The 115343-nt window shown below is 37.1% G+C and carries 106 protein-coding genes, 1 other RNA gene, 1 pseudogene and 4 other annotated features (1 of these 112 running past the window's edge); of the genes and pseudogenes, 94 read left to right on the top strand and 14 right to left on the bottom strand.

Annotation, left to right across the window (positions count from 1 at the left end; translation table 11 throughout):
• The 8 genes from tig to ACFSUL_RS12010 form a co-directional block, all read left to right on the top strand.
• Window positions 1–774: the 3' portion of a trigger factor gene (gene tig / locus ACFSUL_RS12045; protein ID WP_071411134.1), read on the top strand. Its footprint begins 513 nt before the window's first position; the window shows 774 of its 1287 coding nt (coding positions 514–1287); its start codon lies off the left edge, out of view; it ends in the stop codon at window positions 772–774.
• A gap of 376 nt (window positions 775–1150) precedes the next feature.
• Window positions 1151–2425, top strand: a complete 1275-nt coding sequence (gene clpX, locus ACFSUL_RS12040; protein ID WP_377935719.1) for an ATP-dependent protease ATP-binding subunit ClpX — start codon at window positions 1151–1153, stop codon at window positions 2423–2425.
• A gap of 184 nt (window positions 2426–2609) precedes the next feature.
• A complete protein-coding gene (gene lonB / locus ACFSUL_RS12035; RefSeq protein WP_377935717.1) occupies window positions 2610–4274 on the top strand; it encodes an ATP-dependent protease LonB in 1665 nt (554 codons plus the stop codon).
• A 227-nt stretch (window positions 4275–4501) separates the two neighbouring features.
• Complete coding sequence (gene lon, locus ACFSUL_RS12030) at window positions 4502–6826, top strand: endopeptidase La (RefSeq protein ID WP_377935715.1); 2325 nt, start codon at window positions 4502–4504, stop codon at window positions 6824–6826.
• Window positions 6823–7404, top strand: a complete 582-nt coding sequence (yihA, locus tag ACFSUL_RS12025; protein WP_377935713.1) for a ribosome biogenesis GTP-binding protein YihA/YsxC — start codon at window positions 6823–6825, stop codon at window positions 7402–7404. Before lon ends, yihA begins: the two co-directional genes overlap by 4 nt.
• 305 nt (window positions 7405–7709) lie before the next feature.
• Window positions 7710–8495 carry a transporter substrate-binding domain-containing protein gene (locus tag ACFSUL_RS12020; protein ID WP_377935711.1) on the top strand — a complete coding sequence of 262 codons (786 nt, stop codon included), beginning with the start codon at window positions 7710–7712 and terminating at the stop codon, window positions 8493–8495.
• 278 nt (window positions 8496–8773) lie between these two features.
• Window positions 8774–9421 (top strand): amino acid ABC transporter permease, encoded by a 648-nt coding sequence (locus ACFSUL_RS12015; protein ID WP_071411140.1) that lies wholly within the window; start codon window positions 8774–8776, stop codon window positions 9419–9421.
• Window positions 9422–9469: 48 nt separating this feature from the next.
• A complete protein-coding gene (locus ACFSUL_RS12010; protein ID WP_377936135.1) occupies window positions 9470–10192 on the top strand; it encodes an amino acid ABC transporter ATP-binding protein in 723 nt (240 codons plus the stop codon).
• 72 nt (window positions 10193–10264) lie between these two features.
• On the opposite strand, the gene ACFSUL_RS12005 is transcribed toward ACFSUL_RS12010, so the two are convergent.
• On the bottom strand, window positions 10265–10747 hold the full coding sequence (locus ACFSUL_RS12005; RefSeq protein WP_377935708.1) for a LiaI-LiaF-like domain-containing protein: 483 nt from the start codon (window positions 10745–10747) through the stop codon (window positions 10265–10267).
• Window positions 10748–11051: 304 nt separating this feature from the next.
• Between ACFSUL_RS12005 and hemA the strand changes: the two genes are divergently transcribed.
• The 8 genes from hemA to ysxE all read left to right on the top strand — a co-directional run bounded on the left by hemA (window position 11052) and on the right by ysxE (window position 20560).
• Complete coding sequence (gene hemA, locus ACFSUL_RS12000) at window positions 11052–12404, top strand: glutamyl-tRNA reductase (protein ID WP_377935706.1); 1353 nt, start codon at window positions 11052–11054, stop codon at window positions 12402–12404.
• Between the two features lie 15 nt (window positions 12405–12419).
• On the top strand, window positions 12420–13253 hold the full coding sequence (locus tag ACFSUL_RS11995) for a cytochrome C assembly family protein (protein ID WP_071411143.1): 834 nt from the start codon (window positions 12420–12422) through the stop codon (window positions 13251–13253).
• A gap of 16 nt (window positions 13254–13269) precedes the next feature.
• A complete protein-coding gene (hemC, locus tag ACFSUL_RS11990; protein WP_377935703.1) occupies window positions 13270–14202 on the top strand; it encodes a hydroxymethylbilane synthase in 933 nt (310 codons plus the stop codon).
• Window positions 14202–14999, top strand: a complete 798-nt coding sequence (locus tag ACFSUL_RS11985; protein ID WP_377935701.1) for a uroporphyrinogen-III synthase — start codon at window positions 14202–14204, stop codon at window positions 14997–14999. The genes hemC and ACFSUL_RS11985 overlap by 1 nt, the downstream gene beginning before the upstream one ends.
• Entirely contained in the window at window positions 14996–15970 is a 975-nt protein-coding gene (hemB, locus tag ACFSUL_RS11980) for a porphobilinogen synthase (protein ID WP_377935699.1), read from the top strand. The genes ACFSUL_RS11985 and hemB overlap by 4 nt, the downstream gene beginning before the upstream one ends.
• Window positions 15971–16157: 187 nt before the next feature.
• Window positions 16158–17447: a glutamate-1-semialdehyde 2,1-aminomutase gene (gene hemL, locus ACFSUL_RS11975; protein WP_377935697.1), complete on the top strand. Its 1290-nt coding sequence runs from the start codon at window positions 16158–16160 to the stop codon at window positions 17445–17447.
• A gap of 435 nt (window positions 17448–17882) precedes the next feature.
• Window positions 17883–19304: a LysM peptidoglycan-binding domain-containing protein gene (locus tag ACFSUL_RS11970; protein ID WP_377935695.1), complete on the top strand. Its 1422-nt coding sequence runs from the start codon at window positions 17883–17885 to the stop codon at window positions 19302–19304.
• A gap of 206 nt (window positions 19305–19510) precedes the next feature.
• On the top strand, window positions 19511–20560 hold the full coding sequence (ysxE, locus tag ACFSUL_RS11965) for a spore coat protein YsxE (RefSeq protein ID WP_377935693.1): 1050 nt from the start codon (window positions 19511–19513) through the stop codon (window positions 20558–20560).
• 34 nt (window positions 20561–20594) lie between these two features.
• On the opposite strand, the gene ACFSUL_RS11960 is transcribed toward ysxE, so the two are convergent.
• Window positions 20595–20783 carry a hypothetical protein gene (locus ACFSUL_RS11960; protein WP_377935691.1) on the bottom strand — a complete coding sequence of 63 codons (189 nt, stop codon included), beginning with the start codon at window positions 20781–20783 and terminating at the stop codon, window positions 20595–20597.
• 170 nt (window positions 20784–20953) lie between these two features.
• Window positions 20954–21195 (top strand) — a binding site (T-box leader).
• 194 nt (window positions 21196–21389) lie between these two features.
• On the opposite strand from ACFSUL_RS11960, the gene ACFSUL_RS11955 reads away from it, so the two are divergent.
• The 3 genes from ACFSUL_RS11955 to ACFSUL_RS11945 all read left to right on the top strand — a co-directional run bounded on the left by ACFSUL_RS11955 (window position 21390) and on the right by ACFSUL_RS11945 (window position 27248).
• A complete protein-coding gene (locus ACFSUL_RS11955; RefSeq protein ID WP_377935689.1) occupies window positions 21390–24041 on the top strand; it encodes a valine--tRNA ligase in 2652 nt (883 codons plus the stop codon).
• A 114-nt stretch (window positions 24042–24155) separates the two neighbouring features.
• Window positions 24156–25454 (top strand): bifunctional folylpolyglutamate synthase/dihydrofolate synthase, encoded by a 1299-nt coding sequence (locus ACFSUL_RS11950; RefSeq protein ID WP_377935687.1) that lies wholly within the window; start codon window positions 24156–24158, stop codon window positions 25452–25454.
• 90 nt (window positions 25455–25544) lie between these two features.
• Window positions 25545–27248, top strand: coding sequence for a sensor domain-containing diguanylate cyclase (locus tag ACFSUL_RS11945; protein ID WP_377935685.1), 1704 nt, complete (start codon window positions 25545–25547; stop codon window positions 27246–27248).
• Between the two features lie 65 nt (window positions 27249–27313).
• Here ACFSUL_RS11945 and ACFSUL_RS11940 read toward each other — a convergent pair whose 3' ends face one another.
• The 4 genes and pseudogenes from ACFSUL_RS11940 to ACFSUL_RS11925 all read right to left on the bottom strand — a co-directional run.
• Window positions 27314–28861 (bottom strand): pilus assembly PilX N-terminal domain-containing protein, encoded by a 1548-nt coding sequence (locus ACFSUL_RS11940; RefSeq protein ID WP_377935683.1) that lies wholly within the window; start codon window positions 28859–28861, stop codon window positions 27314–27316.
• 10 nt (window positions 28862–28871) lie between these two features.
• Window positions 28872–29264 carry a prepilin-type N-terminal cleavage/methylation domain-containing protein gene (locus ACFSUL_RS11935; protein WP_377935681.1) on the bottom strand — a complete coding sequence of 131 codons (393 nt, stop codon included), beginning with the start codon at window positions 29262–29264 and terminating at the stop codon, window positions 28872–28874.
• Window positions 29265–29282: 18 nt separating this feature from the next.
• A complete protein-coding gene (locus tag ACFSUL_RS11930) occupies window positions 29283–29717 on the bottom strand; it encodes a type IV pilus modification PilV family protein (RefSeq protein ID WP_377935680.1) in 435 nt (144 codons plus the stop codon).
• 175 nt (window positions 29718–29892) lie between these two features.
• Window positions 29893–29976: pseudogene (locus ACFSUL_RS11925) on the bottom strand (type II secretion system protein); the annotation flags it as partial.
• Window positions 29977–30268: 292 nt separating this feature from the next.
• On the opposite strand from ACFSUL_RS11925, the gene ACFSUL_RS11920 reads away from it, so the two are divergent.
• The 28 genes from ACFSUL_RS11920 (at window position 30269) to pheA (ending at window position 55476) form a co-directional block, all read left to right on the top strand.
• The gene (locus ACFSUL_RS11920) at window positions 30269–31036 is read left to right on the top strand and encodes a hypothetical protein (RefSeq protein WP_377935678.1); all 768 of its coding nucleotides are present in this window, start codon (window positions 30269–30271) and stop codon (window positions 31034–31036) included.
• A gap of 20 nt (window positions 31037–31056) precedes the next feature.
• Window positions 31057–32412: a hypothetical protein gene (locus ACFSUL_RS11915; protein WP_377935676.1), complete on the top strand. Its 1356-nt coding sequence runs from the start codon at window positions 31057–31059 to the stop codon at window positions 32410–32412.
• A gap of 20 nt (window positions 32413–32432) precedes the next feature.
• Window positions 32433–34094 (top strand): GspE/PulE family protein, encoded by a 1662-nt coding sequence (locus ACFSUL_RS11910; RefSeq protein ID WP_377935674.1) that lies wholly within the window; start codon window positions 32433–32435, stop codon window positions 34092–34094.
• Window positions 34095–34103: 9 nt separating this feature from the next.
• Window positions 34104–35147, top strand: coding sequence for a type IV pilus twitching motility protein PilT (locus tag ACFSUL_RS11905; RefSeq protein WP_377935672.1), 1044 nt, complete (start codon window positions 34104–34106; stop codon window positions 35145–35147).
• Window positions 35148–36359: a type II secretion system F family protein gene (locus ACFSUL_RS11900; protein ID WP_377935670.1), complete on the top strand. Its 1212-nt coding sequence runs from the start codon at window positions 35148–35150 to the stop codon at window positions 36357–36359. It begins immediately after the preceding gene.
• Between the two features lie 131 nt (window positions 36360–36490).
• Entirely contained in the window at window positions 36491–36931 is a 441-nt protein-coding gene (locus ACFSUL_RS11895; RefSeq protein WP_377935668.1) for a type II secretion system protein, read from the top strand.
• Between the two features lie 15 nt (window positions 36932–36946).
• On the top strand, window positions 36947–37690 hold the full coding sequence (locus ACFSUL_RS11890) for a prepilin peptidase (protein WP_377935666.1): 744 nt from the start codon (window positions 36947–36949) through the stop codon (window positions 37688–37690).
• A gap of 14 nt (window positions 37691–37704) precedes the next feature.
• Complete coding sequence (gene pilM / locus ACFSUL_RS11885; RefSeq protein ID WP_377935664.1) at window positions 37705–38673, top strand: type IV pilus biogenesis protein PilM; 969 nt, start codon at window positions 37705–37707, stop codon at window positions 38671–38673.
• Window positions 38673–39302: a PilN domain-containing protein gene (locus ACFSUL_RS11880; RefSeq protein WP_377935662.1), complete on the top strand. Its 630-nt coding sequence runs from the start codon at window positions 38673–38675 to the stop codon at window positions 39300–39302. Before pilM ends, ACFSUL_RS11880 begins: the two co-directional genes overlap by 1 nt.
• A complete protein-coding gene (locus ACFSUL_RS11875; RefSeq protein WP_377935660.1) occupies window positions 39299–40045 on the top strand; it encodes a hypothetical protein in 747 nt (248 codons plus the stop codon). Before ACFSUL_RS11880 ends, ACFSUL_RS11875 begins: the two co-directional genes overlap by 4 nt.
• A gap of 129 nt (window positions 40046–40174) precedes the next feature.
• Window positions 40175–41149: a hypothetical protein gene (locus ACFSUL_RS11870; RefSeq protein WP_377935658.1), complete on the top strand. Its 975-nt coding sequence runs from the start codon at window positions 40175–40177 to the stop codon at window positions 41147–41149.
• 222 nt (window positions 41150–41371) lie between these two features.
• Window positions 41372–41938, top strand: coding sequence for a Maf family protein (locus tag ACFSUL_RS11865; protein WP_377935656.1), 567 nt, complete (start codon window positions 41372–41374; stop codon window positions 41936–41938).
• Between the two features lie 60 nt (window positions 41939–41998).
• Complete coding sequence (gene radC / locus ACFSUL_RS11860) at window positions 41999–42670, top strand: RadC family protein (RefSeq protein WP_377936133.1); 672 nt, start codon at window positions 41999–42001, stop codon at window positions 42668–42670.
• Between the two features lie 320 nt (window positions 42671–42990).
• On the top strand, window positions 42991–43998 hold the full coding sequence (locus tag ACFSUL_RS11855; protein WP_377935654.1) for a rod shape-determining protein: 1008 nt from the start codon (window positions 42991–42993) through the stop codon (window positions 43996–43998).
• 310 nt (window positions 43999–44308) lie between these two features.
• Window positions 44309–45187: a rod shape-determining protein MreC gene (mreC, locus tag ACFSUL_RS11850; protein WP_377935652.1), complete on the top strand. Its 879-nt coding sequence runs from the start codon at window positions 44309–44311 to the stop codon at window positions 45185–45187.
• Complete coding sequence (gene mreD / locus ACFSUL_RS11845; RefSeq protein WP_377935650.1) at window positions 45187–45708, top strand: rod shape-determining protein MreD; 522 nt, start codon at window positions 45187–45189, stop codon at window positions 45706–45708. The genes mreC and mreD overlap by 1 nt, the downstream gene beginning before the upstream one ends.
• Window positions 45709–45789: 81 nt before the next feature.
• Window positions 45790–46470 (top strand): septum site-determining protein MinC, encoded by a 681-nt coding sequence (gene minC / locus ACFSUL_RS11840; RefSeq protein ID WP_377935648.1) that lies wholly within the window; start codon window positions 45790–45792, stop codon window positions 46468–46470.
• Window position 46471: 1 nt separating this feature from the next.
• Window positions 46472–47275 (top strand): septum site-determining protein MinD, encoded by an 804-nt coding sequence (gene minD / locus ACFSUL_RS11835; protein WP_377935646.1) that lies wholly within the window; start codon window positions 46472–46474, stop codon window positions 47273–47275.
• 209 nt (window positions 47276–47484) lie between these two features.
• Complete coding sequence (locus ACFSUL_RS11830; RefSeq protein ID WP_377935644.1) at window positions 47485–48282, top strand: peptidoglycan DD-metalloendopeptidase family protein; 798 nt, start codon at window positions 47485–47487, stop codon at window positions 48280–48282.
• A complete protein-coding gene (locus ACFSUL_RS11825; RefSeq protein WP_377935642.1) occupies window positions 48275–49141 on the top strand; it encodes a M50 family metallopeptidase in 867 nt (288 codons plus the stop codon). The genes ACFSUL_RS11830 and ACFSUL_RS11825 overlap by 8 nt, the downstream gene beginning before the upstream one ends.
• Window positions 49142–49346: 205 nt before the next feature.
• Complete coding sequence (locus tag ACFSUL_RS11820; RefSeq protein ID WP_377935640.1) at window positions 49347–50795, top strand: Rne/Rng family ribonuclease; 1449 nt, start codon at window positions 49347–49349, stop codon at window positions 50793–50795.
• A gap of 68 nt (window positions 50796–50863) precedes the next feature.
• Window positions 50864–50942: a sequence feature (ribosomal protein L21 leader region), on the top strand.
• A gap of 13 nt (window positions 50943–50955) precedes the next feature.
• A complete protein-coding gene (rplU, locus tag ACFSUL_RS11815; protein WP_377935638.1) occupies window positions 50956–51264 on the top strand; it encodes a 50S ribosomal protein L21 in 309 nt (102 codons plus the stop codon).
• Between the two features lie 11 nt (window positions 51265–51275).
• Entirely contained in the window at window positions 51276–51611 is a 336-nt protein-coding gene (locus tag ACFSUL_RS11810; protein WP_377935636.1) for a ribosomal-processing cysteine protease Prp, read from the top strand.
• Window positions 51612–51623: 12 nt separating this feature from the next.
• On the top strand, window positions 51624–51914 hold the full coding sequence (gene rpmA / locus ACFSUL_RS11805; protein ID WP_071411175.1) for a 50S ribosomal protein L27: 291 nt from the start codon (window positions 51624–51626) through the stop codon (window positions 51912–51914).
• A 194-nt stretch (window positions 51915–52108) separates the two neighbouring features.
• On the top strand, window positions 52109–52645 hold the full coding sequence (locus tag ACFSUL_RS11800; protein WP_377935634.1) for a Spo0B C-terminal domain-containing protein: 537 nt from the start codon (window positions 52109–52111) through the stop codon (window positions 52643–52645).
• A gap of 48 nt (window positions 52646–52693) precedes the next feature.
• Window positions 52694–53980, top strand: a complete 1287-nt coding sequence (gene obgE / locus ACFSUL_RS11795) for a GTPase ObgE (RefSeq protein WP_377935632.1) — start codon at window positions 52694–52696, stop codon at window positions 53978–53980.
• A gap of 32 nt (window positions 53981–54012) precedes the next feature.
• Window positions 54013–54468 carry an ACT domain-containing protein gene (locus ACFSUL_RS11790; RefSeq protein ID WP_377935630.1) on the top strand — a complete coding sequence of 152 codons (456 nt, stop codon included), beginning with the start codon at window positions 54013–54015 and terminating at the stop codon, window positions 54466–54468.
• 156 nt (window positions 54469–54624) lie between these two features.
• On the top strand, window positions 54625–55476 hold the full coding sequence (pheA, locus tag ACFSUL_RS11785) for a prephenate dehydratase (protein ID WP_377935628.1): 852 nt from the start codon (window positions 54625–54627) through the stop codon (window positions 55474–55476).
• Between the two features lie 138 nt (window positions 55477–55614).
• Here pheA and ACFSUL_RS11780 read toward each other — a convergent pair whose 3' ends face one another.
• Together ACFSUL_RS11780 and ACFSUL_RS11775 are read right to left on the bottom strand one after the other, a co-directional pair.
• Window positions 55615–56148 carry a transcription repressor NadR gene (locus ACFSUL_RS11780; protein ID WP_377935626.1) on the bottom strand — a complete coding sequence of 178 codons (534 nt, stop codon included), beginning with the start codon at window positions 56146–56148 and terminating at the stop codon, window positions 55615–55617.
• Between the two features lie 57 nt (window positions 56149–56205).
• Entirely contained in the window at window positions 56206–57348 is a 1143-nt protein-coding gene (locus ACFSUL_RS11775; protein ID WP_377935624.1) for an IscS subfamily cysteine desulfurase, read from the bottom strand.
• Window positions 57349–57528: 180 nt separating this feature from the next.
• Here ACFSUL_RS11775 and nadB point away from each other — a divergent pair, with 180 nt between their 5' ends.
• The 13 genes from nadB (at window position 57529) to yajC (ending at window position 70171) form a co-directional block, all read left to right on the top strand.
• Complete coding sequence (nadB, locus tag ACFSUL_RS11770) at window positions 57529–59103, top strand: L-aspartate oxidase (protein ID WP_377935622.1); 1575 nt, start codon at window positions 57529–57531, stop codon at window positions 59101–59103.
• Window positions 59072–59905 carry a carboxylating nicotinate-nucleotide diphosphorylase gene (gene nadC / locus ACFSUL_RS11765; RefSeq protein ID WP_377935620.1) on the top strand — a complete coding sequence of 278 codons (834 nt, stop codon included), beginning with the start codon at window positions 59072–59074 and terminating at the stop codon, window positions 59903–59905. The genes nadB and nadC overlap by 32 nt, the downstream gene beginning before the upstream one ends.
• A gap of 25 nt (window positions 59906–59930) precedes the next feature.
• Window positions 59931–61037, top strand: coding sequence for a quinolinate synthase NadA (nadA, locus tag ACFSUL_RS11760; protein ID WP_377935618.1), 1107 nt, complete (start codon window positions 59931–59933; stop codon window positions 61035–61037).
• A 265-nt stretch (window positions 61038–61302) separates the two neighbouring features.
• On the top strand, window positions 61303–62853 hold the full coding sequence (gene safA / locus ACFSUL_RS11755) for a SafA/ExsA family spore coat assembly protein (protein ID WP_377935616.1): 1551 nt from the start codon (window positions 61303–61305) through the stop codon (window positions 62851–62853).
• On the top strand, window positions 62843–63820 hold the full coding sequence (locus tag ACFSUL_RS11750) for a phosphotransferase (RefSeq protein ID WP_377935614.1): 978 nt from the start codon (window positions 62843–62845) through the stop codon (window positions 63818–63820). Before safA ends, ACFSUL_RS11750 begins: the two co-directional genes overlap by 11 nt.
• A gap of 117 nt (window positions 63821–63937) precedes the next feature.
• Window positions 63938–64672, top strand: coding sequence for a YhcN/YlaJ family sporulation lipoprotein (locus ACFSUL_RS11745; protein ID WP_377935612.1), 735 nt, complete (start codon window positions 63938–63940; stop codon window positions 64670–64672).
• 243 nt (window positions 64673–64915) lie between these two features.
• On the top strand, window positions 64916–65464 hold the full coding sequence (locus ACFSUL_RS11740) for a BofC C-terminal domain-containing protein (RefSeq protein WP_377935610.1): 549 nt from the start codon (window positions 64916–64918) through the stop codon (window positions 65462–65464).
• A 181-nt stretch (window positions 65465–65645) separates the two neighbouring features.
• The gene (gene ruvA / locus ACFSUL_RS11735; RefSeq protein WP_377935608.1) at window positions 65646–66254 is read left to right on the top strand and encodes a Holliday junction branch migration protein RuvA; all 609 of its coding nucleotides are present in this window, start codon (window positions 65646–65648) and stop codon (window positions 66252–66254) included.
• A 23-nt stretch (window positions 66255–66277) separates the two neighbouring features.
• A complete protein-coding gene (gene ruvB, locus ACFSUL_RS11730) occupies window positions 66278–67279 on the top strand; it encodes a Holliday junction branch migration DNA helicase RuvB (RefSeq protein ID WP_377935606.1) in 1002 nt (333 codons plus the stop codon).
• Between the two features lie 39 nt (window positions 67280–67318).
• Window positions 67319–67525 carry a DUF2905 domain-containing protein gene (locus ACFSUL_RS11725; protein WP_071411191.1) on the top strand — a complete coding sequence of 69 codons (207 nt, stop codon included), beginning with the start codon at window positions 67319–67321 and terminating at the stop codon, window positions 67523–67525.
• Window positions 67526–67552: 27 nt separating this feature from the next.
• Window positions 67553–68578: a tRNA preQ1(34) S-adenosylmethionine ribosyltransferase-isomerase QueA gene (gene queA, locus ACFSUL_RS11720; RefSeq protein WP_377935603.1), complete on the top strand. Its 1026-nt coding sequence runs from the start codon at window positions 67553–67555 to the stop codon at window positions 68576–68578.
• A gap of 42 nt (window positions 68579–68620) precedes the next feature.
• The gene (tgt, locus tag ACFSUL_RS11715) at window positions 68621–69760 is read left to right on the top strand and encodes a tRNA guanosine(34) transglycosylase Tgt (protein ID WP_377935601.1); all 1140 of its coding nucleotides are present in this window, start codon (window positions 68621–68623) and stop codon (window positions 69758–69760) included.
• A gap of 144 nt (window positions 69761–69904) precedes the next feature.
• Window positions 69905–70171 (top strand): preprotein translocase subunit YajC, encoded by a 267-nt coding sequence (gene yajC, locus ACFSUL_RS11710; protein ID WP_377935599.1) that lies wholly within the window; start codon window positions 69905–69907, stop codon window positions 70169–70171.
• A gap of 110 nt (window positions 70172–70281) precedes the next feature.
• Here yajC and ACFSUL_RS11705 read toward each other — a convergent pair whose 3' ends face one another.
• A complete protein-coding gene (locus tag ACFSUL_RS11705) occupies window positions 70282–70671 on the bottom strand; it encodes a TIGR04086 family membrane protein (RefSeq protein WP_377936131.1) in 390 nt (129 codons plus the stop codon).
• A 205-nt stretch (window positions 70672–70876) separates the two neighbouring features.
• Between ACFSUL_RS11705 and ACFSUL_RS11700 the strand changes: the two genes are divergently transcribed.
• Window positions 70877–71527, top strand: a complete 651-nt coding sequence (locus ACFSUL_RS11700) for a DUF421 domain-containing protein (RefSeq protein WP_377935597.1) — start codon at window positions 70877–70879, stop codon at window positions 71525–71527.
• 747 nt (window positions 71528–72274) lie between these two features.
• Here ACFSUL_RS11700 and spoVB read toward each other — a convergent pair.
• On the bottom strand, window positions 72275–73822 hold the full coding sequence (gene spoVB, locus ACFSUL_RS11695; RefSeq protein ID WP_377935595.1) for a stage V sporulation protein B: 1548 nt from the start codon (window positions 73820–73822) through the stop codon (window positions 72275–72277).
• A gap of 111 nt (window positions 73823–73933) precedes the next feature.
• Between spoVB and ACFSUL_RS11690 the strand changes: the two genes are divergently transcribed.
• From ACFSUL_RS11690 to dtd, 8 genes are all read left to right on the top strand, one after another.
• Entirely contained in the window at window positions 73934–74245 is a 312-nt protein-coding gene (locus tag ACFSUL_RS11690) for a post-transcriptional regulator (protein WP_377935593.1), read from the top strand.
• Between the two features lie 135 nt (window positions 74246–74380).
• Entirely contained in the window at window positions 74381–76645 is a 2265-nt protein-coding gene (gene secDF, locus ACFSUL_RS11685; RefSeq protein ID WP_377935591.1) for a protein translocase subunit SecDF, read from the top strand.
• 363 nt (window positions 76646–77008) lie between these two features.
• Complete coding sequence (locus tag ACFSUL_RS11680; RefSeq protein WP_377936129.1) at window positions 77009–77890, top strand: cation diffusion facilitator family transporter; 882 nt, start codon at window positions 77009–77011, stop codon at window positions 77888–77890.
• A gap of 21 nt (window positions 77891–77911) precedes the next feature.
• The gene (locus tag ACFSUL_RS11675) at window positions 77912–78250 is read left to right on the top strand and encodes a LapA family protein (protein ID WP_377935589.1); all 339 of its coding nucleotides are present in this window, start codon (window positions 77912–77914) and stop codon (window positions 78248–78250) included.
• 206 nt (window positions 78251–78456) lie between these two features.
• Entirely contained in the window at window positions 78457–80823 is a 2367-nt protein-coding gene (recJ, locus tag ACFSUL_RS11670) for a single-stranded-DNA-specific exonuclease RecJ (RefSeq protein ID WP_377935587.1), read from the top strand.
• Window positions 80814–81326, top strand: a complete 513-nt coding sequence (locus tag ACFSUL_RS11665; RefSeq protein ID WP_377935585.1) for an adenine phosphoribosyltransferase — start codon at window positions 80814–80816, stop codon at window positions 81324–81326. The genes recJ and ACFSUL_RS11665 overlap by 10 nt, the downstream gene beginning before the upstream one ends.
• Before the next feature lie 407 nt (window positions 81327–81733).
• Entirely contained in the window at window positions 81734–83923 is a 2190-nt protein-coding gene (locus ACFSUL_RS11660; RefSeq protein WP_377935583.1) for a RelA/SpoT family protein, read from the top strand.
• Between the two features lie 213 nt (window positions 83924–84136).
• On the top strand, window positions 84137–84577 hold the full coding sequence (gene dtd, locus ACFSUL_RS11655; protein WP_377935581.1) for a D-aminoacyl-tRNA deacylase: 441 nt from the start codon (window positions 84137–84139) through the stop codon (window positions 84575–84577).
• Window positions 84578–84638: 61 nt separating this feature from the next.
• On the opposite strand, the gene ACFSUL_RS11650 is transcribed toward dtd, so the two are convergent.
• Window positions 84639–86195: an SH3 domain-containing protein gene (locus tag ACFSUL_RS11650; RefSeq protein ID WP_377935579.1), complete on the bottom strand. Its 1557-nt coding sequence runs from the start codon at window positions 86193–86195 to the stop codon at window positions 84639–84641.
• 439 nt (window positions 86196–86634) lie between these two features.
• Between ACFSUL_RS11650 and ACFSUL_RS11645 the strand changes: the two genes are divergently transcribed.
• From ACFSUL_RS11645 to ACFSUL_RS11625, 5 genes are all read left to right on the top strand, one after another.
• Window positions 86635–86811, top strand: coding sequence for an RNA polymerase subunit sigma-70 (locus tag ACFSUL_RS11645; RefSeq protein WP_377935577.1), 177 nt, complete (start codon window positions 86635–86637; stop codon window positions 86809–86811).
• A gap of 97 nt (window positions 86812–86908) precedes the next feature.
• Window positions 86909–87146: a binding site (T-box leader), on the top strand.
• Between the two features lie 189 nt (window positions 87147–87335).
• On the top strand, window positions 87336–88607 hold the full coding sequence (gene hisS, locus ACFSUL_RS11640; RefSeq protein WP_377935575.1) for a histidine--tRNA ligase: 1272 nt from the start codon (window positions 87336–87338) through the stop codon (window positions 88605–88607).
• Between the two features lie 22 nt (window positions 88608–88629).
• Window positions 88630–90405: an aspartate--tRNA ligase gene (aspS, locus tag ACFSUL_RS11635; RefSeq protein ID WP_377935573.1), complete on the top strand. Its 1776-nt coding sequence runs from the start codon at window positions 88630–88632 to the stop codon at window positions 90403–90405.
• A 62-nt stretch (window positions 90406–90467) separates the two neighbouring features.
• A non-coding RNA gene (gene ssrS, locus ACFSUL_RS11630) (6S RNA) lies at window positions 90468–90657 on the top strand.
• Window positions 90658–91079: 422 nt separating this feature from the next.
• Complete coding sequence (locus tag ACFSUL_RS11625) at window positions 91080–91844, top strand: tRNA threonylcarbamoyladenosine dehydratase (protein ID WP_377936127.1); 765 nt, start codon at window positions 91080–91082, stop codon at window positions 91842–91844.
• A 571-nt stretch (window positions 91845–92415) separates the two neighbouring features.
• Here ACFSUL_RS11625 and ACFSUL_RS11620 read toward each other — a convergent pair.
• Window positions 92416–92880 carry a hypothetical protein gene (locus tag ACFSUL_RS11620; protein ID WP_377935571.1) on the bottom strand — a complete coding sequence of 155 codons (465 nt, stop codon included), beginning with the start codon at window positions 92878–92880 and terminating at the stop codon, window positions 92416–92418.
• Window positions 92881–93117: 237 nt separating this feature from the next.
• Between ACFSUL_RS11620 and ACFSUL_RS11615 the strand changes: the two genes are divergently transcribed.
• From ACFSUL_RS11615 to ACFSUL_RS11595, 5 genes are read left to right on the top strand one after another with little or no spacing between them, the layout of a single operon-like run.
• The gene (locus ACFSUL_RS11615; protein WP_377935569.1) at window positions 93118–93888 is read left to right on the top strand and encodes a hypothetical protein; all 771 of its coding nucleotides are present in this window, start codon (window positions 93118–93120) and stop codon (window positions 93886–93888) included.
• Between the two features lie 3 nt (window positions 93889–93891).
• Window positions 93892–94269, top strand: coding sequence for a GntR family transcriptional regulator (locus ACFSUL_RS11610; RefSeq protein ID WP_377935567.1), 378 nt, complete (start codon window positions 93892–93894; stop codon window positions 94267–94269).
• Window positions 94266–94979: an ABC transporter ATP-binding protein gene (locus ACFSUL_RS11605; protein ID WP_377935566.1), complete on the top strand. Its 714-nt coding sequence runs from the start codon at window positions 94266–94268 to the stop codon at window positions 94977–94979. Before ACFSUL_RS11610 ends, ACFSUL_RS11605 begins: the two co-directional genes overlap by 4 nt.
• Window positions 94976–95902, top strand: a complete 927-nt coding sequence (locus ACFSUL_RS11600; protein ID WP_377935564.1) for an ABC transporter ATP-binding protein — start codon at window positions 94976–94978, stop codon at window positions 95900–95902. The genes ACFSUL_RS11605 and ACFSUL_RS11600 overlap by 4 nt, the downstream gene beginning before the upstream one ends.
• Entirely contained in the window at window positions 95895–96848 is a 954-nt protein-coding gene (locus tag ACFSUL_RS11595; protein WP_377935561.1) for an ABC transporter permease, read from the top strand. The genes ACFSUL_RS11600 and ACFSUL_RS11595 overlap by 8 nt, the downstream gene beginning before the upstream one ends.
• A 53-nt stretch (window positions 96849–96901) precedes the next feature.
• Here the strand turns inward: ACFSUL_RS11595 and ACFSUL_RS11590 are convergent, their stop codons facing one another.
• Together ACFSUL_RS11590 and ACFSUL_RS11585 are read right to left on the bottom strand one after the other, a co-directional pair.
• Window positions 96902–97624, bottom strand: coding sequence for a protein-glutamine gamma-glutamyltransferase (locus tag ACFSUL_RS11590; protein WP_377935559.1), 723 nt, complete (start codon window positions 97622–97624; stop codon window positions 96902–96904).
• 209 nt (window positions 97625–97833) lie between these two features.
• Complete coding sequence (locus tag ACFSUL_RS11585) at window positions 97834–99108, bottom strand: replication-associated recombination protein A (RefSeq protein ID WP_377935557.1); 1275 nt, start codon at window positions 99106–99108, stop codon at window positions 97834–97836.
• Window positions 99109–99491: 383 nt separating this feature from the next.
• Here ACFSUL_RS11585 and cymR point away from each other — a divergent pair, with 383 nt between their 5' ends.
• The 15 genes from cymR to ACFSUL_RS11510 all read left to right on the top strand — a co-directional run bounded on the left by cymR (window position 99492) and on the right by ACFSUL_RS11510 (window position 115091).
• Entirely contained in the window at window positions 99492–99911 is a 420-nt protein-coding gene (gene cymR / locus ACFSUL_RS11580; protein ID WP_377935555.1) for a cysteine metabolism transcriptional regulator CymR, read from the top strand.
• 24 nt (window positions 99912–99935) lie between these two features.
• Window positions 99936–101078, top strand: coding sequence for a cysteine desulfurase family protein (locus ACFSUL_RS11575; RefSeq protein ID WP_377935553.1), 1143 nt, complete (start codon window positions 99936–99938; stop codon window positions 101076–101078).
• 56 nt (window positions 101079–101134) lie between these two features.
• Window positions 101135–102250, top strand: coding sequence for a tRNA 2-thiouridine(34) synthase MnmA (gene mnmA, locus ACFSUL_RS11570; RefSeq protein ID WP_377935551.1), 1116 nt, complete (start codon window positions 101135–101137; stop codon window positions 102248–102250).
• 368 nt (window positions 102251–102618) lie between these two features.
• Entirely contained in the window at window positions 102619–103290 is a 672-nt protein-coding gene (locus ACFSUL_RS11565; protein ID WP_377935549.1) for a tetratricopeptide repeat protein, read from the top strand.
• 17 nt (window positions 103291–103307) lie between these two features.
• On the top strand, window positions 103308–105701 hold the full coding sequence (gene recD2 / locus ACFSUL_RS11560) for an SF1B family DNA helicase RecD2 (RefSeq protein ID WP_377935547.1): 2394 nt from the start codon (window positions 103308–103310) through the stop codon (window positions 105699–105701).
• 137 nt (window positions 105702–105838) lie between these two features.
• Window positions 105839–106024 (top strand): hypothetical protein, encoded by a 186-nt coding sequence (locus ACFSUL_RS11555; RefSeq protein WP_377935545.1) that lies wholly within the window; start codon window positions 105839–105841, stop codon window positions 106022–106024.
• A 16-nt stretch (window positions 106025–106040) separates the two neighbouring features.
• On the top strand, window positions 106041–106172 hold the full coding sequence (locus ACFSUL_RS11550; RefSeq protein WP_377935543.1) for a YrzQ family protein: 132 nt from the start codon (window positions 106041–106043) through the stop codon (window positions 106170–106172).
• Between the two features lie 207 nt (window positions 106173–106379).
• The gene (locus ACFSUL_RS11545; RefSeq protein WP_377935541.1) at window positions 106380–107465 is read left to right on the top strand and encodes an AI-2E family transporter; all 1086 of its coding nucleotides are present in this window, start codon (window positions 106380–106382) and stop codon (window positions 107463–107465) included.
• A 97-nt stretch (window positions 107466–107562) separates the two neighbouring features.
• Window positions 107563–107787 (top strand) — a binding site (T-box leader).
• Window positions 107788–107884: 97 nt separating this feature from the next.
• The gene (alaS, locus tag ACFSUL_RS11540) at window positions 107885–110518 is read left to right on the top strand and encodes an alanine--tRNA ligase (RefSeq protein ID WP_377935539.1); all 2634 of its coding nucleotides are present in this window, start codon (window positions 107885–107887) and stop codon (window positions 110516–110518) included.
• Window positions 110519–110602: 84 nt separating this feature from the next.
• Window positions 110603–110866: an IreB family regulatory phosphoprotein gene (locus ACFSUL_RS11535; protein WP_071411225.1), complete on the top strand. Its 264-nt coding sequence runs from the start codon at window positions 110603–110605 to the stop codon at window positions 110864–110866.
• Between the two features lie 2 nt (window positions 110867–110868).
• Entirely contained in the window at window positions 110869–111285 is a 417-nt protein-coding gene (gene ruvX, locus ACFSUL_RS11530) for a Holliday junction resolvase RuvX (protein WP_377935537.1), read from the top strand.
• Window positions 111286–111301: 16 nt separating this feature from the next.
• The gene (locus ACFSUL_RS11525) at window positions 111302–111589 is read left to right on the top strand and encodes a DUF1292 domain-containing protein (protein ID WP_071411227.1); all 288 of its coding nucleotides are present in this window, start codon (window positions 111302–111304) and stop codon (window positions 111587–111589) included.
• A gap of 420 nt (window positions 111590–112009) precedes the next feature.
• Entirely contained in the window at window positions 112010–113146 is a 1137-nt protein-coding gene (gene mltG, locus ACFSUL_RS11520) for an endolytic transglycosylase MltG (RefSeq protein WP_377935534.1), read from the top strand.
• A gap of 368 nt (window positions 113147–113514) precedes the next feature.
• The gene (locus ACFSUL_RS11515) at window positions 113515–114165 is read left to right on the top strand and encodes an O-methyltransferase (protein WP_377935532.1); all 651 of its coding nucleotides are present in this window, start codon (window positions 113515–113517) and stop codon (window positions 114163–114165) included.
• Window positions 114162–115091, top strand: a complete 930-nt coding sequence (locus ACFSUL_RS11510) for a peptidase U32 family protein (RefSeq protein WP_377935530.1) — start codon at window positions 114162–114164, stop codon at window positions 115089–115091. The genes ACFSUL_RS11515 and ACFSUL_RS11510 overlap by 4 nt, the downstream gene beginning before the upstream one ends.
• Window positions 115092–115343: the final 252 nt, after the last annotated feature.

Below are 115343 nucleotides of genomic sequence, written 5' to 3'. Positions count from 1 at the left end.
GGATTTGTTGATGGTGAAGCGTTCGAAGGCGGTCAAGCAGAAAATTATTCTCTTGAATTAGGTTCTGGTTCTTTCATTCCAGGATTTGAAGAGCAGTTAGTTGGATTAGAAGCTGGAGCAGAAACAGAAGTAGAAGTGAATTTCCCAGAGGAATATCATGCTGCTGAGTTAGCTGGCAAAGCTGCCACTTTCAAAGTGAAAATCCATGAAATCAAAGCAAAAGAACTTCCTGAATTGGACGATGAGTTTGCTAAAGATGTAGACGAAGAAGTAGAAACTCTTGCAGAATTAAAAGAGAAAATCCAAACTCGTTTACAAGAATCAAAGAAAACTGAGGCGGAAACTGCTGTACGTGAATCATTAGTAGAACAAGCTTCAGAAAATGCTGAAGTAGAAATTCCAGAAGTAATGGTTAATAGTGAAGTAGATCGTATGATGCAAGAATTTGGTCAACGTCTACAAATGCAAGGTATGAACCTTGAGCTTTACTTCCAATTTTCTGGTCAAACAGAAGAAGATCTTCGCAATCAAATGACAGAAGATGCGCAAAAACGTGTTCGCACAAACCTCACTTTAGAAGCAATTGCTGCTGCTGAGAATCTAGAAGTTTCTGATGAAGAAGCGGAAACAGAAGTTAGCCAAATGGCAGAACAATACAATATGTCATCAGACAACATTAAACAAGCTCTTGGTGGATTAGATACGTTAAAAGCTGATCTTAAAATTCGCAAAGCTCTTGAGTTTCTTGTTGAAAACAGCAAAACTGCTGAATAATTAATTTTTAAGCATACTAATAACATAGTGAAAAGTCGAACAAGGCACGATAAAATTCGTGCCTTGTTTTATAAAGTGAAACATGTAAGAATACAATGCACTATTTTTGGATAAACCTTAATAAGCAGGTATAATAATTACATAAGTATCTCATACATCATTTACCAATGAATTGGACATACAAAAAGATAAAAAATATTTGCTAAATTTACTTTTACATAATAAGATGATTCTTAAGAATCTTATGAAATCCGTTACACACATATAATATGATAAAATGTAATACATAACATAAGATAAGAAAGTTTAAATGTATGTTTGTGGTGTAGGGATCACTTCACGATTCTAAATAGTTTTAAATAAGGGGTGAGTTTCATTGTTTAAATTTAATGATGAAAAGGGACAACTTAAATGTTCTTTTTGTGGTAAGACGCAAGACCAGGTTCGAAAATTAGTAGCAGGACCAGGTGTATACATATGTGACGAATGTATTGAGCTTTGCACCGAAATCGTAGAAGAAGAACTTGGTACAGAAGAAGAAGTTGAATTCAAGGATGTACCTAAACCTCGCGAAATCCGAGAAATCCTTGGTGAATATGTTATTGGGCAAGACCAAGCAAAAAAATCATTAGCAGTTGCTGTCTATAATCACTACAAGCGGATTAATTCTAATAACAAAGTAGATGATGTAGAGCTTGCTAAAAGTAATATTGCTTTAATTGGACCAACAGGAAGCGGTAAAACATTACTAGCTCAAACTTTGGCGCGTATTTTAAATGTTCCATTTGCAATTGCTGACGCTACATCTTTAACAGAAGCGGGATATGTTGGAGAAGATGTTGAAAATATTCTTTTAAAATTAATCCAAGCAGCTGATTATGATGTGGAAAAAGCGGAAAAAGGGATTATCTATATCGATGAAATTGATAAGGTTGCAAGAAAATCAGAAAATCCATCTATTACAAGAGATGTTTCTGGTGAAGGTGTTCAACAAGCACTCTTGAAAATCCTAGAAGGAACTGTAGCAAGTGTTCCTCCACAAGGTGGTCGTAAGCACCCGCACCAAGAGTTTATTCAAATTGACACTGGTAATATTCTGTTTATTTGTGGTGGAGCTTTTGATGGAATTGAGCAAATAATTAAACGTCGTCTAGGACAAAAAGTTATCGGTTTCGGTTCCGATCCTAAAAATGCAGAAGCAGAAGAAGAAAAGTCTCTTCTTTCGAAAGTGGTTCCGGAAGATTTATTACGATTTGGATTAATTCCAGAATTTATCGGTCGTATACCTGTAATTTCTAGCTTAACACCTCTTGATGAGGAAGCATTGGTAGAAATTTTGACGAAACCAAAAAATGCTTTAGTAAAACAGTATGAAAAAATGCTTGAACTTGATAATGTGGAACTTGAATTTGAAGAAGAAGCATTGTTAGAAATTGCTAAAAAAGCAATTGAGCGTAAAACAGGTGCACGTGGACTCCGTTCTATAATTGAAAGTATTATGCTAGAAGTGATGTTTGATCTGCCTTCTCGTGATGATATTAAGAAATGTGTTATTACAAAAGAGACAATTGCAGATGATGCACATCCTCGGCTTTTACTAGAGGATGGTACTGTTGTAGAAGGTTCCGAAGAAACAAAGACTTCCGCATAATAACAGGAAATTTCTCTCTGTTGGGAGTATATAGCACTAAAATTTTACTTAAAAGAGCCATTCCTTTGGGGTTTTTATCCTTAAAGGGAATGGCTCCTTTTTGCATACAAAGAAATTCTTGTTTATTCCCCCACGGTCAAGGAAATACTAATTCGTACAACAAGTTATAACTGGAGGGAAACGAATGAGCTTCACTGGTATCGCATTATTTATCCAATTATTTTTTGGTGTGATTATTGGCTTATACTTTTGGAACTTGTTAAAAAATCAACGGACACAAAAGGTTTCCATTGATCGTGAATCGAAAAAAGAAATGGACGAACTAAGAAAGATGAGGTCTATTTCCTTAACCGAGCCTTTAGCCGAAAAGGTAAGACCTTCAAGTTTCGCAGATATAATTGGGCAAGAGGATGGGATAAAATCACTAAAAGCTGCATTGTGTAGCCCTAATCCTCAACATGTTATTATTTACGGTCCTCCGGGAGTTGGGAAGACAGCCGCCGCAAGACTTGTTTTAGAAGAAGCAAAAAAGAATAAAAAATCTCCTTTTCAGTCGCAAGCTGTTTTTGTTGAACTTGATGCAACAACTGCTCGTTTTGATGAACGGGGAATTGCAGACCCTTTGATTGGTTCCGTTCACGATCCAATTTATCAAGGAGCAGGTGCAATGGGACAAGCAGGAATTCCACAACCGAAACAAGGAGCAGTGACGAATGCACATGGCGGTGTTCTTTTTATCGATGAGATTGGTGAACTGCATCCAATACAAATGAACAAGCTTTTGAAGGTATTGGAGGATCGAAAAGTATTTTTAGAAAGCGCTTATTATAATGAAGAAAACACGCAAATACCCACCCATATTCATGATATTTTCAAAAATGGCTTGCCTGCTGACTTTCGTCTAATAGGTGCAACAACAAGAACACCAAATGAAATTCCTCCTGCCATTCGTTCACGGTGTATGGAAGTATTCTTTAGAGAGTTAGAGCACGAGGAAGTGAAAAAGGTCGCAAAAAGAGCAGTGGAAAAAGTCAAAATGACGATTAGTGATAATGGACTTGAAACACTTTCTTCTTATGCAAAAAATGGAAGGGAAGCCGTCAACATAGTTCAAATTGCTGCTGGAATAGCAATAACGGAAAACCGTACGGAGATATTGGAACAGGAACTAGAATGGATTATTCAATCTAGCCAGTTATCCCCACGTTTTCAAAAGAAAATTAGTCATGATGCAACAATTGGGTTAGTAAATGGTTTAGCTGTGACAGGCCCTAATACAGGTTCTCTATTAGAAATAGAAGTTACCGTAATTCCCGCAACGGAAAAAGGGATAATAAATGTAACTGGAATTGTAGAGGAAGAAAGTATTGGAGATAGAAGTAAATCGGTTAGAAGAAAAAGTATGGCAAAGGGATCTATCGAAAATGTCATTACCGTTCTTCGTTCAATGGGAGTACCTGCAGACCAATATGATATTCACGTCAATTTCCCTGGTGGTATTCCAGTCGATGGGCCGTCTGCAGGAACAGCAATGGCTTTAGGGATATACTCAGCTATTTACAAAATTCCAATTAAGCATAATGTCGCTTTAACAGGTGAAATTAGCATACATGGAATGGTTAAACCAGTAGGAGGTGTTTTTTCAAAAGTAAAGGCAGCTAAACTTGCTGGTGCAGAAACAGCGATTATTCCTTTTGAAAATGTCCAATCAATCCTTAGTCAAATTGATGGAATCGAAGTTAAACCTGTTAAACATATAAAAGAAGTATTGGATATTGCATTAATGAAAGAAGCTATGCCGAATGAGGAAGGAAGTTTCTTGTCAAATCACAACAAAAAAAGTGTTTAAGTTAGATATTAAGAAAAACTCTATTAACTTTGACCGGTTCGGAAGTACATCCGAATCGGTTTGTTAGTAAAGGAAAGCTTTTAGGAATTAGTTTTTGAAGCGAATAACCAATTGTATGACTGATAATTATTCCTTATTGGTTGCGAATTCCTATTTAATAGACACCCTGTAGTAAATAAGTTAGAATTGTACAAAGATAAAAGGGTAATTTTATGGAGGTGTTATTAGTGACAAAACAAAATAAATTTACGGTTCCCCTCCTTCCACTTAGAGGCTTACTCGTCTTTCCAACAATGGTGCTTCATTTAGATGTAGGACGCGAACGATCCGTTCAAGCATTAGAAAAAGCAATGATGGAAGATCATTTAATTTTCTTGACAACACAAAAAGATATGAATATAGATGAACCTGAACAGGATGATTTTTATGAGATGGGTACCTTAACAAAGGTTAAACAAATGCTGAAACTGCCTAACGGTACAATCCGTGTGCTAGTGGAAGGTTTAAACCGTGCATCTATTACATCCTTTACAGATGAAGAGGATTATTATGAAGTGGAAGTAGAACAGTTTGAGGATTCAAAGCAAAAGGAATCTGAAACAGAAGCATTAATGAGAACACTTTTGGATTATTTTGAACAATACATAAAGCTTTCAAAAAAGGTTTCTGCAGAAACATACTCCACTGTCTCAGATATAGATGAACCGGGAAGGCTTGCTGATATTATTGCTTCCCATTTGCCATTAAAGATGAAGGAAAAGCAAAATGTTTTAGAGACGTTAGATATTAAAGTGCGCCTTCAATTGGTCATTGAGACAATCAATAATGAAAAAGAAGTTTTAAATTTAGAAAAGAAAATTGGACAGCGTGTCAAGAAGTCAATGGAAAGAACCCAGAAGGAATATTATCTTCGAGAGCAAATGAAAGCAATTCAAAAAGAACTTGGGGATAAAGAAGGTAAAACGGGCGAAGTAGAAGACTTGATGGAAAAAATTAATCAAGCCTCAATGCCAGAACAGGTAGAACTAACTGCACTTAAAGAGTTGGGTCGCTATGAAAAGGTTCCTTCAAGTTCTGCGGAAAGTTCTGTAATCAGAAATTATATAGAATGGCTTGTATCACTGCCTTGGTCTAATGAAACGGAAGACCGTCTGGATATTAAACGAGCAGAAACGATTTTGAATCGAGATCATTATGGCTTAGAAAAAGTAAAAGAGCGTGTTTTGGAATACTTGGCTGTACAACAGTTGACAAAGTCATTAAAGGGGCCCATTCTATGTCTTGCAGGCCCTCCTGGAGTCGGAAAAACAAGCTTAGCCCGCTCTGTAGCGGAATCGTTAGGTCGTAATTTTGTCCGAATTTCACTTGGTGGTGTACGTGATGAGTCAGAAATCCGCGGTCACCGAAGAACATATGTTGGTGCAATGCCGGGAAGAATTATTCAAGGGATGAAAAAGGCTGAAACAGTAAATCCAGTATTTCTACTAGATGAAATTGATAAAATGTCGAGTGATTTTAGAGGGGACCCTTCCAGTGCGATGCTTGAAGTATTAGACCCAGAGCAAAACCATAACTTTAGTGATCATTACATTGAAGAAACGTATGATTTATCAAAAGTAATGTTTATTGCAACAGCAAATGACCTGTCTACAATACCTGGTCCTTTGAGGGACCGAATGGAGATTATTACAATCGCCGGGTATACAGAATTAGAAAAAGTAAACATTGCAAAAGAGCATTTATTAACTAAACAAATAAAAGAACATGGGCTTACAAAGAGCCAGCTACAAGTACGTGATGAAGCTTTTGTTGATATTGTCCGTTATTATACAAGAGAAGCAGGAGTCCGTAGTTTAGAACGTACGCTTGCAGCACTTTGTAGAAAAACAGCTAAAATTATTGTTTCAGGTGATAAAAAACGTGTCGTTATAACGAGCAGTACATTAGAAGAATTTCTTGGTAAGAAAAAGTTCCGGTATGGTCAGGCAGAAGCCGAAAACCAAATTGGTGTAACAACAGGCCTAGCTTATACAGCAGTTGGTGGAGATACTCTTCAAATTGAAGTATCGTTAGCTCCTGGTAAGGGAAAGCTCGTTCTAACAGGAAAGCTTGGAGATGTTATGAAAGAATCTGCACAAACAGCATTTAGCTATGTGCGTTCGAAAGCGAAAGAGCTTGGAATTGACGAAACATTTCATGAGAAATATGATATTCATATTCATGTTCCAGAAGGAGCAGTCCCTAAAGATGGACCCTCTGCTGGAATAACGATTACAACTGCCTTGGTATCTGCTCTAAGCGGTCAATATGTTGATCGGGAAGTGGGAATGACCGGGGAAATAACTTTACGAGGAAGAGTACTTCCAATCGGTGGTCTAAAAGAAAAAACATTAAGCGCTCACCGTGCAGGAATAAAAACAATTATCTTACCAAAAGACAATGAAAAGGATATTGATGATATTCCGGAAAGTGTGCGCAAGGACCTAACATTTATTTTAGCGTCCCATATTGATGAAGTATTAGAGAGGGCTTTAGTAGGTGAAAAGAAGTGAAAGTAAATACAGTAGAATTAGTTATCAGTGCAGTTAGACCTGAGCAATATCCAGAAGGAGGACTTCCGGAGTTTGCGCTTGCTGGACGTTCCAATGTTGGGAAGTCTTCCTTTATTAATAAAATGCTCGGTAGAAAGAGTTTAGCTAGAACATCTTCCAAACCTGGAAAAACCCAAACGTTAAACTTCTACAAAATAGAGGAGAAGCTTTTCTTTGTGGATGTTCCAGGTTATGGATTTGCAAAAGTATCAAAAAAGGAAAGAGAAGCCTGGGGAAGAATGATTGAGACATATATTACAAACCGTAAACAATTGAGAGCAGTCATCCAGCTTGTTGATTTACGACATCCTCCTACAGCGGACGATGTCACAATGTACAATTTCCTAAAATATTATGAGCTACCTTGTGTCATCATTGCAACAAAGGCGGATAAAATCCCGAAAAGCAAATGGCAGAAGCATTTAAAAATAACTAGAGAAAAGTTAGACTTAGAAGCAAGCGATGAAATAATATTGTTTTCCTCGGAAACAGGAGAAGGAAAAGACAAAGCATGGAATGCTATCCAGGCCCGCAGTTAATAAAAAAAGGTAAGTTCTTAGAAGGCGTTATTTAACGCCTTCTAAGGGCTTACCTTTTTTTTGTCTTATTTTAGCGGACTTAAGCCTTTCTTGGTAAAGCTTTAAGTCAATGAGTGTAATCTAGAGTATAAAGAAGTATACAGGGGGATTTAGAACAATAGACAAGCTGAGTGGAGGAGAGAATGAAATATAGACAAAATAACCGAATTATCAATTAATAATAATTTTGTGAAAATTCTATATTATTGATACAATTATACTAAGTTTAGAAAAATGTCTACTTAAGCATAAGGGGGATATCAAAAATGAAAAGATGGATGAGTGTAATCATGCTAGTAATCTCCATAGTAATGCTTTCTGCTTGTGGAGGAAAGGCAACAACAGATAGCGGCATGAAGCTAGTAGAAAAAGATAAGTTCGTTTATGCTGCTTCAGGTGAATTTAAACCTTTTAGTGTTGTTACGGGTGATGATGGAACGATGACTGGTTTTGATATAGAAGTTGCAGAAGCAGTTGCAAAAGAACTAGGACTTGAACCAGTTCAGAAAAAGTTCAAGTTTTCTGGAATTGTAGAAGGGGTTAATTCAGGAAGGTTTGATGCTGCAGTAGCAAGTCATACCATCACAGATGAACGTTTGGAGAAAGTAGACTTCTCAACACCGTATTACTATTCTGGTCCTCAAATTTTTGTTCGACCTGATAGTTCGGTGGAAACACTTGCTGACTTGGAAGGAAAAGAAATTGCTGTCTCGAAAGGTTCAACTTATGCTGATACAGCAGGGGAAGTTACAGATAATATTCCGAAGTATGACAGTGATGTTGTTGCTCTTGAAGCGTTAAATAAGGGGAAACACGACGCAGTCATTACAGACTTTATTACAGGGAAAGAAGCAATTGCATCTGGCTTGGAGATTGAAGCAAAAGAGCTTATCGGACGAAGTGAACAGGCAATTGCAATTGGAAAAGACAATGATGTATTGCTTGAAGAAGTGAACAAAGCACTTGAAAAGCTTCGAGAAGATGGAACATTAAAAGAAATAAGTGAGAAATATTTTAATACTGATATCACAACAGATCCAGATAAAGAGTAATTACACCATGACACAGGGCGAATGTGCTACCCAAATGTGCATTCGCCTTTTTTATTCTTAAGGCTATTTTCGTAAAGTTTGTTGCTTTTTAACGGAAATCAACAGGCTAAAATTATAACTAAAAACAACAATCTATGAGAAAAGAGCCATTCTTAAAAAAGTATGAGCTGTAGTGATAATGCACTTTGAAAAATGGAGAGGGAAATTGAACATATTTCAACTGACTGGTACGCATAAAAAAATACTACAGTAATGAAAATAGTCGAGGAGGAGAAACGTTGAATTTCTTTGAAGTTTTTATTGATACATATGATGTATTTTTACAAGGAATGCTGTTAACGTTTCAACTAACAGTTGTATCGGTGTTAATAGCAATATTTATTGGACTTTTCTTTGCCTTTTTAAAAATTTCCAAAGTTAAGCCTTTAGAAATAATTGCAGATATATATATATTTATTGTGCGTGGGACACCGTTAGTTGTACAAATTTTTATTTTCTACTTTGGATTAACTGCATTACATATTTCTGGTTTTTGGTCGGTTGTTTTAGGATTAGCGTTTCATAACGGTGCTTATATAGCTGAAATTTTCCGTGGAGCAATCCAGTCTATCGATAAAGGGCAAACGGAAGCAGGGCGATCTCTTGGTATGTCAGTCGGTCTGACAATGCGCAGGATCATTTTGCCACAAGCATTCAGAAGGGCGTTACCTCCCTTAGGAAATCAGTTTATTATTGCATTAAAAGATTCATCCCTTGCATCCTTTATAGGTATGTTCGAGCTGTTCAGTGTAGCTACAACTCTAGGTTCTAACAATTTTGATTACATGACATACCTATTGATTGTTGCGGTTTATTACCTTGTTCTTGTACTCATTTTCTCTATTATCGTCAATTTTGTAGAGAAACGTATGGCTGCAAGTGATTAATAGAAAAGGAATTTACGTTGTAATGGAGGGGTACTTTTGAGTCAGGATATGATTAAAGTAGAAAAACTAAATAAATCCTTTGGTGATTTACATGTGCTAAAGGATATAGATATGAGCGTAAAAGAAAGTGATGTTGTTTGTCTTATTGGTGCCAGCGGATCAGGGAAAAGTACCTTGCTCCGTTGTTTAAACTTCCTAGAAATCAAGGATAATGGAAAAGTTATTATTGAAGGGGAAGAAATAAATAAAGACACCCATGATTTAAATAAAATACGTGCAAAAGTGGGGATGGTATTTCAGCATTTTCATCTTTTCCCGCATAAAACCGTGCTCGAAAATGTCATGGAAGCACCTGTCCAAGTAAAAGGACTATCTAAGTCGGAGGCAAAAGAAGAAGCGAAAGCCCTTTTGAAAAAGGTCGGTCTAGAAGACAAAGAGAATGTGTATCCTTCAAAGCTTTCTGGGGGACAAAAACAGCGGGTAGCAATTGCAAGGGCGCTAGCAATGAAGCCCGACATAATGCTTTTCGACGAGCCTACCTCAGCGTTAGATCCGGAATTAGTAGGGGAAGTGCTAGCAACAATGAAAGAGCTTGCCGAAGAAGGTATGACGATGATCGTCGTGACGCATGAAATGGGATTTGCAAAAGAAGTCGCCGACTGGGCTGTTTATATGCATGACGGTAAAATTGTAGAAGTTGGGCATCCAGAACAATTGTTTAATAATCCAACAGAACAGCGTACAAGAGAGTTTTTAGACTCAATTTTATAAACAAAAAGTCGTGTGAAAGAGTTTTCCTTCACACGACTTTTTGTTTATATTTTACGGCAATACAAATCAGCATTATTTTTTTTTCATTAGTAGAAATAAACCAATTGCAACTAGAATGATTGGCCAAAATTCCCAGGCGCTAGCAACTCCGCCTTCTATTAATCCCAACCATTCAGTAACTTTGTTATAAAAAAGGAGAATAATAGATAAGCATAAAAATAGAATTCCTTGGAAAAGCCCATGACGAGTTTTTTGATGTCTTAGTAAAAATCCTAAAGCAATGATTAAAACAAAAATGCCTATATGATCTATCCATACGTCAAAGCGGTCTGCCACATGAAAATGAATACCAAAACCAACTAGTATTGTGCCTGGTAAGATTGCTTCATAATCCTTTGCACCATATCCTTGACATAAAAAGGCAACACCAACGAGAGCAAGCAATGTGGGCCAATTGTAAAAGTCTTGAAAAAGTAGTATATTTTTTTGCTGTAAGTAAAAATATAAACCAAATCCGATTAAAATAATTCCAGGAAATATCCTTTGGTTTTTCATATATGCCTCCATAGTACTGGTAACTTGAATATCTTTTGTGATTTTGGTACCCTACATTAGTAGGAGATGTCGAATTTTGTTATGGAACAATAATCGAATCTTTTTAATGAGATTAACGTAATCAAATGATTTTACTCGACTATTTTAACAAATACTAAACATATCATCTATACTTTGAAAAAGTATAATAACTTTTTTCATCGTACCATATGATTCATACTCTGTTCACATTTTTTATCTAGAGGTTTTGAGAGACATGTTATAATAATAGTAATGATTTTTTCTTGGGGGTGTATTTTCTAACATGCATATTATCGTTGTCGGTTTAAACTATAGAACGGCCCCTGTTGAGATTCGTGAACGCTTATCGTTTAATGAAACTGATCTTCCTTTAGCGATGAAAGAGCTGAAGGGCAAAAAGAGTATTTTAGAAAATGTTATCGTTTCTACATGTAACAGAACTGAAGTATATGCTGTAGTAGATCAGCTTCATACTGGTCGTTATTATGTGAAAGAATTCTTATCCGGGTGGTTTAATATAGACAAAGAAGAGTTCTCACCTTATCTGTTCATTTATGAGCAAGATGGTGCTGTAGAGCATCTTCTTAAAGTGACATGTGGATTAAATTCAATGGTGCTTGGGGAAACGCAAATTTTAGGGCAAATTCGTACTAGCTTCTTAACAGCACAAGAAGCGGAAACAACAGGAACCGTGTTTAACCATTTGTTTAAACAAGCTGTGACATTGGCGAAAAAAGCGCATTCTGAAACAGAAATTGGGTCAAATGCAGTTTCGGTAAGTTATGCTGCAGTTGAATTAGCAAAAAAAGTTTTTGGTGAATTAAACGGAAAACATGTTCTCGTTCTTGGTGCTGGTAAAATGGGTGAACTAGCTATTAAAAATCTACATGGAAGCGGCGCAACAAAGGTAACGGTAATTAATCGTACATTTGAAAAAGCACAATCGCTTGCCGAACGTTTTAATGGTAATGCAAAAACGCTTCAAGAGTTGCAGTGTGCCTTAGTAGAAGCGGATATTTTAATAAGTTCTACTGGTTCAAAAGATTATGTTTTGTCAAAAGATACGATGCAACATGTAGAGAAAATGAGAAAAGGCCGTCCATTATTCATGGTGGATATTGCTGTTCCTCGTGACTTAGATCCATCTATTAGCGAAATAGAAAGTGCATTTCTTTATGATATTGATGACCTAGAAGGAATTGTGGAAGCGAATTTAGCTGAACGTCAAAAAGCAGCAGAAACAATTGAATTATTGATTGAAAGTGAAATTGTTGCGTTTAAAGACTGGTTAAACATGCTTGGAGTCGTTCCGGTTATTTCTGCTCTAAGACAGAAAGCATTAACTATTCAAGCGGAAACAATGGAAAGTATTGAACGAAAAATGCCGAACCTAACAGACCGCGAACGTAAAGTACTGAATAAGCATACAAAAAGTATTATTAATCAGTTAATAAAAGATCCTATCTCACAGGTGAAAGAACTTGCTGCTCTTCCTGATGCAGAAGAAAAACTGGATTTATTCATAAATATTTTTAATATAGAAGAAAAAGTTCAAAAAGAAAAAGAATTAAAAGCAGCCACTGAGAAGACAGAGAAGAAACAAAGTTTTCAACCACAACCTTCTTTTCAATCATAAGTGAGGTTAGCGTCGATGTTTGATCAAACAATGACAAGGCTGCATGAACTAATTATTGTTCTGTACGCTATAAGTATTCTTTTTTATTTTATAGATTTCTTAAACAAAAATCAGAAGGCAAATCAATTTGCCTTCTGGCTACTTGCAATTGTTTGGGTACTTCAAACAATTTTTTTGTTTCTATATATGTTTAGAACAGGCAGATTCCCAGTCCTCACTATTTTTGAGGGACTTTATTTTTATGCATGGGTGCTTGTAACACTATCGCTTGGCATTAATAGACTTTTAAGAGTTGACTTTACCGTTTTTTTTATAAATGTAATTGGGTTTATTATCATGGCAATACATACATTCGCTCCTGTTCAAATAGGGTCACAGGCTAATGCAGAACAACTAGTGTCAGAATTATTACTAATTCATATTACGATGGCTATTCTTTCTTATGGGGCATTTAGTTTATCGTTCGTATTTTCGCTGTTGTATCTGCTGCAGTTTAAGCTTTTGAAAGAGAAAAAGTGGGGGCAGCGGTTATGGAGAATTAGTGATTTGTCAAAACTTGAAAAGATATCCTATATTTCAAATGCTGTCGGAGTCCCGATGCTTTTATTGAGTTTAATTTTGGGTGTTCAATGGGCTTTTATTAAGCTACCTGATATTATATGGTATGACCCAAAAATAATTGGATCATTCCTATCGTTGATTTTGTATAGCATTTTTTTATATTTTCGAGTAAGAAAAAATATGTTTGGTAAGTCACTAGCGATGCTTAATATTGCTGCCTTTTTAATAGTATTAATTAATTTCTTATTAATCAGCCGGCTATCATCATTCCATTTCTGGTATTCATAGTTTTTGGGAGGTTATTATGAGGAAAATTATTGTAGGTTCACGTCGAAGTAAACTAGCTTTAACTCAAACAAATTGGGTAATGAATCAACTGAAGGAATTAGATCCCTCATTTGATTTTGAAGTGAAAGAAATCGTAACAAAGGGAGATAAGATTCTGGATGTTACGTTGTCAAAAGTAGGCGGAAAAGGATTGTTTGTAAAAGAGATTGAACAGGCTATGTTGGATAAAGAGATTGATATGGCTGTTCATAGCATGAAGGATATGCCTGCTATTTTACCAGAAGGACTTACGATAGGCTGCATTCCTGAAAGGGAAGATCATCGCGATGCGTTTATTTCTAAAAACCATGTTGCTTTAAAAGATCTTCCGGAAGGTGCAATTGTCGGTACTAGTAGCTTGCGCCGTGGAGCTCAAATTCTAGCAGAACGTCCTGATCTTGAAATAAAATGGATTCGTGGAAATATCGATACACGTATTGCAAAGCTTCAAAATGAAGATTATGATGCGATTATTTTGGCAGCAGCAGGATTGTCTAGAATGGGATGGACAGCAGATATTGTCACAGAATTTTTAGACCCTGAAATTTGTCTGCCTGCAGTTGGTCAAGGTGCACTTGCAATTGAAAATAGAGAAGATGATAAAGAGTTAATGGACCTTTTGGAGAAATTCGCATGTAAATACACAACAAAAACGGTTCTTGCAGAAAGAGCTTTCCTTCATAAAATGGAAGGTGGATGTCAAGTGCCGATTGCTGGATACTCCTATTTAAATGAAAATGATGAGATTGTTCTTACAGGTCTTGTTGCTTCTCCAGATGGAAAACAGATTTATAAAGAGGTAGCGAAAGGCAAGGAGCCCAAAGATGTAGGAGAACAAGTTGCGAAAGTGCTTAGTTCGCAAGGAGCGAAGGATCTTATCGATAAGGTTAAAGAGGAGCTTGATCAATAATGACAACACTATCGCCTCTAGCTAATAATACAATATTAATTACTAGAGGAGCGAATGAAGTCGAGGCAATGTCTTCTCTTATTTCACATTATGGAGGGACAGCGATGCATGTCCCTCTTCTTTCTTTTCAATATAATAAGGATACAAATGAATCTACATATTTAACACGTTTAGACCAATATGATTGGATTATTTTCACTAGTAAAAATGGTGTGGATTTTTTCTTTCAAAGGTTAGAGTCGTATGGAGAGAGTCTTAGAGACTTTAAAGGGAAAATTGCGGCTGTGGGGGAAAAAACGAAGGAAGTTCTTCATACATACGGTATTGACGTTTCGTTTGTTCCTGAGAAGTTCACAGCAGAAGATTTTTCCGAGGAATTTCAGTCTCAACTAGACTCTGTAAAATCGGTACTAATTCCTAAAGGCAATCTTGCCCGAGATGTGATAGCAAGTCAACTTACTTCGCAAAAAGTTAAATGCGATGAATGGATTATTTATAATACTGTTTTACCATCGGAAAGCAAACACAGATTGAGGGACACACTTTTACAATCTACAGTTAATTTTATTACCTTTACAAGTTCGTCGACAGTAAGACATTTTATGCAAGTTGTGAAAGAATACAACTTAGAGAGGCGAATAGAAGGCATACCAATTGCTTGCATCGGTCCGATTGCAAAACGAACAGCAAGCGAATTCGGATTGCATGTAAATATTTGTCCAAAGGTATATACTGTTGAGGGAATGATAGAAGACATAGTTCAGTATGTTAAGGAACATAAGGAGGAAGAAAAATGAACGAATTGAATTTTAATCGTCACCGTCGCTTACGACAATCTGAAAATATGCGTGCATTAGTTAGAGAAACTTATCTGAGAAAAGAAGATTTAATCTATCCACTTTTTGTTGTGGAAGGAGAAAAGATAAGAAATGAAGTATCTTCCATGCCAGGTGTGTTTCATGTTTCACTCGATTATCTTAAAGAAGAAATAGATGAGATTGTATCACTTGGAATTAAGTCCATTATTTTATTTGGTGTTCCTGCGGAGAAGGATGAAGTTGGCAGTCAAGCATATCATAATCATGGTATCGTTCAAGAAGCAACAAGGTTAGTAAAAGAATTTTACCCAGAATTAGTTGTTATTGCAGACACTTGCTTGTGTCAATATACAAGTCATGGCCATTGCGGTGTTGTGGAAGGCGGTAATATTTTAAATGATCCAACTCTTGATTTACTTGCTAAAACAGCTGTAAGTCAAGCGGAAGCAGGTGCAGATATTATCGCTCCTTCTAACATGATGGATGGGTTTGTCGCAGCAATCCGCAAAGGGTTAGATGAAGCTGGTTATCACGATGTACCTATCATGTCTTATGCAGTAAAATACTCATCAAGCTTTTACGGTCCGTTCCGTGATGCAGCACATAGCTCACCGCAATTTGGCGATAGAAGAACTTATCAGATGGATCCAGCAAACCGTCGTGAAGCATTACGAGAAGCAAAATCGGATATCGAAGAAGGCGCAGATTTCTTAATTGTAAAACCTTCATTATCCTATCTTGATATTATGCGCGAAGTAAAAGATGCATTTAATGCACCACTTGTTGCTTATAATGTAAGTGGAGAATATTCCATGATAAAAGCTGCAGCACTGAATGGTTGGGTAGACGAAAAGGAAATTGTTCAAGAAAAGCTGTTAAGTATGAAACGTGCTGGAGCAGATCTTATTATCACTTACTTTGCCAAAGATGTAGCGAAATGGTTATCATAAAGTGAAACTTCTGTCAGTGGGCGATTTTCCCACTGACGGTGTCAGAAGAATGAGGGCTTACCGTCAGTTGTTGCGGGATAAAGTGACACTTTCATCAGTAGGTAATTTCCCTGTCAATGGTTAGATCAAGCGAGAGAAACTGAAACTATTAAAGTAATTAATCTTTTAGAAAGGGTGGACAAGTATTTTGCGATCATACGAAAAGTCGAAGCAGGCATTTAAAGAAGCAGTTAACTTAATGCCAGGCGGGGTTAATAGTCCTGTACGAGCATTTAAATCCGTTAACATGGATCCAATTTTTATGGAAAGAGGAAAGGGTTCTAAAATTTACGATATCGACGGTAATGAATATATTGATTATGTTTTATCATGGGGACCGCTTATCTTAGGTCACTCAAATGATCATGTCGTAGAGGCGATAAAAAAAGTTGCCGAAAACGGAACAAGTTTTGGATCACCTACTTTAATAGAAAATAAACTGGCAGAACTTGTGCGTGAACGAGTCCCGTCTATTGATATAGTCCGTATGGTTTCATCGGGAACAGAAGCTACGATGAGTGCATTACGTCTTGCCCGCGGATATACTGGGAGAAATAAGATTGTAAAATTCGAGGGATGTTATCATGGACATGGTGATTCCTTGCTTATAAAAGCAGGTTCAGGTGTGGCGACACTAGGATTGCCAGATAGCCCTGGAGTACCAGAAGGCATTGCGAAGAATACGATTACTGTTGCATATAATGATATCGAGGGTATTCGTTATGCTTTTGAACAGTATGGAGAGGACATTGCTGGAGTCATTGTCGAACCAGTAGCGGGTAATATGGGGGTTGTGCCTCCTCAGCCCGGGTTCCTTGAAGGGTTAAGAGAAATTACAGAAGAAAATGGTTCGCTTCTGATTTTTGATGAAGTAATGACAGGTTTCCGTGTCGGTTATAATTGCGCTCAAGGATATTTTGGTGTTACGCCTGATCTTACTTGTTTAGGCAAAGTTATCGGCGGGGGTCTCCCTGTCGGTGCATTTGGTGGAAAAGCAGAAATTATGGAAAAAATTGCGCCAAGCGGACCTATTTATCAAGCAGGTACACTATCAGGAAATCCGCTTGCCATGACGGCAGGTTACGAAACGCTTCGTCAACTAACACCTGAAAGCTACGAGGAATTTATACGTAAAGCAGACCTGCTCGAAGCTGGCTTACGTAAAGCAGCGGAAAAATATAATATACCACATACAATTAATAGAGCAGGTTCAATGATTGGTATATTCTTCACAAATGAAGAAGTAAAAAGTTTTAAAAGTGCGAAAACATCAGATTTAGAATTGTTTGCTAATTATTATCGCGAAATGGCAAACGAAGGAGTATTTTTGCCACCTTCACAATTTGAAGGAATATTCTTATCAACAGCACATACAGACGATGATATTGAACGAACAATAATGGCAGCAGAAAAAGCTTTCCAAAAAATTAAAGGTTAAATAGAAAAGTGCCAGGCTCTTCCCAATTAAAGGGAGGTGTCTGGCATTTTGTTTTATTCTGAATTAACGGGCAGTAAGACCCCCACTTCAAGGCTTGAGAGAGTCAGAGAAGCGTAGGTGGAGAGTAAACTGCCCGTAAACGCCTGGTTTTGGTGGGATAAAGTAAAACTTACTGAAGCTTTAGGTGAACCAGTCAATTGGGTTTGCACTGTTAGTTAAGTATCTACTAACAAGTGGGACTAACAATCAGTGGGGATGGAAGAGTTCCCCACTGATTGAAGTTTCACTTTATTTTTATTTCCCTTTTCTCCACTTAACCTCTCCTTGTGTCCCTGATTATGCTTAATTTATACATAAAACTCCATTTGCATTCATACAGTGATAATGACATTGTCATATATTTTTTGGAATGGAACTTGAAAGGAGGAAACCTCTTTGTCACAAGAACAACAATCGTGTTTGCGATTTTCATTGGAAGAGTCAATTTGGTTTAAAAGAGGACAGGAAGTTGAGGAATTACTATCTATCTCCTTAGATCCACATATAACAATCCAAGAACAAGAACAGTATGTTTTAATAAGAGGTACTTTAGATTTAACAGGTGAATATTTACCATCCTCTGTTGAAGAATTTGATCGAGAAGAGGATTGGATGGATAACAGTATAAACGGAAAATATGTTCAAATAGTTGAAAAAAGAGAGAAAGGTGAATGTGAATTTGTTCACCGGTTTCCAGTAGATGTGACAATTCCTAAAAATCGAATTGCAAATTTAGGAGAAATTGATGTCTATGTTGAAGCCTTTGATTACCTAATTCCAGAAAATGCTTGTTTAAAATTAAATGCGGACCTCACGATTTCAGGTATTTATGGGGAACAGCAAACAAATCATGCTATGGAGTTGGCAGAAGATGCTGTTCTCGAACCACTTCATAGGCCTACTCCCATAAGAGAAGAAGGCGAGGAAACGGAACGAGAGATAAAACAAGAAATAGAGGAAAAGGCAGAGAAAGAACAAGAAATAGAGCAAGAAATAGGGGAAAAGGCAGAGAAAGAACGAGAAATAGAGCAAGAAACAGAGCAAGAAACAGTGGAGAAGGCAGAGGAGGAACAGGAAATAGAACAAGAGATAGTAGAGGAAACAGAGGAAGAAATAGAAAGCGAGCAAGAGAGAGACTATCTTGAAGTGGAAAACCAAGCGGACAAGAATGACGAAGAATATGGGTTAGAAGAGGAAGATAAAGGTGAAAGTGAAGAGGAGTATATTCCTTTTTCAATAGAGGGAAGAAAACAAGTTGATGAGGAATTAGTGAACGAGAGAGAGGAAGAAGAAGAGGAAGAAGAAGCTGTGCCCGTTCAAATTCATTTTGATTCTTATCCAACCGAGTCTAAATCGGATGATAACCCGAGAAAAGAGAACGTCTTTGTTATGCCGGAGCCTGAACTTAGCGAGTCATCTGAACCGGCATCTTATGAAGAGGAGCATAAAGATAAAGTTACAGAAAATATACAACCACAACAGGAACATGGATACTATGAGGAAGAATCCTCCTCATCAAGTGCAGAGGTAGAGGTCGAACAAGAGAGTGCCGAAGTAGAAGAAGAAAAGAAAGTTAAAAAGAGTAAAAAGAAAAATGAAACCATTTCTTTAACAGACTTTTTTGCAAGAAAAGAAGAAGAAAGAGCAGCGAAGTTAAAAGTGTGTATTGTCCAAGAAGGAGAAACACTTGATTATATTGCAGAGAAGTACGAATTAACAGTCCCACAAATTTTAAGAGTAAATAATCTTGAGGCAAATCAGGATGTATATGATGGTCAGGTACTTTATATCCCGGATGAGCCGATTTTTAAGAGTTAGGTAGTGATACGCTTTCTCCTCTTTAAAATGAAAGAGGAGGCCCATCCGTATTATCATTGGGGTGATATTCAATAAGGAAAAACCCAAAAATATGAAGAGTCTAACTATTGTGGACTGACTCCATTTCTATGGGGACAGTCCATTCATCTTTTTCGAGACGACGGGTGACAGCCATAAGAACTAATTGCTATTTAGAAGGTGAGAAGATGGATCAAGCAGTAGAAGTAATGAAACCCATTCTTAAACCTTATGGGGTTGAACCATATTTTATAGAGACATTTGGAAAAGTGAAAAAAGTTTATTCGAATAAAGGTACTCTAGCCGTCAAACAATTACCTGCTAAGCATGGAGTAGATTTTATACGAAATGTGCAATTTCTTTATCAGAGGGGGTACCATCATATCGTTCCTATCTATCCAACATTAGACGGGAGATATGCAGTCTGGAACGATGGAAACTTGTTTTATATTATGCCCTGGCTTATGAATGAGGACAAAGAGAATCGATTTGAAAAGCATCAAAAGCTGTTTCGTGAATTAGCAAGGCTTCATACTCTTTCTTCCAAGGAAGTTACGATTAATAAAGAAGAACGAACGGAACATTATGAACAACTAACATCGAGATGGGAAAAAGAACAGCAATTTCTAGAAGAGTATATCGAAGAGTGTGAGAAAACGACTTATATGTCCCCATTCCAATTACATTACTGTATGTATTATGGAGACATATCTCAAGCACTCGTTTTTTCACAAAGGAAATTAAACGAATGGTATGAAGAAACAAAGGATAATGATAAAGTTCGAACAGTTATTACACATGGAAAATTATCTACCGAGCACTTTTTATTTGATGAAAGAGGAACAGCGTATTTTCATAACTTTGAGCAGTCAAAGGTTGCTTCTCCCTATCATGATTTGCTTCCTTTTTTATCTCGAACACTTAAATCCTATCCTAAATTGTACGATGAATGCATCGATTGGCTTGTTACCTATTTTCATCATTTCTCTTTTCGAAATGAAGAAAAGCTGTTGTTTATGAGTTATTTAGCCTATCCCAGCTCTATCATCAGAATGGTTGAGAAATACTATCATGATAAAGGAAGCAAACGGAATGAAATAAGGTCAGTAAAAAAACTACAAAGATATTATTGGATGTTAAAAAACACCGAGTACGTTGTTATGCGATTAAATGAAATAGAAGAGCAAAGAAAAGAGGAACAGAACAAACAATCTGAGGAAGAAAAAGAGCAGGCCTGATGTAATGAGCATATGCTCAAAAAGTGTCAGACCATTAAATCCAATCAAAGAATAAAGCCATAGCAAGTAGGATAAATAAAGTGAGTAGTAATACATCGAAAGTTGTCGGTAAGAGAATTGTTCGAATTCCTTGGAAAATTGAAAAAGGAATAATAAATTGTTTGCAAAGGTTGCGGGCGTTTCTCAACCATGGCGGCAATGAATAAGGATTATACTTTTTCATGTTTTTCCTCCTAGTGCCTAGATGAAGTTCTATTACATTGTATGTAATAGGAGAGAAAATGTGCTATTTCCGCTTTTCTTATTTAAAGTGAATGTTTTTTAATAAAATTGACGATAATGATTGACGAACAAGTTTCTTTTTAGATAATATATTGATTATATAATACAATTTTAAAAGCTATGAATGGGAAGAGTACGTTGACACTGACCTTAAGAGAGGAAAACTAATTTGCTGAGAGGTTTTCTAGGTAAAGGCAATGGAATGTCGCCCAGGGAGCTGTTTCTATGAACAAGGCAGTAGTAGAAGCCGGTTAAAAGCCGTTATCTTGCTTGAGAGCTATAGGGTATAGTTAGTTTTGATTACCCTTGTGAAAAAAAGGTGGTACCGCGAATCCAAATCCTTCGTCCTTTTATGTGACGGAGGATTTTTTTATTTGCATCAATCACTAATCACTGCCTTTCTAGAGAGCTATTTCTAAAGCTTTGTTTTTAAGGAACAAGAAAATACTCGCTTGTAGACAATCTTTTTATTGAAATTGTCTACAGCAAGCTTTAGCGGCTAGAGGCGACAAGCTGCTTCCGCTTTTGAAATAAAGGAGGAAAAAGTATGGAAACAACAGAAAATGAATTAACAATGCCAACGAAATACGATCCGCAAACAATTGAAAGAGGTCGTTATCAATGGTGGTTAGAGGGGAAATTTTTTGAGGCAGAAAATGATAAGGAAAAAGAGCCTTATACAATTGTAATACCTCCCCCAAATGTTACTGGTAAATTGCATTTAGGTCATGCGTGGGATACTACATTGCAAGATATATTAACACGAATGAAACGTATGCAAGGTTATGATGTATTATGGTTACCTGGGATGGATCATGCGGGTATCGCTACTCAAGCAAAGGTAGAAGCAAAACTTCGTGATGAAGGAAAGTCCCGTTATGATTTAGGTAGGGAAAAATTTGTGGAAGAGACGTGGAAATGGAAAGAAGAGTATGCTGAACATATTCGCCAGCAATGGTCAAAGCTAGGATTAGGTCTAGATTACAGCCGTGAACGATTCACATTGGACGACGGATTATCAAAAGCGGTTAGGGAAGTTTTTGTAACGTTGTATAACAAAGGTCTAATTTATCGTGGTGAGTACATTATCAACTGGGATCCAGCAACGAAAACAGCATTATCTGATATTGAGGTTATTTATAAAGATGTGCAAGGTGCCTTTTATCATATGAGATATCCGCTTGCAGACGGTTCTGGTCACATTGAAATAGCAACAACTCGTCCAGAAACGATGCTAGGGGACACAGCTGTTGCTGTTCATCCAGAAGATGAACGCTACAAACATCTAATTGGCAAAAAAGTTATTTTACCGATTACCGGCAGAGAAATTCCTATTGTTGGAGATGATTATGTTGATATGGAATTTGGATCGGGAGCTGTAAAGATAACTCCTGCTCATGACCCTAACGATTTTGAAATCGGTAACCGTCATAATCTGGATAGAATCCTGGTAATGAATGAAGATGGAACGATGAATGATAAAGCCGGTAAATATACGGGAATGGATCGTTTCGTTTGCCGCAAGGAGATAGTGAAAGATCTCCAAGAAGAAGGCGTTCTTTTCGAAGTCGAAGAGCATATGCATTCTGTAGGACATTCGGAACGAAGCGGAGCCGTAGTTGAGCCATATTTATCAACACAGTGGTTCGTTAAAATGCAGCCACTAGCAGATGAGGCGTTAAACCTTCAGAATACAGGAGATAAAGTAAACTTTGTTCCTGAGCGCTTTGAAAAAACGTATTTACGCTGGATGGAAAATATACGTGATTGGTGTATTTCACGACAACTGTGGTGGGGTCATCGTATTCCAGCTTGGTATCATAAAGAAACTGGGGAAATTTATGTTGGACATGAAGCTCCTGAAGATATCGAAAACTGGAAGCAAGATGAAGACGTACTAGATACATGGTTCAGTTCTGCATTATGGCCGTTTTCAACGATGGGATGGCCTAATGTTGATGAAGAAGATTTCAAACGCTACTACCCGACGAACACGCTTGTGACTGGCTATGATATTATTTTCTTCTGGGTTTCACGGATGATCTTCCAAGGTGTCGAATTTACTGGGGAACGCCCTTTCAAAGATGTATTAATTCATGGACTAGTTCGTGATGCAGAAGGAAGAAAAATGAGTAAGTCATTAGGTAATGGTGTAGATCCAATGGAAGTAATTGACAAGTATGGCGCCGATTCATTAAGATACTTCTTATCTACTGGCGGTTCTCCTGGTCAAGATTTACGTTTCTCAATGGAGAGAATTGAATCTGTTTGGAATTTTGCTAATAAAATTTGGAATGCGTCACGATTTGCGCTTATGAATATGGATGGATTAACATATGAAGAAATTGATTTAACAGGAAAGAAATCCGTAGCAGATAAATGGATTTTAACTCGATTAAATGAAACGATCGAGACGGTAACGAAGCTGGCCGATCGTTACGAATTCGGTGAAGTTGGTCGCGCATTGTATAACTTTATTTGGGATGATTTCTGTGATTGGTATATTGAAATGTCCAAACTTCCGCTATATGGTGACGATGAAGAGGCGAAAAAGACAACAAGGTCGATATTAGCTTATGTTCTTGATAATACAATGAGACTTTTACATCCATTCATGCCGTTTATTACCGAGGAAATATGGCAGAACTTGCCGCATAATGGCGAATCTATCACTGTTGCTTCTTGGCCAAAAGTGGAGGAAAGTTTAACAGACAAAGCAGCGGCAGAAGAAATGAAGTTATTAGTGGAAATTATTCGTTCTGTTCGTAATATCCGTTCTGAAGTAAATACACCTTTAAGTAAACAAATTAAATTATTATTAAAAGCAAAGGACGACAAAGTTTTAGCAATTCTAAAAAGTAATGAAGGTTATATTGAAAGATTCTGTAATCCAGAGGAATTAACAATTGCTACCGACATTGAAACTCCTGATAAAGCAATGACTGCTGTTGTAACAGGTGTGGACTTATTTTTACCGTTAGAGGGATTAATAAATATTGAGGAAGAAATTGCTCGTCTGCAAAAAGAGTTGGAGAAGTGGAATAAAGAGGTTGCGCGTGTACAAGGGAAATTGAATAATGAAAAATTTGTGAGCAAAGCACCACAAAAAGTAGTTGATGAAGAGAAAGCGAAAGAAAAAGACTATCTTGAAAAACGTTCAAAAGTAGAAGCGCGAATTCAAGAACTGAAAAATGTTTAATAAGTGTACTGAATTTTAATTAACTAAAGAGGACTGACAAGCAGCCTAGTATCAAAAAGTAGTTGCTCCTGTCAGTCCTTTTTCTAATATAGTAAGTAGGATGGTGTGTAGAAAATGAATTATGAAGAGGCAGTAGAATGGATTCATGCAAGGTTGAGACTTGGAATAAAACCAGGACTTACGAGAATGGAATGGATGCTTGAGAAGTTAGGGTCCCCAGAAAAGAAGATAAAAACGGTACATGTAGGTGGAACAAACGGCAAAGGGTCTACTGTTACATACCTTCGAAATGTGCTACAAGCAGCTGGATATAATGTCGGTACTTTTACTTCCCCGTATTTTGAAAAATTCAATGAAAGAATAAGCATAAACGGGATTCCAGTCTCTGACGAGGAAATCGTTGAACTAGTAGAGATTATTCGCCCATTAGCAGAAGAATTAGAACAAACGGAATGGGGTGGACCATCCGAGTTTGAAGTAATTACGATTATGAGTCTTTACTATTTTGCAGAAATAAGACCAGTGGATTTGGTTATTTATGAAGTAGGGCTTGGTGGAAGATTGGATTCAACGAATGTGATTACACCACTTGTTTCTGTTATTACTAGTATAGGCTATGATCATATGCAATTTTTGGGTGACACTTTGGCGGAAATCGCATATGAAAAAGCTGGTATTATCAAAAAGAACATTCCTGTGATAACGGCGGTAAAACAACTTGAAGCATTGAATGTAATGGAAAGAAAGGCCGCTACACAAAATAGTAAATTATTCATGCTAGGACGAGATTTTCAAATAGAGCATCTAGCATCTCTTGAGACAGGTGAAAGTTTTTATTACTCTTTTAAAAAACAGCAAGATGAATTCGTTATTAGTATGATTGGGAAGCATCAAGTGGAAAATGCATCTTTAGCATTGACTACTATTGCGTTATTGAATGCAAATAAAGAGTTTATTATAAAGAAAGAGGCAATAATAAATGGGCTAAAAAAAGCAAATTGGCCGGGAAGAATGGAACGATTGTCAACGGAACCACTTGTATTTTTAGATGGGGCTCATAACCCTGAAAGTGTAACAGCGTTAGTTGAGACAGTAAATTCAAGGTTTCAAAATGAAAAAGTACATATATTATTTGCTGCTTTAAAAGATAAAAAGGTAGAGAACATGTTAGAGCAACTAGAAAATGTAGCGCTGTCGATTGCTTTCACGAGCTTTGACTTTCCAAGAGCTGCAACGGCAAAAGAACTTTACGAAACATCTACGCACTCAAATAAGAAACTAGTAGAGGATTGGTACCATTATATTTTAGAGTTGTTACCAAGTCTAAAAGAGGATGATGTATTAATTATAACAGGGTCATTATATTTTCTATCAACTATTAAACCAGAACTTATTGAATTATTGGAAAAATAGAGAAAATTAAAGTGACTTTTATCATATTATTTGATAAAATTATTTTAAACTTATGACTTTTTTACTAATTTTTGAAAGGGGAGGGTAATTATGGATATAGTTACTAAATATAAACGGTTGCTATGGATACTATGGGTATGTATCGTTCCAGCTGGTGTGTATTGTATCTATCAATTCTTCCCTCCTGAAAATATAGAAGGGGAACTATGGAATATTGTAGCTCTATTTATTTTGGCTAGTATTGTACCATTAATTCCTATAACAATTAATGGCACAACTATTTTCTTTATTCAATGGGTGACGCTAGTAGGGTTTATTAAATACGGATTATTTGTCGAAGTACTACTGTTTCAAATTTCCATTATTCCAGTATTAATTCGAATGAAGATTGGAAAAAAGGATGGGTATCGTCTCCCTCTAAGCTCGACAATGTTTTTTCTTGTTTCCTTATTTAGTGGTTTTTGCTTTTATTTAGTAGGAGGAATAATCGGCTATCAATCGATTAGTAGTTTGATTGTTCCGATTCTTGTATATCAGATTGCCTCCATTTTGTCTAATCAGTTGTTATTAATGCTTTTTTACAAACCACTGAATAGAAAATTTACCTACCTTGATTTCAGTTGGGATTTTATTTCAAATTTGGTTATGTTACCTCAATCCTTGACATTATTCTATTTAACATATGAATTGGGGCCTATAGCTACGGTACTAATAGGCATTCCGTTTATAAGTGTATCAATTATTTTACGACTTTATAATTCTTCTGAAAAAGTAAATAAATATCTCCAAAAAGCGGGAGAATTCGGCCGCCAATTAGCAGAAAGCCTTCAAGTTTCCGAAGTGTTAGATCTTTTTTTGCAAAAGATCAGTAAAATATTACCTGTTGAGTATGCGTACATATTAGATGTGAAAGATGATGAATTGGTATTGCTGAGAAGGATAGAAAAAGGAGAGAGAAAAAGTAATGATTTGCCTTCTATGAAGAGGAATCGGGGAATCTGCGGGAGTGTATGGTCGTCAGGGAAACCGGTTATGTACGGAAGTAAAACGGAATGGAAGGGGACTACTGAAGGATATATGCCAGAAGGCGTAGAAAGTATTTTATGCGTTCCCATCATTCGAAGTCAAAAGGTAAGAGGGGTACTATTTCTTGCCTCTTCCAAAAAAGCAGCTTATGAAAAGTTCCAGCTCATGATTGTAGATATTCTCTGTTCGTATTTTGGGGTAGCGATTGAAAATGCCAGGCATCATGAGCAAACAAAACACAATAGTGAGAGATGTGCTCTTACAAAGCTATATAATTATCGGTATTTTGAAAGTTTACTAACGTTAGAATGTAACCACTTAAATATTGGCAAGAGAGAGTGTCTTAGTCTTATTATGCTTGATATTGACCATTTTAAACGAATTAATGACGAATATGGTCATCAAAGCGGTAATGAAATATTGATTCAACTAGCAAACCGGTTAACTAACTGTATTTGCTCAAGTGGAACTGTTGCAAGATACGGTGGAGAAGAGTTTGTTATCCTTCTACCAGATGTTACTAAAAACGAAGCGTTTGAAGTAGCTGAAGGGATAAGGAAAACGATCGCCAATACTCCTTTTATAGTACATAGTGATTTGGATAAAAAACGAAGGACTTTAGAAGTAGGCATTACAGCAAGTATCGGTGTTGCAACTGCACCTGGAGACGCAGATGATACACTCGCACTTATCAGGCACGCTGATAGAGCACTTTATACCGGGGCAAAACAAGCTGGACGTAATCGAGTTGCGGAGTATGTGAAATAAAGGAAGAAACCTTGTGTTGATGCACAAGGTTTCTTCTTTTATAGCCTATAATGTTAGGGGATTTTTTACTTTTCGCGGGATGGTTCAGCAGAAATAATATCCTCTGCTGAATATGCTCCTTCTGAAGTTCCGGCTAGGATTGGAGGTAAATCATTTGGATTTAGAGAATCAAATGTAACACTGCTGCCACCTGTTGCAGTATAGGACTGAGCAATAATGGAACCCTTAATTGTTCCTCCTCCAGACACGATAACATCTGAATTTGGTGCATAGAATAGTTGAGTAACAGCATTGGCACCACCTTTTATCTCTATTTTCCCCCCACCTAATAGTAAATGTCCTTGAAAGCCTGAACCACCGGTTAAAGTTAGTTCTGCATTTTTAGCATATAAAGAGCCGTATATTTTTTGCCCCCCTGATAAGTTTAAATTACTCCCTTTATAAAAGATTTCTAGTTTTTTTACGTGATCTTTTATTAGTTGTAGTCTTGTTTGTTCATCCCTTCTCCGATTAGAGTTTTCTATTTGATCATTTGTATTAATCGCACTACCTGCGCCCATAGTAATGTTGTTATTAACATAGATTGTCAGTTTTCCAGTACCATTTATGTTAATCTTTCCATTAGGTAAATGAAGGTTATTGACAACAATAGCCCGATCATTATCCCCGACATTAATATTTAATGTGTAATTAGATGTAATGCGAATTTCATTGAATTGCATGTTTTCTGTCATAGTTAAAGTGTAGTTATCCGTCATCCAGCTATCGATGTACAAGGAGCCATCATTAATGACATTATAGCTATTTGTAGAGTTATGCACCTTTTCATCTTCAGGTATAGGATAGCTTGGAAAAGAAGGGAATTCAGGCATTTCAAATGTTTTTGCCTGTGCCGATTTAATTATCTCATTATCTAATTCCATCCAATTCGGCTTATTAATTATACTGTCTCCTGAATCAGAGCCTACGTATATATCGCCTGAAATACTCGCACCTCCATCTAGGTTTATTGAACTCGAGGCTGATGAATTTGTTCCGGCTCCACCGATAATTTTTGCTCCTCCAGATAAGTTTATAGAGTCCTTAACAAAAACGGCTGTATCAGGAATGATGACGTCAGTTTTTGGCTTCCAAGTGATACGAAAGTGTTTCTCTACTGTTCTAGAACGATTGTTTATGGTTCCAACCGATATTATTTTATAATCCCTAAAATGAAGGGAATTCCAATTACTAGTATCGATTCTCTCAATGGTTACTTTTGCTTCAGGTTTATGACCAAAGGAATCTTCAAAATTTTTATAGGGGGGATCATTATTTAAGTTCATTAGCATATTCTCAGCATGTAAAAAAAAGGTACTTGCATCGTCAGAGTTATGATAGATATCAACTATGTTTGTATTAATTTTATTTATCTTGTAAGTAACACCAGACTCTGCGATATAATAAGTAGATTGATACGTTCTTTCACTAGAACTCATTTTCGTATTGTTTACTGCAAGTCCCATGATGGATAAGCCTAAAATTGAAATTATGGTGAGGGCTAATAAAACTACAACTAAAGCAATTCCTTGTTCATTCTTTTGTGATTTTATTTGAGCGAGTATTCTTCTCATAATGACACACCTATTCCCTTAAATAAATAATAGTTTCAGGCAAACTACCTATTTTTAATGTGACTTGATTTCCACGCTTTTTAACAGTGAACTTCTTTATATTTGAAATGAACGGTTCATTATTTTTGGTTAATGTAGTGCTCTTTAGCTTGTAAACATCTGTTTCGTTAATTATTAGTTCATTAAGATGATTTGTCTCTACTGTCTCTGCTTTTCTAATCTCTTTTGTAATAAGGCCAATCGCTAATCTTTCGTCAGATTGGACTTGAATTTTATTTACTTGTGAATTCATTTGTTTTTGGACGAATAAGTGAACGGAATTTGCAAGAAGTAAGATCATGGAAAGTAGTGCAAGGGCAATTAATACTTCAACTAATGTTACACCTTCTTCACTTTTTTTCATTCATAACACCAACTAATCTTACCATGATAAAATCATCTCCATTTGGGCCTGCTGTTTATCTTTTTTCTTATCCTTATACACTTTCACGATTACTTTTTCTAGTTTTCCCGATATACTTTTTAATTGAATAAATATATAATGACCATCCCTACTCATTCCATAACATTTATGACAGGAGATATCATTTTGATAGCCTCTCATTAAAATACCGTCTGATAAAGTATTTACAGAAGAGGAAGTGGAGCTAGTGTTCATATTTATTATTTCTTCCATTTCTGCTTGTGCAAGGTACGTTGCCTCTGTAATATTTTGTGACATAGTATTAGAACGGGATGATTGAATAAACATTGGTATGATTAGTACTATAATCATAGACAATATTACGATTGAAACTAATATTTCAATTAATGTCATCCCTTTTTCAGAGAAGAAATTCGATGAAAAATTCCTCATTTTTTTGGACCATCCTTTATTTTTAAAAAACTTAGAATGTGACTTTTTATGTTCCATGTTTATTATAGAAACAATTTTTCACTTCCGAGTAACTATGCTTTTCCATAAATATTATGACATGTCTAGCTACATTTACGTCTACTACTTTTTTCTGAATTATAGTTGGTATATGTTTCTATTTGTAGGAGAAGTTTATAAAGCTTAACAACAAAATACCTAGAATTGTAATAGAAACAAGCAATTCAATAAGAGTTAGGCCTTTTTAATCAGTCAAGAAATTTGACAGTTTCACTCTGCCACCTTCTTTCAAAATACATAAGTTTATTATACAATAACATAAAGTCGATTATTGTTGATTTAAGTCTAATTTCTTAGAAAAAGATAATAGGAAATTCTTTTAAATGGGTATTTCATCCTGTGAAAAAGTAACTTCTTATTTTATAGAGGTATTTCTGGTGAAGAGCTTCTTTAAAGAACGTAAACTAGATATTAGCCTTCTGTACCTGCGTCAATTTATAGATGAAAATATTCTAGTTAGAAAGAGGTAATGTATGTATATATACCTATTTGCGATACTAGTCTTTATTATGCTTATCCCTATTCTTTATTTCATTCCAACAGTTTTTTCTGTAAAAGGGAAGGTAGGTTTTGCTAGCATCGCTTTATGCTTTTCTGTGCTAAGTATATTTGCAAAAACGCAATATTCCTGGTGGATTGTAGGAGTACTACTATTGCTTCTTTTAGTTGTAACTTCCTATTTAATTGACCAACGGTTTACTTCGGTATTTTTTGAGACGATTGATTCAAATGAAGAAGCGATAGAGAATCCGGTAGATATAAATAACAAAGTTAAAATAGAAATTAATAATGATTCAGAAGGCTTAGTCGAACAGAATGAAAAAAGTGATATGAAATCTGAAGAAAAATTATCTAGTAATGAAGAATTAGAAGGTTTGGCTGAAGAAGAAAGTACTTTTTTAGCGACGTTTCGTGATGAGGCTACTGCAACAAAAGAAGTTGAAATGGACAAAGAACAACTATTAGCTAGTGAGAAAGAGGGAATAGAAATAATAGTAGAAAACGAAGCTAAACCAATGACCATAGCGATGGACGATTTAAGTGAAGCTTTTATCCATCAACAGGAAAAACCTTCTACAGTAATAGAGGAATTTTCAGCGGATAATAAAATAGAAGACATAAAAACGGATACACCCGTAATGGACCCGGTGAAGGAAGAGGAGGAAGATCTCGAGGAATGGTTGGAAAGGGTGAGTTTAGAGGACATTGATGTAGAAAAGTCAGATAAACGTGATAAATAGAAAAGAAGGGAGCGGTTAGTGTGAAATCGGTACGGTTTATTAAAATATTTTACACATTACTTCTATCGACTCTATTTGTGTTAGGCTTTTCTCATTTAGGTGCAAATGCTTATGAAAAATTCGTTTTAAAGGCAAAAACATACGGACCAAACACAAGTATTGCTTCTGTAAATGTATCTGGAAAGTCAGAAGTAGAAGCTCGTGAGCTTTTACTTCAAAAAATAGAAGAGTGGAAGCTTGAAGGGAGAGTCAGCATACGTCATGTAGATAAAGAAATACATGTGAAAACAGCTAGTTTTACATTTGATATTGAAAAAACGTTAAATAGTGCGACTAATAATGGTAATGAACTAATCGTAACTATTCCTGAAGAAGAGTTAAAAGCAATACTGACGAATAATATCCCATCTATTAACCTAGCAAGATATGATATAGGAAAGGTAAAAAATAAACTAGAGCATTCCACTTCATCCCTGAATCCCGAAATAGCTCTTCAGCTAGAGGATTTCATTTCTGATTCTCAAGAAGTAACGGTAGTGTCCCAAGTTCAAAAAGATATGGTGAAAACGACATCTGGCGTCCGAAGTTTTATTGAGACATTTCCTTCCATAAAAATTGAAGGGAGCTCGCAGTTTTCACTTATGCATTTTTTGAAAAATGAAGGGTTTACCATTGAACAAGGTCAAAATTTAAGTGTTATATCCTCCATCATCTATGAACTTTTACTACCTACTAACTTTTCTATCGCGGAACGAAATACGAGTCTTTCTCTTCCCTCCTATGCAAAGTTAGGTTATGAGGCACATTTTGACACGGAAAAAAATATGGATTTTGTTTTTGCTAATCCAAATCAGGTGTCCTATGAAATTCAATTTGAATTGGAAGACAACATAATAAACACGAAACTTATAGGGATACCGTTTCCGCATCAATATAATGTAATGGTAGAAGGGAAAGAAACATTCCTTCCCCGGACTATAAAACAATTCAGTCCTTTTATATCGAAGGGCGATATGACTGTGAAGGAACAAGGAGAAGAAGGTAGCCTTATTAAAGTATATCGGCAAACACTTGACCCAAGAGGACAATTGCTTGAAGAAACACTACTAGCTGAAGATTTTTATCCACCTGTTCACCGTATCGAGTTACACCCTATTGAAGAAGCAACAGTAACTAATGAAATTTCAGATTCGAATTCAGATGTAGATTCAAAAAATAACAAAGATGAAAAAAGTTCTGAAGGGCAAGAGAGCAAAAATAACCGAGAAAATAATGGGAATAAAAAAGAAAATGTAGAGTCAAGCGAAGAAAAGAATAATAAATCCAATAATTCTTCTAATGAGCAAATGGAATCATCAACAGAAATGATGAAATAACCTGATAAGCAGGTGATACTATGGTGAATGAAAGAAAGAGATTAGGTGACTTACTAGTCGAAGCTGGGTTAATAACAAAAGAACAGCTTTTCTCTACTTTAGAAGAAAAAAGTAGAGGACAAAAGCTAGGAGATGCGCTCTTACAAAGAGGATATATTACGGAACAACAATTGATTGAAGTATTAGAATTCCAATTAGGAATCCCTCATGTTAGTTTATATCGCTACCCTTTTGAAACGAACTTATTTCATTTAATTCCAAAAGAACAAGCAAAGCGAAATTTAATGATTCCGTTAAAGAAAGAAGGAGACAAGCTATTTGTCGCAATGGCAGACCCAATGGACTTTTATGCTATTGAAGATTTGCGGTTGGCGACGGGGTTTTTCATTGAAACAGCAATTGCTACAAAAGATGATATTTTAAAGGCAATCAATAAGTATTATGATTTGGAAGATGGTTTTGAGGACTTAGCAGAAAGCACAGACGATACGGATAATATGGAAGAACAAATTATTGTTGACCAGGATTCGCCAATTGTCCGGCTAGTAAATCAGATCCTTTCCAATGCTGTTACACAAAAAGCAAGTGATATTCATATTGATCCGCAAGAAACAAAAGTAAGCATTCGATATCGTGTCGATGGTGTTTTACGGACAGAAAGAAATTTGCCGAAACATATGCAAAGCATGTTGATTGCTAGAGTGAAAATTATGTCAAACTTGGATATAACGGAGTTTCGAATTCCACAAGATGGGCGTATGAAGACAAATGTTGATTTCAGACCAATTGACTTGCGTGTTTCAACATTGCCGACCGTTTATGGTGAAAAAATTGTCATGCGGATTTTAGATTTAAGTAGTACGCTGAACGATATTACGAAACTTGGATTCAATAAAGTGAACTATCAACGATTTTCGAAAATGATTGAGCAACCGACAGGAATTGTATTGATTACAGGTCCAACTGGTTCGGGTAAGTCTTCAACACTATATGCTGCTTTAAACAAACTCAATAGTGAAGAGGTTAATATTATTACGATAGAGGATCCCGTGGAGTATCAACTAGAAGGTGTCAATCAAATTGGTGTTAATCAAAATGTCGGTTTATCGTTTGCGAAAGGGTTACGATCTATTCTTCGGCAAGATCCGGATATTATTATGGTTGGGGAAATTCGTGATAAAGAAACAGCTGAGGTAGCGATTAGAGCCTCCTTAACAGGTCATCTTGTTTTAAGCACAATTCACACGAATGACTCATTAGGAACCATTACAAGGCTCCTTGACATGGGAGTCGAGCCGTTTCTAGTTGCATCTTCGTTGAGTGGAGTGGTCGCGCAACGTCTTGTTAGAAGAGTGTGCCGTGATTGCGGTCATGAAGTGGAAGCGACAAAGCGAGAAATTGAAATATTTGCTAAAAGGGGCATGAAAATAGATAGAATTATGCGGGGAGCAGGTTGTTCCTCTTGTAATATGACTGGTTACAAAGGGCGTCTTGCCATACATGAGGTGCTCGCAATGAATGATGATATGAAAAAAGTCATCCTAAATAATGAACCTTTCACTAAACTAAGAGAACATGCGATTAGAAATAAAACAATATTTTTGGTGGATGATGGTTTGTTAAAAGTAAAGCAAGGTTTAACAACGACGGAGGAAGTATTAAGAGTAGCCATTTCGGAGTAGGTGATGATCGTGAAAGAGAGAATTGATTATTTATTAAAGTCTGCATATGAGTTAGGGGCATCGGACATTCATTTAACAGTCGGATCTCCTCCAATTTTTAGGTTGCATGGAGATTTGAAAAGGTTTGGAAAAGATCCACTTCTGCCAGAAGAAACGGAGGAGATGGCAAGAGCGATTATCCAAGATAATGTGTGGCAAAGTTTTCAAGAAGCAGGGGACCTTGATTTTTCATATGGTATTCCTGGCATCTCTCGTTTTAGGGTAAATGCATTTCGGCAACGTTCTTGTGTGTCACTAGCTATTAGAGTAGTGCCAACGAGTATTCCGTCAATAGATGACCTATTTCTACCACTTGTTTTGAAAAAACTAGTGGAAAAACCTCAAGGGCTATTATTAGTAACGGGTCCAACAGGAAGTGGAAAATCTACTACACTTGCTTCGCTTATTCATTACATGAATCAAAAGATGAGAAAGCATATTATCACATTAGAAGACCCAATTGAGTACTTGCATAAACATGGAGCTTGTATTATTGATCAGCGCGAAGTTGGTTTTGATACGAAAAATTTTTCTAAAGGACTTAGAAGTGCATTAAGACAAGATCCAGATGTTATTTTAGTTGGAGAAATGCGAGATTTGGAGACAATCCACACTGCAATTACAGCGGCGGAGACAGGTCATCTTGTCCTTGCGACCCTCCATACATCAAGTGCTCCTGCGACAATAGAAAGAATTGTGGATGTGTTTCCACCCGAACAACAGGCACAAATCCGGATTCAGCTTGCTTCCGTTCTTGTTGGGATTCTATCGCAACGATTGTTTCCGACGGTTGATAAAAAAGGAAGAAGGGCAGCGACCGAATTACTAATAAACAATCCTGCTGTTAGTAACCTTATTCGTTCTGAAAAAGCACATCAAATTGCCAATACAATGCAAACATCGAAAGCATTAGGAATGCACACGATGACAGAAAGTGTATCAGGGCTTTACGAAAGTGGAACGATATCAAAAGAGTTAGCGTTTCCGTTTTTGAGAGAGGAGAGTCGTAATTAGATGGCTCGCTTTAAATACACTGGTCGTGATCAAAGAGGAAGCAGAAGTGGGACGGTAACGGCAACGAATAAAAAAGAAGCATTAATGATGCTGCGAAAACAAGGTACAAGAGTTGTTGATATTCAAGAAGTTCCTGAAACATTAATGACAAAAGATATTACAATCGGAAACCCTGTTAAGCTGCAGCACTTGGTCATTTTTTTACGGCAATTTTCAACACTTTTAAACGCAGGAGTGACAGTGGTTGATGCTACTGGGATTCTAGCGAAGCAAACGGAAAGTAAAGCATTGAAAAAAGTGTTAAATGGCATAGAAGGTGAGATTAGAGACGGGAATCCATTATCAGAAGCTTGTGCAAAGCATAAAAAGGTATTTGAACCTCTTTTTATCAACATGCTACGAGCAGGAGAGGCTTCGGGAAGCTTAGATGAAACGCTCGAAAACCTTGCGGAGCATTATGAGAAACAACATATAACAAAGCAAAAGATTATCTCTGCTCTTGCTTATCCGCTCGTTGTAGGTATTATAGCTATTGGAGTTGTTATCTTTTTATTAACTGCCGTTGTGCCAACATTTGTAACAATGCTTCAAGATTTTGGAGGAGAACTACCGCTAATAACGAAATTTGTTCTAGACTCTAGTGAATTTATGCAAAAGTACTGGTATTTGGTTATTGGGGCACTTATTCTTATTTTTATAGGTCTTGGTATAATGAGACAAAACAAAAAAACAAAGTATTATTTGGATTATTTTACTTTAAGGATTCCGATTTTTGGCGGAATGCTACAAAAAGCTGTCTTGGCAAGAATGACACGAACACTAAGTTCCTTATTTTCTAGCTCCGTCCCAATTTTGCAGGCCTTAACAATAGTGGAAAAAATAGTCGAGAATGAAGTGATAGCAAGAGTAATAAATGAGTCTCGTGATTCATTGGAAAAAGGAAATAGTTTAACAGCACCGATGCAAAGACATTGGGCGTTTCCACCACTTGTTACACAAATGATCGCGATTGGAGAAGAAACAGGTTCGTTAGATTCAATGCTCGGAAAAGTAGCGGATTTCTATGAGAAAGAAGTAGAAACAGCAACTGATAGACTAAAGTCTTTAATTGAACCATTAATGATTGTCTTGTTGGCAGGTATTGTTGGAACCATCGTGACATCAATTCTCGTTCCGATGTTTGAAATTTTTAATAATGTTCAGGGTTATTAAATGAATATTCTTATTTTTGCAAAATTACAATTTTATGTAACAAATTACCTCTATTTTTGACAGTTTTTTTATGTATAATGAGAATGGGGGTTCTAAATACCTAAATAAAAAGGCTTATTGGAGGAGAAAAAATGTTAAAAAGATTAGGTCGAAAACTAAAAGACCAACGAGGATTAACACTTATTGAATTACTAGCGGTTGTTGTTATTTTAGGAATCATTGCAGCCATTGCTGTTCCAAGTATTGGTGGGTTGATTGATAACTCAAGAAGAGATGCTCATATTGCAAATGCGCAGCAGATGGTGAGTGCGGCTAGATTAGCAATGACAGCAAATGAGCTTGGTGAAGATAGCTCTATCACTTTAGAAGAGTTAATTGATGACGGTTATTTAGAGCCAGTAGAAGATCCATCAGGTGCCGGTTATGATGAGGATGCTTCTTTAGTTACAATTGGTGAGAATAACGGAAACCCTACTTATAACGTAACACTAATAGAAGATGGTGGAGGCGTTACTTATATTGATGAGGAAAATCCTGGCGACCTTACACGAGATGGTATTACTTTAGAATAAGAGAATAATCTAATTATGAAAATAATTATTCTAATCTACGGTCTCCTCCTAGGCTCCTTCTACAATGTAGTTGGCCTTCGAGTGCCGTTAAAAAAATCGATAATTAAACCTAGGTCTGCTTGTCCATATTGTCAGCATAAGTTGACAGCGAAAGAGTTAATTCCTGTTATATCGTATTTATTTCAAGGGGGAAAATGTGCCAACTGCAAAGGGCCCATTTCTCCCCTTTATCCTATTATGGAGTTGTTAACAGGTCTATTATTTTTGTTTGCCTACAGTCATTTTGGGCTGCAGCCAGAATTAATTGTAGCGTTAACACTGATTTCCTTATTTATCATCATATTTGTTAGTGATAGTAAATACATGATTATTCCTGATAAGGTTTTACTATTTTTTGCGGTTATTTTTGTTATTGAACGGATGTTTATTCCATTGTCTCCTTGGTGGGATTCTTTTATTGGTGCGTTCGTCGGCTTCACCTTACTCCTTCTTATTGCCATTGTAAGTAAAGGTGGAATGGGCGGAGGCGATATTAAGCTGTTTGCACTAATTGGATTTGTTGGTGGTGTAAAACTAGTGCTGTTATCTTTCTTCCTTTCGACATTATTTGGAGCAGTAGTCGGGGGTATAGGTCTTGCTATTGGGCTATTTAAAAAAGGTCAGCCAATTGCTTTTGGACCATACATAGTTGCAGGTACAATACTGACTTATTTTTATCAAAACCAACTACTTGTTTGGTATTTTTCGTTATTTAATTAGAGGGGGGCCTCTGCATGTTCTCACAGCTTTTCAAAAAAAATAACAATAGAGTCAACTTAATAATTTCAGAAGACAGCATTCGTTTTGTGGAACTAAAACATAAACAACCGCTTTCCGTTCATGACTATGGAGAGTATTCCCTCCCTGAGGGGCTTATTTCGGATGGGAGAATCATGGAGAGCGAAACACTCTTTACCATCCTTGAAGAATGTGTTGCTGAGTGGGGAATCAAAAAGCGAGAAGTGCAGTTTACCGTTCCCAATACCCAAATCATTGTGAGGCAGATGACAATTCCTTCTGATATAGAAAACGATGAAGTGTTCAATTATTTATTTCTTGAAATAGGAACAAGTATTCACCTGCCGTTTGAAAACCCTTTATTTGATGCTGTTGTTGTCGGAGAGAAGGACGAGAAAAAAGAGATCATTCTTGTAGCAGCTCCAGAAGAAATTATTCTGAACTATCAGCAACTATTAGAAGATGTTAAATTAAAACCTGTTGCAGCGGATATTGGTCCGTTAGCTCTTTACCGTTTTCTCTATTATGAAGGCATAACAGAAGAAAACAATCATGAGTTAATTTTATATTTTACACCGAAAGAATTAATTGTTAGTATATTTCATCAACATCAACCAGTGTTTAATCGTCCAGTTGTCCTAAACCAGGAGTCAGAACTGCTTTCTGAAAGTAATGCGCAAGGCGTCAATGATGATGGGCTGCTTCGTCTTGAGGATACGTTTAAAGAGCTTGAAAAAATTATCAGTTTCTATCAGTATTCACTGAACAAAAATGAAGTAATGATAGATAAGGTTCTTCTTACAGGTGAGCATCCTTTTTTAAATGAGATTCAGTCCCACTTAGAGACAAGACTGGCAAAACCTACTTCTATCGTAGAGTGTAAAATAAAAGATTCGCAAACAGGAGAAACGATACCTGCTGCTTATGCTCTAGCCATTGGTCTTGGATTAAAAGAGGTGCTTTAATGTTAGTTGATATTAATTTACTTCCACAGAAAGAAACGAGAAAAAAAGCGCTGCTTTATAGTATAGTCGTCATTATAGCGCTACTCCTTTTTGCGTTAGGAATATTATTCTTTTTACGGTATTCCCTGCATTCAGATGTAGAGAACTTGTCTTCTCAATTGCAGAAGAAACAAGAGCTTCGGGTTGTGTTAGAAGGTAATTTAACAGGCTATGATGTTTCCAATGCTGGTGAGCAATTAAAAGCGGCAGTTCGTTGGGCTGAAAAATATCCTATTGAAACGGTTCCTGTGTTGGACCATTTGATAGACCTTTTACCTGAAAGAGGATTCTTTGAAGAATTCAATTACGGTGAAGATGGTGTTATTACGTTAAATATCCAGTTTGATTCAAGTAGAGAAGCAGCATACTACCTAGACCGTCTAGAAACATCTAATTGGATAACAGACGCTAAAATAGTGAAGCTAGAAACAGTGACAATTAATGACACAGAAAATGATACAATCACTAATGATCATTCTCTTCCGCGCTATGTTGGGCAATTTGAAATAATGCTAAACAAAAATTTGATAAAGACAGAATTGGAAACAGGTGGGACAGAAGCAAGCGGTGAAGGGAGAGAGAGTGAATGAACCTTCATTTGACTAAGCGAGAATCGCTAATTATCATTGGGACATTTTTGCTGTCTTCTGTTATTGTGTTCAGTTTTTACTGGCTGTTTTATCAACCTGTAGCAAAGGAAAAAGAGCATATAGAAAATGAAATAAAAGTGGAAAATAAACTTATTTCCGCTCTTGAATCGAAAATGGAAGAGATAGAACAAAACACATTCGAAGATACGAGTTCACTACAAAAAAAAGTTCCAGTGAAACCCTTTGAGCAGAAGCTGTTAATTGATCTAGAAAAGGCGGAGGTTATTTCAGGAAGCTTGATAAAATCGATAGAGTTTACTGACGGAGAGGTGTCCCTTCCTTTAACAAGCATAACTGCAGAAGAAGGTATAGAATCAACAAATAATGCTGATGAAAATGCTGTGAATAAAGCGGAAACGATAGAAGTTTTACCGAGTGGATTAAAGAAATTAACAGCTACGCTTTCTGTTGATACGGAAAATTATTTTGAATTAAAGAATTTTATAGCACAATTAGAGAGTCTAGATCGAATTGTTGAAGTGGAACAAATAGCGTTTACAGGTCCTAAAGAAATTTTTTCCTATGAGGATGAAGATGAGACGATAAGCTTTATTTTAGTTATCTCTACCTTTTATTTACCTGATTTAATAGAGCTTGCAGAAGAACTGCCGAAATTCGATTCTCCAGAGCCAGCTAACAAAAAAGATCCCTTTCATCGTTTTCCGAACAAAAACAATGAGTGAATGGATGAATAGCAAGCTAAACTTTTAAAAAATTTGACGAAAACCAATAAGGACAAGACGACAAAAGTCTTGTTCTTTTTTTTATTCGTTATGATAGCATGAAAAAAACTAGTTTAGGAGGGCGGCATTTTGGACAAGCAGAATAAAAAAAACACGAAAATTTCGATTAAGATTAATGGTGAGAAAACAGATAAACAGGATGACCTGCTTGTACATAATTGGAAACTTGGAGAAAAAGAAACGGCAGCTGCAGAGGAAAAATTAGATGAAGATAGCTTCGAATGGGTACTGCCAGAAGAGCAAGTATCTACACCGAAAGAATACAAAAAAATCAATTATGTACAAGACAAAAAGTTAAAAAATAGAAAGATAAAAAATCCCTTTAAAGGTTCCTCTAGTATTATTATGTCTCTTATAGGAGCGATAGTGGTGGGCGTTGTACTTGGATTTGGAACCTTAAAGGTTATTACTAACACGGATAGTCCGTCTACACCTGCTGCTAGTTTACAAGATGAATCGGCAAGTACTAAAGGGAAGGAGGTTAAAACAGCAGCTGCTGAACTGAAGGGGTTATCTATTCCTGTTATTCAAGGTGGAGTTTTCTCAACGGAGGAATCTCTAGAAGCAACGAGAAAATCCGTTGAGGGAAAAGGAATACCAACAGCTAAAGTGGAGAAAGATGGACAGTTTTATTTAGTTGTTGCAGCTTCTGGGGAATTAGAAACGGCAAATTTAGTAAGTGATCAATATAAAGATAAAATTGATGTATATGCAAAAGAATTTGTATTGGACGGTAAAACAGTGCAAGTAACAGAAAAGGAAAAAGAATTTCTTGAAAAAGGGAACGAGGTATATTCACTACTTGCACAAGAAAGCTCCAACGGGTTAGTGATGGGAACGACGAACGAAGGGGTAATGACCACTATTAAGGAAAAGTTAAAAGCAATTGAGGGAATAAAAGTTGAACAGGAAAGTATTCAGGAGATGAAAAATAATTTAATCAACGCAGGAAATGCACTGATTGGGCTAAAATCAAGTGATGATGCACTAGAAGCTCAAAAACAAGTCCTTTCTTATCTAGAGATATATGGAAGTCTAAAGTAGCCATTATGAATTATTTGTCTTCGTATGGGGGCTGACCAATTGATACCCTTATTAAAATAGCTAACTCTATAAGGGGGATAGTTAAAACTTGCTATCTAAACTCGTAGGTCGGCCTCCTTTCTCTTTTTCATAAAAATGAACGTATCACACTTGTCCATATAGGATGAATTTGGTAATATAATCTTGTATCTCCCATTCTATAAACGGAAAGGACGGGTTAGGTTGTCCACTATCATTTTAGCCTCTCAATCTCCCCGACGAAAGGAATTACTTCAACAATTAAACCTTACATTTTCTATTCAAAAAAGCGGCGCTGATGAAACAATTGTAGAAAGATTAAAACCGGAAGACTTTGTTCTAGAGTTGGCAAAACGGAAAGCTGTAACCATTGCGAAACAGAACCCTAATGATTATGTCATTGGTTCTGATACCATTGTTACTTATGGTGATGAAATACTAGAGAAGCCGGGAAATAATGAAGAAGCAATAAAGATGCTAAAGATGTTATCTGGAAGAACGCATTCGGTTTATACGGGTGTAGCTATTTTCCATAAAGGTGAACAAACAATTTTTTGCGAAAAAACAGATGTAACATTTTGGGAGCTTTCAAAAGAAGAAATAGACAGTTATATTGAGAGCGGTGAGCCATTCGATAAAGCCGGCGGGTATGGGATTCAAGGTTTAGGTGCCATGTTCGTTAAAGAAATTAAAGGGGATTACTATACGGTAGTCGGTTTACCTCTATCCAAAGTGTACAGAGAGTTAAAAAGAATGGGTTACCGCACATAATGCTCCCTTTATGTTACTAAGGGAGGAAAACATTTGTCTGTTAAAACGAAAAGCTCACTCATGATAAAGGACTTTCCACAAGATGAAAAACCAAGGGAAAGGCTGGTAGCCAATGGTCCTGAAAGTTTATCCAATCAAGAGTTACTAGCTATTTTACTGCGTACAGGTACAAAGTCAGAATCAGTTCTGCAACTTTCCAATCGACTCCTTCAGAAATTTGAAGGCTTGCGTCTTTTGAAGGATGCTTCATTAGAAGAAATTACTGAAACAAAAGGGATAGGAGCTGCAAAAGCAGTACAGATTATGGCTGCGGTAGAACTTGGAAGAAGAATTAGTAATTTGTCTTATGATGACCGCTATATTATACGATCCCCGGAAGACGGTGCTAATTATGTGATGAACGATATGCGTTTTTTGTCACAAGAGCATTTTGTCTGTCTTTACCTCAATACGAAAAATCAAGTTCTTCACAAACAAACTATCTTTATAGGGAGTTTAAATGCCTCAATCGTACATCCCCGTGAAGTTTTTAAAGAAGCTTTTCGTAGATCTGCAGCCTCCATAATTTGTATTCATAACCATCCCTCCGGAGATCCCACTCCGAGCCGTGAAGATATTGAAGTGACGAAGAGACTAGTGGAGTGTGGAAAAATCATTGGGATTGAGGTGCTAGATCATCTTATTATAGGAGAGAGAAAATATATTAGTTTAAAAGAAAAAGGATATTTATAGCACTATGATTTTTTAACTTGTTGCGATATAATATTGTTTATGATTTTTGCACAAATTAAGGAATAAGGAAAAGCTTGTTTATGAAACAGAAAGGGATTTTTCTTGATAGGCTTTGTTTTATTATGCTTTTCTTTTTATTTGAATAGTTATACACCCTTTTAACATCATATAATGAAAGGGACATTTAGTTAAAATACGAGATAATAAAAGGTTAACGGTACCTTACGTTCTATCAGTTGAGGGGTGTATTAAATGGGACACCTCTTAGCTTCTTGTTGACGATAACCAGCCAATCCGTATCAGAAAGGGAGATACAATTAATGTTTGGAACGAAAGATTTAGGAATCGATTTAGGAACAGCTAACACACTTGTATATGTAAAAGGAAAAGGGATTGTTGTACGTGAGCCTTCTGTAGTTGCACTCCAAACCGATAGTAAGCAAATTGTTGCTGTTGGTAATGATGCAAAAAATATGATTGGTCGGACACCCGGGAACGTTGTAGCATTACGTCCTATGAAAGACGGTGTTATCGCTGATTATGAAACAACTGCAACAATGATGAAGTATTACATAAAACAAGCTACACGAGGAAAAGGAGCTTTCTCAAGAAAACCTTATGTCATGGTTTGTGTCCCTTCTGGCATCACTGGAGTAGAAGAGCGGGCTGTAATAGATGCAACTAGACAGGCTGGGGCAAGGGATGCTTATACAATTGAGGAACCGTTTGCCGCTGCAATAGGGGCTAATCTGCCAGTTTGGGAACCGACTGGTAGCATGGTTGTTGACATTGGTGGAGGTACGACAGAAGTAGCAATTATTTCTCTAGGCGGAATTGTTACTAGTCAGTCTGTCCGTGTCGCAGGAGATGAAATGGACGATGCTATCATTAATTATATCCGTAAAACCTATAATTTAATGATTGGTGACCGTACTGCAGAAACAATTAAAGTAGAAGTAGGGTCAGCTGGTGATTCAGAAGGTATTGAACCAATGGATATACGGGGGCGTGATCTTTTGACAGGACTACCCAAAACAATTGAAATAACTGCAGAAGAAATTGCATCTGCTCTGTATGATACAGTTTATGCTATTGTAGAAGCAGTCAAGACTACGTTAGAGAAGACTCCCCCAGAACTAGCAGCAGATATTATGGACCGTGGTATTGTGTTAACAGGTGGTGGAGCTCTGCTTCGCAACTTGGATAAAATTATCAGTGATGAAACAAAAATGCCTGTTCTTATCGCAGAAGAGCCTCTTGACTGTGTTGCAATCGGAACTGGTAAGGCACTCGATCATATCCACTTATTTAAAAATCGCGGGAAATAACGGTTATGATTCTTTGTAAGCTGTAATGATTGGAAACAAAGAAGAAAAGTAAGGGGACTGTTCAACTACTGGACAGCCCCATCTTTTTTGTGCTGAATAAAACTTTTTTTCTTACCTAACTAGTAGGTTTATCTTCACTAGTTAAGTGCTTTATCTATTTTAAATAAAGGAAATGATTATCCTTTATGCTATAATGCAAAAGGATAATAAAAACATTGAAAACGAAGAAGAGGTATCCTGTGATAGATATCAAAATTTGTTTTCTTTTGGTATATTACTATTAGAACTAGAAAAGGTTGAGGTGTACATCATGCCACAATTCTTCCTAAATAAACGCTTAATTATTCTTCTAGTCAGCATTATAGTTCTCGTGGCATTAATAGGTTTTTCATTAAGAGATCGAGAGAACATAAGTTGGCCGGAACAATTTGTAAAAGATATGGTCGGTTTTGGACAATCATTAGTTTCAAAGCCTGTAAACTATGTTGGAGGGTTTATTGAGAATATTGACGATCTTCAAAATACATATACTGAAAATCAAAAATTAAAGTCTCGTTTAGAAGAACTTGTAAAACTAGAAACAAAAGTAAGAGATTTAGAAAAAGATAATAAAGAGTTAAGAGGTGTCCTTGATAAGAAAGATGATGAAAACCTCCGTAACTATACACCAATCCAAGCGACAGTTATCGCACGAAACCCGGATCAATGGCAAGAGCTTCTTTCAATTGACAAAGGAGAAGTTCATGGGATTAAGTCGGATATGGCGGTTATATCATCTAGAGGATTAATTGGAAAAGTAAAAAGTGTAAATGAATTTTCTTCTACTGTTGAGCTGTTAAGTTCAGAAAACACAAAAAACCGGATTGCTGCAGTTATTCAGGGTGAGAAGGATATAGATGGTTTAGTAGAAGGGTATGATGAAGAAACAAAAAGGTTATTAGTAAAGCGAATTCCTTACGATATGAAGGTAAAAAAAGGATCCAATGTTATAACATCTGGTCTTGGAGGTGTATTCCCAAGCGGTCTTGTTATTGGAAAGGTGATGGAAATAAAACCAGATCAATATGGACTAACACAGACTGCTTACGTAGAGCCGTCTGCAGATTTTTATGACTTGGAGCATGTCATGGTCATAGAAAGAGATGCACAAAAACCTGAAGAAACTAGTTCAGAAGAGGAGGAAGAGTAATGTTAAAAAAACTCCTCTTACCTTTTTTGGCTCTAGCCTGTTTTTATAGTGAAAGTCTTTTTGTAACCCTTTTCCCTGGAGAATCTTTATTCAGTGGGCGTATTCTTATACCTCATTTTCTTGCTGTGTTTCTTTTGTTTGTTTGTGCCTACTATAATTACCGCATAGCATTGCTATATGGGTTTATATTCGGTTTTCTTTTTGACATTTACTATACTGAAATAAATGGTATCTATCTTGTGTTGTTTCCATTTATTATCTTTTTAGCAGATAAAATGTTAAAAGTTCTCCATAACAACTTGTTTGTATTCTGTTTGATTGTGCTGGTGAATCTGACTGTATTAGAGTTCCTTGTTTATCAGATAAACCTCATTATTCAAAAGACAGAGTTAACAATTATGCAGTTTGCTGATTGGCGCTTATGGCCTACTCTAGCATTTAATGTTGCATTTTATATTTTGTTCTCTTTTCCACTACGAAACCTGTTAATAAGACAGAGAAAAGAAATTTTTGATGAATAATGAACATGATTTTTTTCTACAAAAAAAGGAATTTGGCCTAGTTTTGTCGAATTAAATGACGACTGAGGTGAATATAACGTCATGAACAATAAGCAAAATGTAATGATAAAAGGGACTAAAGAAGGTTTAACACTTCATTTAAATGACCAGTGTTCATTTGACGTCTTGAAAAAAGAGTTAGACGAAAAGTTGTCGACACACTATCGGGAAAATGAAGAAAGTCCCCTCATTACAGTGAACATTCAAACAGGCAATCGATATTTGCCAGAAGAGAAACAGGAAGAATTAAAAGATATTGTCAGGCAAAAGAGAAATTTGATTGTAAATGATGTAACTAGTAATGTTATAACGAAATCAGACGCTCAGAAGCTGATTGATGAAAAAAATATTGATACTATTGCCGGCATTATCCGTTCTGGTCAAATTGTAGAAGTGCCAGGTGATGTACTAATCGTCGGTGATGTAAACCCTGGCGGCCGGGTACTTGCCGGTGGGAATATATATATACTAGGGGTGTTAAAGGGGATAGCCCATGCTGGATATTACGGTAATACAAAATCTGTAATTGTAGCAGCGAAAATGATTCCTTCACAGCTTCGAATTGCTGAATGTCTTAATAGGGCACCAGACTATTTAGGTAAAGAGGATGTGCATGATATGGAATGTGCATATATTGATGAATCTGACCAAATTGTGGTAGATAGATTACAAGTTTTGAAGCATCTTAGACCAAATATTACTAGCTTTAAAGGGGGGCGCTAATGTGGGGGAAGCCATAGTTATCACATCAGGTAAAGGTGGAGTAGGGAAAACTACTACTTCTGCAAATGTTGGTACAGCATTAGCTCTACAAGGGAAAAAAGTCTGTTTAGTGGATACAGATATAGGACTTCGGAACCTTGATGTAATTATGGGGCTGGAAAACCGAATCATCTATGATCTTGTAGATGTAGTGGAAGAGCGATGCAAAATCCATCAAGCACTTGTAAAAGATAAACGTTTTGAGGATAAATTATTTTTGTTGCCAGCTGCACAAACAAGTGATAAATCTTCTGTCTCTCCAGAGCAAATAAAAAACCTAATTGAATCGTTAAAGCAAGATTATGATTACATTATTATTGATTGTCCAGCAGGAATTGAGCAAGGTTACAAAAATGCGGTAGCTGGTGCGGATAAAGCAATTGTTGTTACGACACCAGAAGTTTCTGCTGTCCGCGATGCTGATCGTATTATTGGCTTGCTAGAAAAGGAAAATATCGAGCCGCCGAGGCTAATTATTAATAGAATTAGAAGTCATATGATGAAAAATGGTGAGATGCTTGATGTGGATGAAATCACAACACATCTATCAATAGATCTTCTCGGAATTGTAGCGGATGACGAAGATGTTATTAAGTCATCCAACAAAGGAGAACCAATTGCAATGGATTCGACAAGTAAATCGGCAATATCTTATCGTAATATTGCAAGAAGAATTCTTGGAGAATCAGTACCATTACAAATACTCGAGGAAGAAAGACGGGGAGTATTTACTAAAATTAAAAAGTTGTTTGGTGTAAAAGCATAACTATTTCAATCAAGCCTAATGAAGATGATTTTTTCATCATTCATTGGGCTTTTTTATATGGAGGTGAATAAATAAGCCGGACAAGTCATACATTGTAGCAATGGTTTACCGGAGATGGAAAGTTTACGTTTTGACGTACAAAATGGGTAGTTGCTTCAACCAATCGTTGATGGAAGTTCCACTTATTTTTATAAAAAGGAATGGTGTATATGGGGAACCGTGCCGATGAGATTAGAAAGCAAATAGCGAAACGGAATAGGGGGAAAAGTCGTCCTATTAAGCGTGGGGATATAAACCATACGAATCCGTCTTACTTGCTTCCTAGTGATGAAGAACGCTATGGGGTAGAGCGGTATTCTAGTTATGAGATGGGCCCCCCGCCTTCAGATAGTGGACATCCTTTATTTAAAAAAGAAACATTCATTATGAAAATTCTTGGAGCGGGTATTTTGGTTCTTTTTACTGCCATTATTTTCAAGAGTCCAGCTCCTATTTTCGACAAAGCAGAAGCGGTTGTAGCGAAATCAATGGAGCAGGAGTTCCAATTTGCCTCCATATCTTCATGGTACGAGGAACAGTTTGGAAAACCATTAGCATTACTTCCGAATAACTCCGAAAAGGCTACTGATAGTAATCTAACTAAAGAAAAACAAGAATATAGTGTACCTGCTTCTACAAAGGTTGTTGAAAACTTCAAGAGTAATGGACAAGGAATAATGTTAGAAACTGGTTTGGGTGAAGAAGTAACTGCAATGAAAGGAGGAACAGTCATTTTCGCTGGCAAGAAAGATGACCTAGGAAATACTGTCATTATCCAACATGAAGATAAGACGGAATCTTGGTATGGTCACTTGGAGTCCATTGAGGTTGCTCAGTATGAACAAGTTGAAAAGGGAAGTTATGTTGGGAAAGTCTCGGATAATAATGATATTTCTGGAGAGTTTTATTTTGCTATAAAAATGGGTGGAGACTTTATAGACCCAATTCAGGTGATCTCCTTTGACTAATATATTGAAAGTTTTTCATAAGGTTTATATACATCCTTTGCTTTGGATGGTTGTCGGAATTGCAATTGTAACAGCACATTTTTTAGAGCTATTGTTATTGCTTCTTATCATACTTGTACATGAAATGGGACATGGGGTAATGGCTCATATTTTTTCATGGAGAATAAAGCGGATTGCGCTTCTCCCGTTTGGAGGAGTCGCTGAAATGGATGAACACGGAAACCGTCCATTGAAGGAGGAGTTTTGGGTAATAACTGCTGGTCCCCTACAGCATTTTTGGATGCTCGGTGTCGCTTGGGGATTAGAGAAGATCTCCTTCATCAGTCCAGCACATTTTGAATTATTTTTTGAATTGAATATGATGGTTTTATTATTTAATTTATTGCCTATCTGGCCCCTTGATGGAGGAAAGTTGCTATCTATCGCATTATCTTCCCGTTTTAATTACATTAAAGCTTATGAATATACATTATATTTTTCTATAATCGTGCTTTTATTATTTCATATCACCGTATTAGTGACCGCTCCTCTTCATTTAAATTTATGGATTGTTGTGTCGTTTTTGTATTTTTCACTTTGGATGGATTGGAAGCAAAGAAGATATACGTTTATGAAATTCCTATTAGAAAGGTATTATGGAAAAAATGGACATTTCCACGAACTAAAGCCGTTATCTATAGATAGTAATGAACCTATAAGAACCGTCGTAGAGAAGTTTCAAAAAGGTTTTAAACACCCGCTTGTTATTATGCAAGATGGAGTAGAAGTAGGTAAGTTGGATGAAAATGAACTGCTTCATGCATTTTTTGCGGAAAAAATGACTTCTGCTAAAACAAAAGATCTTTTATACCTGTATTGATGAAATTATTTTACCTGTTTAAAGTGTAATCGTGAGGTATTAATAGGGAGAGGGCTTCGTAGTGGACAGCCCTCTTTTTTGTATGTCCTTTAGGATATTCTTAATTTAACAGTCTGCTATGATAAACTAGTGGATAATGATTAATTGCATTTAACAAATCAGGGGAACATCCATTAACATTTACGGATAGAAATGAGGAATTTGTTTGAAGGAACTTTACATACAGGCTAGAGGCAGGGAAAAACGTTGGATTTATAAAAAGGATGGAGAAATTGAAGGGTTATTTACTTACCAACCTCATCAAGAATCTCTTGTCGGAAATATATATTTGGGAAAGGTAACAAAAGTTGAAAGAGGGCTAGGAGCTGCATTTGTTGATATAGGGGAAGGGAGAAACGGTTATCTTGCAGAAAAGGATATTCCGCAAAACGTTGAAGCATACTTGCAAAAACAACAGTCAATCCCTATTCATCGCTGTGTACATGAAGGAGAGAAGTTGCTCGTTCAAGTTACAAAAGATGCTTCTGAAACAAAAGGACCGCGACTAACAGCTGTTATTGAATTCAGCACAGAAAATCTGGTTTACATGCCACATGGGCACTATATAGCAGTGTCGAAGAAAATAAATGATATGGAATTAAGAAAAACGCTTAAACGTTTAGGTTACAATTGGAAAAGTGATGAAGAAGGGATGATTTTTAGAACTTCTGCAGCCTTTCTTTCGGAAGATGTTTTACATAAGGAATTTTTGTCCTTAAAAACTCAGTTTGCGCAATTCGCCAGTAATGGAAATAAAAAGAAGGCACCTGCTATTCTCTATGAAACAAACAGCTTTTTTAATGATGTATTGAAGTATATTAAGAAAGGAGATACAGGTGATGTTTATTGTGATGATTTCGAGACGTTAAAAATGATTAAAGCCGCACTCGAACAAGAAAAACTTGAAAAATGGAAGTTTCACCACTTCCATCACTCAGGCGATATTTTTCAGCATTATCAGCTAGATGGCTACTGGGAAAGGCTGTTAAGGAAAATTGTTTGGCTTGATAACGGGGCATTTATTGTTATTGAAGGAACAGAAGCGATGACGGTAATTGATGTCAATTCGGGTAAATTTACCGGAAAAGAAAACCTTGGGCAGACAATAAGAAAAACGAATATCCTTGCAGCAAAAGAAATTGCAAAACAGTTGAAACTTAGAAATATAAGCGGAATGATTATTATTGATTTTATCGATATGAAAAAAGAAAGTGATAAAGCGGAAGTTATTAAAGCATTGGCAAAGGAATTAAAAGCAGATGAACAACGAACGGTTATTGTTGGCTACACAGAGCTTGGGCTGCTGCAACTGACAAGAAAAAGATCTCGCAAGCCGCTCCTTGATTATTTAACAGATGTTTGTCCGGTATGTAGTGGAGTAGGTAGGACTCTAAGTACGGAATCGATTGCCTTTCAGTTAGAAAGAGAGTTGTGGGAATATGAACATACTGATGCAACAGAAATCATTGTTGAAGCAACAGTAGATGTAAAAAAAGTGTTTGCAGGTGAAGGAAATCATCATCTTCATCGTCTAGAAAAGATTTTAATGAAAAAAATAAAATTCCAAATTAATAATCATTCCCATCCCTATTTTCATATAAGAAGAATCAATTAAGCCTAGAATTTATATTGACACCTTTCTTTCTTTTATGATAATATTCTTATGTTATTGTTTTTGTAGCACCCGTGCTGCAACCGCACAAAACAGGTTATTATAAGATCGATTCTTCGGCACCTGTGATTGGCGAGTCTCAAGTTTATAAGGAGGTGCGATTATGTACGCAATTATTGAAACAGGTGGAAAGCAAATCAAAGTAGAAGCAGGTCAAGAAATCTACATTGAAAAGCTTAACTCAGTTGAAGGCGATACGGTAACTTTTGATAAAGTTCTTTTCGTTGGCGGCGATGATGTAAAAGTAGGAAGCCCATTAGTGGAAGGAGCTACTGTTACAGCTAAAGTTGAAAAACAAGGCCGTGCGAAAAAACTTGTAGTATTCAAATACAAAGCAAAGAAAAACTACCGTCGCAAGCAAGGTCACCGTCAACCTTACACTAAAGTTGTTATCGACAAAATCAACGCGTAAGGCGTGATGTTATGATTAAAGTTGCTATTGAGCAAACTTCCAATGAAAGAATCCATTCTTTCACAATGGAAGGACATGCAGATTTCGCTGAACATGGGCAAGATATCGTTTGCGCTGGGGCATCTGCTGTTTCATTCGGTTCTGTTAATGCCATTATGTCATTAACAGGTGTAGAGCCACTCATTGAGCAATCTAGTGATGGTGGTCTCCTACGTTGTCAGATTCCTAAAAATCTGCCCAGTGAAATAGATGAGAAAGTGCAACTGTTATTACAGGGTATGCTTGTTTCCTTACAAACGATTGAACGTGACTATAGTGATTATATTCAAATAACCTTCAAAAAGTAGGAGGTGGAACAAATGCTAAGACTAGATCTTCAATTTTTCGCGTCTAAAAAAGGAGTAGGTTCGACTAAAAACGGTCGTGACTCTATCGCAAAGCGCCTTGGTGCTAAACGTGCAGACGGTCAATTCGTAACAGGTGGATCAATTCTTTACCGTCAACGCGGTACGAAAATCTATCCAGGATTGAACGTTGGTCGTGGTGGAGATGACACTCTTTTCGCTAAAACTGACGGTGTTGTTCGTTTTGAACGCATGGGTCGTGACAAGAAGAAAGTGAGTGTTTATCCAGCAGCTCAAGAAGCTTAATAGTTTTGTAAAAGTAAAACTCTAGCCGTTTTCGGTTAGAGTTTTTTTATCTTTATACTTAGTGTCTGGCGATTACTTGCGGGGGCATCCCTCGTTGTCTATTCGACCAAGCTACTTCCACTTTTCTTTATATACGTTAGCCCTGGCTTTTGGTATACTTACGTATAAGCACCTTAATGTATAGGAGTTAAAATATGAGTGGAAATTGGAGCGTAGTCGAGGCACTTAGACATGCACGTCATGACTGGATGAATGATCTACAGTTAATTAAAGGGAATTTAGATTTAAATCGAGTAGATAAAGCGAAGCAAATTATTGAAGAAATGGTTTTGAAAGCGCAAAACGAGTCAAAGCTTTCATCCCTTAAACTTCCAAACTTTATAGAGTGGATAATGACCTATAACTGGGGAAAGCACTCTATCCAATTAGAATTTGAAGTGTTACATATAGATTCCGGGCATCATTTAGAGGAAAAGGTTTTGCTGAAATGGTGTCAAACCTTTCTAAATAAGATTGAAGAGATGGTAGAACCATATGCCGAAAATCATCTTTCTTTATCCATAAGTGTTTTCCAAAAGGAAATATGTTTCATATTTGATTTTACAGGTATACTAAATAATAAAAATGAATTAGAAGATTGGCTTTCCAAACAGAAGGATCAAATTAGTATAGAGTTAGAAGTAGAAGATTTGCAAAAGGAAGGATTTGTATTCCAAGTCACATTATTTTAAGGATGACCTTACATAATAGTGCCTGTATGTAGATAGAGGAGTGAAGAAATGTTTGTCGATCAGGTCAAGATATACACAAAAGGCGGAGATGGCGGAGACGGTATGGTAGCGTTTCGTCGTGAAAAATATGTCCCAAAAGGTGGTCCAGCCGGAGGAGACGGTGGTAACGGTGCGGACGTCGTTTTTGAAGTAGATGAAGGTTTAAGAACGCTAATGGATTTCCGTTATCAGCGTCATTTTAAAGCACCACGTGGAGAACATGGAATGTCCAAGAATCAACATGGAAGAAATGCTGAAGACATGATTGTGAAGGTTCCACCTGGTACGGTTGTTAAAGATGATGATACAGGAGAAGTTATTGCTGATTTAACAAAGCATGGGCAACGATCCGTCATAACAAAAGGCGGGCGTGGCGGAAGAGGAAATTCGAGATTTGCAACTCCTGCAAACCCCGCTCCTGAGTTATCTGAAAAGGGAGAACCAGGACAAGAACGTTATATCGTAATGGAGCTGAAGCTGCTGGCTGATGTTGGTTTAGTAGGATTCCCAAGTGTCGGAAAATCTACATTACTTTCCGTTGTTACGGCAGCAAAGCCGAAAATTGCTTCCTATCACTTTACAACACTTGTTCCTAACTTAGGGATGGTGGAAACTGGTGATGGAAGAAGTTTTGTCATGGCAGATTTGCCAGGATTAATTGAGGGAGCCCATGAAGGGGTTGGCTTAGGTCATCAATTCCTCCGTCATATTGAAAGAACAAGAGTAATTGTTCACGTATTAGATATGAGTGGAATGGAAGGTCGCGACCCTTATGAGGATTATATAACAATAAATGAAGAGTTGAAGGAGTACAACCTTCGTTTAACAGAGCGTCCTCAAATTATTGTTGCAAATAAAATGGACATGCCAGAAGCGGAAGCTAATCTAGAGGTGTTTAAAGAAAAGCTTGAAGATGATTATCCAATTTTCCCTATTTCTGCATTCACGCAGCAAGGGTTAAAAGAACTTATGTTTGCAATTGCTGACAAACTTGAAAACGCTCCGGAGTTCCCATTAGAGGAAGAAGAGAATACTGGTGTTCATCGTGTCTTGTATAAGCATGAAAAAGAAGAAAAAGATTTTGAAATTACACGTGATCCTGATGGAACGTTTGTCGTTGAAGGTGCAAAAATAGCGAGATTGTTTAAAATGACTGATTTCTCCCGTGAAGAATCAGTTCGCCGTTTCGCTAGGCAGCTCCGTTCCTATGGTGTGGACGAAGCTTTACGTGAACGTGGAGCCAAAGATGGAGACATGGTCAGACTGTTTGATTATGAATTTGAGTTCATCGATTAATGCTTCACCTGTAAGTATTGGAGGAAAAGGCATTGGGGAAAAAATTTCAAGAAGGTAAGTTTTATTTAGTTAGAGAAGATGTCTTACCGGAAGCAATGAAAAAAACTCTTGATGCTAAAGAACTAATTGAAAGAGGCAAAGCAGAGTCAGTGTGGGAAGCGGTGCAACGAGTAGACTTAAGCAGAAGTGCATTTTATAAATACCGTGACACTGTTTTTCCTTTTCATACAGTAGTAAAAGAGCGAATCATAACGTTATTCTTTCATCTCGAAGACCGTTCTGGGTCGCTCTCACTACTGCTGAGTGAAGTAGCTCAACATCATTGCAATATATTAACAATTCATCAGACAATCCCACTACAAGGTAGGGCTAATGTTACCTTATCTTTAAATGTAACGGATTTATCAATCGGTCTTGAAGAATTACTATTGAGATTAGGAAAAATGGAGTTTGTTGAAAAAGTGGAAGTGTTAGGTTCAGGAGCATAAAAGGAAAGATATCCGTCAATCAATGGTATGCCCTGTTCTACCATTATTGCAACAGGTAGAATGAATCTAACTTGGCTATAGTGTAAGGAGCAATCGGGAAAATTCCTGATTGCTTTTCTTTAAATAAACAAGGTATGTTAGGAGAGGAAGAGCACAGTGAAAATAGCGTATTTAGGACCTGAAGCATCTTTTACCAATTTGGCAGTAAAAGAAGCGTTTAGTGGTCATGAAACATTGCCATATGTAACAATTCCAGATTGTATAGAAGCAGTGATTAAAGAAGAAGTAGAGGCTGCCGTTGTACCGCTTGAGAATGCATTGGAAGGTTCTGTCCATATTACAGTAGATTACTTGTTTCATGAATCTGAACTTAATATCGTCGCAGAAATGACATCACCAATTCAACAACATTTAATGATTCATGACAATACAGCTAAAGAAGGGAAAAAATTAGAAAAGATTTTATCACATTCGCACGCATTGGCTCAATGTCACAAGTTTCTACATAGTCAGTTTCAAGGTGTTCCCCTTGAACAAACGACATCTACAGCTGCAGCGGCAAAATTAGTCAGTGAAAACCCTGATATACCGTTTGCGGCAATTGGAAATCAATTAGCCTCTGAAATTTATGGGTTAACCATACTACAGGATAACATCCATGATTTCCCGTTAAATCATACTAAATTTATTGTATTACATAAGGATTCAGCACCGATTCATCTGCAAAAAGAAAAGGCGGCAGACAAAACAACGTTGATGGTAACGCTTCCTGCTGACCGTTCAGGTGCACTGCATCAAGTGCTTTCAACATTTGCATGGAGACAATTAAGCCTTAGTAAAATTGAGTCAAGACCATTAAAAACCGGTCTAGGCAACTATTTCTTTATCATTGATGTAGCACATTCCATGGATGATGTGCTTTTACCTGGCGCGATAAGTGAAATGGAGGCTCTTGGTTGTAAGGTGAAGGTAGTAGGAACCTATTCTTCCTATTTGATAGAAAAGTAAAATACCAGAATAAAAAAGGTCTGACTGAAAAATAGTTTTTGAGTCAGGCCTTTGAAATTGGTATTTCTGAAACAAGAGGCATTTACATTATTTAATTTAATTTACCGTTAGTGGGGAAATATATCCCCTGATGGAAGTTCACTTTATCAAAAATCCCGCTTCTTTCAATGCTTGTTCTGCGTCCTCTAACAGTTTTTCATTTGTTGCAGAGAGAGTGTGTAAATGAACTCCTTCTGTAAGTTCTGATAAATACGCTGCATTCGTGGAGTGGATTTTTTTCAAAAATTGTTGAACTTCTTTACGGTTGGCTACCATAATTGAAGCTGTTAAATCTCCATATACACCATGTTCAATTTTGACATCCTTTACTGTTACACCATGATCTACTAGTAAATTCAATTCTTCCTCGGCTCTTTCCGGAGTATGATTACATGCGACTGTTCGCTCTACATGATTATCATGTAGGGAAGTAGGAATATAAAGATACCCTTGACTCGTTGCTACAATCGGTTCATTTTTGGCCTTTAATAATGTAATATCACTTACAATTACTTGTCTGCTAACATTTGTTAATTTAGCTAATTCACTACCAGTAATTGGCTGCTGTTTCGTTTTTAATTCATGAAGAATAAGCTCTCTTCTTTCATCTCCAAGCACTTTTTTTCCTGTCAATAAAATCTCCTCCGCATTATAATCTATAGGAAATCATACCATACAAGCAGTTCCGCGTTAAGATTGGGTACTTCTTGCTGTATGATAGGTAATAATTAGTTGCCTAGCAAGCTCTACAACATCCTGTTTTTTCGTATCTTTTCCAAAAGAGATTCGAATGAATTCCTTCGCTTGTTGAAGGGGAGTATCCATTGCAGTTAATGTCTTTGAAGGCTCTAGTTTTCCGATATGACAAGCACTGCCTGTTGAGATAGCAAATCCCTTTCGGTTAGCCTCCAGCATTAACCACTGTCCTTGAATTCCTTCTAAGCATAAACCAATGACATGAGGTAATTGCGTACTTTGATTGCTTTCGATAACGAATGCCTTTTCGGCAAGTTCCTTTTTTAGCTCTTGTAAGAAAAATTCCCTTAAACGCCAATATTTTGTTAGTTCAAAATGGTTGTTTGCTTCTTGTGCTGCCGTAACAAATGCTGCAATTCCCGGAAGATTCACTGTACCACCACGAAACCCGTTTTCGTGACTTTGTGATGGAAAAAAGGGTGTAATCTCTAAATTTGGATTCAAGAAGACAGCACCCACTCCTTTAGGTCCATATATTTTATGGGACGATACAGTAAAGCTATCTACTAAATTCGTATAGGTGTGTATAGCAATTTTACCGAATGACTGAACAAAATCACTATGAAAGAAAATATTTTTTCCTTGCAAAATCTTCTTCACTTTATCTAATGGTTGAATTGCCCCTATTTCTCCATTAATGTGCTGAATAGACAAAAGGATTGTTTCCGGTCTTATAGCATTTTCTAGTGCCTCTAAATTAATTATTCCATCTGATAGCATCGGAACTTTTGTTATCGTAAATCCAAGTTGAGATAATAAGTCTGCTGTTGAGTGGATGGAAGTATGTTCCGCCATGCCGATGATTATATGGTTTCCATGTTTCTTCGCGCTCATTGCAAGCGTTAATAGTGCTAACTGGTTTCCTTCTGTTCCACCAGATGTAAAATAAATTCCTGTTGAAGGAACACAAAGTAGCTGTGCCAACTCTTCCCGACATTTTTCTAATAAACTTGTAGCAGATGTTCCTATATCATGAAGACTGCTAGTATTTCCCCAAAAGTGTTTACTAACTTCATTAAAAACTTCTAAGCTATTTTTTTCTATAGGTGTTGTAGCAGCATAGTCAAAGTACTTCAATTCCTACTCTCCTTAAGTGTGAATGATTTATATCCCGTATAGCAAAACAAACGTATTAGACAAATTAAAGTTTAAGTAATCTGGAAAAATTAAGCGAAAGAAAAAAACTCTTGTCATTAGTTTAAATGTGTGTAAATATATGTGTCAAGACACCTGTAAATAATTGTGGAGGGGAAACGAATGAATGACCCGTATGTAATCATTGTTGGAAGTGGTGTTGCTGCATTGCAATTAGCACGTCAGCTTCAAGATGCCTTTCATGTGATGATTATCACAAAGGAAGATAGAAGGAAAAGTAATTCATTTAAGGCACAAGGTGGTATCGCCGCTGCTATTGCAAAAAAAGATAATATCAATTCACATGTAAAAGATACACTTGAAGCAGGGTGCTACCATCAACAACCTGAAGCAGTAAGGAGTTTAATTTCTGATGGTAAAAGAATAATTCAAAGGTTAATACAAGAGGGAGCTCCGTTTGATCGAAATGAGGATGGTTCACTTTCGTTAGGAATGGAAGGAGCACATAGTCGGAATAGAATCCTTCATTGTGGTGGTGATCAGACCGGAAAGATTTTAATGAAATACTTACTAGAAAACCTTTCAGGTAATGTTCACTTTGTAGAAGGTGAAATGGTGTATGAGCTGATAAAAAATAATGAAGGTAGATGCATTGGTGTTAAAACAAGAAATACGAAAGAAGAAACGAAGCATTACTATGCCCCGTATGTTGTGTTAGCGACAGGGGGAATTGGAGGTTTGTATTCTTCTACTTCTAACGATAGCACGATTACAGGTGACGGAGTAGCAATGGCTTTTTTAGCAGGGGCAAAACTGACAGATATGGAATTTGTACAGTTCCATCCGACGTTATTATTTGTGAAAAGCCATACAAAAGGTCTTATCTCTGAAGCTGTTAGGGGAGAAGGAGCTCAACTTGTTAATGACAGAAACGATCGGGTTATGGAAACGCACCCGTTGAAAGAATTGGCTCCTCGTCATCTTGTAGCTCAAAAGATATTTGAAGAAAGGCAAAAAGGAAGAGAAGTATTTTTAAGTATTAGCAATATAGCAGACTTTGAAACTAAGTTTCCTTCGATTACAAAACTTTGCTTAGATAATGATATTTCCATTAAAGACGGTAAAATCCCTGTAGCTCCTGGTTGTCATTTTATGATGGGAGGAATATTGATTAACGATGTTGGAGCAACGACTGTTGAAGGTCTGTATGCGATTGGCGAAACTGCCGCAAGTGGTGTACACGGGGCAAACCGATTGGCAAGTAACTCTTTATTAGAAGGATTAGTATACGGAGAGAGATTAGCGTGCTTCATTAAGAACTCTCCATATGAAAGAGTACCAACTATAGTAAAGCAGGATGACTGTTTTTTTGGCGTAAAGGAGATTCCATTTACATTAGAAGAATTCAAGTCTCTTATGATGAGAAATGTTGGGATCATTCGTTCAGAGAGTAGTCTAAATATTCATTGGAATTGGCTTCAGTCAAAACAACTATCACTAGTTGAGAATCTCGGGTCCATGAAAAGAATAGACATTCAGAAATATTTTATGTGGGTGATTGGGATGTGTATTACAACTTCTGCACTTTTACGAACGGAAAGTAGAGGAGGACATATTCGTTCCGATTATCCTGACCAGGACTTAGCTTTTTTTAAGAAAAAAATTAATATAGAAAGAATCGAAAATGAAATCAGGGGGGAAATTTGTGAACAAATTGAAACTGAAATCTATGCTTGAGCAATTTTACTTAGAAGACTTGGGTGACGGAGATTTATCGTCACAGGCATTATTTTCATCTAGTGACCGTGCGAACTATCAATTTATTTCAAAAGCGAATGGAGTTTTTTGTGGAAGGGATGTAATCGAAAATGGTTTTAGGCTGCTTGATGAGACGATTAACATTAAGATGTTGGTAGAAGATGGAGAGAAAGTAGAAGCAGGACAAATAATCGTGGAAATAGAAGGTCCAGTACAAAGTTTATTACAAGGGGAAAGGGTAATTTTAAACCTTATTCAAAGGATGAGCGGAATAGCGACAATGACAGCAAAAGCGGTAGCGAGTGTAAATCACACGGGAGTTCGTTTATGTGATACAAGGAAAACGACTCCTGGATTACGTATGCTGGAAAAATATGCTGTTCGCTGTGGTGGCGGATATAATCATCGCAATGGATTACATGATGCTGTGATGTTGAAGGATAATCACCTATCATTCAGCGGGGGAATTTTAGCGGCAGTGGAAAAGGTGAAACAAGAACTAGGGCATACGGTAAAAATAGAAGTGGAAATTGAAACAGAACAACAAATGAATGAAGCGGTTGAAGCCGGTGCGGATATTATCATGTTTGATAATCGCAAACCGGAAGAAATTACTGAATGGATTCGACACGTCCCAAACCATATCGTAACAGAAGCATCCGGTGGAATTACATTAAAGAATTTGAGAGAGTACGCTGAATCCGGCGTTCAATACATCTCGTTAGGTTTTTTGACACACTCTGTTCAGTCCTTAGATATTAGCGCAAAAGTATTATACTAATCATCTAAAAATAGGAGGTTTTTTTATGGGGTTACTAGAGGAGATAACAAAAAGCAAAAAAGAATTGCCTGAATCCGTTTTGACTCTTTCTCAAGAAGAGATGGAGATGCGTGTGAAAGAAATTAAAAAGAAATTGGGAACAAAGCTGTTTATCCCTGGTCACCATTATCAAAAAGATGAGGTTATTCAATTTGCTGATACAGTTGGGGATTCCCTGCAGCTTGCCCAAGTTTCTGCTAGAAATACAGAAGCGGAGTATATTGTGTTTTGCGGTGTACATTTTATGGCAGAAACAGCAGATATTTTAACAAAAGAAAATCAACATGTAATATTGCCAGATATGCGAGCAGGCTGTTCAATGGCAGATATGGCAGATATTTATCAAACGGAAAAAGCCTGGAGGAAGCTTGGGGAATTATTCGGTGATACGATTATTCCGTTAACGTATGTAAACTCGACTGCAGCCATTAAAGCGTTTGTCGGCGAAAATGGCGGAGCAACAGTTACCTCCTCCAATGCGCATAAAATGGTGAAATGGGCTCTAGGAGAAAAAGAGAGAATATTATTTCTGCCAGACCAGCACCTTGGACGTAATACAGCGGCGGATTTAGGAATACCATTAAGTGAGATGGGAATATGGGATCCAATCAAAAATGAATTGCAGTTTGAAGGAGAGTTAGAAAAAGTAAAAGTGATTTTATGGAAAGGGCACTGTTCTGTTCATGAAAACTTTACTGTGAAAAATATTGAGCAAGTGCGAAAGAATTATCCTGAAATGAATATCATTGTCCATCCGGAGTGTACTAGGGAAGTCGTAGAGAAATCTGATTTGAACGGCAGTACTAAATACATTATTGAAACGATTTCTAATGCACCTTCTGGGTCTTCATGGGCAATAGGAACAGAGATGAACCTTGTTCAGCGAATCATTGCTCAACATAAAGATAAGCATATTATTTCGTTAAACCCATACATGTGCCCATGTCTGACAATGAATCGAATCGATCTTCCACATCTTTTATGGTCTTTAGAAAATATTGTAAATAACAATTTCCAGAATGTCATAAAAGTAGATCGACAGGTTGCTGAAAATGCAGTTCATGCCCTTGATCGAATGCTCATAAGGGTTTGATAAAAGAGGCTGACCCATAAATTATTGACAGTTTATATGTTGGTCAGCCTTTTTTTATGGGCTGTTTTTGCAAACTTTAAAATTAATGAAGTAATTCTTCTACTAAAGCAATTTTTAAAATCTAAGCCTACCCTGCTTCAAATAAGACATTAACCCACGGAAGTAATATTTTATAAGTAAGCTTCATAAGTTTTTATGTAGATTAATAGCAAATTGCCTATCTCATCATAGGATATATAGACTTATGCCTGAGGAGGGATAAAAAGTGAAAATCCATATAGTTCAAAAAGGGGATACTCTTTGGAAAATCGCCAAGAAGTATGGTGTGAATTTCGAAGAATTGAAAACAATGAATGCCCAGCTTTCAAATCCTGATATGATTATGCCAGGAATGAAGATCAAGGTTCCTACATCTGGGGGGTCTATTAAGAAAGAGGTAGCAGGAGCGAATAAGGAAGCTCCGATTAATTATGGTATGAAAAAAGAAATGCCGAAAGCAGAACATCCTTTTAAGGAAGAAAAGCCAAAAACGATGCCTGTAGCAGAAAAACCTGTTGAGAAGCCAAAGCCAAAACCAAAACCGTACACTCCAAAAATGCCTCAACCAGTCATCCCTGAAATCGACATAAATAATTACTACATGATGAATATGGCTAATATGCAAACACAACCAAAAGAAAAGCCGAAAATGCCACCAAAACCGACTAATATTCTCCCTAAACCGGAAGAAGAAAAGGTAGAAATACCAAAGGCAAAACCAAAACCTATTAAAGAGTCTGTGAAAGATGTTCAACAGCAAGAGGAAGAGAGTTTAGAGATACCTACACAACCACAAGGAGGATTCACACAGCCTATGTTTTTCAATCCAAATTATTGCGTACCAGTATCACCAGTAATGCCAGGGTCAGGTTATGGAGCACCCTATGGAGGAATGCCAGGAGGATACGGACCTAGTTACGGAGCAGTAATGCCAGGAAGCTATGGAGGACCAGAAGGATATCCAATGGGGCAAGTTCAAGGGGCATCTACACTACCTGGAATGCACCAAGGGTTACCTGGGGTAGAAAATCCCGGAATGATGCATGGTATGGGGTATGATGACGAATCTTCCTCCATCATGCCATATATGCACCAAATGCCAATGCATGGAGGAAACCCATCTGAGGTTATGGGGGCACATACTCAGCAACCAATGGGTGCAGGTCAACAACCAATGGGCTACCCAACAGATGTAATGGGAGCATACGGTCAACAACCTATGGGGCAGCCTTCAGGAGTAATGGGTGTCCAAGATGAAGAAGATGGATATCCAAGTGTTCAAATGCCGCAAATGGGTCAAATGCCAGCAATGCCGCAAGGACCGTTTAATGATAATTGCTATCCTGTATCACCGGTAATGCCGGGGTCAGGATTCCACGGTATGAATCCTTATGGAGGAGCTCCTGGTGCAGTTCAAGGTGTTCAATCAATGCCGGGAGGATATGGGATGCCTGGAATGCATGGTGGATATCCAGGGGGTTACCCAATGGGGCAAGTGCAAGGTGCAATGATGGATGAATCTCCGATGGTACAGCATGGACATATGCCAGAAAATGATTGTGGATGTGGTGGACCGAAAGCAGTCAGTCCGATGGCACAAATGCCAATGGGTCAAATGCCAATGGGGCAACCACACATGGGTCAGCCATACGGACATGGAATGATGGGGCAAGGAATGCCGATGGGACCTGGGGGATATCCTCAAGGCGGTCAGGGTATGTTTGGACCGAGAGCCTTTGGAATGCCGCAAGTCAATGATGACGACGTTGAAGGTTAAAAGGCATACCGAAGGAGACGATTTTGATAATCGTCTCCTTTCTTTTTTGAAAAAGAAGCTTGGCGACCCATCTGCAACATTAAAACGCTTAAAAGAAGGAAAATGGCTTTTAACTACCCATAATAAGAAATGGTTTGTAAAGCTTTATTCCAACAGCAAAAAATTTTATATTCAAAAACATTTAGTAGATGAACTCCTAAAAAAAAACTTCCAGCATGTTCTTCCATTTCATCCGATTCACACAAAAAAGGAATTATTATTTGAGGGAAAGCCAGTAGGAATAACGTATTGGCTGGATACAAAAGAAACATTTACTTATGTAAACCAATGTGACAGACAAGATGCTCTAGCTGTATTAAAATCCTTTCACAAACAAACACAGCATTTAAAAGGAAAGTGGACAAATGAAATTCCACCGAATAAATGGGTTGAAAAGTGGGAAGAACGACTTTACATGTTTCAAGTTAATATTCCCTTTTTGCAGTCGTTCATACAGCCTTTTTATCTTTACACATATTTGCAATGGGGAAAATGGTCATTAGAGCAATTGAAAAAAATAGAACTTCCTTTAGATGAAATTTGTATATTGCATGGTGATGTAGCACATCATAATTTTTTAAGAGCAGAAAGCGGAAAAGTATATATTATTGATTTTGATCTAATAACTATTGCACCGCCAATGATTGATGACTTACAGTTTAGTAATCGGATTCTCCCATATATTAATTGGTCTCTCCAAAAGCTATGGTTCCATGAGCCACTAAATAGTTATAAAAGAGATAATTTATTTATAGTGGGTTTAATGTATCCATCAGACATTTTTCGGGAATGGAATCGATTTGCTAGAGAAGGAAAGCTGTATAAACAAAAAGTTTGGTCCTATTTATATTCGCTGACTGTGAAACAGTTTTCTCAAAGAATGACCTATATGCAAGAACTACACAATAAATTTAACTTATTAAAATAACCAATTGTAGGAGAGGACTCCAGCAATTAAATGGAATGAAGCCTCTAACTCCTTCACAAGCTATACATGAGCAAAGTTGTGCTCGAGAGAAGTATGGTTGAAGGAGGAGGCACTTCATTGAAAAAGAAGCTTTTCATAATACCTTTAACTGCCGTTAGTTTTTTGAGTCTTGCTGGTTGCAATGTCGGGGAAGAAGCACAAAAAGGTTATTCAGATTCCTATGAACCAATGGGATTTTATTCAAATGCCGGTCATGGTGATGATAAGAAAGATAACCGTGATGGTCCGATGACAGAGTTATATGATCATTCTATTGGTAAAGAAGGTCAAGATATCCGTAAGCATAAAAGAGAGTATTTACAAGTGAAAGATGAAAACGGGAACCCACAAAACCCTTCCAAACCGTTAGCCGATTATGACAAGAATTTTATAGCCCACGATCAACGCGCTAGTCATGGTGATGCAAATTATCATGGGCATTTAGACGATAATACAAGAAGAGCGAGGAACTCGTATTACTCGGCGTATGAGGGTGATTTAGCAGAAAAAATAGCTGATGTGACAGCATCAGTAGGGAATATAAGTGATGTTCGTTCTGTTGCTTACGGATCTGACGTATTGATTGCAGTTGAGTTAGAAAATCATGCGAAAGAAGAAAAGACGAAAAGGGCCGTCAAACAAGCTGTGAAACCTTATTTACACGGAAGGTCAGTAACAGTTGTAACAGATGAAGGAACTTTTAGTCGAGTAAGGAACATTGATAATGATTTGCGTGATGGTGGTCCGCGTGAAGGCATTAATGCAGACATCCATGATATGTTTAAATCAATAAAAAATCGTTTGGGTGAATAGTTAGAGACAAAGACGGGATAAGGTTTTGTCCAACTACTCCAACGTTAAATTTTCTTATAAAGATTAGTCTTTATTGAACCAACAAAAGAGATAGGTAAAACCTCCTTTTGTTGGTTTTTCTGATTTCAGTGGTCAGGAGTCGAGGGGGTTGCTGTTAATTTTTTTATTCTAATAGGATACTCTTAACAAAATTTGGTCACACTAGAGCTAGATATTAATCCTATTTAGTTTGAGGTGATCACGATGACAATGAAGATTCGAGTCGTGTTTATGGTAATGTTATTGTTTGGGGCGTTTTACTTCACATTTTTCCATGATGAAAACGAGAAAAAGGCAGCTGACAGAGAAGTAAACAGTGAGGAAGAAACATCCGTTTATCCAACTTCTGCACATACAGTTAAAGTTGTTCTAGAAAGAGTTTATCTAGATGGGGAAATTAGTGAAGAAACCGTCGAGGAAACAATATGGTCGATGGAAGACTTTTGGGCAAGTTATGAAGATTGGAAGCTCATCACGATGAATGAAGAGGAAATCGTCTTTCAACAACATGTTAATGATATTTCTCCGTTGTTAAAAACGAATGGATATTTCGGTATATCTGATAAAGGAGTTTTATCGATTTTTAACGGAAAACCGGATCAATCAAAGATAATTCAATCGTTTTTTCAAATCGATGTGAACAAGCTAGAAAGCAAACAACATAAAGAGCTTGTGAAAGGAATTCCTATTAAAAATAAAAAGTCATATGAAGATGTTTTAAAAAGCTTTGAACAATACTCCATACCAAAATAATGATGCAATCAGAGAGAAAAGTCTCTGATTGTTTTTTATTCATATACATCTTTCTTTTTTTTGATAAAATAAGAACAGATGTTTTTAATGTTGGATAAAATTACTGAAATGTTATGATACACTTTATTGATATAATATAGAATTAGTGGGTTTTTTTTATAATAAGGGAGAGAAGAAGTAAATGTATGAATATATAATTGGGACTGTGAAGAGAGTGAGCCCTGAGTATGTTGTCTTAGAGAACAACGGAATCGGTTATCAGCTGCAAACCGCTAATCCGTTTGCATTTTCCAAACATATGAATCAAGAAATTCAAATTTTTACTTATCAGCATGTAAGAGAGGACTTGATTGCCCTTTTTGGCTTTGAAGCAATGGAAGAAAAGTTGCTGTTTATGAAGCTATTAAATGTTTCGGGGATTGGCCCAAAAGGGGCACTTGCAATTTTAGCATCGGGTGCGCCAGGCCAAGTGATAACAGCTATTGAACAAGAAGATGATAAATTCTTAACAAAATTTCCTGGAGTAGGGAAGAAAACGGCAAGACAGATGATTTTAGATTTAAAAGGAAAGCTACAAGATGTTGTACCAGATTATTTTCCAAGTCTTTTCAATCAAGATGAAACGGAAACAAAAGCAGTTCAAGATGAGGCATTGGAAGAAGCTATTTTAGCATTAAAAGCACTCGGCTATTCCGAAAGGGAAATTAAAAAAGTTACACCGAGTTTAAAAGGTGAAGAACAGACAGCAGATCAAATAATAAAAAAGGCGTTACAATTACTATTAAAATAGTAGATGGAAAGGGGAGTGTATGAATGGAGGAGAGAGTTGTTTCCGGGGAGTCTGAATGGAATGAGGAGTCCTTTGAATTGTCCTTGCGTCCGCAATCAATCAAGCAATATATAGGGCAGGATAAAGTGAAGCAAAACTTGGAAGTGTTCATTGAAGCGGCTAAAATGCGAGAAGAAGCATTGGACCATGTGCTACTGTACGGTCCGCCTGGTCTTGGGAAAACGACGCTTGCCGCTGTTATTGCAAACGAAATGGGGGTCAGTTTGCGGACAACTTCAGGTCCTGCGATTGAAAGACCAGGAGATTTGGCCGCTATTTTGACTGCTTTAGAGCCTGGAGATGTTCTGTTTATTGATGAAATCCATCGTTTGCCTAGGGCGATAGAGGAAATTCTTTATCCAGCAATGGAAGATTTCTGCTTAGATATTGTTATTGGTAATGGTCCTAGTGCAAGATCAGTCCGCCTCGACTTACCACCTTTTACGCTTGTAGGTGCAACGACGCGTGCAGGGGCGTTATCTGCCCCGCTACGAGATCGGTTTGGGGTGCTTTGTAGGCTGGAGTATTATACGGAAGAACAGTTGAAAGAGATAGTTATAAGAACAGCAGCAATCTTGAGTACAAAAATTGATAGTCTTGCATCAGAGGAACTTGCCAGAAGATCGAGAGGAACCCCAAGAATCGCAAACAGATTATTAAGAAGAGTACGTGATTTTGCTCAAGTAAAGGCAAATGGTGAAATCAGTACGGCATTGGCTCAAGAATCGTTGGAATTATTACAAGTTGATAAGCTTGGTCTCGATCATATTGATCATAAGCTATTAAAGGGAATTATTCAGCGATTTAATGGCGGTCCAGTCGGTCTGGATACTATTGCGGCAAGTATTGGAGAGGAATCTCATACAATTGAAGATGTTTATGAACCATATCTTTTACAAATAGGGTTTATCCAGCGGACACCTAGGGGAAGAATGGTAACGAATCTAGTATATGAACACTTTAATCTTGAAACTCCATCAAAGTAATGATTTACTAGTGAAAAAAATGAAGGGATGCTGCTCTAGATGACAGGAATTCCAAAGTTTTTGATGATTATTGGAGGAGTTCTGCTCGTTGCAGGCTTTCTTATGCAATTTATCAAGATAGGAAAACTGCCAGGAGATATTGTAATTAAGAAAGAAAATACAACTTTTTATTTCCCAATTATGACGTCTATTCTTTTAAGTGTTATACTTTCTCTTGTCTTTTATTTGATAGGACGTTTTAAATAGTAATCTAATAAAGTTAGGTGACAGAAGATGAAGGTAGAAGATTTTGACTTTGATTTACCGGAAGAGTTGATCGCGCAGACACCGCTAGCGGAACGATCTCACAGCCGGCTAATGGTTCTAGATAAAGAAACAGGCAGTATTAAGCATGAGCAATTCAAAGATATTGTAGAGGATCTTCACGAAGGAGATTGTCTTGTCTTGAATGATACACGTGTACTACCTGCAAGATTATATGGAACGAAACAAGATACGGGAGCGAACATTGAAGTTCTCTTGTTAAAACAAGAACAGGGAGATGAATGGGAGACTCTTGTAAAACCTGCAAAGCGTATTAAAGAAGGAACGGTTATTTCTTTTGGTGATGGAAGATTAACTGCGACATGTGTCGGAGTGAAAGAACACGGAGGACGCATGTTAAAATTCAATTATGATGGTATTTTTTATGAAGTACTAGAAGAACTTGGTGAAATGCCACTTCCTCCTTATATTAGGGAAAGGTTAGATGACCAGGATCGCTATCAAACTGTCTTTGCTCGTGAAAGAGGATCGGCAGCAGCTCCAACAGCTGGACTTCATTTTACAGAAGAGCTTTTAGATGAAATTAGAGAAAAGGGTGTGCATATCGCATTTATCACGCTTCATGTTGGATTAGGAACATTCCGACCCGTTTCTGTTGACACGATTGAGGACCATGATATGCATGCTGAGTTTTATCAAGTTTCTGAAGGAACAGCAAGACTTTTAAATGAAGTAAAGGCTCAAGGTGGCAGGATTATTACAGTTGGTACAACATCTACTAGAACACTTGAAACAATTGCTTCTAAACATGGGAAGTTTGTAGAAGAAAACGGCTGGACAAGTATATTTATTTATCCGGGCTATGAATTTAAAGCAATTGATGGGTTGATAACGAATTTTCACTTGCCTAAATCTACATTGATTATGCTTGTAAGTGCATTTGCGGGAAAAGAAAATGTATTACATGCATATGAAACAGCTGTGAAAGAAAAATATCGATTCTTTAGTTTTGGGGACGCAATGTTCTTAAAATAAGCAATTTATGTGTAAGGTGAATTTGGAAGGAGATTTCTAATTTTGACTGCAGTTAAATATGAATTAATTAAAACTTGTAAGCAAACTGGTGCACGTTTAGGACGTGTGCATACACCGCATGGTTCATTTGAAACACCTGCATTTATGCCTGTAGGAACACTTGCAACCGTAAAAACAATGGCGCCAGAAGAATTGAAAACGATGGATGCAGGAATTATTTTAAGTAACACCTATCATTTATGGCTTAGACCGGGTCATGAGATTGTTAAAGAAGCAGGTGGCTTGCATAAATTTATGAACTGGGATCGTGCAATATTAACTGATTCCGGTGGTTTTCAGGTTTTCAGTTTAAGTGAGTTTCGGAAAATTGAAGAAGAAGGCGTGCATTTCCGTAATCATTTGAATGGAGATAAGATGTTTTTGAGTCCAGAAAAAGCGATGGAAATTCAAAATGCTCTTGGGTCAGATATTATGATGGCATTTGATGAATGTCCTCCATACCCTGCCGAATATGATTATATGAAAAAATCTGTTGAAAGAACATCTCGTTGGGCGGAGCGTTGCCTAAGTGCACATGCTCGTCCCGAGGATCAAGGGTTATTCGGAATTGTACAAGGTGGAGAATATGAAGAACTGCGAAAACAAAGCGCGAAAGATCTAGTTTCTTTAGATTTCCCTGGCTACGCTGTTGGTGGACTTTCTGTTGGGGAACCGAAGGATGTTATGAATCGAGTGTTAGAGTTTACCACACCATTACTTCCAACGGATAAACCTAGGTACTTAATGGGGGTAGGATCACCAGACTCGTTAATTGATGGAGCATTAAGAGGCATTGATATGTTTGATTGTGTATTGCCAACACGTATTGCACGGAATGGAACATTAATGACGAGTACAGGGCGTCTTGTTGTAAAAAATGCAAAATATGCCCGTGATTATCGCCCAATTGATGAAAATTGTGATTGTTACACATGCCGTAATTATACAAGGGCTTACATTCGTCATCTATTAAAATGTGATGAAACGTTTGGAATAAGACTTACTACTTATCATAATCTTCATTTTCTGTTAAACTTAATGGAGCAAGTCAGACAAGCGATTCGAGAAGATCGTCTAGGTGACTTTAGAGAAGAGTTTTTTGAGCAGTACGGTTTTAATCGTCCAGATGCAAAAAACTTCTAATCATAATAAAGTAAATAATCACAAGTGGGCTCTATTTGCACCCACTTATGATTAATTGAGAAAATTTTCTCAAACTTAAAATGAAGGTAATACCGTACTCGTTAATACGAGGAGAATTGGTAACTGAAAGGAGGGGAACGGCTAATGGAAGGTGGTTTAGCAACAATCATACCTTTGATTCTCATGTTTGTACTTTTCTATTTCTTGCTTATTCGTCCACAGCAGAAACGTCAAAAGAAAGTTCAACAAATGCAAAATGAACTTCAAAAAGGCGATAAGATTGTGACGATTGGTGGATTGCATGGATTCATTGATGCGATTGAAGAAGGCAAAATTGTCATTAAATGCGGCGATGGCAGCAGACTTACATACGATCGAAATGCAATTCGTGAAGTAGTAGAAAAAGCTTAATAGCTAAAGGAGGTTACGCAAAAATGTATGTCACTTTTGCGTAACCTCCTTTTTACCTGATAGGAAAAATAAAAATGGCATGGGGCAACAAAACGCTTCTGCGTTTCTGGTTAAGAGTCCCTCGTCGTTCCTCCGCTAAGGTTTACGCCAAGAATACCTCCCATCATTGCTGTTGTGATGTAACATAGATGATAAACGGTTTGCTCCAGTGTAAAGAGACTGTCTAACCCGAGGTATTGAAATAAAAATACAGAAAAGCTATAAATAAATCCAGTTAAACCTCCTAAAATCAATCCTTTCTGTTTTCCTTTCCCCCCACTCATAAACCCTCCGATAAAAAGGGATAAAAATGAAACGATTGTCACAAATAATGAAATGGAATGTTCGTCTAAATCAGTAAAACGAAGAAGTATAGAAAAAACAAGACTTGCTGTAATAGCAATTAGTAATATGGTAATAACCCCATAGAGGACGGCTCCTCCAAGTTTTTTAGCATCGATGATAATTCTCTCCCTTCATAAATGCATGATTTTTAATATTCGACTTAGTACAAGCATATTCAGCCAATTTCAAAAAAAGACTAGGAATTTTTTGAAGAGAACAATGGGAAGCGAGTCTTTTACCAGCCCTTATGTAAATGAGCATAATTTAAGCAGGTTTTTAAATACTAATAGTGAAGTCTATTTTCATTGTTAGGGAGGAAAAGTGGTGGAATATATTACGTTAATATTACGCACGCTTTTTCTTTATACTGTTATTTTGGTTATTTTCCGAGTAATGGGAAAACGGGAAATTGGCGAGTTGAGTATTTTAGATTTAGTTGTTTTCATCATGATTGGAGAAATGGCGGTAACCGCTATTGAATATCCAGAGGAGCCTCTTATTGATACGCTTCTTCCTATGACCATTATTGTAATGGTACAAGTGATACTTGCTATCATTTCTTTAAAAAGCAAACCTTTCCGTGAACTTGTTGATGGAAAGCCAGCACTTATTATTAGTAAAGGAAAAATTGATGAAAACGCAATGAAGAGACAGAGGTATAACTATGATGATTTAATGCTCCAGCTTCGAGAAAAAGATGTCTATAATATGGCAGATGTGGAATTTGCCATCCTCGAACCGTCTGGAAAGCTATCGGTCATGAAAAAAGAAGAAACGGAACAGGAAGGATCTCTCACATTGCCGCTCATATTAGACGGAGAGGTACAAATAAAACATTTGGAGCTAGTAGGAAAAAGCTCTTTTTGGCTTAGAAAAGAATTAAGAGAAAGAGGGTTTCCGAACGTTAAAGAAATATCCTTTTGTAGTTTTCATAATGGAGAGTTCTATATTGATTTAAAAGATAAAACCTAAGGGAGGGTGTTTAAAAAAAGGCTGTTTCCGTAAAGTTTGTTGTTTCTAGGAAAGAGACCGTTCTTTTCCACTGCAGACACTAGACTCCTAGGAAAGCGGAAGCGGCTCGTTCAGCTCGTGAAGAAAATAGGAAAATTCCCCAAAGGCGTTTTTTGTGCCTTTTGGGAATTTTATCTTTTTCACAGCGAGCTAGCCGCTGTAGCTAGACAAAACGAAAAGCGGAAGCGGCTCGTTCAGCTCGTGAAGAAAATAGGAAAATTCCCCAAAGGCGTTTTTTGCCTTTTGGGGAATTTTATCTTTTTCACAGCGAGTTAGCCGCTGTAGCTAGACAAAACGAAAAGTGGAAGCGGCTCGTTCAGCTCGTGAAGAAAATAGGAAAATTCCCCAAAGGCGTTTTTTGCCTTTTGGGGAATTTTATCTTTTTCACAGCGAGTTAGCCGCTGTAGCTAGACATCCGTCTATGGGGGCCCTGACTTTTTCCTCTATACCCCGAGGGAAGTTTCTTCCGCTTCAACCCACTCTATATTTTCAATTGTTGTTTTTTATCTGTTTTACTTTTGGGGCCTGTTAACAGATTCCCTTACAATCGCGTATCAATATTAAATTAAACAGAGCCTTTTATACTCAAATAAATAGCAACAATGTTTACGAAAATAGCCTTAAAAAACAACGCTCCCTAGCTACTTGTGGTGTCAGTCCCCACAGCGGAAAGGAACAGTCCATTTCTTGAAAAGTGAATGAATTATCTTAAATAATTATTTTTTTGATAAATGGAATTTTTGTAAGGTCACTTCGATGTACGATTTTTAATAAAGCAGAAAAAATAAAATAAATGATGCATGTCAGAATAATACTGAATAAGAGTCTAAGGATTAGGGATTGCTCCGTTAATAGATTTTCAAAGCTATAATGCCCTAAGTATCCTGATATCAGTATAACAACCGTAATTTTAAAATAATCACGAATATAAATCGTAAGAGGAATAACTTTTAGTATCGTAACAAAGTGCAGCAATGTAACAAGCATGAAACCTGTCACGATTCCCAGGGCAGCTCCGTTGATTCCAAAAGCAGGCTGTGAGGCAAGTACAAAAATTACGGCTGTTTTTATTACAGCACCGATAAGACTGTTAATCATCGCTGCCCTTGCCAAATTCAAAGCTTGTAGAACTGCCTGAAGTGGACCTTGGTAATAGTAAAATAAGAAAAATGGTGCCATAAGCTTTAGAAAAACTGCCCCATTTTCATTTCCATACATTAGTTTCATCAGAGGATCAGCAAAAACATATAAAACAACGACGGAGATTCCACCAGTAAGTAAGCAAAAGCGTAATGCTTGTTGCAGTCTATGTTCAATTAAAGAATACTCCTTTTGAGCATGTGCCTCACTAATAGCTGGAACAAGTGATTGTGCTAAGGAGACGGTAACAAAAGAAGGTAAAAATAAGAGTGGAAGAGCGTATCCCGTTAATGACCCATATTGCTTGGTTGCCATAGTTGCGGCTACCCCTGCTAAAGCCAAACTATGCGCTACAACGATTGGCTCAAAAAACCAGGAGATAGAGCCAATCATCCTGCTACCTGTAGTTGGTAATGCAACACTCATTAATTCACGAAAGGTTTGTTTTCCTTTCATAATAGACTGAAAAAAGTTTCTTCTTACTTTGAATTTTTTCTTCATTTTAAATGTTGTAAACATATAAAGAAGGGAGGCAAGTTCACCTAGAACAGAGGCCACCATTGCTCCTGCTGCAGCATATTGGATTCCATAAGGAAGAAACATCTTTGTCAATACAGCAATTAATGTTATCCTTACTAATTGTTCAATAACTTGTGAAATAGCAGAAGGCTTCATATTCTGCCTACCTTGGAAGTATCCCCTTAATACAGATGAGACAGCGACAATGGGAATGATTGGTGCAATTGCAACGAGCGGATAATATATCCTTTGGTCGGTAAATAATACTTCAGTTAAATAGGGTGCAAGCAGAATTAATGCTGGAGTGAAAATAATCGAAAGTCCCAGTGTAGTGGAAAGGGAAACGACGAGTATTTTTTTTATCTTTTTTGTATCACCTTGTGCTTCTGCTTCTGCGACATTTTTGCTAATTGCAACAGGAAGACCAAGTTGGGTAATCGTTATTACGAGTATAAGTGTCGGAAAAGCCATCATGTAAAGGCCAACACCTTCCTCGCCTATAAAGCGAGCTATAACTATCCGATTAATAAACCCTAATATTCTTGTAATAAAGGCCGCCAACATAAGGATTATTGTGCCTTTAAGAAATTTTGACATAAAATTCCCTGCCTTCTCAAAAATGGAATTATCATATACAATGATATATATGCATCAAGGTGGACAAAGCATGACAAGTTGTGAATATATTTCTCGAGCGGGGGAAGAGCAATGAGCAAACAACAACATCCATATGATCGTTATTATGATTCTTTAGAACTGGCACTAGTAAGTAAAGTGGAAGAATTTGAAGTACTAGGATATGGCAAGGCAACAGTAGAAAGTCTTTGGTTATATTTAACAAAGAAAAAGTGGAGAAAGCCGAATCAGGATGTAATGCTTTTTGAACTTGTTAATGATGTGTTAACGGTAAAACCCGGAGAATATATGAGTTTTGAAACGGTTGAGGCATATCGTTCACCTAATTGGTTCACAGAAGTGAATGAAAATGAACTAAATGAACTTTTAAGGCCTAAAAAATAACAGGATTTCAATTGAGAAAAAATTGACAGTCGATTTTTTCTCCTACATAATGATACTATTGGCCATTCATCATGTTTGTGGTGGCTTATTAGTTAGTTGTATACGAGCGAAATGCGCAAGGAGGATTTATACATAATGGTAAAACGGGGCCGGATAGTCGCCTTCTTTATACTTGTATTATTGCTTGCAGGTACTATGGGAGGAACAACGAAAAATATTGTTGATAATATAAAACTCGGATTGGATCTTCAGGGAGGATTTGAGGTTCTTTATGAAGTGTTACCTCTTGAGGATGGCGACAAAATTACGAGTGATACGGTAGCAAATACCGCTGATGCGCTAGAAAAGCGTATTAATGTTTTAGGTGTTAGTGAACCGAATATCCAAATTGAAGATGGAAATAGAATTCGTGTTCAATTAGCGGGTGTAGAGGATCAAAATGAAGCACGTGAAATTTTGTCTACACAGGCAAATCTTACTTTCCGTGATACAAATGATAAAGTCCGCTTAGATGGTGCTGATTTGAAAGCTGATTCAGCTAAACAGAGCTATAGTCAAACCAACGCACCTATTGTTTCTTTAGAATTAAAAGACCGTGAGAAATTTTACGAATTAACGAAGGAGTTATCTGCTAAGCCTTACCCTGAAAATGTTCTCGTTATTTGGCTCGATTATGAAAAAGGTGATTCCTACCAAGCAGAAGTCCAAAAAGAAAATCCTAAATTTTTATCTGCACCTAAAGTAGATGAGCCTATCAATTCAACGGAAGTTCAAATTACAGGCGACTTTACTGTTGAAAGAGCGAAGAATCTAGCATCACTTTTAAATGCTGGTGCCCTTCCTGTAAAACTAGATGAAATATATTCCACATCTGTTGGTGCTCAGTTTGGTCAACAAGCGCTTGATAAAACAGTGTTCGCTGGAATTATCGGTATCGCGATTATTTTCTTATTTATGATTGCTTACTATCGTTTTCCAGGTTTTATTGCGACCATTACATTATCGGCATATATATATATCGTTCTTTTAATATTTGACTTAATGAATGCTGTCTTAACTCTCCCGGGTATAGCAGCTCTTATCCTTGGAGTTGGAATGGCCGTCGATGCGAATATTATTACGTATGAAAGAATTAAAGAAGAAATAAAAGTCGGTAAACCGATTCGGTCTGCATTCCAAGCAGGAAATAAATCTTCTTTCTTAACGATACTAGATGCTAATGTCACAACTATTTTAGCTGCTACTGTTCTATTTTTATACGGGGAAAGCTCTGTAAAAGGGTTTGCGACAATGTTAATTGTCAGTATATTAACAAGCTTTATTACTGCAGTATGGGGATCTAGATTATTATTAGGGCTTTGGGTAAACAGCCGTTTCTTTAACAAAAAACCAGGTTGGTTTGGAGTGAAGAAATCGGAAATAAAAGATCTTGCTGAAAACTTTGATACGCTTGATTTGCCTACAAAATTTGATCGATTTGATTTTGCGAAACACAGAAGGAAGTTCTTTACTTTTTCTGCTGTAATACTTACCGCGGGAATAATTATTTTAGCTGTATTCCGCCTAAATCTAGGTATTGATTTCACTAGCGGTACGCGAATGCAAGTACTGGCAGAAAAGAGCATAACTACAGAAGAAATTCAAGAAAACTTAGAAGCAGTTAATTTAGAGTCAAGCGATGTTGTAATATCTGGTGATGACCAAAATATTGCCGTTGTAAGATACTCTGAAGACTTGGATAAAGAAGAAATCGCTAAGTTGAAAACACAGTTTAAAAAAGAGTATGGAGCTGAGCCGAGTATAAGTACTGTTTCCCCTGTTGTTGGGAAAGAGTTAGCGAAAAATGCGATGACAGCCCTAGCAATTGCTGCTGTCGGTATTATTATCTATGTGTCGTTGCGATTTGAATGGAGAATGGCTGTTGCTTCTGTTATTGCTCTGCTTCATGATGCGTTCTTTATTATTGCATTCTTTAGTTTAACAAGACTTGAAGTAGATATTACCTTTATTGCTGCTGTTTTAACAGTTGTTGGTTACTCTATTAATGACACGATTGTTACATTCGACCGAATAAGAGAAAATCTTCATAAAAAACGCCGTTTGAAAACTGTTGAAGATATTGAAGAGGTTGTTAACAAAAGTTTGCGTCAAACGATGGGTCGTTCTGTTAACACGGTAATAACAGTAGTGTTTACTGTTATAGCGTTATTGATCTTTGGTAGTGAATCTATCTTAAACTTCTCAATTGCATTGCTTGTTGGTTTAATTGCTGGAACTTACTCTTCTGTATTTATTGCAACTCAATTATGGTTAGTGATGAAAAAGAAAGAGTTAAAGAAAAAAGGCACAATCAAGACAGTGAAGGAAAAGAAAAAATGGTCTGATGAGCCACAAGTCTAAAATAGATTTTGAATGAGGAATAACCTTTTTATGGGTTATTCCTTTTCCTTTGCTTACAAATTGATAGTTGTTTGTGCTTGTCTATCTTGACAGAATCGCTTCCGCTTTTGTTATTATTATCAAGGTTTATAGGTTACAATAAACTGTATGATTAGGAAGACTTAGTGTAGGACGCTATTTATCCAGCTCCAGCAGCTAGCTCGCTGTGAAAAAGATGATTTCTCTCAAAAAGGCAAAAAAGACGCCTTCCAGAGAGAAATCCCTATTTTCTTCACGAGCTGAACGAGCTGCTTCCGTATTTCATTGTTAGGGGGATGTAAGTTGAATCAAGAAGAACGGTTTAAAAAAGCTGAATTTGCCGCAATGGTAGGAATTGTAGGGAATATCCTACTTGCTATTGTAAAATGGATTGCAGGGATTTACGGAAATAGTAGGGCACTAATAGCAGACGCAGTTCACTCCGCTTCTGATGTTGCGGGCTCGCTTGCTGTTTTTATTGGACTAAGGGCTGCGAAACAACCTCCTGATCGTGATCATCCGTATGGTCACGGCAAAGCAGAGTCGATTGCCGCAATCATTGTAGCGGTATTGCTGTTTTTAGTAGGAGTTGAAATAGGGAAGTCCTCAATTGAGTCCTTTTTCGAACCAATTGAACCGCCTAACTTAATTGCTATTTACGCGGTAGTGTTATCTATTATTGTAAAAGAGTCGATGTTTCAATATAAATACCGATTGGGTAAAAAGCTAAATAGTGATGCTCTTATAGTTAATGCATACGAACATAGATCAGATGTTTTCTCTTCCGTCGCTGTATTGGTAGGAATCGCAGCTTCCATCTTAGGGGGGAAATATGGTTTAGAATGGTTAGTGTACGGAGACCCTGTTGCTGGTTTGTTTGTAGCATTGCTTGTGTTGAGAATGGCATGGAAGTTAGGGGCAGAATCCATACATAATACGTTGGATCATGTACTTCATGAGGAGGATACTGTTCCATTTAAAAAAGTAGTACAAAATGTAGACGAGGTAAAAGAGATTAATGAACTTCACGCTAGGGAACACGGACATTATGTAATCATTGACATTAAAATAAGTGTAGATCCGTATATGACAGTGGAAGATGGTCACAGAGTCGGTAAAAAAGTGAAGAAAAAATTATTAGAACAACCAAATGTCAATGATGTGTTTGTTCATATTAATCCTTATGGTCCAGAAGCAGACCAGAAAGATGGAGTCAATTTAGATTAAAAGTTAGGAGAAGAAGAGGTAATGAAATTTCAATGGACACTATTATTAAGTTTTTTCTTTGCATTAATTGTCGCCATTTTTGCTGTTATAAATGTAGATCCAGTAACAGTGAATTATCTATTTGGTACAGCAGAATGGCCATTAATCCTCGTAATACTGGGATCCGTGCTGATGGGAGGCATCATTGTTGGGTCAGTGGGACTTTTTCGCCTATTCGTTGCTCAGCGAAAAGTGAAATCCTTAACGAGAGAGAATGAAAAGCTGCATGAGGAATTGGCAAAGGATAAAAATACAAACTTAACAAATGAAACATTAAATAAAGATGATGAGCCTGGAAATACAGAAGAGACAGGCAAGTAGTTAAAAGAGGTGGGAATAACCTACCTCTTTATTAGTGGAAAAAATTTTTTATTGTATGCAATAATAAGTTTTTATTTAAACAGAATTAGTAATGGGCTATCTTGAGAATGGAAAATCCTACTATCCATGCTAACTCTATATACTTTTAATTACATTGAAACAGATGGCGTGTTTTTGTATAATGAGAAAGGCTGAGGGGTGAACATATGTTAAAATCAAAAACTCGCTGGATTGTTCAAGAAACGAACGAACAGGAAGTAGACAAACTAGCAAAAGAATTAAATATTCCCTCGCTTGTTGCCAAACTATTAATTAACCGAGACTTGGATGATGTTGAACAAGCTCGGAATTTTTTATTTGATACAGGCGATTCCTTTTATGATCCTTTTTTATTCAATGATATGCAAAAAGCAGTAGATAGAATAAAAGAAGCAATACAAAATCAGGAAAAAATCCTAATATACGGTGATTATGATGCGGATGGTGTCAGCAGTACTTCCGTAATGATGACTGTTCTTCGGGACCTGCACGCTGATGTTGAATTTTACATCCCTAATCGCTTTTCAGAAGGCTATGGACCAAATGAACAAGCTTTCCGCTGGGCGAAAGACAGCGGGGTCTCTTTAATTATAACAGTTGATACAGGTATTTCTGCTATACATGAAGCCCATATAGCGAAAGAATTAGAATTAGATCTAATTATTACTGACCACCATGAGCCAGGACCACAACTACCTGAAGCATTAGCAATAATTCATCCAAAACTAGCAGGAAGTACTTATCCTTTTTCTGATTTAGCAGGAGTAGGCGTAGCTTTAAAACTTGCACATGCTCTTTACGGTTATTTACCGGAAGAGTTACTTGACCTAGCTGCAATCGGGACAATAGCAGACTTAGTCCCTTTAATGGGAGAAAACCGTGCTATAGCTAAAAAAGGGTTAGTGCAACTTAGAAAATCAAATAGACCTGGAATAAAGGCACTTTGCAAATTAGCAAAAGCAACTCAACAAGAGATGAATGAAGAATCAATAGGGTTTGTCCTTGCACCTAGAATCAATGCAGTTGGAAGACTAGGTGATGCTGATCCAGCAGTGGATCTTCTGCTTTCAGAAGATGAAGAAGAAGCGATGATGATTGCTAGTGAAATTGATTCAATAAACAAAGAAAGACAAGCTATTGTTAGTGAAATGACAGAAGAAGCAATAAAAATGGTTGAGAAGGATTTTCCACTATCTGAAAATCAAGTGCTCGTCATTGGAAAAGAAGGCTGGAACTCTGGAGTTGTTGGTATTGTTGCTTCAAGACTAGTAGATAAATTTTATCGACCAACAATTGTCCTAAGCTATGACCAAGAGACAGGAAAAGCAAAAGGCTCAGCTAGAAGTATTGTTGGCTTTGATTTATTTCAAAACCTTTCCACTTGCCGGGATATCCTACCTCATTTTGGAGGACATCCAATGGCCGCTGGAATGACATTGGCACTAGAGGATGTGCCTGAGTTAAGGAATCGGTTAAACTTATTAGCATCTGAACAGCTTGAAGAGGAAGATTTTATTCCAGTTACACAGTTAGACACAGAAATAAAACTTGATGAAGTTAGTCTGGAGTCAATTGAACAGCTTCAAATGCTAGCACCATTTGGGATGGCAAATCCAAAGCCTAAACTGAAAATTGAAAATGTTAGTGTTGGCAATATGAAAAAAATTGGTGCAAACCAAAATCATTTAAAGTTAATGCTTCAGGAAGATGACAACTTTTTAGATGGTGTAGGATTTGGATTAGGTGAGATTGCTGATCATTTGTCACCAATCTCAAAGGTTTCCGTAATAGGTGAATTATCTATAAATGAGTGGAATAATAGAAGAAAGCCACAAATTTTCTTGCAAGACGTGATGGTGCAAGAGTGGCAATTATTTGATATTAGAGGGATGAAGCAGGCTGAGCGCTGGCTTTCAATTGTTCCTGTCTTGAATAGGAAGATTATTTGCTTTGAAGCAGCTACTCTACAGTTTTTTTCAGCCATTTCTAGTGAAGAGGTTGAGGTCATCGATAGTATTGAAAAAGCGGAGATGGTGAACATAACAGATCTTAATCTTGTTCTTTTAGACTTACCCTCAGACAAAAAGCTGTTAGAGTCTCTTTTGAAAAGTGGAAAGCCATGTAGGATTTATGCTCATTTTTATCAAAGAGAAGACCACTTTTTCTCTACAATGCCTACTAGAGATCACTTTAAATGGTATTACTTATTCCTAGCGAAGCGTAAATCTTTTCATATAGAAAAGCATGGTGATGAGCTAGCAAAATATAAAGGGTGGTCTAAAGAAACAATTGATTTTATGTCACAGGTGTTTTTTGAATTAGAGTTTGTTACAATAAATAATGGATTTATCTCTCTCAATCCTACTAAAATGAAGCGAGACTTAGCAGAGTCAATAACTTACCAGAAGAAACAATCACATTATATGTTAGAAAATGAACTAGTGTATTCTTCTTATCAGGAGTTAAAAGCTTGGTTTGATGAAAGGATTGTAGAGACCGTTACAGCTCGAGGAGGAGTAGAAGTATGGACTTAAAACAATATGTAACAATAGTCGAAAACTGGCCTAAAGAAGGAATTAAGTTTAAAGATATTACCACATTAATGGACAATGGTGATGCCTATAAATATGCAACAGACCAGATTGTCGAATATGCAAAAGAAAAGCAAATTGATCTAGTAGTAGGGCCTGAGGCAAGAGGTTTTATTATCGGTTGCCCAGTAGCTTATGCTCTTGGAGTGGGCTTTGCACCAGTTCGTAAACCTGGAAAGCTTCCACGTGAAACGATTGAAGTGGAATATGGTCTTGAATATGGGAAAGATTCTTTAACTATTCATAAAGATGCTATTAAGCCAGGGCAAAGGGTATTAATTACAGATGACCTTCTTGCTACTGGAGGTACAATTGAGGCAACGATTAAATTAGTAGAAGAACTTGGTGGAATCGTGGCTGGTACAGCGTTTTTGATTGAGCTTTCTTACTTGGATGGTCGTCAAAAACTAGAAGGACATGATATTTTGACTTTAATGCAATATTGATAAGCAATTTTACGGGTATATTTCTCTGTATGTTGGAGAAAGAAGAATATTTTGGTTATATGTTGAATTTTCTTTTATAAACAAAAGCAAAAGTTAATACTATCATGTATAATAAACGGTAAGGGACTGACATCTTGACATAGAGTCAGCCCTTTTTCTTATATAATTTTTAGTATACGGAAAAGTCGAATTTTCTAGAGAATTGTAGAATTTTGGTTGAAGTACTTTACAGATTGATTTTTTTTTTTGATAATAGTAACAATTGCAGGATTACTCTCGCATGAATGGCCACTTCAATAGGCTAATTAATTGGGTAATCAACTAGATGTTTTGAGGAACGAACAGTTTAGTGTAATTAGGTAAAAAGAACTGATAAAAATTTATTATTAAAATAGGTGATTTTGATCATGGCCAAAGATCAAGTGTTAACTCCTGAACAGGTGATTGATAAAACAAGAGAATACTTAAATGATGAGCATATGAAAATGGTAGAGCATGCCTATCAATTTGCAAAAAATGCTCATAAAGAACAATTTCGAAAATCGGGAGAGCCGTATATTATCCACCCGATACAAGTAGCTGGAATACTGGCAGATTTAGAAATGGATCCTGCTACCGTAGCTGCAGGGTTTCTTCATGATGTAGTGGAGGATACAAATATTACATTGGAAGAAATTCAAGAAACTTTTAACGCAGAAGTGGCTATGTTAGTGGACGGCGTTACAAAGCTCGGCAAAATCAGATATAAATCGCAAGAAGAGCAACAAGCTGAAAATCATCGAAAAATGTTTATTGCGATGGCACAAGATATACGGGTTATTTTAATTAAATTAGCTGACCGCCTCCATAATATGAGAACGTTAAAGCATTTGCCACAAGAGAAGCAAAGACGAATTTCAAATGAAACATTGGAAATATTTGCACCTTTAGCTCATAGACTCGGGATATCAAAAATCAAGTGGGAGTTGGAAGATACAGCTCTTCGATATTTAAACCCACAACAATACTATCGAATCGTCAACCTTATGAAGAAAAAGAGGGAAGAACGAGAAGAGTATTTAGAAGATGTTATTACTGAAGTGAAAGATAGACTTCACGAAGTAACGATAGATGCAGAAATCTCCGGACGTCCCAAGCATATTTATAGCATCTATCGGAAAATGGCACTGCAAAACAAACAATTCAATGAAATTTATGATCTTTTAGCCGTACGGGTTGTCGTTAGCAGCATAAAAGATTGCTATGCTGTACTTGGAATAATTCACACATGTTGGAAGCCTATGCCGGGGCGTTTCAAGGATTATATTGCGATGCCAAAACCAAATATGTATCAATCACTTCACACAACAGTAATTGGCCCTAAAGGGGATCCATTAGAGGTACAAATTCGTACAATTGATATGCATCAAATAGCAGAGTACGGGGTTGCAGCGCATTGGGCTTATAAAGAAGGTAAATCTATCGATAATAAGGCAAGCTTTGAGAAAAAACTATCTTGGTTTAGAGAAATTTTAGAATTCCAGAATGAATCAGCTAACGCGGAAGAATTTATGGAATCACTAAAAATTGATCTGTTTTCTGATATGGTTTTTGTCTTTACACCTAAGGGAGATGTAATGGAATTACCGTCGGGATCGGTTCCTATTGACTTTTCTTACCGTATTCACTCGGAAATTGGAAATAAGACGATTGGTGCTAAAGTGAATGGGAAAATGGTTACTCTTGATTATAAGCTGAAAACAGGCGATATTATTGAGATACTAACATCGAAACATTCATATGGACCAAGTCAGGATTGGCTAAAGCTAGCTCAAACCTCTCAAGCTAAAAATAAAATCAAACAATTTTTCAAAAAGCAGCGAAGAGAAGAAAATATTGAAAAAGGCCGAGACTTAGTAGAAAAAGAGATTAAAAACCTTGATTTCGAATTGAAAGAAATCCTTACTATTGAAAATATTAAGAGGGTTGCTGAAAAATTCAATTTTGCTAATGAAGAAGACATGTATGCAGCAGTTGGGTATAACGGAATTACTGCAGCGCAAATTGCCAACAGGCTGACGGAAAAACACCGCAAGAAACGGGATCAGGAAGAAAGTCTTAAAGAGGTATTGACAGACTTAAAGGCCCAGCCTGTCAAGCGGAAAAAAGATGCGGGTGTTCAAGTAGAAGGTATTGATAATCTTCTTATTCGTTTATCAAGATGTTGTAATCCTGTGCCAGGTGATGAAATTGTTGGATTTATTACAAAAGGAAGAGGCGTTTCGGTCCATCGATCTGACTGTACAAATGTAAACACAGAAGAGGTGGAGCAACGACTTATTCCAGTCGCTTGGGAAAGCGACGGCGTTAATCGTAAGGAATATAACGTGGATATAGAGATTTCTGGTTATGACCGCCGTGGTTTATTGAATGAAGTACTACAAGCAGTAAACGAAACGAAAACAAATATAACAGCAGTTAGCGGAAGGTCAGACCGAAACAAAATGGCAACAATCAACATGTCCATTGCAATTCATAACATCTCCCATCTTCACAAAGTAGTCGAGAGAATCAAACAAATCTCAGATATCTATTCTGTAAGACGAATAATGAATTAAAAGAAAAGCGAAGGCGGCTTGATTAGCCCCGATAAGCATAAGACGAGCATCTTGGAAAGGCGCTTTTTGCCTTTTTGGGATGCTTAACTTATGATCTCGAGGGGCTTAGCCGCGGGAGGTCTACAGGGGACAGATACTGCAATTAATCAGCAGAGACTAATTATAAAAAAAACATAGTCGCTTGATCAATTAAAGAGAGGCAGGTAAAGTACAATGCGTGTTGTTTTACAAAGAAGTAAAAATGCTTCAGTAACAGTGCAAAATGAAGTGACAGGCAAGATTGACTTTGGTCTTGTTCTGCTTGTGGGAGTTACTCACGAGGATTCTGAGGAAGATGTTCGTTATGTCGCTGATAAAGTGGCAAACTTAAGAGTGTTTGAGGATGAACAAGGGAAAATGAATCATTCACTACTAGATGTTAAAGGGTCCATTCTTTCTGTGTCACAGTTTACTCTTTATGGTGACTGCCGAAAGGGGAGGAGACCTAATTTTATGGAAGCGGCAAAGCCCGACTATGCGGAAAAAATGTATGATTACTTTAACAAGATATTAAGAGAAAAAGGAATTGAAGTAGAGACTGGGGTTTTCGGTGAAATGATGGATGTCCATTTAGTAAATGACGGACCGGTGACATTAATTGTTGAAAGTAAATAAGAAAAAAGAGCTGACCGGGTGCTAGGCACATTACTTTCGGTCAGCTTTTTTTCAATGATTATTAATCAGAAAGATAGTTATCGATTCCTTGGGAAATGGCATTAGCTGCCGTTTCTTGGAAATATGATGTATTCACATTTGCTTCTTCAGCAGCATTACTCAAAAATCCTAATTCTAGCAAAACAGCAGGTTGTTTATTTTCACGTATTACATGGTAATCACCATATCGAACCCCTCTATCTTTAGTAGTGAGCGAGTTTGCAAGGTGATTATGGATACTATTCGCTAACGACTTTTGGTAATTATGATAGTAATAAGTTGTATGTCCAACAACAGAAGAAGTACTTATGCTGTCATAGTGAATACTGATAAAAGCATCTGCACCATAGTAATGAGACAAGCCTACTCTTGATGGAAGTGATAGGTATTGATCATTGCGTCTTGTCATAATTACTTTAATCCCCGCATTTTGCAACTTTTCATTGATTAGATTTGCAGTGTTTAATGTTAATGCTTTTTCCAATGTACCTTGGATCCCAATAGTTCCACTGTCTACTCCACCGTGACCTGGGTCAAGTACAACCACTTTATCTTTACTCGTACTATTGTGGGTGTTTGCCTCAGGAGAGTCTGCACTGTCATCTGTTGAAGTAGTTGATACAACCCAGCTAGCAACATAGGCTAGGTTTCCATCTTCTAGTTCGATAGCAAACCAATCTCCTTGCTGCTCAGCTACAGAAAAAGTTTCACCACTATTAGCTCTCCTAATAATTTTGGAACTCGTATCAGCTTCAGCGCGTAGGTTTGTACCGTTATAGAGGATTGTTATTGTATCACTATTATTTTTGCTTTCAGGAAGAGATTGTTCTTCTGGCTCCTCTATGTTTGCTACTGTCTTCTCTACATACCAACCGGCTACCCATCCTTTACTACCGTCAGAAAGTTCAATTTTATACCAGTTATTGTTTTCCTCTACTATAGGATACTTATCACCCTTTTCGACTTTTGCAATTACTTCTCCATTTAAGGTGTTATCACTTCTCACGTTAAGTGAATGAACAGTTATAGTTCCATAATCAGCTGAGGATGAGCTAGAAGATTGCGAATCGTCTTTATTAGCAGAATTGATTTGAATATACTCTTCGGAAGTCCAAGCATTTCCACTATTATATTCTATTTCATACCAGCCTGAAATACTTCCAATAATATTTACTGTTTCTCCCTTTTGAAGAACACCCAAAATAGAACTACCTTCAGAAGGAGATTCTCTCACTCTCAGGCTATTAGTTGTAACAGTACCTATTGAAGATTCTGAACTACTCTCTTCTGATTCTTCTGCTTCCAATACGAGCCAATTGGCTACCCAACCGGATAAGGAGCCAGACTCGATTTTGTACCAATCTCCATCCTTATCGATAATTTTGAAATTTTCCCCTTTAGAGGCTTGACCAACAACAGAATAGCTTAGTCCAGGACCTTTCCGAACATTTAATGTAGGAACCCCGACACTAATCTCTTCTGCCTCAGCACTTGTTGGATGCAAGTCATAAGGTTGAAAAAAAGGTAAGATTGTAAATAATAGCAGAAAAGAGATAATTGTCTTTTTAATTTTTTTCACCACCATTGAAATAATTTTAAGGCTAAAAATGGAACCCTTTCCTAATATCGGTTTATTTTTTTGAGATTTTATACATCAAAAAAACTTTGTAACAACAATATACGATAAAAAAAAGAAAATCCCTTTTAAACGAAAGAAAAAAATTTAGATGGAAATGATAAATATAGAACGATAAAAAATAATAAAAGTAGAAGTGGCTCAATTAGACCTGACAAGCATTTTCAGGGAAATAGAGGAGGCGGTACTTTGACCTCAACTGTTTGCGTGGAAATGACCTCGAGGGTCTAGCCGCTGTAGCTAGAAAGAATAAAAGCGGAAGTGGCTCGATTAGACCCGACAAGCATTTTCGAGGAAACAGAGGAGGTCGTACTTTGACCTCAACTGTTTGCGCGGAAATGACCTCGAGGGTCTAGCCACTGTAGCTAGAAAGGATGCTAATATGAGAGCTAGTAATAAAGGATTAATGAGTTCAGATGGAGCAAACCAATTATTTGGTGTAGATTTCCACCATTTTTTAGAAAGAGAAAAAGATGCGTACAATGCGGAGTTAGCTTCTGAGTTTGGCTTAACATTAAAAGACGTAAGATTACTGAAAAAGAAGATGGAGCGTTCTTAAGGGTTTATACATTCAAAAAATATTGCAAGGGAATTTTTTTGAAACCTCTTGACATCAACTTTTGGCATACGTATCATTATATAAATAAAATAACATTTAAAAACCAGTGACAGAGCATAGTAGCTAAATTTTTCACGTGAAAAGAGAGGAAATGTCTTAGGCTGAAAGCATTTCTACATTGTGTCTTAGTGAACGAACACTCTTAAGGTTTCTCTCTGAAAGAATTTACTTTTTAGTAGGAGATGAGCGTAACTAGGCGTTAACTAGCTAAGTGGAAGCAAAGTAAATGCTTCAATTAGGGTGGCACCACGGGAATAAAAGCTCTCGTCCCTTGTTTATTCAAGGGACTCGGGGGCTTTTTTTATTTTTACATAAAATAAGGAATTATTATCAACAGTTGCTTTTGTTTATCTCGCACTGGTGAACTAGCAAGTCAATGGAATGAAATAGGATGAACCCGTGACCAACCTCCTATTATTAGAGGAATAAAATTATAATTATGTTTTTGAAAAGGAGGCTATTTTATGTCTATTCAAATTCCAAGAGGAACACAGGACATTTTGCCTGGAACAGTAGAAAAATGGCAATATATTGAGGAAAAAGCAAAAGAGATTTGTACAAATTATCAATATAAAGAAATTCGCACACCGGTTTTTGAGTCAAGTGAATTATTTACCAGAGGTGTAGGCGATACAACCGATATTGTTCAAAAGGAAATGTATATTTTCGAAGATCGAGGTGGCCGAAATCTTGCATTAAGACCGGAGGGGACAGCCTCTGTCGTCCGCTCGTTTGTGGAAAATAAAATGTTTGGTAATCCTAATCAGCCGACAAAATTATTCTATAGTGGACCAATGTTTCGCTATGAACGACCACAGGCGGGACGATACCGCCAATTTGTCCAATTCGGTGTAGAAGCATTAGGAAGTGAGGATCCTGCTATCGATGCTGAAGTTATTTCCCTAGCAATGGCAATTTATCAAAAAATTGGTTTGAAGAATTTGAAACTTGTTATAAACAGTCTAGGTGATTCGCAGAGTCGGCTGGCCCATAGAGAAGCATTGATTAATCATTTTAAGCCGAGCATAGGAGAGTTCTGTAGCGATTGTCAAAGTCGGCTAGAGAAAAATCCATTAAGGATTCTCGACTGTAAAAAAGATCGAGATCACGAGCTGATGGGTACAGCTCCTTCAATTTTGGATTTTTTAAATGAAGAATCGAAAGTGTATTTTGATAAAGTTCAAACGTATTTATCTTCAATGAATATCGAATTTGAAGTAGATCCGACATTAGTGCGAGGCCTAGATTATTATAACCATACTGCATTTGAGATAATGAGTAACGCAGAAGGATTTGGAGCCATTACAACACTATGTGGTGGCGGTCGTTATAACGGACTTGTTGAAATGATTGGTGGTCCATCGACACCTGGCATCGGTTTTGCTCTTAGTATTGAAAGATTAATTGCTGCTCTTGATGCAGAGAAGGTTGATCTTCCTATTAATGAACAAATTGACTGTTACTTAGTATCTTTAGGAGAAGAAGCAAAAGATTATACTGTTAAGCTTCTGCATGAACTCCGGGACAATGGATTTTCTGCTGAAAGGGATTATCAGGATAGAAAGATTAAGGCACAATTTAAAGCAGCGGATCGTCATAAAGCCAAATTCGTTGCAGTACTTGGAGAAGATGAATTAAAAGCAAATAAAATAAATGTAAAAGATATGACGACGGGAGAACAAGAAGAAATCTCGCTTGATCAATTTATTAGTCATTTTCAACAAAAGTTAAGATAGGGAAATAAAGGAGGAGAAAAGGATGACGACAAGAACATCGTATTGTGGTGAGGTAACAGAAAGTTTTATTGGTCAAGAAGTGACATTAAAAGGGTGGGTTGGAAAGCGAAGAGACTTAGGTGGATTAATTTTCGTTGACTTACGTGATCGTACTGGAATCGTACAAGTAGTTTTTAATCCTGACTTTTCACAAGAGGCACTTGCAACAGCGGAAAAAGTCCGCAATGAATATGTATTAAGTATTTCAGGAAAAGTTGTTGCTAGAGATGAAGGAACAGTAAACGAAAACCTGAAAACTGGAAAAATTGAAATACATGCTGAAAAGATAGAAATTATTAATGAAGCGAAAACACCGCCATTTACGATTAGTGATCAAACAGAAGTATCAGAAGATGTTCGTTTGAAATATCGTTACATCGATTTACGCAGACCGGACATGTTTCAAGCATTTAAAATGAGACATGATGTAACAGTTTCATTCCGCAAATTCTTAAATGAAAATGGCTTTCTTGATGTAGAAACACCTATTTTAACAAAGAGTACTCCTGAAGGTGCCCGTGACTATCTTGTACCAAGCCGTGTGCATTCAGGTGAATTTTATGCTTTACCACAATCACCACAAATTTTTAAACAATTGTTGATGGTATCTGGATTTGACCGCTATTACCAAATTGCCCGTTGCTTCCGTGATGAAGATTTACGTGCTGATCGTCAACCAGAGTTCACTCAAATTGATATGGAAATGAGTTTCATGAGTCAAGAAGAAATCATTGTCCTAGTAGAGAAAATGATGGCTCAGCTTATGCAAGAGGTGAAAGGATTAACAGTCGAAACTGCCTTCCCAAGACTATCTTATGACGAAGCAATAAGCCGCTATGGTTCTGATAAGCCTGATACTCGTTTTGAAATGGAATTAATTAACGTTTCTGAAATCGTAAAGGACTCAGGTTTTAAAGTATTTACAGGTGCTGTCGAAAATGGCGGACAAGTAAAACTGCTTAATGTTAAAGGAGAAGCCGCGAATTATTCCCGTAAAGATATTGATGCATTAACAGAATTCGTTGCGCGCTATGGTGCAAAAGGTCTTGCGTGGCTTAAAGTAGAAGAGGAAGGGCTAAAAGGACCAATTGTAAAATTCCTTTCAGAGGAGGAGCAGGCTGGAATTATTTCCACTGCTGGTGCTGAAACAGGGGACTTACTTTTATTTGTGGCAGACAAGACTTCTGTTGTCGCTGATGCGTTAGGTGCACTCCGAATAAAATTAGGAAAAGAATTAAAACTGATTGATGAGTCTAAATTTAACTTCCTATGGGTAACAGACTGGCCACTTTTAGAATACGACGAAGAAGATGGTCGCTATTATGCTGCACATCATCCATTTACGATGCCTGTAAGAGAGGACTTGGAGCTTCTGAATTCTTCTCCGGAAAAAGTTCGTGCTCAAGCATATGACCTTGTCCTAAATGGATATGAACTCGGTGGAGGGTCACTACGTATTTACGAACGTGATATTCAAGAAAAAATGTTTGAGGTGCTTGGATTCTCACCAGAAGAAGCGAAAGAGCAATTCGGTTTCTTAATGGAGGCGTTTGAATATGGTACACCGCCACATGGTGGAATTGCTCTAGGACTTGACCGTTTTGTAATGTTACTTGCCGGTCGTACGAATCTAAGAGACACAATTGCTTTCCCGAAAACAGCAAGTGCTAGTGACTTACTGACAAATGCACCAAGTGAGGTAAGCAACGTACAATTAGATGACTTATCTTTGTCATTAAATGTAGAAAAAAGTAAGTAATTTCCATTGTCGGCTACATTGAAAAATAGAGAAGTACATGATATGATAGTAACAATATTAAAAGAGTCCTGATGTGTACGTTGTTTTACCTATCAGTTTTGACCGAACAATTTTTCCTTTGGGAGCCTGGAGTTTCTGAATGGAGTACATGCCTCTGGCTTTGAGGACTTACAAAATTCAGAACAAGGCACCCACCTGCCAAGAGCGGGTTCAAAACGAAGGAATTTGAGCGACGGCACGATTGGGACTCTTTCCTTAATTAAAATTCCTTATATGAGTATAAATAAAGAGTCAGTATCTTTGGATGCTGGCTTTTTTGCTTTTTACATAAACTCTAAACTTGTAGTTCGTTTAGTAATTTGTATTCTTGTATATTAAATTATGGTTTAATTTTTCCATTTAACTCCTTTCTTGAATGTGCATCAGTGTAAAAAGGTGAAAAACAGGGTAATTTATGTATATATTGTTGCTTTTCACTACTTTTTGCTTTATTCTAATGCAGGGAAAAATGTAGATGTATAGTTTTAGCGGCCAACTCCTGAAGGTGAAATATGAATCCCGAGAAGAGGTTAATGGTAAAGGTAAACCTTTTCCCGAGCTCGTCATTTACTTGTCAAGGCTGTTTAAGCTGCTTCTACTATTCTTTAAATAATTATTTTATGGAGTTGATAATGTTGCTTCACCAGTTTTCTCGTAATGAATTAGCCATTGGTAAAGAAGGCTTAGCTATTTTAAAAAACAGCACCGTTGCTGTATTAGGGGTAGGCGGTGTTGGTTCTTTTGCTGCAGAGGCATTAGCCCGATCAGGTGTAGGACGTCTTATATTGGTAGATAAAGATGATGTAGATATCACTAATGTAAATAGACAATTACATGCACTGCTCTCTACAATTGGACAACCAAAAGTAGATTTAATGGAAGCGCGTATCCGTGATATTAATCCTGACTGTGAAGTGGTTTCATTAAAGATGTTCTATACTGAAGAAACCTATGAAAAGTTCTTTGAACAAGGATTAGATTATGTGATAGACGCTTCTGATACGATTGTTTATAAAATTCACCTGGCAAAGGAATGTTTAAACAGGAAGATTCCATTAATATCTAGTATGGGTGCAGCAAACAAGACGGACCCAACTCGTTTTCAAATTGCAGATATCTCCAAAACACATACAGATCCGATGGCGAAGGTAATGCGGACACGTCTTAGGAAAGAAGGAATTAGAAAGGGATTTGCGACAATCTTTTCCGATGAAAGTCCAATTGTGATCAGGGAGGACATCCGAAAAGAAGTTGGTAAGGATGACGCTAAAATAAGAAAAGCTCAAATGCCTCCTTCTTCGAATGCCTATTGCCCTTCTGTTGTAGGTCTAATCGCAGCAAGTCATGTTGTAAACGAACTAGTAAAGGATATTGAAATAAAAAGAGTGAAAGATAAATAAGTGGAAAAGAATAGTGTTGCAAAGAAGACCATTTTATATAGAATTTGGTCTTCTTTTTCATTTAAAAGGCTTTTTTCTCATATCTGTGTCCATTAAGTTCGGATGTTTGTCTGGAAGATTTGATAAAGTGTGTCTAGTAAGTCCCTCAAAAGCATCCAGAATTTCTAAATTGCTTGTCGCCTCTGCTCAAGCCGCTTCCGCTTTTTGTTTTGTCTAGCGCCAGCGGCTAGCTCGCTGTGAAAAAGATAAAATTGCCAAAAGGCAAAGGGCGCCTTTCGACAATTTTCCTATTTTCTTCACGAGCTGAACAAGCCGCTTTCGCTTTTTATTTTGTCTAGCGCCAGCGGCTAGCTCGCTGTGAAAAAGATAAAATTGCCAAAAGGCAAAGGGCGCCTTTCGGCAATTTTCCTATTTTCTTCACGAGCTGAACAAGCCGCTTCCGCTTTTTGTTTTGTCTAGCGCCAGCGGCTAGCTCGCTGTGAAAAAGATAAAATTGCCAAAAGGCAAAGGGCGCCTTTCGGCAATTCTCCTATTTTCTTCACGAGCTGAACAGGCCGCTTCTGCTTTTTGTTTAGTGCACTGATTTCGAGATTTTGTTTGTATTGAAGTTTAGTTCTTCTGCTTCTTTTAGTATTGCTAACATTTGCTTCATTTTTATCTCCTTTTCCTTTAAATTTTTTAACTTCGTTTTTAATCGTTTTTGTTCAAGTAAAAGATTGTCTTTTTCTATTTGGAGTTTCTTTATTTCTCTGTCGTTAGCCGAATCCTTTAAGTTCTCCAGAAAAACAATACATTTTTCTATGCTTAATTTGGGAGAGTCTTCATGTAATACATCTTGAGGTTGCTCATTTTTTTGTAATTGTTTTTCTTTTAATACTTTATTCCAGCGATAAGCACAGGCTGCTTCTGTACGACCTAGTTTATCGGAAACTTCCAAAAATGCCGCTTTCTTTGTTTTATTTTTAGAAATGAATTGTTGCACCGTAGAAGATAAAATTTTATCTTCACCTTCAGACCACTGTTCTTTACGACTCATATACTTCCCTCCTCTCTAAAAGGATTATTACTATCTTTTCACGGTATAAAAGAACTATCCTTTTTATCAGGAGGAAATGAGTATCCAAGGGCTGTTAAAACATCTATAGACCGTCAATAATCGTCAAAAATAACGGCCTAGATATTTCCACTTTTATGGAAAAAACCTATTGACTTTCGTGTTTGTTCTAGTGTACTATTTGACTAGAACACTAAAACAGTTGAAAGGAGCTAGTGCATGAAAGCATTCAGCGGTCTTTTGTGGAAAGACTTTAATATATCTAAAGTGTGGTTCTTTGGCTGGATTACCATTGTATTTGTTATATATTTACTTGCTTTTGGTTTAGGGGAATATTTTAATGAGCCAGCCGTTGTATTACCTTTTGTAGTAATGCTTGGTTTTTTCCACTTTGCATTTATTCCTGTACTTATTTATTCCATGTTGCGTGTAGAAGGAAAAACACAGCTATGGTTACATTCCCCTCATAGCGGAGTAAAACTACTGCTTTCAAAAATGATTATTGCTTTCCTCTACTCAAGTGTTTCTTTATTAATTGTCGATGGACTGGGGTTATTGAGCTTAAGTTGGCAAAAGGAAGTACTACCATACTTGCCATGGAAAGAAGGGATCTTTTTTAACCTTGGGGTAATGTCTAGTTCTATTTATTTAGGATGCTGGTTAATCTTTTATTGGACCTTCTACCATTTTCTTGGTAAATTTCCACAGGTGAAAAACTTTCGCTGGCTTCTATTAGTGGGAATTTTTATAGGTTATCAATTTTTATCGGCATTAATGATAAAAGTAAAGTGGTTTATGGATATCTATGAAGGATGGACAATAAACGTAAGTCGAGGATTTTTCCTTTCAGGTGATCCTGGTAATTCGAACTTTGAAATTTCTTCTGAAGCAATTAACATCCCAATCATCCCTTTTATTAGTTACTTTATAGTGATGGTTTCTGTTTTTTATTTATCTAGTTGGCTACTAGATCGCAAGGTTGAGGTGTAGCAAATGACTGAAGAGTATACAGCTTCCAAACCAATATATATGCAAATTGCCGACAAAGTTATTTATCGTATCGTTCGAAAAGATTTACTACCGGGAGATAAACTTCCTTCAGTCAGAGAAATGGCAATACAGTCTGGTGTAAATCCGAATACCATTCAGCGAACTTATAGTGAGTTAGAGAGGATGGAGATTGTGGAAACACGGAGAGGTCAAGGAACATTTGTCACGGAAGAAAGAAACACATTAAATGTTTTAAATGAAAAGGTGCAGTATGAGGTAATTGAAGGCTTTGTGAAAACCATGAAGGATTTAGGCATTACAAAAGAAGAAATGATAAGAGGAATTGAGAAATATTTTTCTGAAGAGGAGGGGATGATGTGACGATTATCTTTGACTCTGTTACAAAGAAGTATGGCAACGGCTTTGCACTTGAAAATGTCTCTTTTCAGTTTGAAAAAGGCAAGATTTATGGATTACTAGGACCGAATGGAAGCGGTAAGTCAACGACGCTTAAAATGGTGGCAGGACTTGTCCTCCCTACTAAAGGTACGGTATCTGTGAAAGAGAAAAAAGTAACAAGAAAAATTGCAAGTGAGGTTTCCTATTTAACGGAGCTAGACATGTTTTATGATGCTTTTACTGTGGCGGGAATGATTCAATTTTATGAATCTCAATTTCCCGATTTTAAAAAAGAAAGAGCATGGGAATTAGTATCGTTTATGGATCTTGATCCAAACAAAAAGATTAAGCAACTCTCTAAAGGTAACAGAGGTCGTTTAAAGCTTGTGTTGACACTGTCAAGGGAAACAGATGTCCTTCTTCTCGATGAACCATTTTCTGGCCTTGATCCAATGGTTCGGGATTCGATTGTAAAAGGATTAATATCTTACATTGATTTCGGAAACCAAACCGTTATTATTGCTACTCACGAAATTGATGAAATAGAGACCATTTTGGATGAAGCTTATATTATTCATGATGGTAAGGTAAAAGGACATTGTAATGTAGAAGAACTACGTGAAAATGAAGGACTGTCTGTACTAAATTGGTTAAAAAAATTAACGACTATAGAAGGGAAGACAATAATATGAATTCCGTTATTCAATTAAAAGGCGTATCAAAAGTCATTAAAGGAAAAAAGATTATTGATTCATTAAGCTTCGATGTTTATGAAGGGGAAGTATTTGGATTTTTAGGACCAAACGGAGCTGGTAAAACGACGACAATTCGAATGATTGTTGGATTAATGCGTATTACAGAGGGAGATGTTGTCATTTCTGGAAAAAGCATTAAAAGTGATTTTGAAAATGCAGTAAAAGAAGTTGGAGCAATTGTAGAAAATCCAGAGCTTTATAAATTTATGTCTGGCTACCAAAATCTTAAACATTTTGCGAGAATGCAAAAAGGTATCTCTGAAGCCCGTTTAAAAGAAGTAATTGAGCTAGTCGGTTTAACAGATCGAATTCATGATAAAGTCAAAACGTACTCGCTTGGTATGAGACAGAGACTTGGGTTAGCACAATGCTTATTGCATAAGCCCAAACTGCTCATTCTTGATGAACCTACGAATGGACTTGACCCTGCTGGCATAAGAGAAATCCGCGACTATATCCGTCGTTTGGCACAAGAAGAAGGAATGGCGGTTATCGTTTCGAGTCACCTTCTTTCTGAAATGGAAATGATGTGTGATCGTATTGGGATTATCCAAAAAGGAAAGCTTGTTGATATTCAAACAGTTCGAGACTTTGTAGAGGACAGTGAACAAATTTACCAATTTGAGGTAAATGATGGTGTCAGAGTAGAAGAAATTCTAAGCAGTTATACAGGGGATTTCCAATTTGAAATAAAAGAAAACCAAATTCAGATCGGTCTGCCGAAAGAAAAAGTTCCTGAGGTTGTGAAATTTTTAGTAGAAAAAGAAATTGAGATTTATAGTGTTATGCCAGTTGCTAAAACATTAGAAGATAGATTCTTAGAAATTACGAATAAAGAGGGGGTAGCCATCCATGGTTAGTTTGATTAGAAATGAATGGATGAAAATTTTTAAACGAGTTGGAACATATGTGATGATAGGGTTGTTAATTTTAGTAGTAGGTGGATCAGGGGCAATTACTAAATATTTGGACGGCCAGAGTCAGAAACAAGACCAAGGGGATTGGAAGCAGGAGTTAACAGAAGAAGTAGCGGCGGATAAGCAACACTTAGAACAAGGTGGTATGGATAAATTCTCAAAAAGTATGATAGAGGAAAGAGTTGCGATTAGTGAGTATCGCTTAGAGCATAATATTGCACCTAATACAGAAGAAACAGTATGGACATTTGTTGAGTCAAATGCTGGTGTGGTAACATTTGTTGGTCTCTTTACCATCATTGTGGCAGCAGGAATTGTAGCAAGTGAATTTTCTTGGGGTACGATAAAACTGTTATTAATCCGTCCGATATCTCGAACGAAAATTCTTTTGTCAAAATATTTAACAGTCTTACTATTTGGTGCTTCCATGTTAGTTATTCTTTTTATTTTTTCTATTCTCCTAGGGCTAATATTATTTGGTGTAGGCGATCAATCTCCACACTTAACTTATGTGAGCGGAGAAGTACAAGAACAGAGTATTGTAGTTTATTTAATAAAAACTTATTTATTGAAAACAATTGATGTGCTGATGATGGCAACAATGGCGTTTATGATTTCGGCTGTGTTCAGAAGTAGTTCATTAGCAATCGGGATCTCATTATTCCTATTGTTCATGGGTGCAAATGCTACTGCACTTGTTGCAATGAAGTTTGATTGGGCAAAGTATAGCTTATTTGCAAATACTGACTTAACTCAGTATACCGGGGAAATGCAGCCGCTGGTAGAAGGGATGACAATGAGCTTTTCTATTATCATGCTTTTAATTTACTTTGCTATTTTCCTCTTCCTTGCATTCTTCGTTTTCAATAAACGTGATGTAGCGGCATAAAATAGGTAAAGGAGCTGTCAGATAGTTTATCCGACAGCTCCTTTTTAATAGAATTATTTTTCAAACTGAGACAGGTAATGAAAATTCAACCTAGTTACTTGCTGCAAAAGATAAGCCGATTTTTTTGCCTCCTTTTTTCTTAGTGTATTGAGTGCTTCTATCATTTCTTCTTTTGTACCGATTCCGATTCCGTGGCCAAAATATTGTCCCTCACCAAGATATACTGCATTCTCTCCCATCCAAATCGGTGTCTCATAATCTGGATTATAAAAATACACAACATCACCTGGTATGGAATCATAACCGCTGAATGTAACCATTCCTAAATCTTTATCAAAGTGATGATTCCACACAAGTAATGGTCGAAATAGTTCATTAAAGTAGTTTTTGTGGATGGAGTCTAATACCGCTTTATAATAAATCAACACAATTGATGTCACACATTCAAACCCATACTTATTACTATTGATAAAAACATCCTCTATCGCTGTGGAAGGAAGCTGATTAGGTTTTAATAAGTATCCATTTGAAGTCTTTCTCCAATAGGTAGAATTAAAAGAAGAGTCTTGGAATGAAGAAAATACGGCATCACTTTCAAACATTCGTTTAGCAGCATGGATAATTTTTTCCCGTAATTTCAATTCGAATTTTAATTCTTTAATTGTTGGATAGACATAGCGTGTGGTGCTTTTTTCTAGTGCGTTATATATTTGCTGTTGAAGAGATGATAAATTGTTTGGCTTTGAATGAAGAGGATTATACTCAATTGTTATCATTTCATCACCTTCCCCTTTTTTATAATTTATGAAAGATGAAGATGAATGTCATAAAAAAAGCCGAATCAAATAGAAAAGCGGAAGCGGCTCGACCAGCTCGCGAAGAAAAAAGGGATTTGCCTTCAGAAGGCACTTTTTGCCTTTAGAGGGAAATCCTCTTTTTCACAGCGAGCTAGCCGCAGGAGCTGGACAATGATTCGGCTAGTAGTTTATTTAGATTGTTTTTGGATTTTATTATAAATAGTAGATAAAGCTTGTTCAAATTTCCCAGTCGTTTTAGGTTCATAATAGCGAGCGTGTTTCAGTTTATTAGGTAGGTACTGCTGCGGCACCCAGCCTGACTCATAGCTATGTGGATATTTGTAATCAATACCTCTTCCTAATTCCTTTGCCCCTTTGTAATGGGCGTCTTTTAAATGGTCAGGAACTTCCCCGCTTTTACCACTACGGATATCTGCAAGTGCAGCATCAATAGCAGATATTGCACTATTTGACTTCGGCGATAGACAAAGCTCAATAATTGCATTTGCAAGGGGGATCCTTGCTTCGGGAAACCCAATTTTCTCCGCTGTCTCTACTGCAGCCAATGTTCGGGCTCCTGCTTGAGGGCTTGCTAATCCAATGTCTTCATAAGCAATTACAAGAAGCCGTCTTGAAATGCTTGGTAAGTCACCAGCTTCTGCTAATCTTCCAAGGTAATGTAATGCTGCATTCACATCACTGCCTCTTATCGACTTTTGAAAGGCACTTAATACATCATAATGACCGTCGCCATCTTTATCATGACTAAAGCTTTTTTTCTGTAAGCACTCTTCTGCTATTTCAATTGTTATAACAATTGTACCTTCATCATTTTTCTCCGTTGATAAAACCGCAAGCTCTAATGCATTTAGTGCACTACGTACATCGCCATTACTGCTGTTTGCAAAATGGCTGACAGCTTCATCTGTTATCTCAATAGCATGCCGTCCCAATCCTCTTTCTTTATCTTTGAGAGCACGTAAAACTGCTGTTTTCATTTCATCTTGTGTCAAAGGTTTCAACTCAAAGATTTGACAGCGACTTCGGATAGCTGGATTAATAGCATGATAAGGGTTGCTAGTAGTAGCGCCGATTAAGGTAATCATTCCGTTTTCTAAATAAGGAAGCAGGAAATCTTGTTTTGCCTTATCTAAACGATGCACCTCATCTAGAAGCAGTATTACACTACCAGACATCTTTGCTTCTTCCGCAACAATTTGAATATCTTTCTTATTATTTGTAACAGCATTTAATGTGCGAAAAGCATATTTTGTACTACCTGCAATGGCACTGGCAATGGACGTCTTTCCAATTCCGGGAGGTCCATAAAGAATCATTGATGACAGCTGTTTTGCTTTAACCATTCTGTTAATGATCTTGCCTTCCGCGACAAGATGTAGCTGCCCAATAATCTCTTCGATTGTTCTAGGTCTCATTCGGTAAGCTAATGGTTTCTTCGTCATCTCTATCTCTCCAAACTGATGTTCTGTGTTATTCTACTTTATCCCGCGTTAATGGGCAGTAAACCCCACTTTAAGGCTTCGAAGAAGTTTAGGTGGGGGTAACTGCCCATTAACGCCCGATTGGTTCAACTAACAATCAGTGGAGATGGAAGAAGTCCCCACTGATTAAAGTTTCACTTTATCATAGTCATGCGGAATAGAAAACAAATAGAGGTGGCAAAGATACTGAGACAATTTATTAAATGTCGCATTGTATGCCAACAAAGATTCCTTTTAACAGTAGTAATACGTTATGCTATAATAGCAAAAGTCAATAGAAATAATAGGATTAATATTATTAAAGGTAAATAACATCATTTATATAGTTATAGAGGTGCGAGACGATGAAAATATCAACTAAAGGTCGTTATGGTTTAACAATTATGATTGAATTAGCGAAGCGGCACGGAGAGGGACCAACTTCACTTAAAACAATTGCAGGAACTCATTCGTTATCAGAACATTATTTAGAACAGCTAATTGCACCATTGCGCAATGCAGGATTTGTAAAAAGTATTCGCGGTGCATATGGTGGGTATATTTTAGGACATGAACCTGCAAAAATTACTGCAGGAGATATAATAAGAATTTTGGAAGGCCCAATCACGCCTGTCGAAGGAATTGAAGAGGAAGAACCGGCAAAACGAGAGCTTTGGATAAGAATTCGTGATGCGATAAAAGATGTACTGGATAACACGACTATTGAAGACTTGGCAAACCATACGGATGAGGGAGAATCCGATGCTTATATGTTTTATATTTAAAATAGAAAGAAGGAGTAAGACCATATGCAAAAAGTATATTTAGATCACGCTGCAACATCCCCAATGCATCCCAGTGTTATTGACAAACAAGTTTCCGTTATGAATAACACATTTGGCAATCCCTCCAGCATTCATTCTTATGGAAGAGAAGCCCGTCATTTGCTTGATGAATCCCGCACAATTATCGCTGATAGCTTAAACGCTGACTTTAACGAAATTATTTTTACAAGCGGTGGAACAGAAGCGGATAATATGGCTATTATGGGTGTTGCTGAAGCTAGAAAAAATAAGGGAAAGCATATTATTACAACACAAATTGAGCATCATGCTGTTCTTCATGTGTGTAATCATTTAGAGGAGAAAGGATTCGAGGTAACGTATCTACCTGTTGATAAGGAGGGACGCATTTCTCTGGAGGAGTTAAAAAATGAATTGAGAGAAGATACGATTTTAGTTACAATCATGTTCGGTAATAATGAAGTAGGGACAGTTCAGCCTATACAAGAAATCGGTGAGTTAGTAAAAGACCATCCTGCATACTTTCATACAGATGCTGTTCAAGCTTATGGGCTTACAAAAATTGATGTAAAAGCATTGCATATTGATTTGCTTTCCGTTTCAGCTCACAAAATTAATGGACCTAAAGGAATTGGTTTCTTGTATAGTCAAAACGATGTACCGTTAACTCCAAGTTTGTTTGGCGGGGAACAAGAAAGAAAGCGAAGAGCCGGCACAGAAAATGTGGCGTCAATAGCAGCCTTTGCTGAAGCAGTAACTATAGCACAAGCAACTAGGACTGAAAAGCTTTCCGAATACGAAAAGTTTGCGAATACGTTAATTGGAAAATTAACGGAGTCACCGGTAGAATTTTCTCGAAACGGTTCTCTTGAGCATTATTTACCCCATGTGGTAAACTTAAGCTTTCCTGGCACTGATGTAGAGTCGCTGCTAGTAAATTTAGATATGTCAGGTATTGCTGTATCGAGTGGTTCCGCATGCACAGCAGGTTCAATAGAGCCATCACATGTATTAGTAGCAATGTTCGGCAAAGAATCAGATAAAATTCGAAACTCGATTCGGTTCAGTTTCGGTCTTCATAATACGACAGACCAAGTGGACTATGTAGTAGAAGAACTTATTAAAATAGTCACTCGGTTAACACGGTAATATATTTCTGGTGCTGGGTAACATAGCTCGCACCGAGTAACAAGGAGGTGGAGGTTTTGGAAAAATCACCACAAGAAACGAGAGTAGTAGTCGGAATGTCTGGAGGAGTAGATTCATCTGTTGCTGCTTTGCTTTTGAAAGAGCAAGGTTATGATGTCATCGGCATTTTTATGAAAAACTGGGACGACACAGATGAAAATGGTGTTTGCACAGCTACAGAAGACTACAATGATGTAATAAGAGTTTGTAATCAAATTGGTATCCCGTATTACGCAGTCAATTTTGAGAAGCAATATTGGGATAAAGTATTTACTTATTTTCTCGATGAGTACAAAGCGGGTAGAACGCCAAATCCTGATGTGATGTGTAATAAAGAAATTAAGTTTAAAGCATTTTTAGAGCACGCTATGAAGCTTGGAGCGGATTATTTGGCAACAGGTCACTATGCAAGAGTTGAATACCGTGAAGGTGAGTATAAAATGCTTCGAGGTGTCGATGAAAATAAAGACCAAACATACTTCTTAAATCAATTGGGACAAGAACAATTAGAAAGAGTCATGTTCCCGCTTGGTTCCATAGACAAAAAAGAAGTAAGGGAAATTGCGAAAAAAGCCGGACTTGCTACTGCGACTAAGAAAGACAGTACTGGTATTTGCTTTATCGGTGAACGTAATTTTAAAGAGTTTTTAAGTAATTACTTACCTGCACAACCAGGGCGGATGGAAACACTTGACGGAAAAGTAATGGGAAAACATGAGGGCTTAATGTATCATACAATAGGCCAAAGACATGGCTTAGGAATCGGTGGAGCCGGTGACCCATGGTTTGCTGTTGGAAAAGATTTAAAAAAGAACATTCTTTATGTTGAGCAAGGATTCGATAACCCAGCATTATTTTCTGATAGTATTCTGGCCACAAATGTTCACTGGACATCGTCAGAAAAGCCAAGTAGTGAATTTAGCTGTACGGCAAAATTTCGTTATCGTCAGCCTGATAATGGTGTCACTGTTATTCCACTTGAAGATGGAAAGGTAAAAGTAGTGTTCGATGAACCAATCCGTGCGATTACACCTGGACAAGCAGTAGTCTTTTACAACGGTGACGAATGTTTAGGTGGAGGAACGATTGATGAAGTATTTAAAAAGGATAGCAAATTAACTTATGTAGGTTAAAGCTTATATAATTTGAAAGGAGACTGTACATGCAGTCTCTTTTTTCATAAGGCAATTTGACTCCTCTATACGGGATAAACTATGGTCTTGTGTTATACTTAAGGCATTACATAACCTAAATAAATTATTGATAGTATTCTCTTCAAATTTTACTATATTGGTTATACATATAGTATAAAGCTTGTTCTCTAGAAAATTTGTTGCTATTAACACAAAATTGAAAAAGAATTTGAAAGCACAGAGCAGCCTAAATACACGTAGACTTCTGTGGGAACAGTGACGAAAGTGAAGTGTATTCAGACTGCGGATTCGATCACAACCAATCTTTACGATAAGAGTTAAAATAAAACAACAATGAGGTGCTACATATGGATAAAAATGCAAAAGGAATTGAATTATTGCAGCAAGGAAAAATGGAAGAAGCAGTGAAATATTTTACAGAAGCAATTGAAGAAAACCCTAAAGAACCTGTTGCCTATATTAACTTTGGAAATGTTCTTATGTCCGTTGGAGACAATGAAAAAGCGAAGAAGTTTTTTGAACGTGCTATTTCAGTTGATGAAAATGCAGCAGCTGCCTATTACGCATTAGGAAATTTACACTTTAATGAAGAAGGATTTGATGAAGCAAAAAGTCAATTTGAAAAAGCAATTGCAAAAGGCATGGAAAATTCCGATGTTTATTTTATGCTGGGAGTAAGTTTAATTCAATTAGAACAGCCTAAGTTTGCACTTCCTTACTTACAACGAAGTGTAGAGCTCGATGAAAGTGATGTGGAAGCGAGATTTCAGTTTGGGTTATGTTTGGCAAAAGTAGAAGCATATGAGGAAGCAATTGAACAGCTTTCTGTAGTAGTGGAAAAAGATCCAAGTCATGCAGATGCTTACTACAACCTAGGTGTTGCATATGCCGGGCATAAAGATGATGCTGATCTAGCGTTAAATTATTTTAATAAAGCATTAGAGGTTCAACCAGATCATATGCTAGCGGGGTACGGAAAAAAAATGATCGAAAAACTGAAAAACGAAAAGAACGATTAGTTAGGGGGGTTCTCTAAGTGGGCCAGCAGGACTCATTAAGGCTGTTTGGAGAAGAAGAGGTTTTTGTAAAAGGCCGTCACCTTGTTACTATTTTTCATAATGAAGAAAACCTTTATACAGTAGTAAGGATTCGCGTAGATGAAACAAATGATACATATGATGAGAAAGAAGCGGTTGTAACAGGGAATTTCCCAAGGATACATGAGGAAGAAACCTATACTTTTTATGGGAAATTCCAAGAACATCCTAAGTTTGGTCTCCAATTTCATGCAAAGCATTTTAAAAAGGAAATCCCGCAAACAAAACAGGGAATTGTCCATTATTTGTCGAGTGATCTTTTCAAGGGAATAGGCAGAAAAACAGCTGAAAAAATTGTGGACCACCTTGGAGAAAATGCAATATCTCTCATTCTTGAAAACCCTACTGCACTTGATGATGTCGAAAATCTTCCACCAGATAAGGCGAAAACAATTCATGATACGTTAACAGAGCATCAAGGCTTAGAAAAAGTTATGATTGCATTGAATGATTTAGGATTCGGTCCGCAAATTTCAATGAAAATATATCAAGAGTACAAAGAGCAAGCATTAGAAATTATGCAAAAAAACCCTTATAAATTGGTAGAGGCTATTGAAGGTATCGGTTTTACAAGAGCAGATGAATTAGGTGCAAAATTAGGCATTACAGGCAACCATCCTGACCGTATTAAAGCTGGTTGCCTTTATACACTTGAGCAAACATGTATCCAAGAAGGGCATGTCTATTTGGAGGCTGAAGAATTAATTACAAGTGTAAAAGCACTTCTTGAAAAAAGCCAAAACATTCCGATTGAGTATAGTGACATTTCTAGTCAAGTCATTTCACTTGAGGAGGAAGGTAAGATTATTGGGGAGGGCACGAAGGCGTACATTCCATCCCTATATTTTTCGGAAAAGGGAATAGTGACAAACATCGAAAAAATGCTACAACAAGATCAATACGAGGATCAATTTCCTCAATCAGAATTTTTGCTCGCCCTTGGTGCGCTTGAGGAAAGACTCGAAGTTCAGTATGCTCCCTCCCAAAGACAAGCAATTGAAACAGCGTTAATGTCTCCGATGCTTCTGTTGACGGGAGGACCAGGTACAGGGAAAACAACGGTTATTAAAGGAATTGTCGAGCTGTATGCCGAGCTTCACGGTTGTTCATTAGACCCAAAAGACTATAGAGACGAGCCCTTCCCAGTGTTACTTACAGCCCCAACAGGAAGAGCAGCAAAGAGAATGACCGAATCGACTGGTCTGCCAGCGATGACAATTCATCGAATGTTAGGCTGGAATGGGCAAAGTGGATTTCAAACAGACGAAGAAAAATCGATAGAAGGAAAATTGTTAATTGTTGACGAAATGTCGATGGTTGATACATGGTTAGCACATCAACTTTTCAAATCATTGCCGGATGATATCCAAGTAATACTTGTAGGTGATGAAGATCAGTTACCTTCTGTTGGGCCTGGCCAAGTGTTGAAAGATTTGCTTGCGTCTGAAGCAGTACCTACTGTCAGGTTGACGGATATTTACCGTCAAGAGGAGGGCTCTTCAATAATCGAATTAGCACATCATATGAAAAAAGGGAATATCCCAGACGATATTACAAAGCCGCAAAAAGATCGTTCCTTTATACCCTGTCGGTCGGGACAAATCCCGGAAGTAGTAAAAAAGGTTGTGGAAAATGCAAAGAAAAAGGGGTACAGTGCACGGGATGTTCAAGTACTTGCTCCAATGTATAGGGGACCGGCTGGAATTAATGCTCTCAATGAACTTTTGCAGGAGATTTTTAATAGCAATCCAGACGGAACTCGAAAAGAAATTACTTTTGGGGATATAAAATACAGGATTGGCGATAAAGTATTGCAGCTTGTAAATCAACCTGAAAATAATGTTTTCAATGGAGACATTGGAGAAGTAGTGTCGATTTTTTATGCAAAAGAGAACACGGAAAAGCAAGACATGGTCATCGTATCATATGAAGGAAATGAAGTAACCTACACGCGTCAAGACTTAAATCAACTAACACATGCATATTGTTGCTCTATTCACAAATCACAAGGAAGCGAATTTCCTATCGTAATATTACCGGTAGTAAAAAGTTATTACCGGATGCTTAGAAGGAATCTGTTATATACAGCAATAACAAGAAGTAAGCAATCGTTAATACTTTGCGGAGAAGTAGAAGCTTTTCAATTAGGGGTTAGAAGAGAAGATGATGTCAAGCGAAAAACAACGCTAATTGAAAATCTAACAACTATCCATAGAAAAAGTGAACCTGTTGAAACAACAAAAAATGTACCAATTGAAGAAGAACTAATGAATGTCGACCCCATGATCGGAATGGAAAACGTTACTCCTTATGATTTTATGAAAGATGCGTAAAATAGCTATGAACAACTTTTTCGTTTTAAAGGTGTTCTGAGTTGTTTTTCTTCGTCATAAGTATAAGGCTTCCACCTTTTGGACAGGATGGTAAGGACCCTAAAGAAAGATTAGTTAAGTAGAGGTGGACCTTACATATGAATTGTCCAAATTGTCAAAGCAAGGATATTGGGAAAATTGGAATCAACCAATATTATTGCTGGAGTTGTTTTATTGAGTTATCTGTAAATAAGGGAGTTATTAACACTCATCAGGTGGAAGAAGATGGGAGCTTAAGCTCGTTAGATGACTTATTTGATGAAGAAAAACGCCGACTAAGTTAGAAAGAGGTGTCTTTCTTTGAATAAAACATTGTTATCGGTTCTTGGATTTGGAGCTGGAGTAGCAGCAACTATGTATTCTTCAAAATCAGATATGTTAAATAAAAGACAAATGAAAAAATTAAGAAGACAAGTGAAAAGAATATTTTAAACTTAAAAGATCTTCAGGGAGTACCTCCCTGAAGATCTTTTTTTGTAAAGCATTTGAGGCACTATGCTAGACGAAGGCTTTCTATGTATCGGTTGAAAATAACAAGTAATAGGTAGATTTCTCTAAGTTGGTGATTGCTTCCATTTCCACTCTTGTATAAACCAACCGTTTTTCCTAAAAATAAAAGGGATAGAAGGAGGAAGTGAAATGGATACAAGGAACTATGCTAAATGGCTATACAGGCTTTCCCTAACTCTTGTTGGAGTGATCCTACTATATGTTATTTTTCTGTTAAAGCCTGTATGGCAGCCAATTTTACAAGTAGTGCTTATTGCTTCCCTTCCTTTTTTACTTGGAGCATTTATTGCTTACCTTTTACATCCATTAGTTGAAAAGCTTAACGAAGCAGGAATTCACCGAGCAATTGCTATTTTACTTATATACATTTTGTTTTTTGGGGGAATAGGCTATGGAATATACAAAGGGACTCCTCTCCTTATTCATCAATTAAAGGACTTGTCAGAAAATGCTCCAGTATTCACGAAGCAGTATAGGAAGTGGCTTCATATAATTAACCATGAAACTTCGACTTGGCCTGATGGCATTCAAACACAATTGAAAACCAGAATTGATGGAATGGAAGAATGGCTTACCAATTTAGTTGCTACCCTGTTATCAGGCTTTATGAAATTTATGAATAGTTTAATTTACTTTGCGATTGTACCTTTTATTTCTTTTTATTTATTAAAAGATATCCATAAGGTTAAAAGCTTTTTCTGGCATTTAATCCCACATAAATGGAGGTATAGTGCTAGGCTATTTTCTAGAGATTTGGATAAGTCATTAGGAGGATATATTAGAGGACAGCTCTTAGTTTGTACTTTTATCGGGGGATTGGCTGCCATTACTTTCTGGTTTTTAGATATGAAATATCCTTTGATTTTGAGCCTTATTATCGGTATAACTAACGTGATTCCTTACTTTGGTCCTGTTATTGGAGCAATTCCGGCAGTAATTGTAGCGGGCACCATTTCAAATAACATGATTATTTATGTTGTTATTTTAGTTTTTGTTCTGCAATTTATTGAAGGAAATATCCTGTCTCCTCTTATTGTCGGAAAGAGTTTGCATATGCACCCACTATTTATTATGGGGGCACTTATTGTAGGAGGAGAGGTAGGAGGAATAGTTGGATTAATTATCGCTGTACCTTTACTTGCTATGGTAAAAGTTGCTCTACTGCACGCAAGAACACATTTTATCAAAACATCGAGAGAAAAGTTTAAAACATAATGACTAGTTGACAAATGACTTTTATATTTTTATAATCCACATATAAAGTGAAACTTCAATTAGTAAGGTTTTACTACGGATAAACATTTGTACAAATAGGAAATCAAAGAAAGATCGAGTATGTTATAGACCATCTATCGTAGTGAACTACGGTCAGAGAGGAATTCCCTTGGCTGGAAGGAATTCTAGGTGAAGAATAACAGAACGCTAATCTGGAGTGCAGTTAAAACCTGTCGTTGAACCGCGTTAAGGTGTTCGAGGGATGAACAGTAATTCTGTTCATAACCAGGGTGGTACCGCGAGAAGAGCTCTCGTCCCTGTTATGGGATGAGGGCTTTTTTGTATTCTTTTTTATCTATCTTTAAGCTTTAAAACATTACTTAATGCATGTTGATGTACATAATAAAGGAGGAAAATAAATGAATAAGTTAACAGGAGCAGACATTCGTCAAAAGTTTTTGGATTTCTTTCAAGAAAAAGGACATGGGGTAGAACCAAGTGCATCACTTGTTCCACATGAAGACCCATCCCTTTTATGGATTAACAGTGGTGTAGCTACATTGAAGAAATATTTTGATGGAAGGGTAGTACCTGAAAATCCACGTATCGTAAACGCACAAAAGTCAATTCGTACAAATGATATTGAAAATGTAGGAAAGACAGCTCGCCACCATACGTTCTTTGAAATGTTAGGGAACTTTTCTATAGGTGATTATTTTAAAGAAGAATCGATTATCTGGGCATGGGAATTCCTAACAGATAAGAAGTGGATTGGATTTGATCCAGAAAAATTATCTGTCACGATTCATCCTGAAGACCATGAAGCGCATGCTATTTGGCGTGAAAAGGTTGGGGTGCCGGAAGAAAGAATTATTCGTATAGAAGGGAATTTCTGGGATATTGGTGAAGGCCCAAGCGGACCGAATACAGAAATTTTTTATGATAGAGGCGAACAATACGGCAATGATGCAAACGATCCAGAACTATATCCTGGTGGAGAAAATGACCGCTATCTTGAAGTATGGAATCTTGTATTTTCACAATTCAACCATAATCCTGATGGGACATATACACCGCTTCCAAAGAAAAATATTGATACTGGCATGGGCTTAGAGAGAATGGCTTGTGTGGTGCAAGACGTGCCAACTAATTTTGAAACTGATTTATTTATGCCGATTATTCGTGAAACAGAAAAGGTTTCAGGTGAGGTGTATGGTGAAAGTAATGAAAAAGATACAGCGTTTAAAGTCATCGCAGACCATATAAGAACGGTGTCATTTGCAATTGGTGATGGTGCGCTACCGTCTAATGAAGGACGAGGATATGTATTGCGTCGTCTACTACGCCGGGCAGTTCGATTTGCAAAACAAATTAATATCAACCGACCATTTATGTATGATCTTGTTCCTGTTGTAGCAGAAATCATGGTCGATTTCTATCCAGAGGTAAAAGCAAAAACGGAATTCATTCAAAAAGTAGTAAAGAATGAGGAGGAACGCTTCCATGAAACGTTAAATGAAGGCCTATCAATTCTTTCTACTATTATTAAAAAACAGAAGGCTGCTGGAAACGATGAAATTCCAGGGGCGGATGTTTTCCGTCTCTATGACACGTATGGTTTTCCTGCTGAGTTAACAGAAGAATACGCAGAAGAAGAAGGAATGAAAGTCGATCATGAAGGCTTTGAAAAAGAAATGGAAGGCCAACGTGAACGTGCACGATCAGCTCGCCAAGATACAGGAAGTATGCAAGTGCAAGGTGGAGTGTTAGGGGATATTACGGTAGAAAGCAATTTCGTTGGTTATGATGATCTTGAGACACAGTCAACTGTATCCGTCTTAGTACTAAATAACGAAATAGTTGAAGCGGTTGAAAAAGGTAATGAATTTCAATTTATTTTAGATACGACACCATTCTATGCAGAAAGCGGTGGACAAATTGGCGACCAAGGTGTACTAGAAGGTGACGGAGTAAAAGTAGTTGTTAAAGAAGTGAAGAAAGCTCCGAATGGACAAAATCTTCACACTGCTGTTGTAGAGGAAGGCACATTAAGAACAAGCGCAGTCGTAAAAGCAATCGTTTCTTCTGATAGTCGTCAAAAGGTAGAGAAGAACCATACAGCAACACATTTACTACATCGAGCTTTAAAGGATGTACTAGGGGAGCATGTTAATCAAGCAGGGTCTCTTGTAGAACCAGACCGCCTACGCTTTGACTTTTCTCATTTTGGATCTGTTTCTGAAGAGGAAATCGAGAAAATTGAAAGTATTGTAAATGAAAAAGTATGGCAAGGCTTGAATGTTATGACGCAAAACAAATCATTAAGTGATGCTAAAGCTATGGGAGCAATGGCATTGTTTGGAGAAAAATACGGTGAAAATGTAAGGGTAGTTTCAATTGGAAGTTTCAGTCTCGAATTATGCGGCGGATGCCATGTTTCCAATACATCGGAAATTGGGTTGTTCAAAATTGTATCGGAAAGTGGAATTGGTGCAGGAACGAGACGAATGGAAGCCGTTACCGGAGAAAATGCTTATCGTTTGTTAAATGATCAAGTACTTCTTTTAAAACAAGTTTCCCAAAAACTAAAATCAAACCCAAGAGATGTTAATGGGCGAGTAGATGGTCTCCTTACAGAAATAAAAGAATTACAGCGTGAAAATGAATCATTAAGTGCAAAGTTGTCTAATATAGAAGCAGGAAGCTTAACGGATAGAGTAAAAGACGTAGATGGAATAAAAGTCCTTACAGCAAATGTATCAGGACAGGATATGAACGGACTACGTAACATGATGGATGACCTAAAACAAAAACTTGAATCAGGTATTATTGTATTAGGTACGGCACAAGGAGAAAAAGTAAATGTAATCGCAGGCGTTACAAAGGACCTTGTTGAAAAAGGCTACCATGCAGGTAAGTTAATTAAAGAAGTGGCTTCTCGCTGTGGCGGAGGCGGAGGAGGCCGCCCTGACATGGCACAAGCAGGTGGAAAAGACCCGGAAAAACTTGACGAGGCACTTCAATTTGTAGAAGAATGGGTTAAATCCGTTTAATTCCCTTTCAATGTGGTGTACAATGTAAATAATGATTGACATTCCGGTAGTCAAAATAGACAAGCCTAAAGAGAGGTGCTAATGATGAGCTCTTTTGACAAAACGATGAGATTTGACTTTTCTGAGGAGTTTGAACATGATGTTAAGGAAGTACTTTTCCAAGTTCACTATGCCCTGCAGGAAAAGGGATATAATCCAATAAACCAAATTGTAGGGTACCTATTATCTGGAGATCCAGCTTACATTCCAAGACATAAAGATGCTAGAAATATTATTCGTAGATTAGAGCGAGATGAAATTATTGAAGAGCTGGTAAAATCATATTTGAAGCAGCATAAAGAGGGATAAACATGCGTGTAATGGGTTTAGACGTTGGGTCAAAAACGGTCGGTGTTGCCATTAGTGATGAACTTGGATGGACAGCTCAAGGAATAGAAACAATCTCCATTAATGAAGAGCAAAAAGTCTTTGGAATCGACAGAGTTTCAGAGCTTGTTAGTGAGTATTCTGTAGACAAGATTGTCGTTGGATTTCCTAAAAATATGAACAATACAATTGGTCCTCGTGGGGAAGCATCAAAAGCTTATGGCAGTATGCTAGAAAAGCGATTGAACATTCCTATCATACTTTGGGATGAGCGTTTAAGTACTATGGCAGCTGAACGAGTTTTATTAGAGGCTGACGTCAGTCGGAAAAAGAGAAAAAAAGTAATAGATAAAATGGCTGCTTCTATGATACTTCAAGGGTATCTTGACAGCCAAAAATAATGAGGTGACGAAAAGAATGGAACACGGAGAAAAACAAATCACAGTAGTAGATGATCAAGGAAATGAACAATTATGTGAAGTACTTTTCACATTTGAATCCGAACAATTTAATAAATCTTATGTGCTTTATTATCCTTTAGGTGCAGAGGAGAGCGAGGAAGAGGAGATTGAAATTCACGCTTCCGCATTCTCAGCAGCAGAAGATGGTCAAGAAGGAGAACTTCAACCAATTGAAACAGAAGAAGAATGGGAAATGATTGAAGAAATGCTAAACACTTTCCTAGATGAGGAAGAAGCGGAGTAAATAGAAAAGTGTAAGTGGCTCGGTCTGCTCGTGAAGAAAATAGGAAGTTCCCTCTAAAGGCGCTCTTTGCCTTTAGAGGGAACTTATCTTTTTCACAGCGAGCTAGCCACTGGAACTAGACAAATAGAAAAGTGTAAGTGGCTCGACCAGCCCCGACAAGCATAAGCTGAACATCCCGGAAAGGCGCTCTTTGCCTTTTGGGGATGGTTAGCTTATGACCTCGAGGGGCTAGCCACTGGAACTAGACAAAACGATAATGTCCAAAGTAATCTGTTATTTTTACAGGGACTGGCAGGAAAAAAGTCGGAAAACCGTCTTTTCTGTCGGTCCCTGTTTTACTTTGCGCAAAATATTGTATAATAGGGGTTATGATGTCGAATAAGATATCCCACTTTTGCTCTATTCGAGGGGGGAGAAATAGTGAAAAAAGATAAACACGCAAAAAAAGAGATACTTTTAGACAAGCTTCAGGAAAGAAAAGCAGAGGCAAAAGTAATTAGAAAAATAGTAGGATATGTCATACTAGCATTACTAATCATCGTTATTGGTACAGGTGTTGGAGGCTATCTGTACGTGAATTCTGCTTTGAAACCGATGGATCCAGACGATGATAAACCAGTTAAAGTGGAAATACCTATTGGTTCGGGTGTTACTACAATAGGGGAAGAACTTGAAAACAGTGGAATAGTTAAAAATGCTACTGTGTTTAAATATTATGTTAAATTCAATAATGAATCAGGTTTCCAGGCAGGATCATATGACTTAACACCTTCAATGACATTAAATGAAATTGTTAATAGTTTGAAAAACGGTAAAGTAATGAAAGATGCAGAATTCAAAATTACGATACCGGAAGGATTGCAACTTGAGCAAATTGCTGAAATTATTGCTAAAGAGTCACCATATAAACTGGACGAGATCAAAAGTAAATTAAATGATAAAAAGTGGTTGGAACAATTAAAAGGAAAATATCCTAAACTGCTAACAGATGAAATCCTAAAAAAAGATGTTAAATATTCTTTAGAGGGTTATTTATATCCTGCTACGTATTCCTACTTTGAGAAAAAGCCTTCTCTTGAGGGGATACTAGAAAAAATGATTGCACAAACAGAAGAAGTTTTAGCGCAATTTGAAATCTCTCGCATTGAAAGTGATTTGACTGTTCATGAGCTTTTAACATTAGCTTCTCTAATTGAAGAGGAAGCAACAAAAAAAGCCGACAGAGGTAAAATTTCTAGTGTTTTTTACAACCGAATTAAGGAAGAGATGCCATTGCAAACAGATCCAACGGTATTATATGCGCTTGGTGAACATAAATCGAGAACCGTTTACAAAGATTTAGAAGTGGATTCTCCTTACAATACGTATAAAGTAAAAGGGCTTCCACCTGGACCAATTGCGAACGCAGGAGTATCTTCTATAAAAGCAGCACTAAATCCGAAAGATACAGAGTACCTATACTTCCTTGCATCGAAAGAAGGAAAGGTATATTACTCTGAAACATTAGAGAAACATAACGAATATAAAGAAAAGTATATTACAAATGCAAAAGAGTAAGGATACCTACGATGAACGCAGTTCTTGGAATAGGAGAGGAGTAGATTGTTTTATAGAGTAGGTATCGACCTACAAACAATCCTATTATTTTTCATACCAATGGAAAAATCCAAGAATAGCTTTCACCTTTTCTATATGTTAAAATGATACAGGTATTTTTAAACGAGCAGCAGTAATCACAATATACAAAAAAGTAGAAAGCTCCTTGGAGCTTTCTACTTTTCATGTTTGTCTTATTTTAGAGGGCGTTTAGTATAGTTGTATGTGCTCTTTTTTCATGTTATTAAAAATTTGGCCTAGGTTTTTGGAGCATCCTCTTAAGGTAAAAGAAAACTGTGTCTATCTTACTATAAGCGAGGCTTTAACTAATGAATGATGAAATTAACCAGTATATAGAGTCATTAATTCCTAAGCGTTCGTCCTTGCTGATGGAAATGGAAGAGTATGCCGTACAGCATAATGTTCCAATAATGGAATTAGTGGGAATTGAAACATTGCTTGGCACAATGAACATCCAACAGCCAACAAACATACTTGAAATAGGAACAGCCATTGGATATTCTGCGTTAAGGATGGCAGAAGCGTTACCGAAAACCAACATTGTTACAATTGAACGGGAAACAGAACGGTTTCAACAGGCTAAGAAGTTTCTTTCCCAATCACCCGATGAAAAGGAAAGAATACAACTTGTTTTTGGTGATGCATTAGAAGTAGTGGATGAAATTAGGGAATATGGTCCGTATGATGCCATTTTTATTGATGCAGCAAAAGGACAATATAAAAAATTCTTTGAAATATACACAGAAATGTTGACTCCAAACGGTATCGTTTATTCTGATAATGTACTGTTTAAAGGCTTAGTTGCACAGGAAACCATTGACCAAAAAAGAATCCGTTCTATGGTGAAGAAACTTCAAAGCTATAATCAATGGCTAATGAACCATGAAACCTTTGATACGTACATTCTTCCTGTTGGCGATGGGATTGCAATTAGTAAAAGACGAGGTGAGGTTAGATGAAGAAACCTGAACTACTCGTAACACCTACATCAGTTCAAGACATAGAGCCATTAGTAGATGCTGGAGCAGATGCGTTTATTATTGGCGAACAACGATATGGTCTGCGACTTTCTGGCGAATTTTCTAGAAAAGATGTGAAGTCAGCAATTGAAATTGCTCATCAACGTAACCGCAAAGTATATGTCGCGATGAATGCAATATTTCACAATGATAAGGTGCAAGAACTTACCGATTATATCAAATTTTTAGATGAGGCTTGTGCGGATGCTATTGTTTTTGGTGACCCAGCTGTCCTCATGACTGTACGAGAAGTAGCACCAAATATGAAGCTGCACTGGAGTACAGAAACAACAGCTACAAATTGGTATACTTGTAATTACTGGGGGCGTAAAGGAGCTGCACGAGCTGTTTTAGCACGAGAACTCAGTATGGATGCAATGATTGAGATGAAGGAAAATGCAGAAGTAGAAATTGAGGTTGGAGTACACGGGATGTCTTGCATGTTCCAATCAAAACGCTCCCTACTAGGTAACTATTTTGAATATCAAGGGAAAGTAATGGAAGTGGAAAATAGACGCCATAAGCAAAATATGTTTTTACATGATAAGGAACGCTCCAATAAATACCCAATTTTTGAAGATGAAAACGGCACACATATCATGAGTCCAAATGATGTATGCATTATTGATGAACTTCAAGAAATGATAGAGGCTGGTATCGATTCATTTAAAATAGAAGGGATATTAAAATCTCCTCAGTATATAGTGGAAGTTACAAAACTTTATCGGAAAGCAATCGATTTATGCTTAGAAGATGCAGAAAAATATGATGAAATAAAAGATCAGTTATTAGAAGAAGCAGAGGCGCTTCAACCTACAAATAGACCTCTCGATACAGGATTTTTCTTTAAAGAAACGGTTTATTAATTATTTTAAAATAAGGCTGGTTATGTAAAGTTTGTTGTTTCTCAACGGAAAACTAAGTGTAACCGGCTGAGTTGATTGGAACGAAAGGTATTTGACTCCTGTTGCGGAAGAGAGGAAAGGGAAAGACCTCAGACCCACAGGGGAAGCGGATTGTCTAGCTCCAGCGGCTAGCTCGCTTTGAAAAAGATAAAATCCCCAAAAGGCCAAGGACGCCTTTAGGGAATTTTCCTATTTTCTTCGCGAGCTAAACGA

The organism is Bacillus seohaeanensis, from assembly GCF_042684945.1.
Classification (GTDB): domain Bacteria; phylum Bacillota; class Bacilli; order Bacillales; family Bacillaceae_B; genus Rossellomorea; species Rossellomorea seohaeanensis.
The sequence above is the reverse complement of the archived record's forward strand: the minus strand, read 5'-3'. Positions and strand labels throughout refer to the sequence as shown.

Bases quoted from the DNA above. Each gene is read 5' to 3' on its own strand.
- ACFSUL_RS11960 (WP_377935691.1), bottom strand. From the start codon at position 20,783: ATGAAAAAGTATAATCCTTATTCATTGCCGCCATGGTTGAGAAACGCC.
- ACFSUL_RS11995 (WP_071411143.1), top strand. From the start codon at position 12,420: ATGTTTGATCAAACAATGACAAGGCTGCATGAACTAATTATTGTTCTG.
- ACFSUL_RS11565 (WP_377935549.1), top strand. From the start codon at position 102,619: ATGGATAAAAATGCAAAAGGAATTGAATTATTGCAGCAAGGAAAAATG.
- ACFSUL_RS11620 (WP_377935571.1), bottom strand. From the start codon at position 92,880: ATGAGTCGTAAAGAACAGTGGTCTGAAGGTGAAGATAAAATTTTATCT.
- ACFSUL_RS11740 (WP_377935610.1), top strand. From the start codon at position 64,916: ATGACAATGAAGATTCGAGTCGTGTTTATGGTAATGTTATTGTTTGGG.
- ACFSUL_RS11585 (WP_377935557.1), bottom strand. From the start codon at position 99,108: ATGACGAAGAAACCATTAGCTTACCGAATGAGACCTAGAACAATCGAA.
- ACFSUL_RS11920 (WP_377935678.1), top strand. From the start codon at position 30,269: ATGTATATATACCTATTTGCGATACTAGTCTTTATTATGCTTATCCCT.
- pilM (WP_377935664.1), top strand. From the start codon at position 37,705: ATGTTCTCACAGCTTTTCAAAAAAAATAACAATAGAGTCAACTTAATA.
- ACFSUL_RS11675 (WP_377935589.1), top strand. From the start codon at position 77,912: ATGAAATTTCAATGGACACTATTATTAAGTTTTTTCTTTGCATTAATT.
- ACFSUL_RS11800 (WP_377935634.1), top strand. From the start codon at position 52,109: ATGAGTGGAAATTGGAGCGTAGTCGAGGCACTTAGACATGCACGTCAT.
- ACFSUL_RS11875 (WP_377935660.1), top strand. From the start codon at position 39,299: ATGAACCTTCATTTGACTAAGCGAGAATCGCTAATTATCATTGGGACA.
- ACFSUL_RS11595 (WP_377935561.1), top strand. From the start codon at position 95,895: ATGGTTAGTTTGATTAGAAATGAATGGATGAAAATTTTTAAACGAGTT.
- ACFSUL_RS11525 (WP_071411227.1), top strand. From the start codon at position 111,302: ATGGAACACGGAGAAAAACAAATCACAGTAGTAGATGATCAAGGAAAT.
- ACFSUL_RS11645 (WP_377935577.1), top strand. From the start codon at position 86,635: ATGAGAGCTAGTAATAAAGGATTAATGAGTTCAGATGGAGCAAACCAA.
- ACFSUL_RS11575 (WP_377935553.1), top strand. From the start codon at position 99,936: ATGCAAAAAGTATATTTAGATCACGCTGCAACATCCCCAATGCATCCC.
- yajC (WP_377935599.1), top strand. From the start codon at position 69,905: ATGGAAGGTGGTTTAGCAACAATCATACCTTTGATTCTCATGTTTGTA.
- ACFSUL_RS12020 (WP_377935711.1), top strand. From the start codon at position 7,710: ATGAAAAGATGGATGAGTGTAATCATGCTAGTAATCTCCATAGTAATG.
- ACFSUL_RS11890 (WP_377935666.1), top strand. From the start codon at position 36,947: ATGAAAATAATTATTCTAATCTACGGTCTCCTCCTAGGCTCCTTCTAC.
- spoVB (WP_377935595.1), bottom strand. From the start codon at position 73,822: ATGTCAAAATTTCTTAAAGGCACAATAATCCTTATGTTGGCGGCCTTT.
- ACFSUL_RS12005 (WP_377935708.1), bottom strand. From the start codon at position 10,747: ATGAAAAACCAAAGGATATTTCCTGGAATTATTTTAATCGGATTTGGT.
- aspS (WP_377935573.1), top strand. From the start codon at position 88,630: ATGACGACAAGAACATCGTATTGTGGTGAGGTAACAGAAAGTTTTATT.
- ACFSUL_RS11900 (WP_377935670.1), top strand. From the start codon at position 35,148: ATGGCTCGCTTTAAATACACTGGTCGTGATCAAAGAGGAAGCAGAAGT.
- ACFSUL_RS11910 (WP_377935674.1), top strand. From the start codon at position 32,433: ATGGTGAATGAAAGAAAGAGATTAGGTGACTTACTAGTCGAAGCTGGG.
- ACFSUL_RS11690 (WP_377935593.1), top strand. From the start codon at position 73,934: ATGAGCAAACAACAACATCCATATGATCGTTATTATGATTCTTTAGAA.
- dtd (WP_377935581.1), top strand. From the start codon at position 84,137: ATGCGTGTTGTTTTACAAAGAAGTAAAAATGCTTCAGTAACAGTGCAA.
- nadA (WP_377935618.1), top strand. From the start codon at position 59,931: ATGGGGTTACTAGAGGAGATAACAAAAAGCAAAAAAGAATTGCCTGAA.
- ACFSUL_RS11510 (WP_377935530.1), top strand. From the start codon at position 114,162: ATGAAGAAACCTGAACTACTCGTAACACCTACATCAGTTCAAGACATA.
- ACFSUL_RS11830 (WP_377935644.1), top strand. From the start codon at position 47,485: ATGGGGAACCGTGCCGATGAGATTAGAAAGCAAATAGCGAAACGGAAT.
- ACFSUL_RS11725 (WP_071411191.1), top strand. From the start codon at position 67,319: ATGACAGGAATTCCAAAGTTTTTGATGATTATTGGAGGAGTTCTGCTC.
- ACFSUL_RS11600 (WP_377935564.1), top strand. From the start codon at position 94,976: ATGAATTCCGTTATTCAATTAAAAGGCGTATCAAAAGTCATTAAAGGA.
- ACFSUL_RS11935 (WP_377935681.1), bottom strand. From the start codon at position 29,264: ATGAAAAAAAGTGAAGAAGGTGTAACATTAGTTGAAGTATTAATTGCC.
- ACFSUL_RS11535 (WP_071411225.1), top strand. From the start codon at position 110,603: ATGAGCTCTTTTGACAAAACGATGAGATTTGACTTTTCTGAGGAGTTT.
- queA (WP_377935603.1), top strand. From the start codon at position 67,553: ATGAAGGTAGAAGATTTTGACTTTGATTTACCGGAAGAGTTGATCGCG.
- ACFSUL_RS11895 (WP_377935668.1), top strand. From the start codon at position 36,491: ATGTTAAAAAGATTAGGTCGAAAACTAAAAGACCAACGAGGATTAACA.
- cymR (WP_377935555.1), top strand. From the start codon at position 99,492: ATGAAAATATCAACTAAAGGTCGTTATGGTTTAACAATTATGATTGAA.
- mreD (WP_377935650.1), top strand. From the start codon at position 45,187: ATGTTAAAAAAACTCCTCTTACCTTTTTTGGCTCTAGCCTGTTTTTAT.
- ACFSUL_RS11610 (WP_377935567.1), top strand. From the start codon at position 93,892: ATGACTGAAGAGTATACAGCTTCCAAACCAATATATATGCAAATTGCC.
- lonB (WP_377935717.1), top strand. From the start codon at position 2,610: ATGAGCTTCACTGGTATCGCATTATTTATCCAATTATTTTTTGGTGTG.
- minC (WP_377935648.1), top strand. From the start codon at position 45,790: ATGAACAATAAGCAAAATGTAATGATAAAAGGGACTAAAGAAGGTTTA.
- obgE (WP_377935632.1), top strand. From the start codon at position 52,694: ATGTTTGTCGATCAGGTCAAGATATACACAAAAGGCGGAGATGGCGGA.
- ACFSUL_RS11880 (WP_377935662.1), top strand. From the start codon at position 38,673: ATGTTAGTTGATATTAATTTACTTCCACAGAAAGAAACGAGAAAAAAA.
- ACFSUL_RS11660 (WP_377935583.1), top strand. From the start codon at position 81,734: ATGGCCAAAGATCAAGTGTTAACTCCTGAACAGGTGATTGATAAAACA.
- hemA (WP_377935706.1), top strand. From the start codon at position 11,052: ATGCATATTATCGTTGTCGGTTTAAACTATAGAACGGCCCCTGTTGAG.
- secDF (WP_377935591.1), top strand. From the start codon at position 74,381: ATGGTAAAACGGGGCCGGATAGTCGCCTTCTTTATACTTGTATTATTG.
- radC (WP_377936133.1), top strand. From the start codon at position 41,999: ATGATAAAGGACTTTCCACAAGATGAAAAACCAAGGGAAAGGCTGGTA.
- ACFSUL_RS11810 (WP_377935636.1), top strand. From the start codon at position 51,276: ATGATTAAAGTTGCTATTGAGCAAACTTCCAATGAAAGAATCCATTCT.
- ruvA (WP_377935608.1), top strand. From the start codon at position 65,646: ATGTATGAATATATAATTGGGACTGTGAAGAGAGTGAGCCCTGAGTAT.
- alaS (WP_377935539.1), top strand. From the start codon at position 107,885: ATGAATAAGTTAACAGGAGCAGACATTCGTCAAAAGTTTTTGGATTTC.
- ACFSUL_RS11950 (WP_377935687.1), top strand. From the start codon at position 24,156: ATGAATTATGAAGAGGCAGTAGAATGGATTCATGCAAGGTTGAGACTT.
- rplU (WP_377935638.1), top strand. From the start codon at position 50,956: ATGTACGCAATTATTGAAACAGGTGGAAAGCAAATCAAAGTAGAAGCA.
- ruvX (WP_377935537.1), top strand. From the start codon at position 110,869: ATGCGTGTAATGGGTTTAGACGTTGGGTCAAAAACGGTCGGTGTTGCC.
- ACFSUL_RS11590 (WP_377935559.1), bottom strand. From the start codon at position 97,624: ATGATAACAATTGAGTATAATCCTCTTCATTCAAAGCCAAACAATTTA.
- ACFSUL_RS11955 (WP_377935689.1), top strand. From the start codon at position 21,390: ATGGAAACAACAGAAAATGAATTAACAATGCCAACGAAATACGATCCG.
- rpmA (WP_071411175.1), top strand. From the start codon at position 51,624: ATGCTAAGACTAGATCTTCAATTTTTCGCGTCTAAAAAAGGAGTAGGT.
- mreC (WP_377935652.1), top strand. From the start codon at position 44,309: ATGCCACAATTCTTCCTAAATAAACGCTTAATTATTCTTCTAGTCAGC.
- nadB (WP_377935622.1), top strand. From the start codon at position 57,529: ATGAATGACCCGTATGTAATCATTGTTGGAAGTGGTGTTGCTGCATTG.
- ACFSUL_RS11930 (WP_377935680.1), bottom strand. From the start codon at position 29,717: ATGAGGAATTTTTCATCGAATTTCTTCTCTGAAAAAGGGATGACATTA.
- ysxE (WP_377935693.1), top strand. From the start codon at position 19,511: ATGGATCAAGCAGTAGAAGTAATGAAACCCATTCTTAAACCTTATGGG.
- hemC (WP_377935703.1), top strand. From the start codon at position 13,270: ATGAGGAAAATTATTGTAGGTTCACGTCGAAGTAAACTAGCTTTAACT.
- ACFSUL_RS12010 (WP_377936135.1), top strand. From the start codon at position 9,470: ATGATTAAAGTAGAAAAACTAAATAAATCCTTTGGTGATTTACATGTG.
- ACFSUL_RS11855 (WP_377935654.1), top strand. From the start codon at position 42,991: ATGTTTGGAACGAAAGATTTAGGAATCGATTTAGGAACAGCTAACACA.
- hemB (WP_377935699.1), top strand. From the start codon at position 14,996: ATGAACGAATTGAATTTTAATCGTCACCGTCGCTTACGACAATCTGAA.
- ruvB (WP_377935606.1), top strand. From the start codon at position 66,278: ATGGAGGAGAGAGTTGTTTCCGGGGAGTCTGAATGGAATGAGGAGTCC.
- ACFSUL_RS11615 (WP_377935569.1), top strand. From the start codon at position 93,118: ATGAAAGCATTCAGCGGTCTTTTGTGGAAAGACTTTAATATATCTAAA.
- recJ (WP_377935587.1), top strand. From the start codon at position 78,457: ATGTTAAAATCAAAAACTCGCTGGATTGTTCAAGAAACGAACGAACAG.
- ACFSUL_RS11515 (WP_377935532.1), top strand. From the start codon at position 113,515: ATGAATGATGAAATTAACCAGTATATAGAGTCATTAATTCCTAAGCGT.
- ACFSUL_RS11545 (WP_377935541.1), top strand. From the start codon at position 106,380: ATGGATACAAGGAACTATGCTAAATGGCTATACAGGCTTTCCCTAACT.
- ACFSUL_RS11940 (WP_377935683.1), bottom strand. From the start codon at position 28,861: ATGAGAAGAATACTCGCTCAAATAAAATCACAAAAGAATGAACAAGGA.
- ACFSUL_RS11665 (WP_377935585.1), top strand. From the start codon at position 80,814: ATGGACTTAAAACAATATGTAACAATAGTCGAAAACTGGCCTAAAGAA.
- ACFSUL_RS11945 (WP_377935685.1), top strand. From the start codon at position 25,545: ATGGATATAGTTACTAAATATAAACGGTTGCTATGGATACTATGGGTA.
- ACFSUL_RS11555 (WP_377935545.1), top strand. From the start codon at position 105,839: ATGAATTGTCCAAATTGTCAAAGCAAGGATATTGGGAAAATTGGAATC.
- ACFSUL_RS11680 (WP_377936129.1), top strand. From the start codon at position 77,009: ATGGTAGGAATTGTAGGGAATATCCTACTTGCTATTGTAAAATGGATT.
- ACFSUL_RS11985 (WP_377935701.1), top strand. From the start codon at position 14,202: ATGACAACACTATCGCCTCTAGCTAATAATACAATATTAATTACTAGA.
- hisS (WP_377935575.1), top strand. From the start codon at position 87,336: ATGTCTATTCAAATTCCAAGAGGAACACAGGACATTTTGCCTGGAACA.